93 protein-coding genes are annotated in these 81,527 nt (G+C 70.0%); 48 read left to right on the top strand and 45 right to left on the bottom strand.

Going from position 1 to position 81,527, the window contains the following annotated elements:
• Window positions 1-366: 366 nt before the first annotated feature.
• The 3 genes from IEY86_RS30505 to IEY86_RS30495 all read right to left on the bottom strand — a co-directional run bounded on the left by IEY86_RS30505 (window position 367) and on the right by IEY86_RS30495 (window position 2,417).
• Window positions 367-786: a helix-turn-helix domain-containing protein gene (locus IEY86_RS30505; RefSeq protein ID WP_189135145.1), complete on the bottom strand. Its 420-nt coding sequence runs from the start codon at window positions 784-786 to the stop codon at window positions 367-369.
• Between the two features lie 2 nt (window positions 787-788).
• Window positions 789-1,547, bottom strand: a complete 759-nt coding sequence (locus IEY86_RS30500) for a GntR family transcriptional regulator (protein WP_189135144.1) — start codon at window positions 1,545-1,547, stop codon at window positions 789-791.
• 165 nt (window positions 1,548-1,712) lie between these two features.
• Window positions 1,713-2,417 (bottom strand): GntR family transcriptional regulator, encoded by a 705-nt coding sequence (locus tag IEY86_RS30495; protein ID WP_189135143.1) that lies wholly within the window; start codon window positions 2,415-2,417, stop codon window positions 1,713-1,715.
• Window positions 2,418-3,362: 945 nt separating this feature from the next.
• Here IEY86_RS30495 and IEY86_RS30490 point away from each other — a divergent pair.
• From IEY86_RS30490 to IEY86_RS30480, 3 genes are read left to right on the top strand one after another with little or no spacing between them, the layout of a single operon-like run.
• Entirely contained in the window at window positions 3,363-3,686 is a 324-nt protein-coding gene (locus IEY86_RS30490) for a hypothetical protein (protein WP_189135142.1), read from the top strand.
• On the top strand, window positions 3,683-4,288 hold the full coding sequence (locus tag IEY86_RS30485; protein WP_189135141.1) for a hypothetical protein: 606 nt from the start codon (window positions 3,683-3,685) through the stop codon (window positions 4,286-4,288). Before IEY86_RS30490 ends, IEY86_RS30485 begins: the two co-directional genes overlap by 4 nt.
• Window positions 4,285-5,298 carry a hypothetical protein gene (locus tag IEY86_RS30480; protein ID WP_189135140.1) on the top strand — a complete coding sequence of 338 codons (1,014 nt, stop codon included), beginning with the start codon at window positions 4,285-4,287 and terminating at the stop codon, window positions 5,296-5,298. Before IEY86_RS30485 ends, IEY86_RS30480 begins: the two co-directional genes overlap by 4 nt.
• Window positions 5,299-5,346: 48 nt before the next feature.
• Here IEY86_RS30480 and IEY86_RS30475 read toward each other — a convergent pair whose 3' ends face one another.
• Window positions 5,347-6,135 (bottom strand): helix-turn-helix domain-containing protein, encoded by a 789-nt coding sequence (locus tag IEY86_RS30475; protein ID WP_229698887.1) that lies wholly within the window; start codon window positions 6,133-6,135, stop codon window positions 5,347-5,349.
• A 62-nt stretch (window positions 6,136-6,197) separates the two neighbouring features.
• Here IEY86_RS30475 and IEY86_RS30470 point away from each other — a divergent pair, with 62 nt between their 5' ends.
• The 4 genes from IEY86_RS30470 to IEY86_RS30455 all read left to right on the top strand — a co-directional run bounded on the left by IEY86_RS30470 (window position 6,198) and on the right by IEY86_RS30455 (window position 7,356).
• The gene (locus tag IEY86_RS30470) at window positions 6,198-6,431 is read left to right on the top strand and encodes a YlcI/YnfO family protein (protein WP_189135139.1); all 234 of its coding nucleotides are present in this window, start codon (window positions 6,198-6,200) and stop codon (window positions 6,429-6,431) included.
• Window positions 6,432-6,500: 69 nt separating this feature from the next.
• The gene (locus IEY86_RS30465) at window positions 6,501-6,713 is read left to right on the top strand and encodes a type II toxin-antitoxin system Phd/YefM family antitoxin (protein ID WP_189135138.1); all 213 of its coding nucleotides are present in this window, start codon (window positions 6,501-6,503) and stop codon (window positions 6,711-6,713) included.
• The gene (locus IEY86_RS30460; protein ID WP_189135137.1) at window positions 6,710-7,084 is read left to right on the top strand and encodes a hypothetical protein; all 375 of its coding nucleotides are present in this window, start codon (window positions 6,710-6,712) and stop codon (window positions 7,082-7,084) included. Before IEY86_RS30465 ends, IEY86_RS30460 begins: the two co-directional genes overlap by 4 nt.
• Window positions 7,081-7,356, top strand: coding sequence for a hypothetical protein (locus tag IEY86_RS30455; protein ID WP_189135136.1), 276 nt, complete (start codon window positions 7,081-7,083; stop codon window positions 7,354-7,356). Before IEY86_RS30460 ends, IEY86_RS30455 begins: the two co-directional genes overlap by 4 nt.
• A 389-nt stretch (window positions 7,357-7,745) precedes the next feature.
• Here IEY86_RS30455 and IEY86_RS30450 read toward each other — a convergent pair whose 3' ends face one another.
• The 15 genes from IEY86_RS30450 to IEY86_RS30385 form a co-directional block, all read right to left on the bottom strand.
• Window positions 7,746-7,922, bottom strand: coding sequence for a hypothetical protein (locus IEY86_RS30450; RefSeq protein WP_189135135.1), 177 nt, complete (start codon window positions 7,920-7,922; stop codon window positions 7,746-7,748).
• A gap of 203 nt (window positions 7,923-8,125) precedes the next feature.
• Window positions 8,126-8,464 carry a hypothetical protein gene (locus IEY86_RS30445; protein WP_189135134.1) on the bottom strand — a complete coding sequence of 113 codons (339 nt, stop codon included), beginning with the start codon at window positions 8,462-8,464 and terminating at the stop codon, window positions 8,126-8,128.
• A gap of 167 nt (window positions 8,465-8,631) precedes the next feature.
• Window positions 8,632-8,814, bottom strand: coding sequence for a hypothetical protein (locus IEY86_RS30440; RefSeq protein ID WP_189135133.1), 183 nt, complete (start codon window positions 8,812-8,814; stop codon window positions 8,632-8,634).
• Between the two features lie 298 nt (window positions 8,815-9,112).
• On the bottom strand, window positions 9,113-9,250 hold the full coding sequence (locus tag IEY86_RS30435) for a hypothetical protein (protein ID WP_189135132.1): 138 nt from the start codon (window positions 9,248-9,250) through the stop codon (window positions 9,113-9,115).
• 265 nt (window positions 9,251-9,515) lie between these two features.
• A complete protein-coding gene (locus IEY86_RS30430) occupies window positions 9,516-9,692 on the bottom strand; it encodes a hypothetical protein (RefSeq protein ID WP_189135131.1) in 177 nt (58 codons plus the stop codon).
• Window positions 9,693-9,983: 291 nt separating this feature from the next.
• Window positions 9,984-10,847, bottom strand: a complete 864-nt coding sequence (locus IEY86_RS37680; protein WP_189135130.1) for a GNAT family N-acetyltransferase — start codon at window positions 10,845-10,847, stop codon at window positions 9,984-9,986.
• 89 nt (window positions 10,848-10,936) lie between these two features.
• Complete coding sequence (locus IEY86_RS30420) at window positions 10,937-12,316, bottom strand: asparagine synthase-related protein (protein ID WP_229698886.1); 1,380 nt, start codon at window positions 12,314-12,316, stop codon at window positions 10,937-10,939.
• A 366-nt stretch (window positions 12,317-12,682) separates the two neighbouring features.
• A complete protein-coding gene (locus tag IEY86_RS37675) occupies window positions 12,683-12,817 on the bottom strand; it encodes a hypothetical protein (protein WP_265805872.1) in 135 nt (44 codons plus the stop codon).
• Window positions 12,818-13,104: 287 nt separating this feature from the next.
• Window positions 13,105-13,380 carry a hypothetical protein gene (locus tag IEY86_RS30415; RefSeq protein WP_189135129.1) on the bottom strand — a complete coding sequence of 92 codons (276 nt, stop codon included), beginning with the start codon at window positions 13,378-13,380 and terminating at the stop codon, window positions 13,105-13,107.
• Window positions 13,381-13,553: 173 nt separating this feature from the next.
• Window positions 13,554-13,727 carry a hypothetical protein gene (locus tag IEY86_RS30410; RefSeq protein WP_189135128.1) on the bottom strand — a complete coding sequence of 58 codons (174 nt, stop codon included), beginning with the start codon at window positions 13,725-13,727 and terminating at the stop codon, window positions 13,554-13,556.
• A 68-nt stretch (window positions 13,728-13,795) separates the two neighbouring features.
• Window positions 13,796-13,933 carry a hypothetical protein gene (locus IEY86_RS30405; protein WP_189135127.1) on the bottom strand — a complete coding sequence of 46 codons (138 nt, stop codon included), beginning with the start codon at window positions 13,931-13,933 and terminating at the stop codon, window positions 13,796-13,798.
• A 258-nt stretch (window positions 13,934-14,191) separates the two neighbouring features.
• Window positions 14,192-14,530, bottom strand: a complete 339-nt coding sequence (locus IEY86_RS30400) for a hypothetical protein (RefSeq protein ID WP_189135126.1) — start codon at window positions 14,528-14,530, stop codon at window positions 14,192-14,194.
• 238 nt (window positions 14,531-14,768) lie between these two features.
• Window positions 14,769-14,927 (bottom strand): hypothetical protein, encoded by a 159-nt coding sequence (locus IEY86_RS30395; RefSeq protein ID WP_189135110.1) that lies wholly within the window; start codon window positions 14,925-14,927, stop codon window positions 14,769-14,771.
• Window positions 14,928-15,186: 259 nt separating this feature from the next.
• Window positions 15,187-15,360, bottom strand: a complete 174-nt coding sequence (locus IEY86_RS30390) for a hypothetical protein (protein WP_189135125.1) — start codon at window positions 15,358-15,360, stop codon at window positions 15,187-15,189.
• Window positions 15,361-15,612: 252 nt separating this feature from the next.
• Window positions 15,613-15,801, bottom strand: a complete 189-nt coding sequence (locus IEY86_RS30385; protein WP_189135124.1) for a hypothetical protein — start codon at window positions 15,799-15,801, stop codon at window positions 15,613-15,615.
• Between the two features lie 253 nt (window positions 15,802-16,054).
• Here IEY86_RS30385 and IEY86_RS30380 point away from each other — a divergent pair, with 253 nt between their 5' ends.
• The 3 genes from IEY86_RS30380 (at window position 16,055) to IEY86_RS30370 (ending at window position 17,318) form a co-directional block, all read left to right on the top strand.
• Complete coding sequence (locus IEY86_RS30380; protein WP_189135123.1) at window positions 16,055-16,297, top strand: hypothetical protein; 243 nt, start codon at window positions 16,055-16,057, stop codon at window positions 16,295-16,297.
• A gap of 256 nt (window positions 16,298-16,553) precedes the next feature.
• On the top strand, window positions 16,554-16,790 hold the full coding sequence (locus IEY86_RS30375) for a hypothetical protein (RefSeq protein ID WP_189135122.1): 237 nt from the start codon (window positions 16,554-16,556) through the stop codon (window positions 16,788-16,790).
• Window positions 16,791-17,078: 288 nt separating this feature from the next.
• Window positions 17,079-17,318: a hypothetical protein gene (locus IEY86_RS30370; RefSeq protein ID WP_189135121.1), complete on the top strand. Its 240-nt coding sequence runs from the start codon at window positions 17,079-17,081 to the stop codon at window positions 17,316-17,318.
• 433 nt (window positions 17,319-17,751) lie between these two features.
• On the opposite strand, the gene IEY86_RS30365 is transcribed toward IEY86_RS30370, so the two are convergent.
• On the bottom strand, window positions 17,752-18,147 hold the full coding sequence (locus IEY86_RS30365) for a hypothetical protein (protein ID WP_189135120.1): 396 nt from the start codon (window positions 18,145-18,147) through the stop codon (window positions 17,752-17,754).
• 263 nt (window positions 18,148-18,410) lie between these two features.
• Here IEY86_RS30365 and IEY86_RS30360 point away from each other — a divergent pair, with 263 nt between their 5' ends.
• Window positions 18,411-18,761, top strand: a complete 351-nt coding sequence (locus tag IEY86_RS30360) for a hypothetical protein (RefSeq protein ID WP_189135119.1) — start codon at window positions 18,411-18,413, stop codon at window positions 18,759-18,761.
• 213 nt (window positions 18,762-18,974) lie between these two features.
• On the opposite strand, the gene IEY86_RS30355 is transcribed toward IEY86_RS30360, so the two are convergent.
• On the bottom strand, window positions 18,975-19,232 hold the full coding sequence (locus IEY86_RS30355; protein WP_189135118.1) for a hypothetical protein: 258 nt from the start codon (window positions 19,230-19,232) through the stop codon (window positions 18,975-18,977).
• A gap of 259 nt (window positions 19,233-19,491) precedes the next feature.
• Here IEY86_RS30355 and IEY86_RS30350 point away from each other — a divergent pair, with 259 nt between their 5' ends.
• The 5 genes from IEY86_RS30350 to IEY86_RS30330 all read left to right on the top strand — a co-directional run bounded on the left by IEY86_RS30350 (window position 19,492) and on the right by IEY86_RS30330 (window position 23,142).
• Window positions 19,492-19,806: a hypothetical protein gene (locus IEY86_RS30350; protein WP_189135117.1), complete on the top strand. Its 315-nt coding sequence runs from the start codon at window positions 19,492-19,494 to the stop codon at window positions 19,804-19,806.
• A gap of 15 nt (window positions 19,807-19,821) precedes the next feature.
• The gene (locus IEY86_RS30345; protein ID WP_189135116.1) at window positions 19,822-20,160 is read left to right on the top strand and encodes a hypothetical protein; all 339 of its coding nucleotides are present in this window, start codon (window positions 19,822-19,824) and stop codon (window positions 20,158-20,160) included.
• A 232-nt stretch (window positions 20,161-20,392) separates the two neighbouring features.
• Complete coding sequence (locus IEY86_RS30340; RefSeq protein WP_189135115.1) at window positions 20,393-20,671, top strand: hypothetical protein; 279 nt, start codon at window positions 20,393-20,395, stop codon at window positions 20,669-20,671.
• A 436-nt stretch (window positions 20,672-21,107) separates the two neighbouring features.
• Window positions 21,108-22,163: a helix-turn-helix domain-containing protein gene (locus tag IEY86_RS30335; RefSeq protein ID WP_189135114.1), complete on the top strand. Its 1,056-nt coding sequence runs from the start codon at window positions 21,108-21,110 to the stop codon at window positions 22,161-22,163.
• A 481-nt stretch (window positions 22,164-22,644) separates the two neighbouring features.
• A complete protein-coding gene (locus IEY86_RS30330) occupies window positions 22,645-23,142 on the top strand; it encodes a hypothetical protein (RefSeq protein WP_189135113.1) in 498 nt (165 codons plus the stop codon).
• Window positions 23,143-23,258: 116 nt separating this feature from the next.
• Here IEY86_RS30330 and IEY86_RS30325 read toward each other — a convergent pair whose 3' ends face one another.
• From IEY86_RS30325 to IEY86_RS30315, 3 genes are all read right to left on the bottom strand, one after another.
• Window positions 23,259-23,453 carry a hypothetical protein gene (locus IEY86_RS30325; RefSeq protein ID WP_189135112.1) on the bottom strand — a complete coding sequence of 65 codons (195 nt, stop codon included), beginning with the start codon at window positions 23,451-23,453 and terminating at the stop codon, window positions 23,259-23,261.
• A 233-nt stretch (window positions 23,454-23,686) separates the two neighbouring features.
• Complete coding sequence (locus IEY86_RS30320) at window positions 23,687-25,240, bottom strand: asparagine synthetase B family protein (RefSeq protein WP_189135111.1); 1,554 nt, start codon at window positions 25,238-25,240, stop codon at window positions 23,687-23,689.
• Window positions 25,241-25,509: 269 nt separating this feature from the next.
• Entirely contained in the window at window positions 25,510-25,668 is a 159-nt protein-coding gene (locus IEY86_RS30315) for a hypothetical protein (protein WP_189135110.1), read from the bottom strand.
• 291 nt (window positions 25,669-25,959) lie between these two features.
• On the opposite strand from IEY86_RS30315, the gene IEY86_RS30310 reads away from it, so the two are divergent.
• The 5 genes from IEY86_RS30310 (at window position 25,960) to IEY86_RS30290 (ending at window position 30,087) form a co-directional block, all read left to right on the top strand.
• On the top strand, window positions 25,960-26,214 hold the full coding sequence (locus tag IEY86_RS30310) for a hypothetical protein (protein WP_189135109.1): 255 nt from the start codon (window positions 25,960-25,962) through the stop codon (window positions 26,212-26,214).
• 210 nt (window positions 26,215-26,424) lie between these two features.
• Window positions 26,425-26,721, top strand: coding sequence for a hypothetical protein (locus IEY86_RS30305; RefSeq protein ID WP_189135108.1), 297 nt, complete (start codon window positions 26,425-26,427; stop codon window positions 26,719-26,721).
• A gap of 28 nt (window positions 26,722-26,749) precedes the next feature.
• On the top strand, window positions 26,750-27,205 hold the full coding sequence (locus tag IEY86_RS30300) for a hypothetical protein (RefSeq protein ID WP_189135107.1): 456 nt from the start codon (window positions 26,750-26,752) through the stop codon (window positions 27,203-27,205).
• A 183-nt stretch (window positions 27,206-27,388) separates the two neighbouring features.
• Entirely contained in the window at window positions 27,389-27,973 is a 585-nt protein-coding gene (locus IEY86_RS30295; RefSeq protein ID WP_189135106.1) for a hypothetical protein, read from the top strand.
• 1,391 nt (window positions 27,974-29,364) lie between these two features.
• Window positions 29,365-30,087 (top strand): hypothetical protein, encoded by a 723-nt coding sequence (locus IEY86_RS30290; protein ID WP_189135105.1) that lies wholly within the window; start codon window positions 29,365-29,367, stop codon window positions 30,085-30,087.
• 27 nt (window positions 30,088-30,114) lie between these two features.
• On the opposite strand, the gene IEY86_RS30285 is transcribed toward IEY86_RS30290, so the two are convergent.
• A complete protein-coding gene (locus tag IEY86_RS30285) occupies window positions 30,115-30,552 on the bottom strand; it encodes a hypothetical protein (RefSeq protein WP_189135104.1) in 438 nt (145 codons plus the stop codon).
• A 224-nt stretch (window positions 30,553-30,776) separates the two neighbouring features.
• Here IEY86_RS30285 and IEY86_RS30280 point away from each other — a divergent pair, with 224 nt between their 5' ends.
• The 5 genes from IEY86_RS30280 (at window position 30,777) to IEY86_RS30260 (ending at window position 39,393) form a co-directional block, all read left to right on the top strand.
• A complete protein-coding gene (locus IEY86_RS30280) occupies window positions 30,777-33,716 on the top strand; it encodes a TraM recognition domain-containing protein (RefSeq protein WP_189135103.1) in 2,940 nt (979 codons plus the stop codon).
• Window positions 33,717-33,960: 244 nt separating this feature from the next.
• A complete protein-coding gene (locus IEY86_RS30275) occupies window positions 33,961-35,514 on the top strand; it encodes a conjugal transfer protein (protein WP_189135102.1) in 1,554 nt (517 codons plus the stop codon).
• 128 nt (window positions 35,515-35,642) lie between these two features.
• On the top strand, window positions 35,643-35,933 hold the full coding sequence (locus tag IEY86_RS30270) for a hypothetical protein (RefSeq protein ID WP_189135101.1): 291 nt from the start codon (window positions 35,643-35,645) through the stop codon (window positions 35,931-35,933).
• A gap of 67 nt (window positions 35,934-36,000) precedes the next feature.
• Window positions 36,001-36,639 (top strand): hypothetical protein, encoded by a 639-nt coding sequence (locus IEY86_RS30265; protein WP_189135100.1) that lies wholly within the window; start codon window positions 36,001-36,003, stop codon window positions 36,637-36,639.
• 3 nt (window positions 36,640-36,642) lie between these two features.
• Window positions 36,643-39,393, top strand: coding sequence for an ATP-binding protein (locus IEY86_RS30260; protein WP_189135099.1), 2,751 nt, complete (start codon window positions 36,643-36,645; stop codon window positions 39,391-39,393).
• On the opposite strand, the gene IEY86_RS30255 is transcribed toward IEY86_RS30260, so the two are convergent.
• Window positions 39,377-40,039, bottom strand: a complete 663-nt coding sequence (locus tag IEY86_RS30255; protein ID WP_189135098.1) for a hypothetical protein — start codon at window positions 40,037-40,039, stop codon at window positions 39,377-39,379. The two genes, IEY86_RS30260 and IEY86_RS30255, sit on opposite strands and share 17 nt — an antisense overlap.
• A 208-nt stretch (window positions 40,040-40,247) precedes the next feature.
• Between IEY86_RS30255 and IEY86_RS30250 the strand changes: the two genes are divergently transcribed.
• Genes IEY86_RS30250 through IEY86_RS30240 form a run of 3 tightly spaced genes read left to right on the top strand, consistent with a single transcriptional unit; the run spans window position 40,248 to window position 45,586 of the window.
• Window positions 40,248-44,381, top strand: a complete 4,134-nt coding sequence (locus tag IEY86_RS30250; RefSeq protein ID WP_189135097.1) for a hypothetical protein — start codon at window positions 40,248-40,250, stop codon at window positions 44,379-44,381.
• Window positions 44,378-44,962: a hypothetical protein gene (locus IEY86_RS30245; protein WP_189135096.1), complete on the top strand. Its 585-nt coding sequence runs from the start codon at window positions 44,378-44,380 to the stop codon at window positions 44,960-44,962. Before IEY86_RS30250 ends, IEY86_RS30245 begins: the two co-directional genes overlap by 4 nt.
• Before the next feature lie 15 nt (window positions 44,963-44,977).
• On the top strand, window positions 44,978-45,586 hold the full coding sequence (locus tag IEY86_RS30240; RefSeq protein ID WP_189135095.1) for a hypothetical protein: 609 nt from the start codon (window positions 44,978-44,980) through the stop codon (window positions 45,584-45,586).
• 82 nt (window positions 45,587-45,668) lie between these two features.
• On the opposite strand, the gene IEY86_RS30235 is transcribed toward IEY86_RS30240, so the two are convergent.
• From IEY86_RS30235 to IEY86_RS30225, 3 genes are all read right to left on the bottom strand, one after another.
• Complete coding sequence (locus IEY86_RS30235) at window positions 45,669-46,685, bottom strand: hypothetical protein (protein ID WP_189135094.1); 1,017 nt, start codon at window positions 46,683-46,685, stop codon at window positions 45,669-45,671.
• A gap of 168 nt (window positions 46,686-46,853) precedes the next feature.
• Window positions 46,854-47,825, bottom strand: coding sequence for a hypothetical protein (locus IEY86_RS30230; protein ID WP_189135093.1), 972 nt, complete (start codon window positions 47,823-47,825; stop codon window positions 46,854-46,856).
• Entirely contained in the window at window positions 47,822-48,088 is a 267-nt protein-coding gene (locus IEY86_RS30225) for a hypothetical protein (protein ID WP_189135092.1), read from the bottom strand. Before IEY86_RS30225 ends, IEY86_RS30230 begins: the two co-directional genes overlap by 4 nt.
• Window positions 48,089-48,178: 90 nt before the next feature.
• Between IEY86_RS30225 and IEY86_RS30220 the strand changes: the two genes are divergently transcribed.
• Window positions 48,179-48,799: a hypothetical protein gene (locus IEY86_RS30220; RefSeq protein WP_189135091.1), complete on the top strand. Its 621-nt coding sequence runs from the start codon at window positions 48,179-48,181 to the stop codon at window positions 48,797-48,799.
• Window positions 48,800-48,824: 25 nt separating this feature from the next.
• Here the strand turns inward: IEY86_RS30220 and IEY86_RS30215 are convergent, their stop codons facing one another.
• The 4 genes from IEY86_RS30215 to IEY86_RS30200 all read right to left on the bottom strand — a co-directional run bounded on the left by IEY86_RS30215 (window position 48,825) and on the right by IEY86_RS30200 (window position 51,504).
• Window positions 48,825-49,166: a hypothetical protein gene (locus tag IEY86_RS30215; RefSeq protein ID WP_189135090.1), complete on the bottom strand. Its 342-nt coding sequence runs from the start codon at window positions 49,164-49,166 to the stop codon at window positions 48,825-48,827.
• A gap of 41 nt (window positions 49,167-49,207) precedes the next feature.
• Window positions 49,208-49,402, bottom strand: a complete 195-nt coding sequence (locus IEY86_RS30210) for a hypothetical protein (RefSeq protein WP_189135089.1) — start codon at window positions 49,400-49,402, stop codon at window positions 49,208-49,210.
• A 31-nt stretch (window positions 49,403-49,433) separates the two neighbouring features.
• Window positions 49,434-50,288, bottom strand: a complete 855-nt coding sequence (locus IEY86_RS30205) for a hypothetical protein (RefSeq protein ID WP_189135088.1) — start codon at window positions 50,286-50,288, stop codon at window positions 49,434-49,436.
• 190 nt (window positions 50,289-50,478) lie between these two features.
• The gene (locus IEY86_RS30200; RefSeq protein ID WP_189135087.1) at window positions 50,479-51,504 is read right to left on the bottom strand and encodes a hypothetical protein; all 1,026 of its coding nucleotides are present in this window, start codon (window positions 51,502-51,504) and stop codon (window positions 50,479-50,481) included.
• A 224-nt stretch (window positions 51,505-51,728) separates the two neighbouring features.
• Here IEY86_RS30200 and IEY86_RS30195 point away from each other — a divergent pair, with 224 nt between their 5' ends.
• The 7 genes from IEY86_RS30195 to IEY86_RS30165 all read left to right on the top strand — a co-directional run bounded on the left by IEY86_RS30195 (window position 51,729) and on the right by IEY86_RS30165 (window position 60,118).
• Window positions 51,729-52,613: a hypothetical protein gene (locus IEY86_RS30195; RefSeq protein ID WP_189135086.1), complete on the top strand. Its 885-nt coding sequence runs from the start codon at window positions 51,729-51,731 to the stop codon at window positions 52,611-52,613.
• A 480-nt stretch (window positions 52,614-53,093) separates the two neighbouring features.
• Entirely contained in the window at window positions 53,094-53,621 is a 528-nt protein-coding gene (locus IEY86_RS30190) for a hypothetical protein (RefSeq protein ID WP_189135085.1), read from the top strand.
• 94 nt (window positions 53,622-53,715) lie between these two features.
• Entirely contained in the window at window positions 53,716-56,397 is a 2,682-nt protein-coding gene (locus IEY86_RS30185) for an FtsK/SpoIIIE domain-containing protein (RefSeq protein ID WP_189135084.1), read from the top strand.
• Between the two features lie 92 nt (window positions 56,398-56,489).
• Window positions 56,490-57,239, top strand: coding sequence for a metal-dependent hydrolase (locus IEY86_RS30180; protein ID WP_189135083.1), 750 nt, complete (start codon window positions 56,490-56,492; stop codon window positions 57,237-57,239).
• 201 nt (window positions 57,240-57,440) lie between these two features.
• Entirely contained in the window at window positions 57,441-57,905 is a 465-nt protein-coding gene (locus IEY86_RS30175) for a hypothetical protein (protein ID WP_189135082.1), read from the top strand.
• A 41-nt stretch (window positions 57,906-57,946) separates the two neighbouring features.
• Window positions 57,947-58,237, top strand: coding sequence for a hypothetical protein (locus tag IEY86_RS30170; RefSeq protein WP_189135081.1), 291 nt, complete (start codon window positions 57,947-57,949; stop codon window positions 58,235-58,237).
• A 207-nt stretch (window positions 58,238-58,444) separates the two neighbouring features.
• The gene (locus IEY86_RS30165; protein ID WP_189135080.1) at window positions 58,445-60,118 is read left to right on the top strand and encodes a MinD/ParA family ATP-binding protein; all 1,674 of its coding nucleotides are present in this window, start codon (window positions 58,445-58,447) and stop codon (window positions 60,116-60,118) included.
• 10 nt (window positions 60,119-60,128) lie between these two features.
• Here the strand turns inward: IEY86_RS30165 and IEY86_RS30160 are convergent, their stop codons facing one another.
• Both IEY86_RS30160 and IEY86_RS30155 read right to left on the bottom strand, forming a co-directional pair.
• Window positions 60,129-60,731: a hypothetical protein gene (locus tag IEY86_RS30160; RefSeq protein WP_189135079.1), complete on the bottom strand. Its 603-nt coding sequence runs from the start codon at window positions 60,729-60,731 to the stop codon at window positions 60,129-60,131.
• On the bottom strand, window positions 60,728-61,972 hold the full coding sequence (locus IEY86_RS30155) for a C40 family peptidase (protein WP_189135078.1): 1,245 nt from the start codon (window positions 61,970-61,972) through the stop codon (window positions 60,728-60,730). The genes IEY86_RS30160 and IEY86_RS30155 overlap by 4 nt, the downstream gene beginning before the upstream one ends.
• Window positions 61,973-62,242: 270 nt before the next feature.
• Between IEY86_RS30155 and IEY86_RS30150 the strand changes: the two genes are divergently transcribed.
• Window positions 62,243-62,917 carry a helix-turn-helix domain-containing protein gene (locus IEY86_RS30150; RefSeq protein WP_189135077.1) on the top strand — a complete coding sequence of 225 codons (675 nt, stop codon included), beginning with the start codon at window positions 62,243-62,245 and terminating at the stop codon, window positions 62,915-62,917.
• Window positions 62,918-62,948: 31 nt separating this feature from the next.
• On the opposite strand, the gene IEY86_RS30145 is transcribed toward IEY86_RS30150, so the two are convergent.
• The 5 genes from IEY86_RS30145 to IEY86_RS30125 form a co-directional block, all read right to left on the bottom strand.
• Window positions 62,949-63,848 (bottom strand): phosphoadenosine phosphosulfate reductase family protein, encoded by a 900-nt coding sequence (locus tag IEY86_RS30145; protein WP_229698885.1) that lies wholly within the window; start codon window positions 63,846-63,848, stop codon window positions 62,949-62,951.
• Window positions 63,849-64,122: 274 nt separating this feature from the next.
• Window positions 64,123-64,887, bottom strand: coding sequence for a Csf3-related protein (locus IEY86_RS30140; RefSeq protein ID WP_189135076.1), 765 nt, complete (start codon window positions 64,885-64,887; stop codon window positions 64,123-64,125).
• Between the two features lie 40 nt (window positions 64,888-64,927).
• A complete protein-coding gene (locus tag IEY86_RS30135) occupies window positions 64,928-65,839 on the bottom strand; it encodes a hypothetical protein (protein WP_189135075.1) in 912 nt (303 codons plus the stop codon).
• Window positions 65,836-66,384: a hypothetical protein gene (locus IEY86_RS30130; RefSeq protein WP_229698884.1), complete on the bottom strand. Its 549-nt coding sequence runs from the start codon at window positions 66,382-66,384 to the stop codon at window positions 65,836-65,838. Before IEY86_RS30130 ends, IEY86_RS30135 begins: the two co-directional genes overlap by 4 nt.
• Before the next feature lie 3 nt (window positions 66,385-66,387).
• On the bottom strand, window positions 66,388-67,032 hold the full coding sequence (locus tag IEY86_RS30125; protein WP_189135074.1) for a hypothetical protein: 645 nt from the start codon (window positions 67,030-67,032) through the stop codon (window positions 66,388-66,390).
• 147 nt (window positions 67,033-67,179) lie between these two features.
• On the opposite strand from IEY86_RS30125, the gene IEY86_RS30120 reads away from it, so the two are divergent.
• The 3 genes from IEY86_RS30120 to IEY86_RS30110 all read left to right on the top strand — a co-directional run bounded on the left by IEY86_RS30120 (window position 67,180) and on the right by IEY86_RS30110 (window position 70,216).
• Window positions 67,180-67,866, top strand: a complete 687-nt coding sequence (locus IEY86_RS30120) for a hypothetical protein (RefSeq protein WP_189135073.1) — start codon at window positions 67,180-67,182, stop codon at window positions 67,864-67,866.
• 93 nt (window positions 67,867-67,959) lie between these two features.
• Complete coding sequence (locus IEY86_RS30115; protein ID WP_189135072.1) at window positions 67,960-69,252, top strand: ParB/RepB/Spo0J family partition protein; 1,293 nt, start codon at window positions 67,960-67,962, stop codon at window positions 69,250-69,252.
• 58 nt (window positions 69,253-69,310) lie between these two features.
• The gene (locus IEY86_RS30110) at window positions 69,311-70,216 is read left to right on the top strand and encodes a ParA family protein (RefSeq protein ID WP_189135071.1); all 906 of its coding nucleotides are present in this window, start codon (window positions 69,311-69,313) and stop codon (window positions 70,214-70,216) included.
• 131 nt (window positions 70,217-70,347) lie between these two features.
• Here IEY86_RS30110 and IEY86_RS30105 read toward each other — a convergent pair whose 3' ends face one another.
• On the bottom strand, window positions 70,348-71,334 hold the full coding sequence (locus IEY86_RS30105; protein WP_189135070.1) for a ParB/RepB/Spo0J family partition protein: 987 nt from the start codon (window positions 71,332-71,334) through the stop codon (window positions 70,348-70,350).
• Window positions 71,331-72,509 (bottom strand): ParA family protein, encoded by a 1,179-nt coding sequence (locus IEY86_RS30100; RefSeq protein ID WP_189135147.1) that lies wholly within the window; start codon window positions 72,507-72,509, stop codon window positions 71,331-71,333. Before IEY86_RS30100 ends, IEY86_RS30105 begins: the two co-directional genes overlap by 4 nt.
• A 657-nt stretch (window positions 72,510-73,166) precedes the next feature.
• Between IEY86_RS30100 and IEY86_RS30095 the strand changes: the two genes are divergently transcribed.
• Window positions 73,167-73,739, top strand: coding sequence for a replication/maintenance protein RepL (locus IEY86_RS30095; protein WP_189135069.1), 573 nt, complete (start codon window positions 73,167-73,169; stop codon window positions 73,737-73,739).
• Between the two features lie 15 nt (window positions 73,740-73,754).
• Window positions 73,755-74,138, top strand: a complete 384-nt coding sequence (locus IEY86_RS30090; protein ID WP_189135068.1) for a MarR family transcriptional regulator — start codon at window positions 73,755-73,757, stop codon at window positions 74,136-74,138.
• 156 nt (window positions 74,139-74,294) lie between these two features.
• Here the strand turns inward: IEY86_RS30090 and IEY86_RS30085 are convergent, their stop codons facing one another.
• From IEY86_RS30085 to IEY86_RS30075, 3 genes are all read right to left on the bottom strand, one after another.
• Window positions 74,295-75,896, bottom strand: coding sequence for an alpha/beta hydrolase (locus IEY86_RS30085; RefSeq protein WP_189135067.1), 1,602 nt, complete (start codon window positions 75,894-75,896; stop codon window positions 74,295-74,297).
• Between the two features lie 136 nt (window positions 75,897-76,032).
• The gene (locus IEY86_RS30080) at window positions 76,033-76,368 is read right to left on the bottom strand and encodes a transcriptional regulator (RefSeq protein WP_189135066.1); all 336 of its coding nucleotides are present in this window, start codon (window positions 76,366-76,368) and stop codon (window positions 76,033-76,035) included.
• 1 nt (window position 76,369) lies between these two features.
• The gene (locus IEY86_RS30075) at window positions 76,370-76,951 is read right to left on the bottom strand and encodes a hypothetical protein (protein ID WP_189135065.1); all 582 of its coding nucleotides are present in this window, start codon (window positions 76,949-76,951) and stop codon (window positions 76,370-76,372) included.
• A 425-nt stretch (window positions 76,952-77,376) separates the two neighbouring features.
• Between IEY86_RS30075 and IEY86_RS30070 the strand changes: the two genes are divergently transcribed.
• The 5 genes from IEY86_RS30070 to IEY86_RS30050 all read left to right on the top strand — a co-directional run bounded on the left by IEY86_RS30070 (window position 77,377) and on the right by IEY86_RS30050 (window position 80,556).
• Entirely contained in the window at window positions 77,377-77,550 is a 174-nt protein-coding gene (locus IEY86_RS30070) for a hypothetical protein (RefSeq protein ID WP_189135064.1), read from the top strand.
• Between the two features lie 212 nt (window positions 77,551-77,762).
• A complete protein-coding gene (locus IEY86_RS30065; protein WP_229698883.1) occupies window positions 77,763-78,836 on the top strand; it encodes a TnsB C-terminal domain-containing protein in 1,074 nt (357 codons plus the stop codon).
• Window positions 78,833-79,612: an AAA family ATPase gene (locus IEY86_RS30060; RefSeq protein ID WP_229698882.1), complete on the top strand. Its 780-nt coding sequence runs from the start codon at window positions 78,833-78,835 to the stop codon at window positions 79,610-79,612. The genes IEY86_RS30065 and IEY86_RS30060 overlap by 4 nt, the downstream gene beginning before the upstream one ends.
• A 1-nt stretch (window position 79,613) precedes the next feature.
• Entirely contained in the window at window positions 79,614-80,258 is a 645-nt protein-coding gene (locus tag IEY86_RS30055) for a hypothetical protein (protein WP_189135063.1), read from the top strand.
• Window positions 80,242-80,556: a hypothetical protein gene (locus tag IEY86_RS30050; RefSeq protein WP_189135062.1), complete on the top strand. Its 315-nt coding sequence runs from the start codon at window positions 80,242-80,244 to the stop codon at window positions 80,554-80,556. The genes IEY86_RS30055 and IEY86_RS30050 overlap by 17 nt, the downstream gene beginning before the upstream one ends.
• Window positions 80,557-81,527: the final 971 nt, after the last annotated feature.

Raw genomic sequence — 81,527 nt, 5'->3', positions numbered from 1 at the left:
CCCGCGGAGCGGGTTAAAGTGCGCTGCGCGCACTCCCAACGAAACCAATTCGCTTCGCGAATTGTGGCACGCTTCGCGTGCCTGGAATTCACGCTTCGCGTGAATTCTGAACAGCCGTGAATTTCGCTTCGCTCAATTCCCGCCCGGCTCCGCCGGGTTGGCTGACAGAACGGCGGCGGGGCCTGGGGTTGCTTCCGGGCTGTGAAGCCGAGGGGCACGAAGTCAGAAGCCTTGTCCGGATGGATCCTGAGTGCAACTTGGACCGAATATGCATCAAAGTCATTCCGGGTGAAGTCTGGGATAGCCGCGCTCCCATGTCTACCGGAGTCGATGCATCAAAATGCTACCTGGGTAGACCCCGTAAGTCTACTCTACTGGCCCTCCAACTCGGCGCATCCGACGCAGCATCCAAACGAAGACTTCCCGATCATCATCCGCAATGCCAAGGAATGTAGCCGCTTCCTCTGCTGACAGCATGCTGCCTGCCGGTCCAGGTTGCACAGCAGGGAGATCATTTTCGCTGAGCTTGCCGGAGCGGATGATCATCTCAAGTGGAGAAACATGGAGAGCACGGGCAAGCCGTACCAAAGTCTCGACGTCGGGCATGGTCTGACCGGCGATCAGCCTCCCGATAGCCGATTGAGACATGCCCATTTCTTGCGCCAAGCGATGGCGTCCACCACCGCGAGGGCTGACATCAAATCCGCGGCTGACAGCTATCTCTCGCAACCACAAAACGAACGACTCCCCTGATGGGTCGTCCCCGCCGTATGGCGCCATCGTCATGGCTACGGCTCCAGGTCGATGACGAAGTCAACGACCGTGGTATCACCGCGTCTCACGATCGGACGGGCAACCTCTACGATCCGGCTGTCCGCAATATGCCTACGCGTATACCGCAGCACTGGTACGCCAGCACCGATACGTAGAGTTGAGGCTTCCTCTTCAGTAGGCATGCCAGCAGTGAACGATTCAGTAATACGGGTGACTTGAATACCAAGGCTGGCGAACTGTGCACGCGTGCCGCCTGGCCATGGCTCATTAATAGGGTCCGCAACTGGAGTTCCTGCTACATCAGCCCAACGGACATAGCTGATGGACATCTGCATTGGTGAGTCATTGTCATAGAACACGAAGTGCCGAGCAAGTAGAGCCTCACCGGGCTCGCGCTCAAACAATGCGGCCAATTCAGCGTTGGCGCGGACCTTTTCAAAACGCTTATCAAGGCGGTATTCACTCCATCCGATTCCCTGGTCTTCGGTGAAGGCAGTGCTTTGTGTGCCGGACCCAATGCGGTACCGGTCGGCAGCGATCCGATGCACGGCCGGCCGGGTGCGTACGAGCGTGCCCGCGCGGGTCCGTGTCTCGATCAGCCCTTCGTTGCGCAGCACCGCCAGAGCGTTGCGGATCGTTGTCTCCGACACCCCGTAGCTCTGGCTGAGCACGGGCAAAGTCGGGAGCCGATCGCCAGGTTGGTATGTGCCATCCGCGATCCGCTCGCGGAGCTCGGCAGCAATTCGGAGGTACTCCGGCCGCTCTTCAGGCACGCTGCCCACCTCTACGGATGATCAACTGTTTCTGGCCCAGACGCGCATGGCCTCCCCGCAAGGACCACCCACGCCGCGGCGTTCAGCGGCATTTTGCCGCAACCATGCCGCGAACTGCTCCGTTGTGCTGTCGTGTCCTTCACTGTGCGGCACTAGTGCCATGGGTTACAGCTCCACAGGCAGCTTGTAAGAAAGCTCCCAGCGGCTCGCCGGGACGATGGTGTCCGAGGTCTCGACTGGAACACCGTCGGCAGTCTTGTGGGTCGTCTCGATCGCAAGAACTGTACTTCCTGCATTGACCCGTAGGCGCTGACCTTCATCCGGGGTAGCAGGGCGCGCCCGTACTACTTCCCCCGCCTCCCGAACAATAATGCCGATCAGGGCCATGCGGGCAGGAACACCTAGGCCGCGATGGGGCCCCGCTTCGGGGAGCACGATCGGGCTAGTGCCGGTCAGCGCCATCGGCTCCCAGCTAATCGCCATGTAGGCAGGACGCCTGTCCTCCATAAAGAGATAGTCAGTTCGCATCACCGGGTCGCCCACTGCGATACCGAGCCGCTCAGCGATCACTTCAGAGGCGTGGCCCGTAGCGGAATCTGCTTGATACGGCAGATCTGATCTATTCCCTGCAATCCGTGAGAACCGCTCCGGCTTCGCGCTGGCCCGAACGGTCGTCGCGGCTCCTTGACTGGCCTCCAACAGCCCCTCAGTGATGAGGAGCTGTACCGCTCTACGGGCGACTGCGTCGGTGGTGTCGTACTGCGCAGCGAGTTCAGCACGGCCAGGTAGGCGGTCCCCCGCAACAAGCTCTCCGGTCTCGATACGGCGGCGGATCTGCTCAGCAACCTCGAGGTATGGCGCCTGCGACATGGGTCTCCTTCAACTACCTGGCGGACCAGGTTGACAGCGTAGCCCCAGTAAGGCAGCTTGGATAACCAAGTACTACTTGGCTAACTAAGGGGTGGGTGTGCGCCCGGAAGACGCGGACATCAAGAGCGCCCTAGAGCGTGCCGCAGGCCAGATCGTCCGTCAGCGCACTGCGTCGGAGGGCCGTACGCGGTTGGAGGTCGACATCCCTGCTCAGGCCACTGCCGAGACCTGGACCCGGCTGCTGGCTGTTCTCAACGGCCGTTCTTGGGGTGCCAGCACTACCCCCGACGGCACCGCCACCGTGTGGACGCACATCTACGGAGACCGGCAATGAGTCCAGCCGTAGACAGCGTGTCTCGCCCCCGGTGTACGCGAGTAGCTGCCCACCTCGGAGCTTCACAGCCACCCGGAGGGCTGACATGACGCAAATGAGTATCAGGGTCTACAAGATCAACCCACGCACCGGGGAACGCCGAGTCATCTCCACGTGGTCCGGGGAAGGCGCCGAGCCGCTCCAGTCCCAAGCATGGCCGCTCTGCCGATGCCCGCGGTGCCTCCCCACACGACTCCTTGACGAGCAGCGCGCGCAACTCCTCCTAGCCCGTTGGAGGTTCGAGTGAGGTGCCGTTACTGCGGCGAGCCGCTCGGTACGCGCCGCGTCCTGGTGGCCATGGTGCACAGCGCTTCCGGCCCCGGCTGGTCCGCCTACGCCCACCACACATGCGCACAGGAACGGGGCGCGCGCGCCCTCGACGCACCGGCACCGCAGGCTCCGGCCGATCCGCCGCCCCCGGCAGAACCGCCCTCATAGGGGCGCAGCAGGACCCGCCAATGAAGCGGGCCGCCCGGTTGTCCCCGGGCGGCCCATGCACACGGCGAGGGGTTACCGCCCCGATCACCGCAAGTCCCACCCGCCCCAGCAAGGACCGAAAGGACGCATCCAGTATGCGCTACGTCCACCGAATCCGGCGCCACAACCGGGAAACCACACGCCGCATTGCCCGCACCCCCGGGGTGCTCACCGCCCGCAGGTTCCTCGAACTCCAAGGCACCACCGCCGACTTCGCGCAGCGCTACGCGGCCCAGATCACCCGCACCGCGAAGCAGCTCGGCACGGCCGCGGCCGCGCACACCTGGACCACCCACAACGGCCACGCACGCCGTACCGCCCTCTACAGCCTCGCCACCGACGCCATCGGCCTCATCACCGCGTGGGCCGCCTACAAGCGCACCGCCGCCCTCACCCGCACCCTCGGGGCCGCCGCGTGACCACCCACCCCGCACACACCGCACCCGCCCGGCCGGCTTTGCCCGTCACCACCGTCACCATCCCCACCACCGTCCTGCACCACCTCCGCACCCTCCCCGACGCCCCCGCCGCACTCACCACCGCAGAGCAGCGCGACACATGGGACAGCACCCTCACCGCAGACGTCCCCGCCCTGGACTGGATGAGCCTCCACCTCGACAACCTCACCCAAGCCCTCATCGAGGACCACATCACCCCCGATGACCTGGGCTTCACCCTCTACAGCATCGATGCCGCCCGCATGGAGGCCCACGCCGCCCGCGTCGAACTCATCACCGCCGACCCCACCGCCCACGACCCCGGCACAACCCCCATGCCCATCACCGACCTCCAACCCGGCATGCAGGTACGCGAATACCGCCGCAACGGCAGCCACGACACCTACACCGTCACCCACACCGCCCACGACGAACACGGCAGCACGACCGCCATAACCCCAACAGGCCGCCCCGGGCCCCTCCACACCTTCCACACCGCCCCGGGCCGCCCATGGGCCGTAGAGACCCCCCACAGCCCCGCAAACCCAGCACCCGCCACGACCCCGGGACCCCAACACCCATGACCACAGTCACCACGCCCGCGCAGCAGACCCCCACCACCGGGGGACTGCTGCGCGGACGCAGCACCCTCCCCTTCACCCGCGTGCCCAACCTCGCCGCCCGAGACCACCGCATCACCTGGCGCGCCCGCGGCCTGCTCCTCGAACTCCTCAGCTACCCACCCGGATGGCGCACCACCATCGACGAGATGGTCAAACGCGCGCAGCACACCGCCCGCGAAACCGGCGGCAGGGTCGAGGGACGCGACGCCATGCGCGCAGCAGCTCGCGAACTCAAACGCGCCGGATACCTCATCGTCCACCGCCACCAGGACCCCGGCACGGGCCAGTGGACCACCACCACCGTCATCACCGAAGCGCCGCTGCTCACGCTCGCCCTCGAGGAGCAGCAGCCCACCCCGGCCCCGGCCGAAAGCACCCCCGCCACCCGCGCCCCGACGCCGTCACCGCAGGTCAGCCCGAACGCCGGATTCCCAGGCGTCGGCTCCCCAGGCGCCGGAAAACCAGGCGCTATTACAAAGACGGAGAAGAAGAAAGAGACCCCTCCCCTCCGTCCGTCCCCACCCCCCGATCACGCACGCGCACGCACGCGAACCGCGGACGGACGCAAGGACGGCCACCCCCGCCAAGCCCCCGACCCCCAAGCCCTCAAAATCCTCGCCACCATCGCCGCAACCGCCCCCGTGTTCACCCTCGGAGCCCACGCACAACACCGACAGGCACCCCGCATCACCGCAGCACTCACACGCGGCTACACCCCCGCACAGCTCACCGCAGCACTCACCACACGCCTCGACGGCATCCGCCACCCCGAATCCGTCATGGCCAACCGCCTGGACGACCTCCTAGCCGCCCCCGGCAACCCCCAGCAGCACAGACGAGACCCAGCAGCCCCCGCACGCCCCCACTACGCCGAATGCCCCGGCAACGACGGCATGTGCGGCCGCCCCCTGCCCACCGGTGCGGCACTGTGCCCGACCTGCGCAGCACAACAAGCCACCCGAGCGGCATGAGCCCCCCATGCACGCTCGGACGGACGATCTCTCCCGCGTCCGGGCTCCCTACTCCGGCGGGAGACCGAAGCGCCCCAGGGCTGCCTTGGAAGTGCCCGTGTCCTTCAAGACCGGTTCCCAGGGACCCGTGTTGACGTCGAAGTCCTTGCCAAATCCCACCCACTTGCCCGCCATGCGCAGGCCCGTCGGCTCCACCAGCATCTGAATGGCGCCGTGGTAACTCGCACCCTGGTAATAGCCGTCAGCGGCAGTCTGTTCGGTCCACGTACCGGTGACCACGTTCCCATCAACGGTCAGATCCAGCGACAGCGGGGAGTCAGGATTGGAAGAGGCTCCGGGCAGGCTTCTACCCGTGAGTCGATTGCCGTGCTGCACGAGCACTACGTAATGCCGCCCCGTGAACGTGCCGTCACGGCCTGAGGAGTAGTACTCATAGCGGCTGAGCCACACCCCGGAGTAGTTCTGTGCCGCTGTCCGCGCGACCGGCGTCGCTTCGCTGACACCTTCGGGCCCCGGGTCCAGATCATGACCCCCCGCGCCGTCATCATGGACCCTGGCCATGGGGACGGCGGGAGCGAACCCCAGTGCCTCTACGGGAATCCCTGTGACCCTTTCCAGAGCACGGGCGTACACCGGGCGGGGCGTGCGGCTGATTCCGGCTTCCCAACGCTGAACAAGCCGCTTCGACGCGTCGTTGGGCTCCCCTGCCTCGTCGCCTGCGCGACGTAGCGCACGAGCAAGGTCGTCCTGACTCAGCCGCAGGCCGATACGCACGGCAGGCCGGCTGAAGCGCTCACTCGACTTGAGATCATCAAGGGTGGTCCGCTTGCCACTCACGAATCCTCCTCCGACCAGGGCCAGCACCCCCACGACGACGATGCGCCTATCACACTGCCTGTATGGCAACCATCACCGTAAGAACAGACGCAGAAGTAGACCGCGCACTCAAAGCACTCACCGAAGCAACCGGCCAAACCACCGCCGACGCCATACGCGCCACCATCCTCGACGCCTACCGCAACCAGTACTACGCGCGCATGCGCGCCGACGCCGAAGCAGCGGTCAACGACCCGGAAGACCGGGCCGGAACCCGCCGCGTCATCCAGGAAATGGACGGCATCAGCGCGCGGTGACGTCCGCCGCGGCAGCAGACACCCACGCGAGCAGGGGAAACCACACGCGGGAACTGTACAGTTCTGTACATGAGTGACACCCTGCCGATCACCGAGGCCCGTGCCCGCCTGGGATCACTGGTCCGCCGCACCTCACACGCCCGCGAACGCATCACCATCACCGACCACGGACAACCCGCCGCCGTCCTCATCAACCCCCAGGAACTCGCCGACCTCGAGGAGGCCCTGGCACTCGCCCAGCAGCACGCACAGAACACCCAGTCCCGGGCCGGTGCCGCATGACCGCCACCCCCGCAGAGCCCCAAGGCCCGCTCATCACCCGCCCACCACAGACCATCCACGCACTGCGGCGAGCCGTCGCCCACATCACGCCCGCCTCACTGCCTGCCTTCAATTCGGGACTCGTGGAAGCCGCCGAGGAAGCCGACGAGCGAGGCAGTATCGGCCCAATCAGACGATTCGTACAACAATGGGCCGTTCATGTCGAAATCGAGCGCCACCCACAACAAGCAGCCCGCCTGCACGAACTCGAAGCACTCACACTCAACACCGACGACCGAGAAACCGCACGAGCCGCCGCGGCCGAAGCCGGCCGCATCTACGCCACCGCATGCACCGCCCTCGGCCTCCGCACCGGTGGCGCCACGCGATGACCGACGCATGGGCATGGGAATACGACCCCGACGCCGAGAACGTCATCGGAGGCCTACCCCAACCCCTCATCACCGAAATCGAACGCCTCGCGGCATCCCTGGTAGTCCTCGCCGACATGGGCGAGGACCTAGCCGCATTGGGCAAAGGCCCACCCTCCGGCGGCCTACGCCTCCTGAACTTCGCCCTCAACGGCCGCGACGGCTGGCTCATGTTCCTGCCCGATACGCGCGGACGAATGATCGAAATCGTCAACGTCATCTGGCCCTGGTGACGGGCGGGATGCTACGCATAACCGGGACGTAACTTCCGTTTATGCGTAGCATCCCGCCCCATCCACGCCCACCTCGGTGAAGCCGGCTACCACCGCCCCGGACCACAACGCCGGAGCACTCACACACCGCGCGTCGCCGGCTGCCGAGCAGCGGAAGCGGAGGCGGAGGCGGAAGCCGCCGATCGGACCACGCCCGAAGCAGCCCGGGAGACTCGGTCCTGACACTGCGAGCGGTCCCGGCAGCATCGCGCACCCGATGAACAAGCAACCCGCGGACGCCTCGCAACCCCCTCCCCCGAGCACCCCGGCACGCGGGGAAGACCTCGGGCACCGGGGAGGCCGCCCGCCGTCCTGGCCCTCAAAGGGGGCCAGGAGCCCCCGGAGGGGACTCACACCACCTCGCGCCGTTGACCCGGCAGGGGCACCGCGCCCGTCGGCAGCTCGGTCATGACCACCGGCGCCGACACGGCCCCCAGCATCCCGACGAGCCAGAACATCAGCCGCGCAAAGCCGAGAGCGGCGGCGGCGAGCAGGGCCAGGAAGAAGACGGCGAGGATGAGGAACACGGTGGACCTCCAAGTCCGTTGGTGCGGCGGGGTGGTGGGCCCCTCCTGTCACTAGGTGACTCTCACCTAGTGACAACTAAAGACTATTCAATAGGCGGGGCGGAAGCAACCCACACCCCCGGGGCAAAACCCCCTCTGCCCGACACGCCGGTCGGGCCGGAACACCCACCGTGCCGCCACCACGCACCGTGGCGGCCGCCGCCTCACTTCCACACCGCCGCCAGCAGCGCCGCCACCACGCCGAGCAGCACGAACGGCAGCAGGACGAACAGCATCACCGCTTGCACCAGCCACCCCAGCGCATCGCCGAGCGCGTGCAGCGCGGCCGCGGCCGGAGCAAAGGCGCCGAGAGCCCCGCCGGGGAACAGGTGGTTCAGCCACGTCCCGACCGCATCGGCGTTCCCGGCGAGCATGACGACCACGACCAGGACCAGCAACCCCCGAAACGACATGAGCCGGGCCGCCCAGCGCAGGACGGACACGGAGCCCAGGAGCGCGCCCACGGCGAGCACGAGGGCGAGGAGAAGCAGAATCACGAACATGGTGGGACCTCCGGTCCGTTGGCTGCGGGGGTGGTGAGCCCCTGCCGATCCCCCCACCGGGCGACTCCCGCCCCGATGACAACTAAAGACTATCCAAGTTGGGTGCAGGGGAAAGCCCCGCACCCAACCCCGCCCCTCCCCCGGCACCCTGGGCGCCGGGGCCCCGCCTACCAAACCCCGTGCAGGCGCAGCGCGGTGAGCACCACCGACAGCGCAATCCCGTAGAACGAAGCGCCCAGCACCAGCACCAGCAGGACCCAGGTAGGCACCCGGTACCGGGTGCCGATGATGCCCACGCCCAGCACGGTGGCCAGACCCAGCAGAGCGATCAGGGCGAAGGCAATGGTCACGACGGAACTCCTCGACGTTGGTTCGGCGGGGTGGTGAGCCCCGCATCCTTCCGAGCGATCCCCACTCGGTGACATCTAAAGATTAGAAGGGCTGCGGCCGCAGAGCAACCCTCCAGCCGACCCGCACGCCCCCTCTGCAAGGCACCCCGGCGCGCCCCTGCAGAGGGGTGGTTGCCGGCCGCGGAGTGCCGGGGCTCGGTCGGCTTCTCGCCGCCGGGCCCCGGCACCGTCCGTTCGCCCCGTGCCCGGGCGGGCGGAGCGGCAGCGCCCCCGCCCGCCCGGGTTTCAGGCGGTGCCGTTACTTACCGGCGCGGACCCGCACGGTGCGGACCAGGGAGACCGCGAACGCGACCGGACCCTGAAGGGCGCTGCCGAACAGCACGCCCTTGACGCCCTTGCTGTGCGAACCGTCACCCGGGTGCGACTTCGAAGACATGAAACCCAACTCCTTCAACACATTGGCTGGACGGGGTGGTGAGCCCCGCCGTCCCGGGTGACCCTCACCCGGTGACAACTAAAGACTATCAGATGGGAGGGACGAGACAACCCCCAGGCACCGACCCGGCACCCTCCCCCGGGCACACCCGTGCGCAGAGAAGAGGGGTGGTTGTCTTCGGGATCCCGCCGGCCCGGGGCCCTTACGACGGGCGGCCTGGATGGCCTGCCGGTACCTGGTACCGGCAGGCCATCCAGGGGAACGGTCAGCAGTGGTGCGTGACCACCGTGACAGGGGCGACGCGCGCCCCGTTCCTGCCCGTGGTGACCGCCGTGCCGGTGCTGACGTGGGTGCACCCGTCGGTGCCGCCGAAGGCGACAGCGGCACCGACGAGACCGACCAGGGCGAGAACGACGGCGATGACGGGGAGGGCAGAGCGCATGACGGTGTCTCCTGACACGGGGAATTTGGTCCGGGTGGTGAACCCGATTACTGACGATCAAACAATATCAGTAGTAGACGTTCCGTCAAGTAAATGGAAGCCCCCCGCACCCCACCGACACCCTCCACCAAGCACCCCGGACGCGCGGTAGAGGGGCCCGCCGGCCGGAGGCTGGCGGGCGGCAGCGCGTCCGATCACCCCCGCCGCCGCCCGGCAGCTCCGCCCAGCACACCGCACCGGCGCCGGGGGCGGGACCCGGTCACATCACCGGACCCCGCCCCCGAACCCCCGTCAGACCCCCGCACCCTCCCGCGTGTACGAGTGCAGCCGGTCCACCTCGACGAACCCCACCGACTCATACAGCCGCTTGGCCGCCGTACGGTCCCGCTCATCCCCCGGCGGCGCGTCGTCGTCCACGTACAGGATCACCTCACCGGCTCCCCGCTCCGCCAGCAGCCCCAGCGCAGACCCCAGCACCCCACGGCCCAGACCACGCCCCCGCGCGGCAGGCTCCACACCCAGCCACCGCACAACCCCGATACCCCCCACCACATCCACGCTCGCCTCAGCCACCACCGCACGGCCCTCCCGAACCGTCAGCCGCCACGACCCCCGCCCCGCCCGCTTGACCCGCACACCCTCCGCACGCGCCAACCCCGCAACCGGCAGACCCGCACGCATGTACCGCCACAGGTCCTCACCCACGAACCCCGCACCCTCCAGCACGGCACGGGTGACCGGACGGTGCCCCACCGCCAGACCCTCCAGCCCCACACCCAACGGCGTGGCGAACTGGAAAGCCTCCAGCCTCCCGCACCCGCCCAGCGCCGCCACCGCGTGCGCCACCAGCGCCCCCGCAACCGCCGACCGCTCCCGGCAGTGCAGCCACAGAATCACCCCCGTGCCGTCCACCGGACGCACCGCGTACGAGACCACCCCCACCACGGCCCCCGCACCGTCCACGGCAACCGCCGTCACTGGCCGCCGCAACTGACGCCACAGCGCCGCATCCATCCGCGAACGCCCCCGCAGCGCATCCGACAGCCCCGCCGCGTCCGCCAACGGCTGACCGGGCAACCGGTCCGCGTTGACCAGCGCCAGCACCGCCGCAGCATCCGCACCCGTGAACGGGCGCAGCCTCACACCCTCCGACATGATCCAACCGCCTCTCTTCACACACCCAACGATTGCCAGGAAGGACCGGGGGCGGACCATCCGCCCGCCCCCGACCACCGCCGCGCGGGTCAGCCGATCACCGCGCCCCGCTCAGCAGCCCCGCGCAACCACTGCTCAACCGCGTAGACCACCAGCAGAACCGCCGCATCCGTCTCCCGCGCCAGCGCGGCACGCTCGATCAGCCCCACATCCGCCGAAAGCAGCGGCCCCCGCGCGTCCAGCGCCGCCGCAGCCTGCTCCCCCAGCGCGGTACTGAAGTACTGCTTGCGCTTGGGCAGCACCGGCAGCGCGTCCGGGGGCAGCAGCGGCAGAATCAGCGACTTCGCACGCAGGTAGCCGGTCGGCAGGTCCGCCCGGTACCGGTCCGCCAGCGGCACCGCCAGCGCCGCAGACAGGAACGTCTCCGTCAGGAACGGCGACGCCTCCAGCACGTCGCCGGACGGGGGAAGAACCTCGTACGGATCGAACGCGTCGCGCGCGTCCGCCTCCAGCCACGACCGCCCCGCCGCCGCGTGATCCCCGATGCGCTCCGCCACCCACGAACGGCCCCATGCCGTCGCGTCGCTGCGGTACGGCTCCGCCAGCACCGCCGACGCCACCGGATCGCACCACTCCGGCCAGTTCGCCGCCCAGTACCCGTGAGCCCGCACTCGCGCCGGGAGCAGCCGCGCGAACGCCGCCCCCGCCTCCCCCAGCAGATTCGGGCCCGACAGCCCCACATCCGCCGCGTAACGCATCGCAGCCCGCACCCCGTGCCGCGCCGCAATCGCACCCGTGGCGTACCGGGGCACCCCCAGCAGCTCATCCGACCCCAGACCGGACAGCAGCACATCCACCCCCCGCTCAGCCGCCCGACGCGCCACAGCCGCATTCAGCTCCGGCAGCGCGTCCAGCCGGGGACCGACCGGGGACCACCCCGGCACCGCCCCGTCCCGCCGGGGATCGATCACCACCAGCTCAACACCGGTCAGTCCCAGATCACGCAACAGCCCCTTGACCACGGGAACGCACCCGTTCCCCCGGTCGTCGGTGATGTCGATGGTGAACGCGACCACCCGGCGGCCGTCCGCCACCGCGCACACGTTCACCAGCGTGGCCAGCGAATCCAGACCGCCCGAGAGCGAGACACCGATCGTCTCGGCCCCCTCGGTCACCTCCCGCACCGACTGCGCGAACGCCGCCCCCAGACCACCGGGGTGGGCCACGGGCACCACCGGGCGCATCGGCACCCGCTCGACCCCGTGCCACAGGCTGCGCGGGTAGAACTCCCCGGTCAGCGCGGGCTGTGCGAGCAGCAGCCCCACCGCCTCCAGGTCCACCCGGGGGGAAGCGCCGGTCAGCTCCAGCGGGTTCGCGGCCGTCCTCCCCGCCGTGTCCCGGAAGTCCGGGGCGAACGGTGTCGTCACCCGGGGCGAATCCCCGTGCGGACGACGCGAGTGCTCGGACATGTAGACCACTCCTCGTGTCTTGGTTCGCGGCCCCGGGGTGGTGAGCCCCTGCCGCCCTCCCGAGCGACTCCCGCTCGGTGACAACTAAAAAGTAGCAGTGCGGCGGGGCGGGAAGCAACCCCCCGCCCCGCCGCCGGCCCCCTCCCCCAAGCAACCCGGCACGGGGGGAAGAGGGGGGCGCCGGCCCGCGGCCGGCCGGGCGGCACCGGGCCCGCCGGAACCCCGCCGGGTCCGGCCCCACCCGGGCGGGCGGGGCCGGTTCACCCCGCCCGCCCGGCACCGTCCCGCCCCCGGGCGGGGCCGGGAGGCTCCGGCGGAATCCGCCGCGCCCCCCCGCCCCCCAGCCCGACAGGCCGTCAGGGGCGGTTACCGCCCGGCGGTCCGCAGGGACCGCGCCAGCGAGGCCGCGAACGCGATCGGACCCTGGAGGGCGCTGCCGAACAGCACGCCCTTGACGCCCTTGCTGTGCGAACCGTCACCCGGCTTCGACTTCGAAGACATGAAACCCAACTCCTTCAACACATTGGCTGGACGAGGTGGTGAACCCCGCCGCCCCGAGTGACCCTCACCCGGTGACAACTAAAGACTATCAGATGCGGAAGGGGTGACCCCCCCAGACGCCAGCCCGGCACCCTCCCCCGGGCACACCCGACACGGAAGCGCCCTGGGGAGGGGGCGGGCCGGCCGGGTTGGTCGGGTGCCGCACGCCCCCGCCCCAGGGCCACGACGCACCGGGCGCAGCGCCCCGGAGCGGCCGGGCCGCTCCGGAGTCACCACCGCGGACCGCGTCAGACCAGCGCCGCAACCGCCCCCAGGAGGAGCGCCAGGGGCACCACCACGAGGCAGGCAACGACCTTGAGGAGGAACACCGCCCCCGTCACCAGCCCCCACAGCAGCCAGCCAGCGCCCACAACGAGCGTGCCCAGCGAGGCCACGGCCGCGCCACTGCTGCCCAGCAGCATGCCGACCGCCACCACGAACAGCAGCCCCCGCAGCGAGAGAGCGAACCTCTTGCGCGCCCAGCGAAGAACGAGCACGGCGGCGGCGAGGGCGAGGAACGACATGGTGGACCTCCACAGTCCTTTGGCTCCGGGGTGGTGAGCCCCGGGCGGTACTTCACCGAGCGACTCCCGCCCGGTGACAACTAAAGACGAGCACCTATGGGCGGGGACGCAACACCCGGTCCGCACCCGGCTCCCCCTCCACCAAGCGCACCGACGCACGCAGCCGGCGCCCCCTACTCGCCCTCTTCCAACGGCTCTCCGGCAAGGCAGTCATGGCCGGGCACACCGCACATCTCGCACGCCTCTTCCTCGAACAGCGGGTCACGGTCGGGGAGCACCGGCGCGAAGCAGTCGTGACCCGGTACACCGCACACCGGGCACGGCACGCCCTGACGTCCGTACGCCATCTCTCCCGCCCCCTGTCATCCGCCCCGTTTCCGGGGGGGTGCCCGGCGCGCGCCGGGCACCTGTCGGGTCACATCATCCTGTGCCCGCTGGGGCACACCCACCAGCCCTTCTCCCACTTCATGCCCTGCTTGCAGCGGGGGCACCGCCTGGCGGCCATGGCCACCACGTGGCCCAGGGAGCGAACAGCGTTGGTCGGAAAGGTCAAGGTGCGTCCTTGGTCGTGGGGTGGTGAGCCCGGTCCACTTCCGCAAGGTGATGCCCACCCAGTGACATTCAAAAGATATCAAACGAGAGGCTACGTCAACACGGCTTGCCATCCCCACCCCCCTCCCTCCCCCAGGCACACCGGTGTGCCTGGGGGAGGGAGGGGGGTGCCGGCTGCTGCCCGACCGGGCGCCCTTACCCGAGCCGGGGGCCGGTCGGGCGGCATCACACCGCCCGACCGGTCCCCCCTGAGCCGCCGTCAGTCGACGACGCTGCTCTTGGAGACGGTGACGCTGCCGTCACCCGCGTAGGCCACCCTGAACCCGTAGGTGTTCAGGCTCCGGGCAGCGGTCTTCACGGCCGCCTCCGCCGTGTCCCGAGCGTTGCGCAGCCCGGCCCCCTCGGGGCCCTTCGGCGCGCCCTTGGCGCGCCGGGCGGCATCGGCGTAGCGCTCCTGCGCGGCCTTGAGCTGGGCGAGCGCGGTCTGGGCCTGCCCGGCCGTCTGGGCGTGCGCGACGAACTTCACCTCCTTGACGCGCCCGCCGACACGCAGCTGCGCACTGATCTCCGTGGTGGCGACCTTCTGTTCCTTGGCCATCTCGTGCTCCTGTTCCTGGTGATCGGGGTGGTGAGCCCCTGTCTTGTCGAACAACAAAGATATTACGGGCCATCAGACGGCCCGCACAAGCGAACTCCACCCCGCCGGCTCCCCCTCCCCCAGGCGCGCCCGTGCGCTCGGGGGAGGGGGAGCCGGCGCCCGGCGGGTGCTTCGGCATCCGCCGGGCGGGGTGGTGCCCCGGGCCGGGTCGGCCCGGGGCACCGCAGGTGACGCGAGATCAGTCCTCGCACCAGCCCTGGTCCGAGGTGCCCGACGGCTTGCGCCCGTAGCGCTGCCCGACACCCGCGACCGACACAGCGGCCTCACCGGTGAACAGCGCGTCCACCTCCGCGACACCCGTACCCACAACAGCCGGAACAGCGACAACGACCTGCATGACAGAACCTCATTCCACCTTGGTGACCCTCCGGGTGGTACCCCATCGGGCTGACATCTAAAAGATAGCACATTGGGGGGGCAAGTCAACACACACCCGGGGCACCGCCACACCGAACAGCCCCTCCCCCAGGCACACCGCTGCGCCTGGGGGAGGGGTCGGGGAGCCGGCCCTGAAGCGCCGCCCCTGCCCGGGGTGGCGCTTCAGGGGGGTGGTGCCCCGGGCCGGGTCGGCCCGGGGCACCACAGGTGACGCGAGATCAGTCCTCGCGCCAACCCTGGTCGGACGTGCCCGACGGCTTGCGCCCGTAGCGCTGGCCCGGACCCGCGACCGCAGTGGCGGCCTCACCGGTGAACAGCGCGTCCACCTCCGCGACACCCGTGCCGGTACCGGCGTTGATCGCGGGGGCAGCAGCGACAGCGGTGACCTTCATGTCGGAACCTCGTTCCTCTTGGTAGTCCCGAGGGGTGGTAGCCCCTCGGCTTGACACTTAAAAGATAGCACACCTCATCAAGGCGTCAACACCCCCGAGCGGCCGCACACACCCCTCACGGCCCCTCCCCTGAGCACACCAGCCGCGGGGGTGCCTGGGGGAGGGTCCGGCCGGCTGCGGGAGAGCCCCGTGTGGGGCGCGGTCACCCGCGCCCCACACGGGACCGATCCGCTCCCGGCGGCCCGAGGGCCGTCAGAGGGACCAGGGGATCATGTGCGCCCACTCCTGCACCGCGTGCAGGACCGGCTCACCGATCTTGGTCGCGCTGAGCGCCACACCCCACACTCCCATGATCACCAGCGCGAACGGGCTCGCGTTCAGCCAGCCCTTGTGACGCGCGAAGATGATCAAGGCCAGTCCACCAAAAACAAACAGCTCCACGGCAAACCTCCTGGTTGCACTTGGCCCAACAGGGTGGTGAGCCCTGCTTTCTGATGAACAAACAGTAGCACACGGCCACCGGGCAGCGGCAACCCCAGCGACCTCCGGCAAAACCCTCCCCCAGGCGCGCAGGTGTGCCCGGGGGAGGGTTTCCCGGCGGTCGCTGACGCCACTTCACCTTTGATAGCTTTTAGTCGTCAGCAACCGCAGGGCTCACCACCTTGCGGCACCACCAAGGACCCAAGGAGTCCCCATGTCCGCATCCTCCGCCGCCCTGGCCCCGATCGGCGCGATCCTGCGCCGTGAGCACAGCCTCAAGGTCGGCACCGGCGGGACCGACCTGCGTTTCACCAAGGACGGGACGCAGTACGTCATCCGTGACGAGTCCAGCCAGTTCACGTTCTGGCGCGGCACGAACAAGATGGGCAGCACGCCCGTCAGCAAGAGCCCCAAGGACGTCGTGACGGCGTTCCTGCGGGCCGTCGGCCTGGCCTGAGATGAGCGGTGTGGTGTGCCCCTGCGCGCGCAGGGGCACACCACACCGCGCGCCGCCCGGCACCCCACCCGGCCCCGGCCGCCGACGAGACCCTCCCCCGGACACACCTGCGTCGGGGGTGCGCGGGGGAGGGTGCTCCGGGGTGCGATGCGGGCCCCAGGGCTTGACGGACACATGCACAACGGCTAATGTTTTAGTCATCAGCCCGACGGCCTCACCAGCCGAAGGGGAACCCCCTCACCAGGGAGAAATCACCATGGCTGCATCCTTCAACGACGTTCAGCGCGCTCTCGGCAACGGCGTGAAGGCCCTGCACGGGGACACCCTCGTGATCGAGCGCGGCAACGTCCGCCACTGCGCGCGCCGGTTCGGCAGCGAGTGGGTGTTCGTCCTGGAGTACAGCGACAACTCCCGCCAGTCCCAGACCGGCACCAGCCGCAGCAACAACGCGGCCGAGGTCGTCGCCGCGTTCAAGCGCGCCAACCGGTTCTGACCGGAGGGTGGTGCACCCCGTGCGGGGTGCACCACCCGCGCGGCCGTTCCGTTCCCCCGAGGGGGAACGGAACGGCCGCGGCCCGCCGGCGAAACCCTCCACCAGGCAACCCCGCGCCCGGAGGTGCCCGGTACAGGGTGCCTCGCGGTGGCAGCCAGGTCTGCAAGGGGGTTGGAAAGTCCCCAACGTGTGCTATCTTTTAGTTGTCAGCAAGCGGCGGACAACCGCGAGCGACCGGGGCCACCACCCCGCGAACACCAAATTGACAACACCACAGGGAGCGCGCACATGCGACAGACCGGACGCGTCATCATCGACTTCCTCCAGGTCGAGCACGGCAGGGCCGAGCTCATCGGCCTCGGCGGCGGTCTCATGGCACACGACGACCTGACGGACCGGGGCTACAACGTCACCCGCGACGAAGCGACCGGGGTTCTCACCGCGACGGACCCGCGCACTCACCACGTCGTCGCGACCGTCACCCCGGTCGTGGACCCCACCGTCACCATCACCGTCACGACCGACTGACCGCGCCACACAAGANGACGGACCCGCGCACTCACCACGTCGTCGCGACCGTCACCCCGGTCGTGGACCCCACCGTCACCATCACCGTCACGACCGACTGACCGCGCCACACACGCGGGGCCGCCCCCGGGTTTCCCCGGGGGCGGCCCCTCTTTCTGCACCCGCCCGGGCCGTGCCGCCGCAGCGGGACCCAGCTGGACAACCCCGACCACCCCATCCCCGGCCCACCCGCCACAGGGGCGCTTCGGGGAGGGTGCGATCGGGGTGGGGGCGATGCCGTCCCATGGGAGCCGGCCTCTCCTGCTCGGGGGCGGGAGAGCCAACCGGGATCGACCCTGAAACCTCAGATACGGGATCTTCGACTTGGTCGGGAAACGCTTTTCCGTCACCGGCGTGTAAGTGACCTTCACCTTTCCGGCGACTTTCACCGTGATCACATCACCTTTGCCGACCGACACCTCTCCCCCTTGCCCTTCCAGGACATGAGTTCATCCCTGATGCGCACGTAGGCAACCGTTCCCCCGGTGCTGCGATCGTGAGCGCCGAAGACAATGGCGATGCTCTGCGGACCGGCATTCTTCGGGCAGTGCACCGGCATGGTGTGCACCGCCGACGCGGTAACCACCTCCTGCCGGTACTCGGCCACCGTCCTGCCGTCGTACTTGACCCGGTAGGGCCCGGTTCCGCTGATACTGAAGACCAGCCCGCTTTTCTGCGTCCAGTCGTACACCTCGGCGTAGACCTTGTCCCACTCCATTTGCCTGCCGCCCCGCCTGTAGATGCCGCTTTGCAGCCTGATGGTGTCCACGGGGCCGATTTCACGTGCCATGAGATCTCCCGATCCGGTTGGTCCGGGGCTGGTGAAGCCCCGCCGTCTTTTGCCCCCATGAAAGCTACCCGCACAGCGGAGCGGGGCGGAAGGCTTTCCGGAGGCTGTACCGATCCAGAAGGCGTCTTGACCGGTACAGAGGCCCGGAATTCGGTGACGGGGACCACATTCGATAGCGCCGACGAATTGACGCCGAGTAATGTTCCAATTGTCCAACCGGACAGGGGATCACCACCCCGGGAAGAAACCAAGGAGGAAATGCCATGGGCAAGGGTGTAGAGATCAGCGTCAAGATGACCGTGGGAACGAGCAAGGCCATCGGCAAGGCGACGGTGAAGACGGTCAAGTTCATCGCGTCGGAGAAGAAGGCTCGCGACATCCGGAAGGCACTCGACAAGATGCACCGCGCGCAGTCGGTTTACATCACCCTGGTGGAGATGACCATTGACGGTTCTTTGAGCGGCCCCGGATCGAACCGGGTCAGGATCCAGCGGGAAGAGGCCAAGGGCGAGATGCTGAAGCAGATGAAGTTCCTGAACAAGAACGGGTTCGACCTGGTGCACCACGGCAACGGGGTCATCGAGGTCAGGGACGCCGACGGCAGTGACGAGTAGTCACCGGCGCTGAATCACCCGTGTGGGGGTCGCACAGGCTGCGTGTGCGACCCCCACACGCACGCCCCAGGGCGCAGCATCCGCCCGGCCGCTCACCGCCGCCCCACCCCTCCCCCGAGCGCCACGGCGGCGGGGCCTCCCGGGGGAGGGTTCCGGCCGGCTGCCGGGGGACTGGTCGCGGGAGGGGGCAGGGCCTGCCCCCTCCCGCACGCGCTAGCTCAGCTTGTCCAGCGCCTTGTTCGCCAGCTTGATCTCGGCCTCGAGCTTCTTGACCTCCTTGCCCCACTTGTGGAGCTGGCGGGCGCACTGCCCGACGCCCTTGCTGTCCCGCGCCAACGCGCGCTCCTTCTGCAGCTCGCCCCAGTTGTTGACGTTGGCGCGTGCCTCGCCGAGCTTCTTCTCGAGCCCATCGATGATCTTCCGCGCGGCGGCGCGGCCACCGGCCTTGGCGATCCGTTCTGCGATGCCCATGGCAAACCTCCGTTTGCATTGGTGAATGCCTCCGGGGTGGTGAGCCCCTTCGACCTGATGTGTTTACTTTAGCAAATTCGCCCGCACACGAACCACCCCCGCCACCCCCTCGGTCCACCCTCCCCCGACCGCCCCCGGGGCGCTTGGGGGAGGGTGCCGCGAGGCCGGTCGGGGCGGGGCCACCGGGCGGGGCCACCGGGTATGCTTTTACAAACAGTTGGCGGGCTCACCACCCGCGTCCTCACCAAAGGACGGACACATGCCGCCGGGCGCCATCCCACCGGGGACCATCTCCCTGCCCCTAGCCGTCATCCTCGCCGTCATCTACGCCGTCACCGGCGCACTGATGGCCTGGGACTTCCTCACCGACCCGGCAGGCCGCGCCGCCGAATGGAACGCCGACTACCTGCTGGCGCTGGACCTGGTCCACGCCGACGGCGACGCACACGCACACGCCGCCGGAACCGACCTACTGGACATGCTCGCCACCAACGCGACCAGCGCCACCCGCGACCAGCGCAGGCTGGCACGCCACAGCCTGCCCACCACCACCGACCGGACCACCGACCAGTAAGGCAGGAGACCCACCATGGACCGCATCACCACCGCACTGCTCGGCGGCACGCTCCCCATGCTGATCATGTTCCTCGGCCTCGTCGTCAACAAGCGACGCCGTGTCAGGCACACACTGCGCACCCTGATGAGGGACACCCTGCGCACCGCGATGACCTCACCGTCCCCCGACCTGAGCAGGGCGGCCGCCAACGCCTACGCCGCCCTGATACCGCGAGCCCCCCGCCGCACGCGCGCCGCGCACCTGGCGATCCTGGGGCACGCACGAGCCCGCATCACGGCACTGGAGACACCGCCGCCGTCCCCCCGCCGCCCCGGCCGCGTACAGCGCGTCATCAACGCACTGAAGGCATGACACCCGCACGGAGGGGGCCGCGCACCGGCCCCCTCCCCCCTCCTCCAGCCGCCGGCGAAACCCTCCCCCAACCGCCCCCGGTTCAGGGGCTCCTGGGGGAGGGGGCAAGGGTGGGCGGGAGAGTTGACGCCACACTCCGAGTCTGTTACTTTTAAGTCGTCAGCAAGCGGGAACGCCAACCGTGAGCAGCCGGGGCCCACCACCCCGGCACCAACACCGCAAGGAGCACCCGATGCGCGAGATCCGCACCGTCTTCCAGGAAGTCACCGGCTTCACCCGCACCGACGCCGACGGAACCACCCCCCTGGCCGCCGAAGCCGCCCTGACCGCCATCAAGGAGCACGAGCGCAACGGGTACACCGTCATCCGCACCGACACCGGCACCGTGCTGGTCGGCACCCCCGACATCCTCATCCTCGGCGACACCCCGATCGCCATCACCTTCCCGCTCACCGCGGTCTACACCCCCACCTACGGCCGCATCAGCACCGGCATCGAATACACCGACTGACCCCCACCAACTCGAAGGGCGCCGCGGAGCAACTGCGCGGCGCCCTTCGCGCACCCCCACCGACCGGCACACCAGGAAGAGGGGGGCGCCGCAGCGCAGCGAGCCGACCAGACCCCAACACAACAACCGCCGATCACACACGACATGAACACACACCACATGAACACCACCCACACGCCATGAGGCACGATGGCATCCACAAACAACAAGCAGGCCCCACCACGGGGGCGGGGCCTGAGACGCCGGGTTGCCCCCCGGCGCCAAGAGCTCTCCAACAGCAGAAGTCAGGAGGAAGCTCAGACATGAGCGTACGCAACCCCCTGCGCAACCACCAGCGCACCCCAGCACCAAAACCCACCACAGCACAGCCGGCCACGGGAGCCAACAACCCGTGACCGACGAGACGGACCGATGGGGGCGTGTCCGTCGCGGCAACATGGCCGCCGACCGCTTCACCCAGATCAGAAACGCGCTCTTCCGCGACCCACGCCTGTCCTTCAAGGCCAAAGGCGTCTTCGGACTCATCAGCACCCACCGCGACGGCTACGGCATCACACCCGACACCATCGCCGCCGCCTCCACCGACGGCGTCTCAGCCGTCAAGACAGCCCTGCGCGAACTCGAGCGCTACGGCTACCTCACCCGCGAACGCGAACGCCGCCCCGACGGAACACTTGGTACATCCACCTACTTCATCACCGACCAGCCCGAAACCGACCCCGAAACCCTCCCAGAACCACAAAACCCCAGGTCGGAACCAGAGGGCGATTATCCACCGGTGGATAAACCACCGGTGGATAATCGCCTGCATAAGAAGAACAACAACCCCAAGAACACCAACGAACAGAACACGAGCGCGCCTGCGGCGCGCAGCGCCCCCGACGGCCGCAGGCCACCTGCGGTACCCAGCGCGCGCGCCCGAAGCGGCTGCGCCGCGCCCGAACCCCCGCACCCTCCACCCCGCACCACCACCCGCCCGCGCTCCGTGCGCTGGGTCGTCACCGCCCTGCCCCCGCAGCTGCGCCGCACCCTCCCGGACCGGCTGCCCGCGAGCCTGACCGACGCCGTCACCGCCGCCCTCGAGCAGGGCCGCACCCCCGACCAGCTGGCAGCCCGCATCGAACGCCGCTGGAACCACCACGGCCACGCCGCGCGCTTCCACGCCGGACAGATCACCCGCCCGGTGGGCGTCGCCGTCGCCCTGGTCCGCCCCGGCGAATGCCCCGACCCCCGGTGCGAGGACGGGCACAACATCGACACCGGCGCAGCCTGCCCGCGCTGCGAGGAACGCCGCGCCGACCGAAGAAGAGCCACCGACGCGCCGTCAACTGCCGCCGCGGTACCACGACAACGCAACTCCGCACCCGCGGCGCTCACCGTCGCGAGGTACCCGGAATGTCCAGGAAACTACGGTTTGTGCGGCCGTCCCATGCCCGTCGATTCGACCTTGTGCCCAGAGTGCGCAACGCAACAGGCCCGAGAAGCCGTCTGAGCGCCCCTCTGGCGGCCTGAACGGGCCCTTGGCTACTTCCCCCTACCCTCGACTCTCTCAGGGGCTCAGAGAGCCTTCTGTGGCCCCCGCGGCACACTTTGCAATGCTCCTGACAGCCGGAGGCGGCCGGGCCGCAACGGGAGTTCGTCGCTCCCGTCCGCCGCACCGTGGCTCGGGCAGCCAACCCGCCCGGAGGCGTGCACCCGCATCGGCGGCGGGACCCGGCCGAGCGACGAGGTGCTCATCTGCCCCGGCTGCGGCCCGGACCGCACCTGATCCCCGTGGTCCCGCGCCGCGGCGCGGGACCACGCCACCCCACGCCGCCCTCCCCCAAGACGCACAGGCCTCGAAGCGCTCGGTACAGGGGCCCGGATGCCGGCCGCCGGGCCCCGATTGAGTTGACGCATGCGCATCAAATGGCTACTGTTTAGTCATCGCGAGGCTCACCACCTCGCCCCATCCACCAAGGGAGGCACCCCGCATGTCCGTCACCTTCTCCGCCCTCGTCGCCCCCATCGCCTTCGTCAACGTCTGCGCCGACGGCGAGGAGCGGATCCCGGTGCGGCACGAGACGTACCCGCAGGCGCGCGCCGCCCTGCCCGCTCACACGCAGACCTGCGGACAGGAGGACTGCGCGGTCTACGGGGTGTATCCGCACCCGGTCTACCCCGAGGGGACCCCGGAGGAGGTCAACGTCAGCAACGCCAACGCGCGGTACCTGCTGGGCCTGCTGGGCCTGGACACCGAGGACCTGTGCGGGACCCTGCCGGGGGCGGACCTGGCCAGGCTCGTCCTGCGCGCGCTCAACCGGGGGTTCGACGACACCGGTATGGGTGCCTCCGCGCCGCTGCGCGAGGCGGGCCGGGCGCAGTTCATCGACTGCGGCCGCCCGGCAGGCTACGGCCGTGCCCGGCTGGAGGAACTCCAGCAGCTGGCTCTCTGGGCCTCCACCAACGACAAGGAGATCACTTGGGGGTGACCCCCGGCGGGGGCCGCTCCCCTGGCCGCCGGCCACCCCTCCCCCAGGCCCGCCGGGCGCGGCTGTGGCTCCGGCTCCCCCGGCGGGGGAGCCGGAGCCACAGCACTGGCAGAGGGTCAGCCGACCGCGAAGGTGACGGTGTTGCCCTGGGCCTCCAGGTCGCGGACTGCCTTCTTGACGTCGCCCCAGGTCTTCACGCCCGCCTTGTACCGGGGCTTGATCCACACCGTCCCGTTGACGGCGACGTGAAGGATGACGTCATGGGGCAGCGCGGTGCGGTTGTAGTGGGCGAAGACGTCTTGGCGGTTCATTCGGTGTTCCTCCTGCTCGGTGTCCGCCAGGGTGGTGAACCCTGATGACTCTAAACATAGCAATCGTTGAGGTGCCAGGCAAGCCCCAGCCCGACGAGAAGACCCCTCCCCCAGCCGCCCCGGATGCTCGGAAGAGGGGGTCGCCGGCCCGCAACCACCGCCCGCACAGCATCCCGCCCGGGGCGTGCGAACCGGGGTGCCCGCCCCCACCCGGGACGGGCACCCCCCACCACTCACCCCAGCGACCGCAACGCCAACTCCAGCGCAACCACCGGGTAGACATCCGCCACCTCACGCGCCCCCGGCACACCTGCGGCCACCCGATCGGCCACCCGGCGCAGCGCGCTCCCGTCGACAAGCCCGGCACCGACCACGTACGACTCATCCGCGAACCGCCGCAGCAGACCCCCGCCATGCCGATGCAGACCCGTCGCCATCACGTCCGCGAAGTTCTCACGCAGCACCGGACGCGCCACCTCACCCGGCAGACCAAGACGCGCCAGCCGCTCCCGCATCACGCGCTTGTCCAACCGCCACTCCTCCGGAAGCCACTGCGCGAACCGCCCCAACGGCTCCCACGCCAGCGGAGCAACCGGCCACATACCCGCGCGCAGCATGGCCGGAGCCACCGCCGACAACGCCATCAGCGTCGATTCCGGCACCGCCGACGCGGGCGCAATCGCCTCATCCCGGAATACGGCCATCTCCCGCGCCACCGGCCCGAGCCAGAACCGATCCGCCGCCGGTCCACGGTGCCCCGGAGGAGCGATCATCAACTCATCGCCACCGAAACCGGTGACCACCGTGTGAACCCCAGCAGCCCCCAGACGGCCCAGAAGCGCCGTCAGCAGCTCCAAGTACGGCTCTTCGAACGGACTGGACCACCCCGGACCGGCCACGCGCCGCCCACCCGGAGACAGCGGCGGCAGGTCCAGCGCCGCAATCCGCACATCCGCCGCCATCCGCGACGCTTCCATCAGGGCACGCCGACGGCGCTCCTGCTGCACCCCGACCTCACCCGGAAGCATCATCGCGCAGGCCGTCACCCGACCCGGGAACAGCGCCCCCAGCGACAGCGCCACCGTCGCACTGTCCTGCCCGCCCGAAAGCTGCATCGCTGTGCGCTCACCCATGATCGGACGCAGAGCCAACGCGCGCTCCAACATCATCTCGAAAGCCGCGACCGGGTCCGCCCCCTCGACAAGCTGACGGGGCAGCGGCTGTGCCACCGGCTCCGGATAGGCCAGGGAAAGACCACGGACACCGAACGTCGCCGTAGAGCGCTCCGTGAGCGCGTGGACACCCGCGAACAGCGTTTCGTGCGCATAGCGCCCGTGCCCCGACAGCAACCTGGCCGCCGTGCGCGGATTCAACGCGTCAGGGCGCATGAACGCGCGCAGGTCCTCCATGTCCCAGGAACCGCAGACCCGGCCTGCGCCATCCGCCAGGTACACCGGCGCGACCGGGGAACGGCCCGCATGAATGCGCAGCTCACCCGCGCCGATCTCCAGCACGAGGGAGTCCAGCGGCCATGCGCGCTGTTCCCGCACGGCCTCACGGTAGGCATGCGTCGGCATTGCCTCCGGGGCGGACGGCTCCGCCGGAACAGGCGTACCGGCGCGGCGCTCACGCACCGTCAGGCACACCGAACGGCCGTCGGTGAACACCACGTGCTCAAGCATCGGATGCCGGTACGGCTCAACCCAACTGGTGCCGCATTCCCAACGGTTGCCGATGCGCTTCCACGCGCCCGACAGGTCCCCGTCGACGATTGACAGTTTCAGCATGTCGCTCCCTTGGTGTGGGCGAAGTGGTGGTGAGCCACTCCGTGATGACATCTTTAAGCTAGCTATCTATGCGAAGATCGTCAAGCCATGCGGCGGAACGGCGCGAACCGCCGAGACCCTCCCCCAGGCACGCGGGCGCCCCTGGCACAGGGGCTGCCGGCGGCCGGGGTTGCGCCGCTTCCGGCACTGCCCCGGCCTGGAGCCTGTGAACGGTTTCCCCCGGGCCGCACGGCCCGGGGGAAACCGTTCATCGTGGCGTCAGGACCTGATCAGTCCTCGCACCAGCCCTGGTCCGAGGTGCCCGACGGCTTGCGCCCGTAGCGCTGCCCGACACCCGCGACCGACACAGCGGCCTCACCGGTGAACAGCGCGTCCACCTCCGCGACACCCGTACCCACAACAGCCGGAACAGCGACAACGACCTGCATGACAGAACCTCATTCCACCTTGGTGACCCTCCGGGTGGTACCCCATCGGGCTGACATCTAAAAGATATTGCACGGTCGCCACCGAGTCAATGCCATTCGAGGCACCCGAGCCCTCAACCCGCCCCTCCCCCGAGAGCACCGACTCCGGGGGGCTTGGCGGAGGGTGCTGTGGCCGCAACGCCAGAGGCGGACGGGTGCTTCGTTTTGATATCCTTTTAGTCGTCACCAGGGATACCACCCTGGCGGCCGTCACCGCAGGGCTCACCACCCTGCCGACCGGAAGGCACCGACATGCCACAGAGCACCGACCTGACGGGGTTGCGCAAGTACATCCAGGACCACACCCCGTACGTGGCCGAGGCGGAAGAGGGCAACTCCCTCACCGTCGGCCGCCCCAGCAGCGTCCCGGAAGGCAGCTACCTCGTCCGGAAGGAGGGAAGCGCATTCGTCTTCTACCGGTACGGGCAGCGCATCGGCAGCGCGCCGACGACGCTTCCTGCTGCGGAGATCACCAAGAAGTTCCTGGAAGCCGTGGCGCGCACATGACCTGAACGCGCGTGGGTTGGGCCAGGAGACCGCTGGCCCAACCCACGCGCGGCGAACCCCTGTACCGGACACCCCGAGGTGGCTGACGTGCTCCGGGGAGGGGGTGCCAGCGGGCGGGCTGGATGGTTGACGGGTGATTGCTCGGGTACTATTTCGTCAATACATAAACGGGGCTCACCACCCTGTCCGAACACCAAAGGACAGCACCGCATGAACACCCTTGCGATCACCCCGGAATTCATCGTTCTCGTAACCGGCCTCGCCATGATCAACGGAGCATTCCGCGCGCTCCCCAATCCGCTGTTCGGCCGGATGGCCGACCGCAACGCCTGGAACAAGTGCTACGCGACAGCGAAGAAGTACGCCACCGCGAAGAAGCCGCACCTGCGTCAGATCGGCGCCATCATCCTGGTCTTCCTTCTCCAGTGGAAGCGCGGCAACAAGCACCAGAAGAGGCAGGCGGCCGCCGGACTCGCGATCACCGCGCAGAAGAACAACACCGACTGACGGACCACACACACAGGAAGGCAGAACCGTGGAAGCTCGAATCCTTCTGTCCGCCGCATCGGTGCTCGGCGTCGTCCTGGGCATCCTGGGGCTCCTGTACTGGCGCCTGCGAGGAGAAAAGATCCGGTCCGTGTTCGGACCCGCCACGGACGCACTCGACTGGGCCGCCACCGGAGAGACCGAAGAAGAGCGCGCGTTCGGTATGGCGACCCTGAAAGAGATGGTGGACGGCATACAGGATCGGCAGTTCGCCGACATGATCAAACAGGTCCTTGACCTGCTGAGTGCCCTCCCGGCCAGTGCGTTCGAGGAGCAAGAAGAACAGACGGAGCAGACTCCCCAAGCCACCCCGCCCCAGGCCACCCCGCCCCAGACCTCCCCCGCGCCCGTCGGAGCCAAGAAGCACCGCAAGCGCCGGAGACGGCGCAGGAGGGGCGCGGGTGCCGTACAAGCAGGAGGCAAGCCGGGGGCCGCCGCCCCCTAGCGTGTGGGGTGTGGCTCCCCCAGGGGGAGCCACACCCCACACGCGCCCCTTCGCCCCCGCGAACTCCGGCACATCCCGAGCACCTTGGGGAGGGTGGCCGGCGAAGGCGAAGCACTGGAACTCTCCGTCCAAAAATGCTATCTTTTAGTAGTCAGCAAGTCGCTACCACCTACGGAGGTCCGCATGTCCCGCCGCGCAACCATCCTCGCCGCCACCGTGACCGCCGCCGTCGTGGCCGTCATCGCCGTTGTCGTCACCGCGACCGTCACACGCGGCAGCGACGACAAGACCACGGGCAACCACCACAACAAGCCCTCGCACAGCGCGCCCAGCGACCCCTACGCGCAGACCCCGTGGCGACTGGCCGTCGTCAACTTCCTCAAGGCCGCCAACCACCCCCAGGACGACAAGTACCGCACCTGGCTCCCCCTCGACCCCGACATACACAAGGACTTCATCTACACCCCCCGCACACCGGCGGACCCCGGCTACAACGACCGCACCGAGGACGACCCGCACGGCGCCCTGGTCAACCTCTCCGACCTCACCCCCACCAAGCAGCGCGCCGTACTGAACAGCCTCACCCGAGACAGCACCGTCATCCCGGACAGCCTGACCGTCACCCAGCCCAACGGCCGGGACTCCGGGGGCTGGTCCTTCACCTTCACCATCCGAACCACCGGCGGGAAGCAACTCCACGGCATGGCCATCGGATCCGGCGACGCCAACGGCGGACAGCTGCGCCGTCTGTCCTACGACACCCCGTGAGCCGCGATCGTCAGGGTCGACCGGAGGGGTTCCCCCCGGGGGGAACCCCTCCGAGCCCCCGGCTCGTCCGGTGGAGGGTTGTCCCGGGAGAGGCGGCCGCGAGACGGGAAGCGGAGGGGAGAACAGGAGGAGGCACAGCAGCCGTCGCCCGAGACATCCAGAAGAAAAGGACCAACGCCCACCTGTCAGATCCATCATCCCCGGACGCACGAACCCTCAGTGGTTGTACGAGCCTCAGCCCACGCAGTCCGCTCTCCGTCAGCAGTCAGCGCACAGACCACCGCAGCGGCAGCCCACTCAGCCCATCGGCAGTCCTGCACAGCACCTCGGCTCCCCAGCCACCGCCCACCGCAGTTGGCCCGCACCCACACTCGCACCCGCAACCACCCCGGCCCGACACCCGCACCCAGGCAGTGACCTCGGCCCGACACCCCCGGCCCTCGCAGCCCGGTACCCCGCCCTGGACCAGTACCACTCCACCACGTGAGCGCCCCAGGCGCGACCCACTCCCACCACCCACCCACCCCAACCCATGCCCGACCTCAGCCCTCGACCCTCAGCCCCCACCAGCGGTCACTCACGCACATCGCGTACACCCGCGCTTTCCACGGCACTCAGCTCAGCCTGAGACCGGACGGCAGCAGCCTCCCCGGCCTCGGTGGAGAGAGGACCGACGCCCAACCGGACGCCGGAACGGGTCCCCCCGGTGGATGGATGCCTCAGGCGCCGGCCACATTCAGCCGACACCACGACGGCACCAGAACAACCTCTCCACATCCCCTCACACCGAAAAATCCCCCTTGACAGAAAGTCCCGTCAGCACCGTCCCCCGACCTCGGACTTCACTCTCCGCCTCAGACCCATCCGCATCCATACCGCATGTGTCGCAAACACTCCTTCCCCACCCCTCCTTCATTCCCTTCTCTGATCCTCCTTCCGCTTCTCCTTCCTTCCAGCACTTTCACACCCTCATCGCTCATTCCCCAACAGCCTCGCCTCCCCACCCCTCCTTCCTCTCCTCAACTTCTCTTCCCACCTCCCTCTTCGGTACACGTTAGCCTTCGTACCCGAGGCTTCATGAGAAGTGACTTGACCTGCTACTTTGCACCCCTCACCCCCTGCACTCTGATAAAATGAATCGCTGTAGGGCTGTTCCGAGAGTTCTCCAGCCCACTTCTCGTCAACAGGAAGGCTCCTGCATGGCACCGCGGCGTGACAGCGCACATGGGTTTGCCGCTACGCCCGACGACATGGTGATCCTTGACTGGCTGTCCCGATACTCGTACATGACTTCCCAGCAGGCAGCCCGCATGCTGGGGCGTTCCGTGCGCCCTATATACACCCGCATAGCGAAGTTGGAAGAGGCGGGATTCGTCCGACGGGTGGCTTGGATGGCTCATCGGCCGGACCTGATCGTGCCCACTGCCCGGGGGATCTTGGCGGCCGGATATGTGCGGCGTGTCGATGGGCGGCAGCGTCCGGATCTGGCCGTTCCCCAGGTCAAGCCCAGCATGGTTCCGCACACCGTTTGGGGGGCTGACCTCGCGGTGACCTACCACCTGCTCGGGCACCGCGTCCTGAGCGAGCGTGAGGTCACACGCTTCGAGGTCCGGGGGCGTCGGCCCGAGGACTACCTGCAACCGCTGCAGTTCGCGGGGTGGCACGACCCGGAGCGGGCCACGGCCTATGTTCCCGACCTGGTCGTCATCCCCGACGACCCGGCCAACCCGTTCGGCATCCATCAGGGAGAGGGACGCCGGGCGGGGTTCCTGGACGAGTCGGCCGCCTTCACCACACAGGCGGACGAGCCCATCGTCGATCCCGAAAGCGGGCTGCCGTTCAGGTGGGGCGACATCGTGCCGCTGCTGAAGAGCAGGGACGGGCGGCCTGTCGCCATCGAGGTGGAGCTGTCGCAGAAGCGGTACCCGGAGTACGTCTCCATCCTGCACAAGTACGCCATGGCCCAGCATCTGGCAGGCGTTGTCTGGTTCACGCCCAAGGCGTCCATCGCGAACTCGCTCGGCCGGGCTGCCGGCGACGCGGGCATCGCCGATGACCGGTTTCGTATCTGCGAACTCGTCCCGTGGCAGGACGGGATGGACGCATATGTGTAAGACAGCCGCAGGGCGTGCTCCGGCAGGTCAGTCCTTGGCACCCAGCCAGCGCTTGCAAGTGGCCTCGGCCGTCGCGTCGGCGTAGTTCCGCACCATGGTGCAGACCTCGCTCGGCAGCTTCACCAGGTCCGGATCCGTCGTCTTGAACCAGTGCTCGCACTGGCGGCCCGCGTCCTTGCCCGCGTACTGGCGCACCATCGTGCAGAGCTTGTCCCGGGCGGGAGGCCGGGTGGCGCCCGAGGCCCCGGTGCCGCCTGCGGAGTCCGTGCCGCCGGCCGCGGCCGAGTCACCAGGAGCCGGCGCCTTGGAGAGGTCGGGGTCGGGGGTCACCAGGTCCGAGCGCCCCGGGGATTCACGGATCGGTGTCGGCTTGGGACCTGATTCGGTCTTGTGCGGGTGAACGGTGATGCATCCGGACAGCGCGAGGACGGACGCGAGCATCACGCATATGCGTCCGACGCGCATGGCAGGGGCTTCTACCTCACGAACCACGTGCACTCCTGTTCGGTCCACTGCCCCGGCGCCCGACGTGCGCACAGCCCGGCCGCGGAGCGGAGCTCGGCTGCGGCAGGCGGCGCCGCCGCACGTTCACGGCACCCCTGCAGGGCCTTAGTGTATTGACACTCGAGCGGGATCCGGTGGGCCTCAGGAGCCTGCGGCCGGGCCGCACGCAGGGGAAGGGGATCTCCATGTCCGGTAACCCGCTGTCGTCTCGCGACAGCGAGAAGCCGCTCCGCAGAGCGAAGTACCTGCTGGGTGACCCGCAGGACACCCGGGGCGCCGTCACCGGCGCTCTGGTGCTCCTTGTGGTGGTGGGCGCGGTCACCGCGCCCGTGACGCTCGCCGTTGCCCTGCTGTGCGTCGCCCTGACCGAGCTGGTGCGGGTGCGGCGGTCGTTCGGCCTGTGGGTCTGCGCCGTGGGCGTCGCGGTGGTGGCGGGGGTCGGGGGACCTGGACGGGCTGCCGCGGACTATGCCGCAGGAGCACGGACCCTGTGGGACGCGGTCCGGGAGTTCGCCCAGCACCGGGACGAGGGCGTCGGACGGCTGCTGGACCAGGCAACAGCCGGGCTGTGGCCGGACTGGTTCACCGGGCAGTTCCCCCTGGCCCTGCTGGTCGGTGGGCTCGTGGGCTACTGGATCGCGTTCGTCCGCTGGCTGCACACGGACGAATGGATGGTCAAGCCGCCGCGCAAGGGCGTGTGGATGTCGCTGCGCCAGGTGCGGGTCGAGCGGAGGATCGCGGCCGGGAAGCTGGTCTCCACCGCGCGAGGCGCCGTGATCGGGGTGAACCGCGCGGACGGCTCATTGCTGGAACTGTTCGACGAAGAGCGGCGAGGGCACATCCTGTGCATCGGTGCGAACGGCTCGGGCAAGGCACTGGATGTCGACACCCCCGTTCCGACGCCCGGCGGACTGGTTCCCATGGGCCGGCTCGGCGACGGGGATGTGGTCTTCGACGAGACCGGGGCGCGGTGCAGCATCGTTCAGGCGCACCCGGTGATGCACGGGCGGGACTGCTACGCGGTGCGGTTCAGCGACGGTGCGGTGCTCGTGGCGGACGGTGGGCACCTGTGGGTCACCTGCCCCGGATCGGGCGGTGCGCCGGTGGCGGGCTGGGATCACGCCGTGCCGCACACGACGGTGGAGATCCGGGACGCGCTGTCGGGCGGGGAGGACCGGAACGGGGAGCGGGTCAGCAACCTGGCGGTGCGGGACCGGGTGACCGGCGGGGAGCGGGTGCGGCACATCCTGGCCGTGCTTCCGGTGCCGTCGCGGCCGGTGCGGTGTCTGACGGTGGACTCTCCGAGCCGCCTCTACCTGGCCGGCGAGACCGGCATTCCGACGCACAACACGACGACGGCGCGCAAGGTCTTCGAGGCCGACTGCGACCGGGGCCAGCCGGTCTTCTACACCGACTTGAAGGGTGAGCGGGCGGATCGCGAGGAGATCGTCGCGGCGGCTGGCCACTTCGACCGGCCCATTGTGACCTTCAGTCTCGACGGCGGATCGTGGTGGGATCCGTTCCGTGCGGGCACGCTGGACGAGCGGCGGGACATGCTGGTGTCCGGTCACTCGTGGATCGGGTCGCCGGACTACTACAAGGACGCGGCCACGCTGTACGTCCAGGTGGTCCTCGCCGTCCTGGACGCCACCGCACATCTGCCCTACGACTCGACGCTGGAACAGGTCATCGCCCTGTCCGATCTGGCGCGGCTGGCGCAGCGGGCGGCCCAGATCCCGGCGCAGCATCCGGAACGGGCGGAGGTCCACGGGCAGATCTACCGGCTGGGCACCTATGTCAGGCGTGACCCGGATGTGCTCAACGGGTTCGTCACCAAGCTCGAGATTCTGGCCAACACCGCGGCCGGGCGCTGGATGCGGCGGCCGGTGCAGCCGCAGTCGGTGGAGGAGCATGCGGGGCTGACGTACCTCGACGGGTATCCGGTGATGGATCTCGCGGCGGTGCGGCGTTCGGGTGCGGTGGCGCTGTTCTCCTTCTCCAAGGCACGGGACAAGGACAACACGGCGCGGCTCGGGCGGGTGGCGGTGCAGTCGCAGATCGCCACGTTCGGGCAGATGAGTGAGATCGGCGAGCGGGTGCGCACGCTGACGGTCGTGGACGAGTTCTCGGCGCTCGAGTCCGGTCTGACGACGGAGCTGATGGTGCGTGGGCGCAGCGCGGGGGCGGATGTCCTGCTGATCACGCAGACGATCGAGGATCTCGAGATCGCGGCGCAGGAGAAGGCGGCGATCGGGCAGATGCTGTCGAACGTCAATGTGCTGCTGGCTCACCGGGTCGGTGATCCGGACGCGGCTGCCCGGGTGGCCGGGGTGGCTGGTACGCGTCGGTGGGTGAAGAAGCGCATGGGGTCGAAGGTGTCGCAGGGGGTGGTGACGGTCCGCCGGGGCGGTACGACCGGTGACGACCTGGTGGACGAGGACAACGAGTATCCGATCGTGCTTCCGCGTACGCTGCAGGATCTTGTGCCGGGGCGGTTCGTGCTGATCTCGCGTTCGCAGGGGCATGGGAAGCGGGTGATCCAGCAGGCTTCGACGGTGATCAACGGGGTGCTGCACGAGGTTCAGGGTGGTGGAGGGTCCGCTGGGTCGGGTCCGGCTGCGCAGGGCAGCGGTGGTGCGTGGGACGAGTTGACGGCGGAGTGGGACGGCGGCGGCGCCGTGGCGGGGTCGGTTCCCGGGATTGCTGCGGTGCCTTCGGGGCCGGTTGTGGGGTCTGCCGGGCCGGTCGTGAATGCTCCTGCCGGGGCCAGGGCCGGGGCCGGGGCCGGGGCCGGGGCCGGGGCCGGCGGTGCGGTCGGCGGTGCGCTGCCTGCGGCTGGGCCGTCGGCGGGGTGGGAACTGCCGGCGGGCGGGGCGGCGCGGGTGCCGCAGGCGTCGGAGGAGGACGACGAGGACCTGCCCCCGGACATTCCGTGGCCGGTGCGGCGGGGCCCCCAGGATGGGGCAGGTCCCCGGGCGGGTACGGACTCCGGCCCGGGGACGGCTGCGGACTCCGGCTCCGGCGCGGCGGGTGCCGGGTCTGGTTCCGGGGGGCGGGGCGCGGTTCCGTTCGGGAAGGTTTCGGCGGCGCGCAAGGCGCAGCGGTCGGGGCCGAAGGACGCCTGATGGCTGGTCAGGGCGGTGGGGTTGCGGCCCGCGGTGGTGGCGCGTGAGGTGAAGCGCTGCGTGGTGGCTGGGGTTTGGTGTCTATACTCCGCAGTGTCTAGACACTGTGTCGCAGAGCTCCGCGGCCTTCTGTGCCTCGCATGGCCTCCGTTCCCGGTGGGGTCCGGTGGCAGCAGGAAGGGAACCCGTGACAACGCCACCCCATGGCAACAACCCGCCGTCGCCAGGTCCCGATGACCGGCGCATGGCCGAGCTGGACCCCGTTCCCGGCGTCGATGGACCGGGCCGCTCGGAGCCGCCGCTGTACGCTCCGCCGCAGACGGGGAAGCTGCCGCAGGTGGAGCGGGCGCGGCCGCCTCAGCTGCGGCCGCTCTCGGAGGACATGGCGGCTCGGAACCGCAAGAGCAAGGGCAAGAAGAAGAGCGGCTCCGACGGTGGCGGGTGGTTCCGCAATCCGTTCGCCAAGCAGGGGCCGGGCGCCGTCGGGCCTCCGCCGAACCCGTGGGTGGCGGCGTCGGTTTCCGCTGCCCCGCCGACGCCTGCTGATACACGCCGTTCTCTGGCGCCCACTCCTGCGGGCGCCCCGGCCGCGGAGCAGGCCGGCGGCGAGGGATCCAGGAAGCGCAAGCAGAAGAAGGCGCCCAAGGTCCAGGAGCCGGATGCCGGTTGGTTCCGGAATCCGTTCGCGAAGCCGCAGACCTCCGCCAAGGTGGGGCGTGATCAGGTCTCGCCCGCGCAGATGTGGTCGGGGCCGCGCCGGGGCATCCTGGTGCGCAGGGTCCTGGGTGTCATCGCTGTACTGCTGCTGTTCTTCCTTGCCGTCAACATCGGCAAGAAGGTCAACAAGTCCGACGTGGACGCGATGGTCGCCAAGAAGGTCAAGGCGGCCGGGGTCAGCTTCCCGCGCGGCGCGGCGGTGATGTGGGCCGCTCCGCTGGTGAAGACCTTCGCCACGTACGACGAGGATTTCGTGCAGCAGAGGAGTCAGGCGCTGGCTCCGTACGCGGTCAACGGCATCGACGAGCAGATGGGCTGGAACGGCTCGGGCAAGCAGACGGTGCTGGACATGGTGATGAGCAACGACGTGCAGGTGGCGGATTCCTCGCACGCGGTGGTCAGTGCCACGGTGCAGGTGCAGGACGGGTCGTGGCGCTGCCTGGCGGTTCCGCTGTACATGGTGAAGCGTGGCAGGAGCACGGCTTTCGGTCTCACTTCCGCTCCGGTGTACCAGCCGTGCCAGGGGCTGACGAGTCCGCCGCAGGGCAACAGAAACAGTGCGCCGAACGACACCGGACTGGCGAGCACGTTCAAGAGCGAGCTGCTGCCTCCCTTCATGGCGGCCTGGGCTCAGGGCGACAGCGAGAACCTGGCCCGGTATCTGCTTCCGGGGGTGAAGTCCTTCGGTCTGGGCGGGGCCTACACCGGTTCGGACGACGGTGGCCGTCCGCAGATCGGGGATGTCTATGTGCCGTCGGCGAAGGCCGGCGACCCGGACCACCGCACCGTGACCTTCACGGTGTCGCTCCTGGGCTTGGACGGCAAGGCGGTGCAGCAGTCCACGTACCAGGTGGAGGTGCAGCGCCGGAACGGGCAGTGGTACTTCGCCGGGGATCCGGCGGCTGCGGTGGACCAGCAGGGCGTCGGCGGGGACAGCGTTCCCCAGAGCAAGCCCACCAGCGGCACGGGGGAGATGTACTCGCACACGCCCGCCCCGCTGCCGCCGGATCCCTCGAAGAAGCCGGGCGGCAGTGCATCCGCGCAGCCGTCCCCGTCGTCCTCGAAGACGAAGGGCCGTTGAGAACCGGTGCTGCCGCCCTTTTCAGAGGTGTCGCGGCGGCATGAGTGTCTATACGATGTCGCCCAGTTGGACGGTAGGGACGACGGCCTCCGTATGGGCCGAAAGACCATCAGAGAGGAACGTTTCACATGATGAACACCGCGCTCCGCGCTGTCCCGACCGGGGCGCACCAGTACCTGGCAGACGCGACGGCCATCACGGACAAGGCCAGCACGATCGGCAAGGCGGTGCTCGCCGCCACGGTCGTCCTGGCGCTGGTGGCCGCCTTCTTCACCCAGGCGCAGCGGCGCTGGATGGTCGTCGGAACGATCCTGCTGATCGGCGGGTTCACCTTCATGATCGTGGGCGACCCGGCCGGAACTCTGGGCGACCTCGGCGACTTCATCAAGACCAATGTCTGGGACCCGATCCTGGCCTAGGCGGTGCAGCCCGCGGGCAGCGGGCCGCCGCACGGGGCACGGGCTCGGCAGCTGAGGAGGGACAGCGGTGGACAACGAGACGGTGACGCTGCGGGACTACACCGAGGCGTTCAAGGTCAAGAAGGCGCTGCGCAAGCTCGGCAAGGCCCACATTCCGCTGAAGGAAGGGCTGTTCGTCGACGACATCAAGGTCTTCGGCATCACCCTCGTCCTGTGGGTCCTCAGCTACAGCCTGGTGCTGTCTCCTCCGATCAAGCTGGTGCTCCGCCTGCTGGGCGGTGATGTGCCCAAGGGCATTCCGTACCTGTTCCTGATCTTTGTTCCGCCCGTCCTGGCGGTCGGGATGTCCCGCCGCCCGGTGCGGCACAACCTGGGCATGTTCGGTCTCATCCGGGCGGTGGCACGGGACCTCATGGACGATCCCGTGCACCGCAAGGGCGTTCCGGTGCGCAAGGGCGACGGGGACCGCTCCTACCGCATCGTGGTGTGGCGGCCGCGCGCCGACCTGCTGCCCGACCTCGTGCCCCGGCTGCCGGTGCCCAACGGGTTCACCACGGTGCAGCCGCACCGCCGGCCGCTGGGCACCGTACGGCAGGACGAGCCGCGGGAGCAGATCGAGCAGGAGCAGGACGAGGGCTTCGGGCTGGAGCAGCTGACCGACGAAGAGCTGGCGGCCGACTACGTGATCAGCACCAGGAGGGTCTGACCCGTGAAGAACATCGTCTCGCGCCTGGTGCCCGAGGGGTACCAGGCACCTTCGCGGATCGGGTACCGGTACATGGACGACCAGGTGCTGCTCGATGCCGAGGGCGCGTACACGCTGGTCAGTGTGCCGACCCGCACGTGGGAGATGATGGGTCCGCTGGACAAGCGGGCGGCCCTGGCGCAGGTGTACGCCTCGTTGACCGGGCTGCCGCGCGGGGCGAACCACCAGTCGCGGCTGCTGACCACCGAGTTCCCGTTCAATGCGGACCTGTGGGCCAAGCGCCTGGACGAGCGCACGCAGAGCCACGGCATCCCGGCCCGGGGCTGGCCGGTCCACCTTCAGGACACCCGGGACCGGATCAACCGGGCCGACTGGCCGCTCAAGCGGGTCTACCTGGCGGTCCGCCTCGGCGACCGGGCCTCGTACAACGGCGGCTGGGGGCGGGTGCAGCGCTTCTTCGACCAGGTGCGCAAGCCCCTGGACCTGGACGACGACATGCCGCCGCTGGACGAGGTCGGGGTCTGGCACGACGCGGCCACGGACGTGCGCGACACTCTGCGGCGCTCCATGCTGCGCTGCCAGCCGGTGGGCAGGCAGGAGGCCGAGATGCTCCTGCTCCATCTGACGCATCCCGGGCTTCCCGCGCCGGATCCGTCCGCCGTCGCCCCGCAGCGGTACGGCCCCGGCGAGCTGCAGGCGCTGTGCGGCGGCGAGGTCGTCAAGGAGCAGCTGGGGAAGATCGGCAAGTACCAGTACAAGTGCCTGCGCCACGAGACGGTGACCGGGACCTCGTACCAGATCTGGTTCGCGCTCTCCATGGGGCCGGAGGAGGTCAACTTCCCCAACACCCTCTGGCTGGACCTGACCAGCAGACTGCCGTTCCCGGTGGTGCAGTCGGTGGGGTTCGAGATCCAGGAGCTGTCCGACACCCGCAAGGACGCCGACAAGGCGCTGCGCAATGTGGAGGAGCAGTTCTACAACGATGCCGAGGCCGGAGTGTCCACCGACCTCACGTACCACCAGAAGCGCGAGCTGGCGACGCAGATGAAGTTCCTCGTCGACCATCACCGCATTCCGTTCGTGCGGATGCGGGCGCTGTTCGGCATCGCGGCGACGGACCGGGACGAACTGCGGGAGAACGCCCGGGACTTCGTGCGCACGATGCGCGAGGAGGGCGGCTACAGCGTGGACGCCCCGCCGACGCACCAGAAGTTCTTCTTCTACGAGGCGCTGCCGGGCGGCCGCCCCAAGGACACCGACTACATGCGCCGAGTGCCGCTGGACTACCTGGCTTCGGGCATGCCGCACATCTCCTCCTCGGCCGGTGACGGCGAGGGCCTGTACCAGGGGTACACCATCGGCGCGGGCGGACAGCCCGGTGAACCGGTCTTCGTCGACCACATGCTCTACGCCACCCAGTCGCAGATGGCGCCGACGGAAGGCGTGCCCGGCGACCCGGGCGGCGGCAAGACCGTCAGTCGCGGTCTCAAGCCGGTCTGGGAGGACGCACTGCGCGGTATCACCCAGGTGGTGTGGGACCCCAAGGGCGACTACCTGGTGCTGAAGAAGTACGCCGAGGACCTCGGGCTCAACCCCGACAAGGTCATCTGCGTGAACGTCTACGACGCCGAACCCGGCATGCTCGACCCGTCGGCGCAGGCGGAGACCGCTGAGGAAGCCGCGCAGCTGATGCGCGAGACTCTGCTGCGCCTGGTCCCGGACCTGCTGGCGGGCCAGAACGGCAGCGATTTCGGTGACGTGGTCCGCCAGGCGGTGGCCGCGGCCATGGCCGAGGGGCGCGGCAGCACCTACCTGATGCGTGTGGTGGAGATCCTCGAGGCCTGGGAGAAGCTGCCGCCGTCGCCGGAGAACATCAACCAGGAGCGGTGCCGCCAGTTCTCCGGCCCTCCGGCGCGCCGGTTCCGGGATGTGTCCACCACCAAGCTGGGGCAGCTGGTGTTCGGCCGCTCCCCCCGCCCCTTCCGCATCCCCGTCGGCTACACCGTCATCTTCTGCACCCTGGGGCTGCAGATGCCCGACCCGGGCAAGCCGCCGGAGGCCATGTCGGAGCGGGAGCTGCTCTCGGACGTGATCGCGGGTCTGATGGCGGACAACACCTGGAACATCATGGCGACCCTCGACCCGGCGATCCCCAAGGCCATCACCTGGGACGAGTGGCACACCAGCAAGGACAACCCGCGGGCGAAGACCCTGGTCGACCGGATCAAGCGCCTGGGCCGCTCCCGCAATACGTTCCTGCGCCTGATCTCGCAGTCCGCCGGCGACTTCGACTCCAGTTTCATCACCGGTGTGTGGGCCTTCGGCACCAGCTCCAAGGACGAGGCGGTCAAGACCTGCGAGTTCCTCGGGGTCGCCGCCAACGACCAGAACATCGGGCTGATCCTGGGGCTGGGCGGCGAGAGCGGCGAGAAGGGCGTGTGCGTCTTCAAGGACCGCGGGGGCAAGCTGGCCCGGGTCAAGGTGGAGTTCATCTACGACTTCGTCCTGGACATCTTCGACACCAACCCCGAGAAGGACCCGGACAAGATGACCCGCATCATCGCCGAGATCTTCGGCGACGACGCGGCCGGGGCGCGCCGGGCGATGGACGCCAAGGACAAGCGCGGTGACACGGAGCAGGAGCCGGACGAGCTCGAGGACGACGATCCCGTCCCCGCGCAGGTGTTCGCGGCCGGCCCCTCGGCAGGCGGCGAACAGCCCGGGGGCAGGACCGCCCTCAGCGCCGGTAGGTGAGCTGGGACAGCACCGTCTCGCCGGATGCGCGGTCGCTGCCGGCGGCTCGTCCCTCCAGCCAGTTCCCGCCGCTCGTCCTCACCACGAAGTCCAGCGTCCATCCCGAGGCCCGGCCCGAGGCGTGGGAGACGGCCACGCTGGAGGGGCGCACCGAACCGCGGCGGGTGACCGCCTCCAGCATCGAGGCCGTCTGCGCCGGGGTGAGCGCGGAGGGGCGCACCCGGGCCGTTGCGCCGGGGCCCGCCTCGCGGGCACCGGGGTCGGCGGGGCTCAGCGGTGTGTAGACGAAGGCGCTCGAGGTGTCGGCCTTGGCGGGCATCCAGGTGCGCCATGCGGGCTGTCCCGGGTGGGCGGCGGCGGTGAGGAAGCGGACCAGCTGCTCCCGCCGATGGTCCTGTCCGGTTGCCGCCGCGGCCGAGCCGGACGGCGGGGCGCTGCCGACGCCTTCGGCGGGGGGCGAGGCGATCGCCGGGCGGTCCGGGATGCTCTGTTTGGCGATGACCAGGGCCGCGACCAGGAACAGCCCCATCGCTCCGAAGACCAGGACGAGGAAGACGGCGGCGAACTTGCCGCCGCGGCGCAGGTCCATCAGCGCGCTCTGGTGGAAGGACGGCTCGTGCGTGCGGACGGACCGCGTGTTCCTCATCCTCGCCCCTGACTTGACGTCCCGCCAGGCCTTCCGGTCACCGGCGCACGGGTCCCGGCCCGCTGCCCGGCCGCGGGCGGAACTCCGTGCTACGGTACCAAGCGTATAGACACTTGAGGCTGTCCCAGCCCGCGCCAGGCACTGCCGCCCGAGCGCCCGGAGCAACGCCGGACCGCCTCAACGGGGGAATCCACATCGAAGGATCGGTATGGCCATCGCTTCGACGGCAGAGCACCGCACTCGGCTGACGTCCTTTCGCGACCTGCCACCGACACCGAGGCCCCGGTCCTCGTCCTCCGGCGGGCCCGGTCGGCTGCGCCGCACGGTGCGCAGGGCGGGCCTGCTCCTGATGACGCTGGTCGCCGCGTTCGCGCTGTGGTTCTGCACGGCCGCCCCCGCCAACGCCGGCTGGATGGAAGACCTCTCCGGCATGTGCGGGCCCATCAACCCGCCCTTCCCGGAGTACCGCGGCGCCGGCCTCGAGGCGTTCTTCGACTTCAAGCCCAACGACCCGATGATCCCCGCCAAGGACCGCGGAACGTTCATCCCCGAGGGCGCCACCGGCTACACCGGACCCGCCCCGTCCTTCCACCGCTACGGCATGGCGGGACTGACCTGGAACGTCTTCGGTGACACTCCCGGTTGCTTCTCCATCAACCGCTACATCAACTTCGCCCCCAACCTGATCTTCAACGTCTCCAAGACCTGGGCCACCTTCACCATGGCGCTGGTCGGGTGGGCCTTCGGCAAGGACCCGTTCAGCTTCCTCAACGAACCGATCGGGGCGGTCGCCAAGGCCATGTCCGCGGTGGCCGCCAGCTTCCTCGGCCTGGTCGGCGTCCTGGGCGCCCTGTATCTGGCGTTCAAGAACTGGGGGCCGAACGGGCGCATCACAGCCGTGCTCAAGGGCGTCGGCTGGATGGGGATGATCACGGGCCTGTTCCTGTGGTTCGCCGCCAACCCCACCGCCATGGGCACAAAGATCAACAACTTGGTCGGCGAGCTCACCTCCACCGGCTTCACCGCGCTGGCGAATCTGGACGCCAACGCCGACGGCACCAAGCTGTGCACCGGTGGCGGTGGCGCGGACATGGCCTCCCTGTGCGTGCAGGACGCCTTGTGGACGCCATTGGTGTATCAGCCATGGGTCTACGGAGAAGTCGGCAACTCCCCCGGAGCAGCGAAGAAGTGGGGACCCCAGATCCTCAACGCCCAGTTCGTCGGTACGGACGAGAACGGCCACATCGACAAACCGGGCGTCGATATGATCCAGAAGATCCAGGAATGGAACAGCGACACCGACGAGTTCGGCGACCTGTTGGGGGCGACCAAGCACTCCTCGAAGGCGTGGGACGACAAGTTCGTCGACAAGATCCCGTACCTGCGGATGTGGGCCAACGACATCTGCCACGAGAACGGGCCCGACAACCACAACTTCCACGACTGCTGGGACGAGGACCGCAAGGTTCACGCAGAGGACGAAGCCGCCGCCAAGATCATGAGCGGCGACGACTTCATGGCCCGGCTGTCCGCCGCCGCCATGAGCGTCATGGGCGGCATCATCATCAACTGCACCGTCTACTTCGTGTGCGCGATGCTGCTGGCGGCCAAACTCGGCGTCTTCGTCCTGATGGTCTTCGCCCCGCTCTACCTGATGATGGGCGCCTTCCCCGGCCCGTCCAGAGTGGCGGCCATCAAACTCGGTGAGCTCGTCCTGGCCAACATCTTCCGCCAAGTCGGCTGGAGTCTGGGCCTGGTCATCGTCACCTACATGGACACCGTCATCCTCGCGGGCGACAAGAACTGGGTGCTGAAGATCCTCACCTGTGCGCTGATGACCGTGATGTTCGGCGTCTACGCCCGGCCGACGCTGCGCGCCCTGTCCGGCATGGCCATGGGCAACAAGGAGGCGGGCGGCGCCATCGAAGGCGTCGGCGCCGACCTGGCCAAGAAGACCGTCAAGGGCGCAGCCATGGTCGGCCTGGCCGCGACCGGCGCCGGCCTGGCTGTGGGCGGTGCGGCCTCCGCGGCCGCGGCCGCGGGCCAGACACTCACCAAGACCGAGGCGCTCAAGGCAGCCGGCATGGGCATATCCCGCGCTGTCCCCGGTGTGACGAAGTACGGCTCCACCCTGCGCGGCCTCACCACCGCCCGCCAGTCCGGACGGCTGTCGCAGCAGCGCTCCGCAGCCTCCGAGAACGAGAAGATGCGCGCGGAGGAGATCGAGAAGACCCCCGGCGCCAAGGAAGGGCTCGAGGCGATCCGCCGCGACCGGGCCAAGGGCGTGGCCCAGGGCGCGGCCAAGCAGGCCATCGCGGCCAGGCGGGCGGCCGGCGACCACAGGGGCGCGGCGGAGCTGGAGGAGAAGTACTTCGACTCACTGCGCGACCCCCGCACCGGAGAGCGGCACGCCGAGGACCCCAAGCACCCCGACAACCAGAAACAGGCGGCGCTCGCCCACCGGCGCCAGGGCCTCGCCGGAGTGGACGCCAACCGCGGCGTACGGCCCGTCGCCCTCGGCGAGGACCTGTTGGCCCGCAACGGGCTGCCCAGCAACAACGTGGCCGCAGGCAACCTCGACAAGGTCGTGGCCATGTACGGCAACGCGGCGAACATGGACCCCAACCACGCCGCCACCCCGGCGCTGCGTTCCTTGGCGATCCAGCAGGCCGCCGGTGTCGACAGCACCGAAGCCCGCGCGGCGGCCGGATCCGCTGTGATCCGGCACGGTGTGCCCGACCGCATCGACGGTGTGGGCAAGCTCTCGAACACGGCCCAGACCATCGAGCCGCACCAGGTCACCTCCGAGCTGCGCCGTGCCCCGCTGCCCGAGAACGCTTCTCCGCAGCAGCGCCTGGACTATGTCAACCGGGTCGAGCAGCTCGCGCAGCACGTCCCGGTCGGCACGCCGATGTCCACGGCCTTGAACGACCTGCGAGGGGTCGCCGCCAACCCGGCGGCGCCGCCCGCGCAGGTCGAACAGGCCCTGAACTCCGTCTACGCCGCAGCGGGCCCCGCCCAGCTGCCCGCCATGACGACTCCCGCGCAGCCGGTCACCCCGCCCGCGGCCCCGGCGCCCGCGGTCGCGGGCGTGCCGGGGGCTGCGCCGACGGCGGCCCCTGCGACCGTGGCCCCGGCGTCGGCGACCGGTCCCGCCCCCGCGGCTCCCACCCCGACGGTGGTCCCTGCCGCAGCACCGAGCACGCCGGCCCCCTCCACGCCCCTGGCGGCACCGGTCGCACCCGCAGCGGCCGCTCCAGCTCCTGCTCCTGCGGGGCCCGCGGCATCGACTCCGGCGCCGGCGCCGCCAGCCACGTCAGTCCCGGCCGCGCCTGCCGCGCCCGTGGCTCCGGCCCCGGCAGCGCCCGCTGCGCCTGCGGCTCCCGCCCCGTCGGCGCCGGCCCCGGCCGCACCGACCTCGGTCCCGGCATCCGCCGCCCCTGCCGCACCGGCAGTCTCTGTCCCCTCGACACCGGCGCCGGCGCCGACCGCACCGACCCCCGTCCCGGCCCCGGCAGCACCCGCGACACCCGCACCCGCAGCGCCGACCCCGGTGACGGCCCCGCAGCCCGCTCCCGCGGCGCCGGCTCCCGTCCCGGCGCAGCCCGCTCCCGCAGCGCCACCGACACCCGCGCCGCAGCCTGCGGCGCAGCCCGCTCCCGCGGCGCCGCCAACCCCCGCGCCGCAGGCGCCGCCTGCCCCGGCAGCCCCTGCTGTGCCGCCGCCGGCACCCGTACCCGTACCCGTGGCACCCGCTCCCGCGCCCGCCCACTCCCCCGCACCGGACCTGTCGAGTGCTGTGGCGATGGCGGTGCGCGACGCGTTGAGCTCCCCCGGCCTCGGCGGCTCCAACGGATCCGGGAACGGCGGACAGGACCTCGGGCAGGCGGCGAACGCGCTGAACAACGCCGCCCGCCAGCTGGACGGTTCCCTCAGCTCCACGGCCCAGCGCATGGCGTCGGACCTTCGCGACCTGGCCGGCCGGGTGAACTCGGGCGGGGGCAACGGTGCCCAGGAGATCGCCCAGCGCATCAGCGACACCCTGGCCAGCAGTCTGCGCTCCGTTCCCCCGCTGTCCGGTGGTGTCTCCGACCAGAACAGCGCGATCGTCAGCAGCCTCCTCCCGGCGCTGGAGAGCGCCGCGCGCGCGGGCAACGACAGCGAGATCGTCCGGCGCCTCGACGACCTGGCGAACCGCCTCTCCGGCAGCGACCGGGCGTCCGTGGCCGGCGCCCGCGACCAGTACCAGTCGGGCATCGGCGACCTCGGCCCCCTGGCGGGCGATGAACGGGTGGCCGCCTTGCGCCGCGCCCTCGGCTCCTCCGGAAGGGACGCGCTGTGACACATCGAGCGCGCCTGCTGGGCGGGCTGCTGCTGTCCTTCGTGCTGCTGGGCTTCGTGTTCAACATCATCGCCGCGAAGAACAAGCCGACCGCGAAACAGCAGCCCCAGGTGGCGCAGACCCACGCGGCCGAGCGCCCTATGGAGCCCCTGTACGTACCGCGCCCGATCTCGCTGATCTACGGACGCTCGCTGTCGGCGCAGTCGTCCGCCGAGCAGGTCGCCCAGGCGTTCGTCATCTCCTACTACAGCTTCGACACCAGCGAGCAGGACGCCAAGGAATTCTTCGGTGGCCTCCCCCGGGTGGCCCCCGAAGGCAGCAAGGATCTGAAGGAGCAGCTGGAGCAGGAGTGGCAGGCCTACGGGGGCCAGAAGGTGCAGTCGACCGTTCCGGACGCCGAGAGCGTGGAGGGCGAGACCCTCTCCGACACGCAGGCGCAGACCGTCGTCTCCATCTCCCTCACCCAGCGGCTGACCTACAAGGGCAAGGACAAGACGGACGACGTGGGCCGACAGCTCGAAGTCACCCTGGTCGGCACCCCCAAGGGCGGCTGGCTGGTCCGCGCCCTCAAGGTGCGATGAGCGCGAAGGAGCCGCATGTCCCGGACCAGTGCCGAGCGCCGCGCCAAGGCGCGTTCCGCGCAGGCCGGCAGGAAACCGGCTGCGACATCGGCCGCGTCGGCGAGCCCCGCCGGTGCCAAGGGGGCGAAGGCCGCCACGGCGGCCAAGTCAGCCGCCGGCAAGAGCGCCAGGACCGCCGCGTCGGCGACGCCAGCCGCGACCAGGGGCGCGAAGGCCGCCACGGCGGCCGAGTCGTCGTTGTGGAGCCTGGTGATGCCGCACGTGAAGGTCGCGCTCGTTCTCGGACTGTGGCTGGCCATGCTGCGCCAGCAGGCGCTCCCCCTCGCGGACTTCCCCCGCTTCTACGCCCAGGCCCTGGTCGCCTCCGCAAGCCTCGCGCTGTGCGCGGCGGTCGCGGTGTACCTGTATCCGCCGCTGACGCCGCGCTGGCGCACCATCATGTGGACCCTCGTGGTCTCCACGGTGGTCGGCACCGCCATGCACGCGGCCGTCGGTGGGCGATTCGGACTGCTGGCGGCGCTGCTGTCCGGCGGCGCGGTCCTGGCCGCGCGCTGCAACGGGACGGCCCGCACGGCGGTGCGCCACCTGCGTGAGCGGCGCCGGTCGGCGGCCGAACGGGCCTGATCCGGGGATCCGGCACCGTCGGCGCCGACCGGCGCCGCTCTCCCACCGGACCGCGGCAACCGGCCGCGACCCGTCAGGGAGTTCAGCGGTGGCTGGTGATGCCGTGCCTTTGTTCGTACTCCCGCTGACGCAGCGTCTTGCACCTGCGGCACGTGCGGATCACCTTGCCGTCCTTGCGGTGGTACTCGTAGGTGTTCTCCGGCGTCATCTCGTGGCCCCGCTTGCAGACCTCCTGGCGCTGCTGGGCCGCGGACTCCGCACCGCGCTGCTCGACGCAGACGCGGCACAGCCGGACCACCGTCCCGTCGCGGCGGGTGTACTCGCTCGTGTTCTCGTCCGTGAGGGGGTGCCCGTTGCGGCAGGTCGTGCTCGTGGCCGTCCTCGCCGCGACCGACTCGCGCTGGCGGCGCACATGGCAGGCGCGGCACGAGCGCACCACGCGGCCGTCCGGCCGGGTGTACTCGTAGGTGTTCTCCGGCGTGAACTCGTGCCCGTACTTGCAGGTGTCCCGCTTCCTGGCGAACTCCGCCTGCCTGCCCTTGTAGGGCCGCTCGGACGCACCCCGGTTGATGTAACCGTGGCGGGCGAGGCGGGCCCTCATCGCCGCCGGACTCTGGCCGGTGACCTTCTGCAGTTCCGTCCGCGGCACACCGCGGATCCATGCCTCGGCCAGGAGCTTGCTGAACTTCTCCGAAGCCTCGCGCTTGGGGTCGTCCTCGGCGGTGACCCCGCGCACCTTCGACGCCAGGGGAGCGAGCTCTCGCAGGCGCTTGGCCTCCGCGGGGGTGAGGGTCTGGGGCGCCCGCAGCTCCTTCGCGGAGGGCTCGGGCGCGGGTTCGGGCAGGGCAGGCACCTTCGGGAGCCGGGCGGGCCGTGGAAGGGTACTGGACTGCTTGTTGATCCGGTGGATCTCCTGACGGGTCACTCCCAGGGGGGCTGCGACGGCCGACATCGGCCACCCGGCCCCCACCAGGGCGTTGACGTAGTGGGCGAGCTCCGCCTTCGCCTCAGGGGCGTCCGCGGACCTGCTGCGAGCGGTCTCGCGCAGACGCGTGAGGGCGGCGACGGCCTGGCTCGGAAGAGTGTGCGGCGTGGGCATAGTCCTTCGTCCGTTCGTTGGTCTCCGTGGTGAGCGGCTACGGCTAAATAATAGCTCCGGGCCGGAGAAGGTGTCAATTATTTCGCCGCGAGCCCTCCACACCTGGGCCGCACCCTCGGCCGCGTGGGGCCGCAGACGTTCGGCCTGCGGCCCCACGCGGCCGAGGCCTCAGATGGTGTAGCTGGCGGCAATGGCCTTGCCGTTCGCGGAATCCGGGTCCGGGGAGAGGCGGGCCATGTCGATGAGCTCCTGAAGGTTCAGGACGCCGCCGCTGTCGTCCACGACGGCCCGGTCACGGATGGCCAGCAGGCAGGAGGTCCGGTACGACTTGTCCCACGCGCGGTTGATGTTCTTCCACACGATCACCGACGCCTCCTTCCACGCCACGGTCTCTTCGGCAGCGGGGACGGGGGGCGGCGGCGGGGGCGGCGGGAACGCGGCATGGGCGCCTTGGGCGCCCACCTGCTCGGCGAGGGGCTGCGACGGCTCCAAGGGCGCGGCGACCGGCGCGGGAGCCGGGACGGCAGCCTGCACAGGGACCGGCGCGGGAGCCGGGACGGGAGCCGGGACGGGAGCGGGAGCCGGGGCGGGCGGTTCGTGCCGCGGCCGGACAGGCGCCTCGGCCGGGGTCTGCGAGGGCGCTTCCTGCGCAGCCGCCGCAGCCGCGCGGGCTGCCCCGACGGTGTCGCCGATGCCCTCGTCCACGATGTGCCGCACCACCTGGCCGACCTGGTCGCCGCCGTCCTGCTTCGAGGTGAAGACGCGGACCAGGTGCCCGCTGAGCGGGACGGCTTGCTGGTGGACCCGGCGACCCTCGCGCAACTGCAGGGACGCGGTGACGAGCCTGATCTCCCGCCAGGTCCGGGCCTCGGCGTTCCAGGTGTGCAGCAGGAGCGTCGCACGGCCGGTGGCCTCGTCCAGGCGGATCTCGCCGAGGGTTCCACGGAACTGCTCGCACGCGGAGAGCTCGGCGATGTCCTTGGCGAGGGCGGAGCCGGCGGTCATCTTCAGATGCAGGTCGAGGGCCACGCGGTCGACCTCGGCGTGCCACGAGGCGTAGTCGCGCTCCCCGACCGGGCCGACAACCTGGACCGCGAGCGCGACCAGGGCCGGCAGGTCGACTTTGGCTTGTGCACTCACCGCGAGCTCCTTGGTGGGGTGGTTGGTGGTGTGCGGTCGTTGCGGGAGGGCGCCGGGCCGCCGTCCTCGTCCGGCTCCTCGCCGGTGTCCTCCCCGGGCTCGGGGTCGGGCTGGGCGAGGTAGAAGACCATGGCCTTTCGCCAGAAGGCGGACTGGTTCTCGATCCCCTCCTTCTTCATGCGCCCCCGGACCTGGGCGTCGAAGGCAAGGGGGACGCGCATCATGAAGCTGCGACTGCGCCGGTTGCCCCCTGATGCCGCCACTCCACCGACCCCTTCCTGTGCCCGGACCGAGTGTCAATACACAGTGTAGAGATCCGGCGGGGTGCGCGCCGCGCGCCTACGATGGCCGGCATGCGCCGTTCATCCGCCTCCGCCGCCGCCCTCGGCGCCGTCCTGAGCGCCGTCCTGAGCGCCTGTGCCGTGCCTGCGGGTGACGCCGGCGACCGGCTGCCCGACCGGCCCGGCGCCAAGTCCTCGCTCCCGCCCGGCGCCAAGTCCTCGTCACCCTCCGGGGGTTCGCACCCGGCCGCACCGGGCCGTGCGGCCGGCTCGAGGTCGTTCGACCTGTGTGCCGTGGTGCCGGCGGCCGACATCCAGGCGGCCTCCGGGGAGCTGGACCACCACTACGGCTGCCGCCGGACCGGCGACCGGACCTGGCGGTGGAACTCACGAGCGGAAGGGGAGCGGGGCGCGGTCAGCGTGACCGTGGGGGTGGAGGACGACACCCGGGAATCGGTGGCGCGGGTGCTCGACCGCGGCGGCTCGCCCTTCCACGGCATCGGCCGGGGCGGCCGGTTCACCACCCGCCCGCATCCGACCCTGGGGGTGTACGGGCCCGGGTGGGTGATCACGGTCAGCGTACGGCGCTGGCCGGGTGAGACCGGCGCCGACGTGCCGTCGGCGGCCCGCCTGGGCATCGTGGCCGACACCGTCCGGCAGAACCTGCCGGACGGGCGGGGCCGCTCCGCCTAGGCAGGCCGCGAGGAGCAGCCGGGCGTCAACCGCACTGCGCGCGCAGGGCGGCGACCGCGGCGTTCTTGGTGGAGTCGCCGGCGTCCATCAGCGACTCTGCGGCCCTGGCGAGTTCGCGCACGCTCTCGTTGGCGTCGTGGCGGTACTTGCCGATCAGCGCGTCGAACGCCGGCTGCATGATCTTCTGCGCGTCCTTGTCGCCGTCCGCCCACTGGGTGCCGGATCGGCACAGCAGGGTTTGCGCTGCGGCCGCGGCGGCCTTGGAACGGGCCTTGTCCGTGCTTTCCTGCGGATCGGTGCAGCCGGTGAGCACGGCCGCGGCGCACACCGCGGTCACGCAGGCCAGCGTCCGCCAGGTCGTGGTCATCCCGCTCCCCCTCGATGCCGTCCGTGCCCGGCCCCGTTCGGCTACTGGTCGTCGTCCTCGAGGCCGCTGCCCAGGTCACCGTGCTCGTCGGTCTCCTCGACCCGGCCGTCGGGGTGGACCCGCTTGGTCACCCGGGGCAGCGGGGTGCCGCCCAGGCCGGCCGCGATCACCTCGTCCGACAAGGTGAACTTGGCGAAGAAGTTCGGGTCGTCCGGGTCGAGTTCCTGGCGTGCCATGGCGTTCTCCTGGGTCGTTCCTCGAGTGTGCTCAGTAGTCCTCGAGCTGGAGGACGGTGCGCTGCTGCGTGCTGCCGTCCTGGGCGCGGTACGGGACGGTCCTGCTGCCCGCCACCCGCAGCCGCATACCGCGCGGAAGGACATGGGTGGCGTTGCTGTGCGTGGAGTTCCCCTTCGGCGCGTTGCCCACATATATGCCCCGACGGGTCTTGATCTCCAGCGCCGGCGCGCCCGCCTGCCCGGGAGGCAGCTGGCCCATGTCGTGCGTGGAGACGGTGTAGCGGTCGAAGTTCACTTCCGTGCCGTCGCCGAAGCGCCGGTTCACCCACTGCTGGACGTTGCCGGAGTTGACCCCGGGGGGCAGCTGGACGTTGGTGTAGACGACGTTCTCCGCCGTGTTGAGCCGCTCGCCCTCGAGGATGACCCGGTCCACACGCTGGACGTCGCGCTGCTGGTCCGGGGGCAGGCTCTGCACGTCGCCCGTCGAGTCCGAGAGCGCGTCGTTGAGCTGGGTCAGACGCCCGCCGTCGCCGCCGAACACCTTCTGGAAGCCCTGCTTGGCCGTGCGGGGGATCTTCGCCCTGTCCATGCCGGTCTTCTGCTTGTTCAGGTCGCGCTGGCGGCGGACGCTGAGCTTTCGCTCGGCGTTGTCCGCCGGGAAGCGGCGCTCCCGCACCGAGTCGCTGGTGGCGTCGCGCGGCATGGCGCGTTCCGCGTCGCGCTGCAGGCGCGTCAGCCCGGGGCTCTGCTCGACCATGTCGTCGAGCTCGCGCAGTCCCGCGCGCTGCTCGTCGCGGTCGGTCTTGTCCTGCGACTCCATCATGACCGCGCGCTTGGCATTGGCCACGGGCGGGGAGCCGCGGTCGAGATCAGCGTCGCGCGCCATGGAGGTGCTTCCCTTCCCCGTCCGTCCATCAGTTCTAGGTGTCTATACACTATCCCGAAGTGGACGCCGGTGGACTCCGTACGGCCGCGAAAGCCGGGCGCGCGCACACCGCCCGGCTGCCGGTGGACTCCGCGGCGGGCTGGGGCGCAGGCGCAGGTGCTGGTCCGGCGCCTGCGCCCCAGCCCCGGTGTCAGACCTGCGGAGAGAAGGCGGACGCCTGCCGCGGGATGCGGCCGGTGCCGGAGCAGTGCGGGCACGGGTCGGTGTCGTCGGCCGCCTCGCCGCCCTGTTCCGGGATGGAGATCTCGGGCGGAAGGTCCCCGTCTCCGTACCCGTGGTCGCCGTACTCGCCGTCGCCGCCGAACCCGCCCTCCTGGACCGGGCCGGTGCGGTCGGCATCGGCGTCGTCGTCCGATACGCCCGCCGAGGGGCCGAAGGCGTTCGGGCCGACCGCCCCGACATACGGGTTCGCGGCCGGGCCGGTCTCGTGCGGCTGCCCGCTCCCGGCCTCGCCCTGCGGCTGCGCCTGGCCGCCGTTCTTCTTGCGCTGGACGAACTCCTTGACCACGCGCGGCAGGATCTCCTCGACCACCACGTCGCTGGAGGCGGCCTCCCGGTTGGCCTGACGCTGGACCTCCTCCGTCAGCTGCGCCAGCTGCGGACGCAGCAGCTCGGCGTTCTTCGCCGTCAGGCCGGGCAGGTCCAGGATGCGCCGCACGTCCTCTGAGCCGTTGAACAGGCCGGAGGCCAGGGCGAGCTGCTCGGCGACCTCGGCCAGATAGACGTCGCGGTACGCCTGGCTCTTGGCGACCTCCTTGATGGCCATGACGCCCTCGGCCGCGGACTTGAAGCCCAGCAGCGCCGGGCCCCCGCGGTGCACCCACAGGGCGATGTCACGGCTGAGCTTGCCGGTGTTGCGCACCAGCCGGTCGAACTCGCGCTTGGCCGCACGCTTGCTGACGTACTTGCCCTGCGGGTCGTCGGCGGTCGTGGCGACCTCGCTGTCGTCGGCGAGGTCCTCGTCATGGTCCCTCTGCGGCGCCACGGCGCCGTGCTCGGCCTGTTCGGCCGAGGTGAAGACGTGGCCCTCCAGCACAGCTCCGGGCGGCAGGTCCGCGTCGGCGGCCGAGCCTCCGTACCCTTGCCCGCTCGCGTCCTCGGCATCGTCGAGCAGTCCCGCCAGGGCTGCCGCGATGTCCTTCCTGCCTTCACTCATGACCCGGTCTCCTGGTGGTGCGCAGTGGGGCGCCCGTTCTCGCCGAAGGGCGGGGGCTGATGGTCCGCCAGATGCTAGGCGTCCGAAGTGTCTATACCCTAGCATTCTGACGGGGGGAAGGCATGGCCTTCTGACCTGCGGAATATCCCAACCACCCGGCGTTCCCCCCAGGTTGCAACCGTTCTGGGCGTACCGTCGTCCATACGGCACGAGAAGGGTTTCCGATGCCCGTCACCCACCCCTCCCCACGGGTTCCGGACCAGCCGCCGCTCACGATCGTCGTGGACGAGCAGGGCGCGGCGAGTGTGGACGGCGTGCCCGTCCCCGTTCCGGAAGGCAGCGGCCTGGACGCGGCGCGGGCAGCGGCCATGGGGGCGGCCATAGAGCTGGCCGGCGCCCGTGGCGCCGCCGTCCGTGCCGTCGCCCACGAGCCGAACGGCGATGTGTGGCGGCTGGTCGTACACCCCGACGGCCGGGTCGAGGAGGACACCGCACCGCCCGGCCCCGACCAGCCGGCCGACCCGGGCGACGCGGCGGGGGCGGCAGTGCCGGAGGCAGGGGGCGGGCCGGAACAGCCCGAACAGCCCGCACCGGCACCCGTACCCGAGCACGAACAGCCCGGGTCCGAAGGCAGCGCCTCGCGCACACCGCCGCCGATCGCGGTGCTGGCCCCCGAAGCGCCCGGGCGCTACCGCGAGCAGCTGGCCCGCATAGCCGTTGCCGGGCAGACCGGGCGACTGGACGCGGCTGTGGAGATGTCGCGCCACCTGGAGCGCTCCATCGCCGAGAGCTACGGCGAGCACCACCCGTACGTCCTCCACGCACGGGCCGTGCGAGGCCACATCGCCTACCTCGCCGACGACTGGGCGCAGGCCGCCGACGTGTACGCGGGCATCGCGGCAGCCTGGCTGCTCACCGCGGGGCCCCAGCACTCCCAGACCCAGCGGAACGCCGTCAACGCCTACACGGCCTGGACGAGGATCACCAAGCCGGGCGAGGCCGAGCGCATAGGGCAGTCCCTGATGCGCCTGTGGCTGGACACCGCCGACACCGAGCGGCTGGCGGCGACCAGACAGCGTCTGGACGAACTCGCCCGAGCGGCTTCCTGACCTCGGGGCGCAGCACCGGGAAAGGCGAGAGCCCCCTCCGCCGGCAGGGAGGGGCACCACCCCCAGGCCCTGGCCCCGGCATCGGGGGCTCTCTGGCTGGTCCGCCGCCCGGCACCACCCGTAAGCGGCCTCTGACCAGCACGGTCATTTTACAGGGTCGCGGCACGGCACGGGGCGGGCACGGCGGCTGGGACCATGGCGGTCCGCGGGCGGAAACGACACGGAGGCGGTCCCGTGTGAGGGGCTCGCCTCCGGTACGCCCAGCAGACTCTTAGTACCGCCACTATATCCCGTGCTCTCAGTGACAGGTTCGTGACATCACGGTGACTGGATCAAGGGCGCCCGTCGCAAGACTTGCGCTGAGCGATAACTTCTGGTTCTGGTCGGTGTGTTGAGGCACTGTGAGCCCGTGACGCCCGATCGGGACAACGGCTCGGCGGGCGCCGCGGAGCAGTCCGGCAGCAACGGGGGAGATTACGCGTGGGGCAGCGATACCGCGGCCAGGAAGCCGTCAGCGAGGCTCTGGTTCTGGAGGTTTCCGACGAGCGGTGGTCCTCTCGCATCTGCTCGCTCCCGGACGGCGAGGCCGCCGCCGTCCTGGTGTCGCTGCCCAGCGGCCTGTTCGTCGCACACGACGCCGCCATGCGCCGCACCGCCGGCTTCCCCGCTCCCGCGGTCTCCGGCGACGTGGAGTACCTGACGGGTGTGTGGGGCTTCACCGACTGCTCGGGTTCCGGGTGGAGCGAGGTAGCGGACGTTCCCCTCATCCGGCTGCAGGCGAGCCGGTTCGGGCTGACGGTGGAGCTGTCGGGCTGGCCCTGGCTGGTGCGCCAGGGCTACGAGCCGGTGCCGGCCTCGTGGATACGTGAGGCGTCCGAGGGCTCCTGCCTGCTGGGCATCTGCTTCGGCACCGATCTGTACGCGGCCGACGCCGAGGAGCAGTTCATGAACTCCCTGCTGGCCGGCGAGGCCGTCCTGGGACAGGTGGGGACCGTCTGGCACCGGTAGGCGCCGACGCCGGTTCCGCCCTAAGCTGTCTATACACACGTCGGGCAGCAGGGACGGGGCGGGGCATGGGGCGCGGACGAGGCGGAGGACGCGGATGCTGCTCCTGGTCGTGACAGTGATCGCCCTGGCCGTGGCCCTGTCGTGGTGGAGCAACGTGCGGCGCATGCAGTACCGGCGCGGGCATCCCGATCCGCTCCCCGCCATCAAGCCGACCGTGCTGGAGAGCCTGCGTCTGGCCTTCGACCCGGCCGCTCCCCGCCTGCTCGCGGCCGGTGTCGCACTGGTACTGGCGGCAGCGGCCGGTGCCGTGACACTTCGCTGGGCCGGGGCGGCGGCCGGACTGTGGCTGCTGGTCGGCTGGGTTGTCTGGCAGGCGCGAGCGGTGTGGCAGGTGCGCAACGGGTGGCGCGAGGCCGTTCTGAGCGTGGCGGCCGAGGCACTCGGCTTCCCCGAGAACGCCTCGGTGGGCCGCTGGGTGTTCGTGCAGAAGTGGGTCGGGCGCACCGATCCCGCACTGACCGTGGTGCGCTGCCCGGAGGGCTTCACCCCGTCCCCCGCCGGACCCGGGGCCCGGCTGGCGGCGCAGTGGAACGCGCACCCGGTGCTGGGCGCCAAATACACCTGGAACCTGCAGTTCGGGCCGCAGAGGCAGCGCCCCGACCAGTTCCAGGTGGTCGCCTTCCCCACCCTCAAGCCCGGTGGTGAGCAGCTGAACTCCGCGGACCTGATGTCCGCGCGGGAGCGCCCGGAAGCGGAGGGGATGCAGCAGGAAGAGCGGTCCGGCCGCGCCGGGGCGCTGCTGCGCAGGCTGCTGAGGACGACAGTACGGGTCCTGCGCGTGGCGCTGCCCGTGGCTGCCGCCGCGGCCGGTGCGTGGGTCGTGGGACGCAACCCCGAGCAGGCCGGGCAGTGGCTGCGCGGGCACCTTCCGGCGTCCGCTGCCCTGGCGGCTCCGGTGGTCGCCGGGCTCGCATGGTCCTGGCTGCGGCTGGGCTGGTACGAACCGCAGCGCGGCGCGGCGGTGAAGCCGTCGCTGATGCTGATGCGCGAGTTCTACGGGCTGACCTTCTGGGAGGACCGCTGGTTCATCCGCCTCCCCTCGCTGGCACTGTTCGGCTTCGGCGTCCGGACCGCGGCCACCCACACGGCGTGGGTGCCCGGCGTGGTCGTGATCGGAGCGTGGACGGTGCTGGCCTGGCTGCGGGCGGCCGCGGTGGCCCGGCAGCGCAGCGCGGTTCTGCACACCATGTACGCCATCGCGCGCGTGAACCTGGACTACGACCGGCACTGGAAGCAGCGCAAGGGCGACCGCCCCGTCGGGGAGTGGAAGCGCGTGCGGATCTCGTGGCAGTCGACGTACGTGCCCGGAGCGGTCCAGGTGGCCTTCCCGACCGAGCTGCGCACGACGTCGTCGGCGAAGATGCGCCAGTTCCGCGAGGAGTGGAACCAGAAGGCGTTCCCGCCCTCGGCCAGGCACCCGGGGTTGGAGTGGGACGTCGAGGCGGACATGCGCGCCCGAGCCCTGACCTGCCACCCGTACGTCCCCGTCAACCCGACCGATGTGCGCCTGGGCGAGATCGTGCCCGCGGACCCCTTGCAGTTCCTGCCCGGCCAGTCGGTGCGCACGGGGAGCTGGATCGCGGTCGACCTGCGGGACTCACCGCACGTGCTGGTCTGCGGTGAGACCGGCTCCGGCAAGTCGGCGACGATGGAGTCGCTGGCGTTCCAGAAGGCGCGCACCGGCTGGGAGGTGCAGATCGCCGACGCGGGCGGGTCCGGCGGATGGGCCCGCTGGGAGGGCAGGCCCGGCGTCGTCCCGGCCGCTTCGGGCGGCCCCGACGCGTGTGCCGTCGCTCTGACCTACCCCCAGATCGGGGCGATGTTCGCCGAGCTGCGCCAGGAGGTCGACCGCCGCAAGGAGCTCCTGGTGCGCCACCGGGTCAGCAAGCTCGGCGCCGTTCCGCCCGAGCAGCGGCCCGCGTACCGGCTGGTGATGTGCGACGAATGGCTGAGCATGCTCACGTCCGTGTCGTCCAAGGCCAAGGACCCCGACAGCGCCGAGCGGCGCACCATCGCCACCCAGGTCTGGAGCGACTGGTCGTACGTGATCCTCGAGGGCCGCAAGGTGGGAGTGCACAGCGTCACCGGAGCCCAGCGCCCGGACGCGTCCATGTTCGGCGGGGCCTTCCGCGACAACATCGGCATCCGCATCGCCTGCGGGGCGATGACCGACGCCGGCCTGCGGATGATGTTCGGCGACGGCTACAAGGCGCCCCCCGGCTTCGTGGTGCAGGAGGGCGAGGAGGGCGACTCCGGCCTGCCGCGCGGACGCATGCTGGTGCGCCCGGGGTCGGGCAGGAGCGTCGTGGTGGTGCAGGGTGCCTGGTTCGGCGGCGAGAACAACGACGAGGATCTGGAGCTGCACCTGCCGGCGCGGGGTTCCGGCCCGCGGCGGGACGCGTACGGCGGTGCTGCCGCTCCGGCCGCCGGGGCGTTCATGCCGGACGACGTCCTGACCGCGCCGGACCCGGTGCCGCACGCCGCCCCGGTGACTCCACCTGTTCCCTCCCCGGCGCCCCAGGGCTTCCCGGTGCCTGCGGCAGGGCCGGTCCCGGCGGACTTCGGCCGGGACCGGCCCCTCGCGCAGCCGGCCCCCTCCCGCGGCCCGGCCCCGGCAGTGGTCCTGCCGGACGCGGACGACGACGACCTGCCGCCGGAGCTCGAGCCGCCGCGGCCGCGCCGGACGGCTGCCCGGCACCCGCAGCCGCCCAGGTAACGGCCCGTCGGCTCCCGCGCGGATCCGCTCTCCGCCAAGCGTCTATACACTGTGCGCAGTTCGCGCCGTGCAGGTCGAGGAGCACACCCGCCATGATGGGCCGCAGCCACATCACGTTGACCGCCCTGGCCTGGCTGGCGGCGGCCCCGCCCCTGGCCGCGCATTTCGGGCGCCCCATGGAGACCGCCACAGCGGCGGCCTCCACCGTGGTGGCGGCCTCGGCATCGCTCTGGCCGGACTGGGACCATCCCAGGGCCACCATGGCGCACACCCTGGGGCCGGTGTCCCGGGGCATCGCCAGGACCGTCGCCAAGGCGGCGCGCGGCCACCGCCACGGCACCCACACACTGCTGTTCTGCGTCGGCACCGGGGCCGCCGCCACACTCCTGGCACATCTGCCCTCGAACGTGGCCGGAGTTGCGCTGCCCCCCAACTGGGGTGCGTTGCTCCTCCTGCTGTTCCTCGCCTACACCCTGATGATGACGATGGGCATCGCGGTGTCGAAGAACACCGGTCTCGGGGACGGCATCTACGCCCTCCAGGCCGTCGCCTTCACCGTCGCCTGCGCCCTCTTCGTCCCGGGGCACTGGTGGTGGGTGCCGTGGGCCGTGGGGGCCGGATGCCTGCTCCACTGCGTCCAGGACATGCTCACGACGGGTGGTCTGCCCTGGTTCTGGCGGCCGTTCAGCCGGGCCAGGGCCCATATGCCGGTGTGCGGGGAGACCGGTGGCATGGGGGAGATGACCGTCTCCGCGGTGGGGCTCGGCGTGCTGCTGTGGGTGGGTCTGGCCGTGGCGACCCGGCACACCTGGTGGTCGGTCTCCTGGCTGAGCCGCTGGTGAGAGGAGGCCTGCCTTCCGGTCGGCGAACCCGGAGCGGTGCCCCGGAGGACGGCGGGACTCCCCGCCGGTCACTCTCGGCAAGGCGGCGATTCCGCTGCGCCAGTGGAGTACCGTCTTTACACAGCGGGAATTGCATAGACGCACCGGGGGAAGCTTCCGCGCCTCAAGGCTTTGCTGCGACTGACTCTTGGAGATGCCGCGATGAGCACCCTCAATTCCCCCCGGCCCCGCGCCCGTCGCGGCCGCATGGTGACCACGAAGCCCGCGATGACCCGCCGCCCGGAAGGTGTGGACGAGGAGGAGGCCCTGCCGGGTGAGTTGGAGCCCCTGGAGTGGACGGCAGGGCGCGGCCCCATCACCGAGGAAGAGGCCCTCGGGGTGCTGCGCCGGCGCCGCCGCAACGAGTTGGCGCAGGCGCCCAAGCGCGAAGGCGCCAAGCGCGCCGAGGTTCCCTCGGAACTCCCTGCGGAGCAGGCCCGCAAGACGCCCGTGGTCAACCGCTTCCCGCCGCGCTACCTGGCCCTCGCCCACGCGCGCGCCGAGGTCGAAGGGACCAACCTGACGGCGATTCTCGAGGAAATGCTCGTCAAGTACGCGACCGGCGCACCAACCCGCCCCGAGACCGTCCGCAGACGCTTGCTGTCCTTGTACTCGCGCAAGCGGTAGCCTTTGGCCCAGGGCTACAGTGTCTATACACGAGGTCGAGGATGTCACGCCTGAGCGGCCAGGACGAGGAGTCCGGCGACCCGGACCACCCCGGCGACCGCCCGGCGCAGCGCGCCCTGGTGCGCGCCGCGGCCCAGGTGGTCCTCGCCGCCCGGGCGATGAGCGACCTTCCGCCGGACCTGCGGCAGCCGATCATCGGCCTCGAGCACGCGCTGTTCGCCCGGCACTGGACATCGCAGCCCAAGCAGCCCAAGCCGTCCCAGAAGGAGAAGTCCCCTTCCGGCAGCGGTGAACGAGCGGTGCCCCCGCGCCGCCTGCGCGTCATGGAGTGACGGGGCTGGCCCCGGGACCGAACGGGTTCCCGGGCGCTCCGGCACCGCCGCATGCCCCGATTTCCCCCGAATGCGGCCCCTCCTGCCCTGGTACTGTATATACAGTAAGACCGCGGGGGGTCTTGGATTCCCGGGAGCAGCAGCCGGCCTCCCCTGCCCGGCGGACCAGAGCTTCTTGACGTCACCAGTCGCCAGGGGAGGCTGCGCATGTCCGAGCCCGACCTCGACGACCTGCCTCCGAACACGGCGGCGTGGACCCCCGCTCCTCCCACCCGACCGGGTGACCCGGGACAGCCCGGCCCGGTCCTGCCTCCCCCGCCTCCCGGCGCGGTCCCCTACCCCGTCGCCTCCGAGCCCGCGCCCGCCTCGCCCTCCGCAGGCCCGGCGCAGCCCGGTGGCGAGAACATCATGGACATCCTCCAGTCGATCCTCGGGAGCGCGCCCGCTCACGGGGCGACCGACGAGAGCCGCCCCGTCGGCGAGCACGCCTCCCCCGGCGAGCCCGCTGTCCCCGGCGCCGCAGGCAGCGAGGGCGAGGACGACGAACTGCCGCCGGAGGCCGCGCTGCTCCCTCCGCCGGTGCGTTCCTTCGCGCCGCCTGCCGCCGAGCCGCCCCCGCCGGTCCGGCAGGAGAGCGCTCCGGCTCCGGCTCCCGTGCCCGGCCGGCCTGCGCACGGTGCGCCGCACCCGGTGCCCGCAACCGCACCGGCCACGCAACCCGCGGCACCTTCGCCCATTCCCGCGGCACCTCCTGCGCCGCCCGTGGCACCCGCTCCCCCGCCCGCGCCGATGCCGCCCGTCTCCGAGGCACAGGGCTTCCCGTCGGCCCAGCACCTGCCTCCGCAGCCCGCATCGGCCAATCCGTACGCCGGGCACTACCAGGTCCATCACCTGACCGCCCCGGCCGCCGGACCCGCCGCGGTCCAGGGCTTCCCGCATGCGGCCCAGCCTGCCTCCGCAGCCCCCGACGCCCCTGCCCCCGCCCCCCGCCAGGGGTGGAGGCGTGCCGTGTACCGGGCCTCCGGCGGGCGGGTCAAGCCGTCCCTGAGCGCCGCCGAGCGCACGCAGCTCGACCGGCTTGCGCGCCTGCGCACGCCGGTCTCAGGCCGCCCCTACCGGGTCGCGGTGACCAGTATCAAGGGCGGCGTGGGCAAGACGACGACGTCGGCGATGCTGGCGCTGACGCTGGCCGAGTACCGCGAGGACTCCACCGTGGTGCTCGACGCCAACCCGCACGCGGGCACACTCGCCGACCGCCTGCTGGGCGAGCGGGTCATGCCGACCGTCAGGGACCTGGTCAACGCCGAGATTCGCGAGCGCACCCGCAACCCCGCGGGGCTCACCGTGCCCGACCGCATCCACCAGTACCTGGGCCAGGCCCGACGGCTGCGGGTGGCCGCCAGCGAGCAGGACACCGAGATCAGCGATGCCTTCGACGAGAGCCAGTACCGCATCGCCCAGGAGGTGCTGACACGCGTCTTCGACATCGTCGTCACCGACAGCGGAACCGGCATGAAGCACTCGGCCATGAGCGGAACGCTGTCCTGCACCGACCGGCTCGTCGTCATCGCGGCTCCGCGCTACGACGCGGCCCGCCGGGCCGCCAAGACCCTGGACGAGGTCTACTCACGTGGCTTCCCGCACCTGGTGAGCGAGGCCGTCGTGGTGATCACCAAGGACGCCCCCAAGGCGGCGGGCATCGACACCGACGTGCTGATCGACTACTTCCAGCAGTTCTGCACGACCGTTGTCACGATCCCCTACGACGAGCACCTGTACACCGGGGGGACCATCGACTACGACGAAGTCTCCCCCGCCACGCGGGGGGCCTACATGGACCTGGCCGCACTGGTCGCCGACGGCTTCGCCTACCGCCGCTAGCGACACCCGCTCACACCTGGCCCTGGCGTTCGCTGACCAGCCATCCGCCGCCCTGCTTGCGCAGGTGCAGGACCATGCCGTAAGGGATGTGGTTGCCCTTTTCGACCTGGGACTTGGTGAACTTGGTGTAGGAGACCTGCACCCAGACCGAGGACTTGGTCCGCGGCGCCTCCGGCGGGATCACCGTGCCGCTGACGCTCGCAGTGGTGACGGACTTGGCGCGAATGTACGCCTTGCAGGCGGTGCCGCAGCCGTCTCCGGTCTCCTGTCGCAGCCGCGCCAGGTAGTCGGCGGTCGTGAACGGCTTGACCTTCTTCAGGAACGCCCGCGGGGGGTCGTCGTACCGGCGCCCGACGAACGCCTTCACGAATGCGCCGGCCACCGACTGCGGGTCGGAAGGGTCCACCGTGGCTCCGCTGGGCGACCGGCTCGTGCCCGGGTCGTCCGGGTACGCAGGCGCAGAAGGGTGCGGCAGGCCGGAAATCGTGGGCTCGGGGCTGGTCCTGGCGGTATCGGAGGGTACCTGCTGGGAGCAGCCGGCGACGGCCAGCACAGCGCCCAGCACCAGGGTGGCGGCCGGCACCCGCCGCCGGTGTGCGGTGCCCGGTTTCACTGCGGCCCTCCATTCAGCCCGGTGACGTCCTCCTCGCGCGCGGCCCGCAGCGCGGCGGCCAGTGTGGCAGGTGCCGAGTGCGTGCCCGGGGGCAGGGCCTTGGGGTCGGGCTTGCCCGAAGGCGAGCCGCTGCCCTCCGGCTGGTCCTTCAGGATGCGTACCCCGCCGATGAACTGCTGCATCCAGTAGGAGTTCTTGCTCATGCCCGGGACGATCCTGACCACGTCACCTGTGTGCGGGGCGTGGATCATCTCGTCGTTGCCCAGGTACATGCCCACATGGTGGATGCCCGCCTCGGTGTGGTCGGTGGAGAAGAAGATCAGGTCACCGGGACGCAGATCGGAGAACTTGCCCACCCGCCGACCGGCGTTCCACTGGTCGCCCGTGTAGTGGCCGAGCGTGATGCCGACCTGGGCATAGGCGTACAAGGTCAGACCGGAGCAGTCGAAGCCGTCCTTGACCCCCGAGGGGCAGTCGGGAGTGTGAGTCGGTCCGTTCGCGTCCCCGCCGCCCCAGCAGTAGTCCTTGCCGAGGTACTTCTTGGCCGCCGCGATGACCTTGCCCGCGTCGCCGCTCGCCCCCACGTCGTCGCACTTGATGTCCTTGGCGCGGCCGACGATCATGCCGGCGACGCCCTCCCACTTGTCGTACGCGTCGGGGAATCCGGAGACCTGGACCTTCTGCGCCGCATCACCCGGGCGCATCTGTTCCCAGCCCTTGATGTCCAGCAGTCCCGGCGGGCTCGGCGGCTCGGGGCCGCCGAAGAACGCCTTGGCGGCATAGGTGGGGTCCGTTATCTGCTCGCGAGTGCCCCACCCCGCCGAGGGGCGCTGCTGGAACAGGCCGAGGCTGTCGCGGTCGCCGTAGTCCAGGTTGCGCAGGGTGCTCTCCTGCAGCGCCGTCATGATGGCGATGACCAGGCCCTTGTCGGGTATCTTCTTGCTCTCCCCCACGTGCACGATGACCGCGGCGTTCTTCATCTGCTCGCTCGTGGCCGAGAAGTGGCCCCAGTCGGGGACGTCCGCCTCGATCGTGGCACCGCCGGGGTCGCACACCGTTCCGCCGGGTACCCCGCCTCCGCCGCCTCCGCCAGAGCCCTCGCTGGCGCCTCCGCCTGCCGCTGCTCCCGTTATCGCTCCGAAGAGCGAGACGACGATGCCGGTGCTGACAAGGATCAGGCCGCCCCCGCTGACAAGGAAGCTGAGGACGAGCAGGCACGCGACGATGAACTTCTTGTCCACCCGAGCCGATCCCCCCTGCGCCCACGGGCCGCGGAGTGTCTATATATCCGCGAGAAGTGTCTAGACTAGCAACGCCGCTGCACATGGACAGGGGATGGCGCTCAGAGCCGGACGCCCGCTCGTGCCGGGTCCCGGCGCCGACCCCCGGCTGCCCGTGCCGTCGGCTTTAGACTGGCCGGGAGCGGCCTTGCCGCTGATCCTCCCAGGAGGCCGCGCACCCGGCGGCCTCACACGGTCCACCAGGCCGCCCACCAAGAGAACGAGACAGCGATGACCGAACCGAGCATCGAAGAGATTCGCCGCCTGCACCAGGAAGAAGGCCTGTCCGTCAACATCGTCGCCCGCAGGCTCGGGGTGTCGAAGGCGACCGTGCGCCGTGCGCTGCACGATGAACTCCCCCGCACCCTGCCGCAGGAGATCAGTCGCGAGAGTCTCCTGGCCATGGACGACAAGGACTTCTCCCAACTGGTCCGGGACAACCTCCTTCCCCGGGAGGAGGAGGGCCCCCAGCGCCGCGCCTGGGACGTCCTCTGGCACACCCTGAACGTCCACAACGACCTCAGCGAGCGGACCTTCGACCTCCTCGAGGAGCACCTGGAGGAGGTCGAGGACGCGCTGGAGCAGGAATCGCTCGAAGAGCGCGAACTCAAGCGGCTGAAGAAGCTGAAGCTCAACCTCGACATGGCGTGGGACCGGCTCGAGCGCACCGAGCGCGAGCGCCGGGAGGTCTATCAGGGACACGACCGCGAGGCCGTCCGGGAGCGGATGCGCGAGTTCAACGCCCCCGCCCGCCGGGTCGTTGCAGCCCTGGTGCGGGCCATCGGCGACCACGAGCGGGCCACCGCCGAGCAGGCTGCCGCCGTGCGCCCGCAGGACAGCAATCTGTGGGACGTGGTGGACGAGCTCAACCTCGGAATGCTCCTGCCCGGGCGGCCGCGGGACTGAGCGCCGTGCCCACCCCGACCCGCAGCGGCGGTCAGGTCAGCTCGGTCAGGCGCGGCAGGACCTGGGCCAGCTCCTGGTAGATCCGGGGCCAGCCTCTTCGCAGCCACACCGCCCGCCCGTACTGGATGTTGGTGGCCTCCAGCATCAGTGAGACCCGCTGGAGCCGTGCCGGTACGCCAAGCCTGCGCAGCTTGGCGTACACCGGATTGGCGGGGACACCGTGGTGGTGGAGGTAGCCCCACACGTCCGCGTCGGTCCAGTCCCAGACCGGGCTGTAGGCCACCGTTGCGTCCTTGCGGCGGATGACCCCGCCGTGGCGGCTGCGCTGTTGCATGCTCTCGCGGCTGCCCGGCTCCGCAGGAGGGCAGCACCCCTGGCACTCCCGGGCGATCTCGTCCCCGAGGGCCCGGATGAACGCGATGCGCCTGCCCTGGGACTCCTTGGACCGCACTCCCCACAACTCGCCCTCGCCGTGCTCGGCGTGGGCCTTGCGAGCCGGCTCGGTGATGAGCGCGGTGTGCAGGTCGGGCATGTCGTCGTCGGCCGCCGGAGCGCGCCCGTGCTGCCAGGAGCCGTGCGCGTGCAGGATCTCCAGCGCGCTGGGCCTGGCCTTGATCCAGGTCAGGTTCAGGTTCCAGGTGTCGGCGATCCGCTCGATGTAGTCCAGCGTCTCCGGGTACTCCAGCCCGCTGTCGAAGAAGCACACGGGAACCGCGGGGTCGGCCTGCACCGCCAGGTGCAGCACCGCCATCGAGTCCTTGCCGCCGCTGAGCGCCACATACCCGTCGTGCTGTTCCAGGTGCTCGCGCACCCGGCCCGGCAGGTGCCCGGTCTCCAGCCGCCGCGCTGCGAGCATGCCGCGCAGCGCGGCAACGTCCAGCCCCGGGCCGGAGGGGCTGCCGTCGGTCGGGTCGGGGACCGGCATCGTCATTTGTTCCCTTCGAGACGGACTGCGGTGGGCCGCGGTGGCGGCCATCGGCCTGGGCAGGCAGGGCGGTGGGGCAGGCGTGCAGGCGGGGTGGCTATTACGCCGTAATAATCCGGGACGGCCGTCACACCCGCGGGGCCTGGCCCGCGCTGGGCCATTACGCCGTAATGATCCAAGGCATCGCCTGTCGGGGCGGCCGCCGTCGGTCCTTCCCCACGCCGCGGCTGCGCTCCTGCGCCGGGCTATTACGCCGTAATAGCCCGGTCCTCTCACCTCGTCACCCCTCGTCGGTCAGACCGCTCAGCGGCGGGGGCAGCATGAGCTCTCGCTGACGGGATGGGTGCTGGTACGGAGGCCTGATACCGGCCCTGCCCAGGCCGCCGTGAGGCGGCCGCCCCGCCGGAGCCGACAGGCAGCCGGGCGGGGTCGGGCGTCCGAGGGTTCCGTCGGCGTGCAGGTGCGCAGCCTCCCACACGGAGACGTCCGAGAGCGCCTGCACCTCCCAGCGCAGCACTTGGCCTTCCCCCTGAGAACGCTTCTTGCCGATCGCCGCCACCGTCTCCAGCAGCTCCCGCACCACATCGGCGTCGCCGACGGCCCTCCAGGTCACGGAGCGGCAGGTGGTGATGATCAGCGGCATGATGCGGTTACGCCAGCGGCCCTGGTGCGTGTACAGATGCATCGGCACGTCGGACGCCACCTGCTCCGCGTGCCGGAGGTCGAGGCGGCCGGTCCAGTACCGCACCTCCGTACCGTCCCCCACGACGCCCTCCGGCAATGCGCAGGTCGCCGCCCAGTGCCAGTCGCCCTCCGGCGTGCGGCAGCGCGCCAAGGGCAGAGGCATGTCCTGCGGGTCGGGGGTGTCCGCCAGCGGCGAGGTCGCGATGCCGCGGTCGTGCAGCTGCCCCTTGCGGGCCGCCCACACCACCGACGCGAGCAGTCCGTCCAGGGCCGTACCCCACTGGGCGTCCAGGGCGACCCCGCCGGCGAGATGGGCCCGCACCAGCATCGGCCGCATGCCCTCGGCTGTCTCGATGCTCATCGCGCCGCTGCTCATGGGCACTGCCGTCGCCGCCGCGCGTTCAACTGAGCATCTCCAGCGCATCGACGGCCTGCCGCCGGTTGCGGACGAGATGCCCCCGCCAGTCGAAGGGTTCGACGGCCCCGGAGATCACCTGCTCCTTCAGGTCCAGCGCCACCATCCCGTGCCCTGCCCCGAGCCGTCCGCCGACCCGGGGGTCGGCGGCGAAGGCCGCGAGCACATCGGCGAAGAACGCCGCCTCGAGGGCGCTGGCCCGGGTCAGCGACATCCAGGTGGAGAACATGGTGCCGGCCGGGAACGTCTCCACGCCGAACGTCAGCATCCGGCTCGGCTCGTCACTGGCGGGCAGCTCGTCGAGCTCGGGATAGCCGTCGTCGGCCACCGGCACGGTCAGAGCCTGCGCGGGAACGAGCTCGGCCAGGCCCCGGGTGTCCGCATCATCCTGGCTGGTGTAGATCTCCACCTGGGTCGAGTCGAACATCCTCAGGTTCTGCGTGGGGGCGCCCAGCGCCTCCACGATGTGCTGCACCTCCCGGTAGTGGGGCATCCACTTGCCGACCTGCAGGCAGCCGTCGATGACCCGGCCGCCGGCCGCGCAGCCGAACACCCCGACCTGGGGGATGAGCGACCTCACATGCATCAGCCGCAGTCCGGAGAGGTTCTGCCCGATCTGCTTGGCCAGCGAACCGCCGCCGCGCAGGGCGTGAGCGGCAGCAAGCGATATCTCCCCCTCGTACTCCAGGACATCCCGCAGCAGGTCCTCGCCGATGCGCCGCAGCCTCCCACGCACCGAATTCCCGGAGATCACCGGCACATACACCGTACGTCCGCCGGGCTGGATCACCTTCTCCCGGCGCAGAAGGGTGGTGGTCCCCCGCGGCTTGTCGCCGCCGGCGTGCGCAATCGACGACAGCGCCGTCACCGTGCCCAGGTACTTGATCGACACCGTCATATCGCGCTGTCCTTGTGGGTTGCCTCGAAGGGGGACGTCCCGAGGTCCTTTGCCTCGAGGTCCGCTGCCCCCAAGTGGTCGTCGGCCGCGGAGGCCGCCTGGCGGCGGAAGCGCACCGCGTCCGCGGTGAGCCGGGTGCGCAGCAGGAGGGCCTCGGCCTCCCAGCGCAGCACCTCCAGGACCGCCTCGTCGTCGGCCCGCAGCAGCTGCTCGACCTCGGCGCGCTCGGCGGCGTTGCGCGGCCGGGACTCCAGCGCCTGCGTCACCTCCCGCCAGAAGCGCCGCAGAGATCCGGAGGGTATGGCGGCCAGCAGCACCCGGTCGGGCAGCAGCTTGTCCCAGTAAGTGCTGCGCCGCTCGCCCACCCAGCTGTTCTTCCAGTCGATGCCGTAGTGCAGGAGCAGCAGCAGGCGTTCGGCGGTTCCGGCCGGGCCCTCCAGCGGGGGCATCCCCTCCACCGCTTCGAGCCAGCGGTCCGTCGGGGTCTGCTCGTCGTCCGCACCCGCCTTCGCGTCCGCGCCCCAGGGCGACAGGCCTCGTTCCATGCGCTACCCCTCCTTGGTCGGCATAGACGCCCGTAGCCCGACCTCGAGCCAGGGGCGGCGCTCTCTCCACGGCGCAAGCTGCGGCCACAGCCCCATGGCTTCCGCCCTCTGCGGCGCCGGCAGGCGACTGACGGGCCCGTAGGCCGGCACCGGCCTGGCCAGCATGTCGCTGCCGAAGCCCATCTCCCGCAGCCGCACCATGGCCTCGAGCCGCTGCGCGTCCTGAGCCGTCCACGCCAACGCCGTGTCGTCCACGCACACGAAGCCCCAGCGGGCCTGCGGGGCAATGTGCTTGCGGTTCAGACGCAAGGGAACGACCACGCAGGTGGCGCGGTCCAGGGGCCGGGACAGCAGGGCCCGCAGCTCGCCATGGGTGAGCACGCGGAATCCGGCGGGCTCGGCCATTACGGCGTAATAACTGCTGCGCAGCACCTCTGCCCGGTAGCCCCAAGCACAGCGGCGGCACAGCCGGGCACGGGTGGTGGTGTGCCACTGGTCCCAGTTGGTCCAGTTCCCGGAGACGACATGCCGCGCATCACAGGTGCGCTGGTCCTCACCGCACCTGGCGCACCCGGCGACCACGTCGAAGACCAGCCCCTCGGGCACCGGTTCGTCCAAGGCCCGCCAGGCCGCTTCGAGCACATCCATGGCAATCCCCTCAGGCGCCCCCGGAAGCACATGGGAGCGAGCATGGCCGGGATGGTGAACCCGCAGCCGTATGTATATACACTAACAGCGGCTGACCACAACGTTCCGTTCTGCCCGGCCCCGGGGGCGGAGAAGGGGTCCGATGCAGTGAGCGAGCAACCCGCCGCCAGCCCTGCCTTCCACGCACTGGCTGTCGTGATGCGCGACTACCTCTCCTACGGCGAGGACGGCATCGAAGACCTCAAGACCCAGGTCCAGGCACGCCGCCGCAAGCCGGTCATCAACGCCTTCTGCGAGGAACTGCACCGGATCCTCAGCTACGAGGCCCCCATACCGACCGACCTCATCAATGGCGAGTTCGTGCGCCGCGTCGAGGAGGAGTACTCGGCCAAGGGCGAGGACCCGGCCGAAGTCGATGTCGTCCAGTACACCGACCAGCAGGCATACGAAGCGCTCGCCGACCTGTGGGAGTACCTGGAGCTGACTGCCGAGGGCGGATCCACAAGCAAGGTCACGGCACTGCGCAGCGCCGTGAAGGACAAGCGCTCGCAACTGCTCTGGGTCGAAGGGGACCCCGTGCAGGCACTGAGGTCCTGGGTCTCCTGGCGTCCACTGGCGCTCTGCGTCGCCGGAGTCGCCCTGTGCATCGGCAGCTGGACCGCCCACACCCACGTCGGCAACGGCACCCTCCGCGGCCTGCTGCTCCTGCTGACCCTCATCGGGTTCGTCGCCGCCAGCATCGGCGGTGGAACGCTCTGGCTGCGCCGCGTCCGCTACATCAACCCCGATGCGTTCCTGCCCGTGGAGAAGGAGCCCAAGGGCAACAGGCGCTGACCGGCGTGCGCCGACGCAGGAACCTCCGGAGTATTACGCCGTAATACTCCGGCAGTGCGCTGATGAGCCTGACATCCCTGATGGAGGACGACCATGCCCCGTGCCCGCGCAGGAGGCTCGAGCACCGCCAGTACCGCCGGGACGGTCAAGTCCCGCCCCGAGCGGTCCTTGTACCCGCTCGTCAACGGTGAGCGCTTCGATCTTCCTCTCGACCGACTGGCACCCAACCCGCGCAACCTGCGCGACGACTTCACGGACAGCCTCGACAGCGACGAGCGGTTTGCCGAACTCGCCCGCTCGGTAGCCCGCTCCGGTGTGCTGCAGGCTTGCCTGGTGGTCAGCGCTGCCTCGTTCACGGCGGCCCACCCCGAACATGCAGAAGAACTCGTCGGCATGGACTACGTGCTGGCCGCGGGTGAGCGACGCCGAGCGGCCGCCCTGCGCGCGGGCCACTCCACCATCCCCGCCGAGCTCCGAGACGACCTCCTCCCGCACCTGGACGAGGTGATGCTGACCGAGAACCTGCACCGAGCGGGCCTCAACCCCGTCCAGGAGGCGATCGGATACCGGCGCATGCTCGACTCCGGCCTGACCACCGGCGAGGTCTCCGAACGCATCGGGAAGGGAAGGGGCCACGTCTCCAAGCGAGTGGCGCTGCTCAAGCTCGGCCACCGGCTCCAGCAGGCAGTCCGCGACGGCCGCCTCGGTCCCGAGGCCGGATACCTGCTGGCGTCCAAGACCGATGAACCGGGCCGGGCGGATGCAGCGTGGGCACTGATGGAAAGCCAGGGCCGGACCGTCCGCGACGCCCTCAGCGCCGTTACCGGTGACGGTGCCGACCCTTCCCCACGAAGCACGGACGACATGCACCGGTCCCCTGCACCTCCCGCGTCGGCCCGAAGCGGAGGAAAGGATTCTGCTTCGCCGCGAAACGAGCGCGCCGACGAAACCTCGGCCGACGTGGGCACCGACGCGGCAGGCCCCGAACGGGCCGCACCGTCCCGTCGGGCGTGCCAGAAGATCATCGCGCGCCTCGACGTGCAGATACCCGACGAGGCCGCTCTCCATGTGGCTCGTTGCGCCCTCCTCCATGCATCCGCGTCGACCCTGCGGCTCGCCCACACCTGGCTGCGCGCCGCCTCCATAGGCCCGGCTTACACCGAACCGCTGCCCTACCGCGACGCCGTCCTCGTCGGCGCCGATACCCGCACCACGGTCCACGTTGCATACGCCTGTGCACTGGCCGCCGACGAACTGCGGACCGCCGCTGACGGCCGCGAGCGGGACGAGCGCGACGCCGAGCATGTGGCACACCTCGTCAAGGCGGCGGGATACATCCCCACTGCGGACGAGCGGGAACTCCTCGCCCGTACCGGGCGGCGCTGACCGCACTCCCCTGCCCCGGGCCGAACGGCTCGTCCGCCTCACGTCGAAAGAGAAACCCATGCCACGCCAGACCATGCCTGCCGCGCCCGCGGGCCCGTTGGTCGTCGCCTTCATGAACCAGGCGGGCGGCGCCCGCAAGACCACCAGCGCGGTCACCCTGGGAACGCTCCTCGCCCAGCAAGGCCGCCGCATCCTGCTGGTCGACGCCGACTCGCAGGCCGATGCCTCCCTCCTCCTCGGCTACGGCGTGCCCGACCAGCAGGACCGCGATCGGGTCGAGGCCGCACAGGCACGCCTGGACAAGATGACCGACATCCACGATGTGCTGCTGGGTGAGGCATCCCTGACGGAGGCGGTCGTGCCGGGCCGCACCCGGGTCGGACCAGGTGACGGCGATGACGCATTCGCCGTCGTGCCCGGCCTCGACCTCGTCCTCGGGTCGCGCAAGATGACCCAGGCGGACGCCGAGCTCGTACAGGACGAGACCGGCTTCTTCTGGCTGCGGGACGCCCTGGAGGAGGATCTGCCCGCCGACTCGTACGACGCCGTCTTCATCGACTGCCGCGCCTCACTGGGACGCCTCGAAGTGTCCATCCTGGTGGGCTCGGACAAGGTCATCGCCTGCACCAAGCCCGAGAGCAAGGACTTGAGAGGCGTCGCCGAACTGGAGAAGACCATCGAGCGCACCCGGCACAAGTTCCGCCGCCTCGGAGGCGCGGCCGAACTGTGGCATGTGCTCATCTCCGGCGCCCGCTCCCACCGCGCTCAGGGAGCCGTCTACCAGGACATGGTCAAGCGGGCCCAGAAGCGCTACGGCGACCAGTTGCTGCCTCTGGTCCACAACTCCGTGCTGGCCATCGAGTCCTACGACGCACAGGAGCCGCTGCCCTTCTGGGCGCCGGGCTCGGGCATCGTCCAGGACTACGAGAAGATCGTGCCGCTCCTGGACCTCAACGCCCGCTAGGAGCCCCCGGCCGCAGGGGCAGGGTGGGTTCCATTACGCCGTAATAATCCGGGCGAGCCCGAGCCGGGCCACCCGTGGGCAGAGGCGCATGGCCGGGCGCCGGGCCACTATTACGGCGTAATGACCGGCCTTCAGTCGTCGGCGGCCGTGAGCAGTCGGATCAGCTCCGCGAGCTCCTCCGGCGTGTAGGCCGCCCGAAGGCACGTCGCAAGCGCCGCCAAGTCGTTGTCCAGCACGGCGGTGCGAGGGGGCCGGGCCGCTGTGTGCCCGGGTGCGCCTGCCAGGGGGGCACGCTCGACATCCCGCTGTTCGGGCAGGGTGGAGGAGTGGGCCGTCCCCACGACGGTCACGCCCTTGTCGATCCCTCTCTCCTTGGCCGCATCCTCACCGGCTCCGTCTGCCTGGCCGTCCCTGGACGCCCGGGCGTCCGCCTCCTTGCGCTGGCTGCCCGAATCCTTCCGGCCGAGCCCTCGCAGGTGCTCCACCGTGCGGCGCCCCGCCTTGAGGTCTTCCTGCAACTCCGGCGCCAGAGACAGCAGAGAGAGCCGCTGCGAGACCCATCCCTGACTCTTGCCGAGGCGTTGGGCCACCTTGGTCTGCGTCCCATGCACATCCAGGAGCGACTGGAGAGCCTGCGCCTCCTCCAGGGGAGTCAGGTCCTGCCGGTGGATGTTGGCGACGAGGGCCGACTCGAGAACCTCACCGGATGTGGCGGCCAGGTCATCGCTCACATAGATCTTCACCGTCGGCAGCCCGGCCTCCCTGGCCGCCGCCAGACGCCGGTTGCCGTCGATGGCGATGTACTGCGCAGCCGGATCGATCTCGCCGTGCCGCCCCGGATTGGCACGCAGATAAGCGGCACAGGTCATAACGGTGATCGGCTGGATCTGGCCGCGCTCGCTGAGACTGGCAGCCGTCTCCCGGACATCCCCCAGCGAAGTGCGCGGATTGTCGGGGTTGTGGGCTACCTCGTCGATGGCCGCGGAGACTGCGTGCTGAAGGTCAACGGGGGTGGCACTGGGCACGCCCGTGGCCGCGTCGATCATCCGACGTCTGGCGCTGCGCCGGCTGGCATTGTCGAACGACGACGACGCCCCCAGGAGGTCTGCCTTGCTCATGACACCTCCCTGGCGAGCGAGCGGAAGATATTTGCCTGTTCGCAGTCAGGGGCGTAGTCCAGCAGGGGACGGTGCATGCGCACGGCTTCTCGCTGCTCCTTGAGATCGGGAATGATGGCTGCCACGGGCGGGTCGCCCAAAGACTCCCACTTCTCCAACGACGACCTGGCGATGTAGCCGCGTCGGGAGTCGTACTTGTTCACCACGAGACCGAGGTAGTGCACCTGGGTGCTGAGGTCGTCGGCGAGGTCGTCGATCTGACCGGTGAGCATTCCGTAGGCAGTGGCGGAAGAGTCTTCCGCCTCGACCGGGATGAGGACACCGGAGACGCCTGCGGTCTCGTCCTTGCGGGTCCGTGCGTAGTAGATCGCTGAGTCCATGTCGAGGCCGAGAGAGGGAGGGCAGTCGACCACGACGACGTCGTAGTCGCCCTCGACCGTTCCCAGCGCCCGCTCAAGTGCGGCTTCCCGGGCGCGTACGTGGGAGAGCTTCACCGACAGCAGGAACCCATCAGCGCAGGACGGCAGAAGGTGCAGCCGGCCACCGAAGCGCTCACCGGGAATGGGAACGACGACATCGCTCAAGTCCCCCTTCGCTTCACCGGTCATGTGTTTGACCAGGCTTTCCCCGTCGGGGGCGATCTGCGGAACGCCGAGCTGGTCGCTCAGGTGACCTTGCGGGTCGAAGTCAACCAGCAGCACACGCAGCGCGGGGCCGTGCTCAACAGCCGTACCGGAAGCGTCCACCGGGCCTTCGGCCAGCGCTTGGGCAAGCCCCGCAGAGACCGCAGTCTTGCCCACACCGCCCTTCTGGTTGGCGACAATCTTGCGCTGGGGGTGGCTGCCCCGGCTGTGCCGCGGAGACGGATGCATGTCCAGCCACAGGCGCACCGCCTGAGCCAGTCCCTGGATATTGGACACGCCTCGGCTTGAGCAGTCGTCCTTGAACTGCTCGTACAGACCAGTCGGGAGCCAGGTACTGAAGCTGTCGGCTCCGGCCGTGTCCACAACAGCCGCAGAGGTGGACAACGAACGCCATGTCACCACCGCCTCGGTGACAGCGTCCTGGATGTCGGTACCGAGCTCAGCAGCACGAATTTTCAGTTCCTGGCGCAGGGCCGCAGGGAGCTTGGAAGCCACCTTGTCCCGTTCGCCGTTCGGGTGTGGAGATGCCATGGACGACACCTTACTGACTTCCCACCGTGAATCAACGACAGATTGCTGACGCTCACCCTTCTGGACGCCTTCATGGCACAGCATCAACAACCTGGCCTCCACCTTTGGACGTGCGAGTCAGAGGCACGGGGTGCGCCGCACCGCAGCCCTCAGGGCGCGAAGCGAACTGAGGGCGAGGAGCGCCGTGCCCCGTGCGCGGGGAGGGGTCCGGGGACCTCATGGTCCCCGGCGCCTGGGGAGTTTGAGGGCGCGGCGTCAGCGCCCTCATTCCGGCCGGAGGCCGGACCCGCTCCGAGCGCGTCGCACCTTTACTAAGAGGGCCGCGCTCAAATGTGCGCTCTGACCTGCAGTTTCACAAAACACAATGTCGGCCGTCGCCGACATATCTCCACGGGTTATGTACCGTCACCGCCGACATAACAGCCAGAATCTTCGCACTGGTGCGAAGATCGTCTCAAAAGTTCGCACCAATGCGAAGTCACTGCGAACGACGCGTACGCCACGCGCATCGAGCAGGGCATCCGGGCCGCAGTTCGACGTCGTCCGAAATGTCGTGCCGGTCCGACAAAAAGTTCGCGACACGACGAACTTTCCATCGCAGCAGAGTCAACTTTCCGCTACTGTGCCGATCACTCTGAATGCGGAAAGGATCTGTTCATGGCTGAGCCAGCCAGGCGCCTCCCCGCAGGTCCCCGCGCAACACCATCGCCGGTACGACCAGCGGGCACCGAACACCACACCGACCTCGCCGAACAGATCGCGCGTGCCTACTCCGGACAGCTTCCAGGCCCGGTCTACGAGGCCCGCACGACCTTCTTCCGTAGAGCGCCTCACGACATGCTCGGCGAGGACGGCTACTCGCTCATCAGCAACTACTTCGCCCGGCACGTCCTACCGCAGGCCCTCGTCGCCCGCCAGGTCACCGGACTCCAGGCCGCAGTGCTCTCCAACCTCATCGGCCGGCAGCAACGGGGGCTGATCCAGGCCACCCAGCAGGAGATCGCCGATGAGATCGGCGCGGGACGCACAAGCGTCGGTCCGGCACTCAATGCCCTGTGTGATCTCAATCTGGTACGTAGGCTGAAGCGTGGGGTCTACCAACTCAACCCACGGATCGCTTACAACGGAAATGGCGACACCCAACGAGACCTGCTCGACGAGCTGCGTGGCATGCAGCTGGCCAGCGGCTTTCCCGACGAAGTCGGCCTGATCCCAGCCGACGAGGGCTGACGAGAGGACCTTGCCATGCTGATGGTCACCGATCTGTTCGCCATGCTGCCCCGCCTGGAGCTCACGCCAACCGCGATCAACGTGCTGTCCGTCATGATCAGCAAGCAGCAGCCGGGAGGGGCGGTGCCCATCACCCAGGCTGAAGTTGCTGAAGAACTGGACATTCTGCCGTCCGTGGTCAGCCGGGCGATGGCCCTGCTCGCCGAGCGGGGCCTCGTGCTGCGCCGCGGTCATCGTTACTCCCTCAATCCTGCGATTGCCGGGTACACCTCGGAGTCCGAGATGCAGACCACCTTGGCCAAGGCTGTCAGGGACGGACTGCCGTCGATCAACGTCCCCAAGTACGAGCGCCGGCCACCCAAGTCCGGAAAAGGGCGAAGGCTTGCGGTAGCGAGCTGACCGGCAATTCGCCGCAATAGACGGCGGTAGGTGCGCAAGGGCTTTCCGGCGTGAGCGAGGGCCGTCGGTTCGACCCCGACAGGCGGCTCGTAGATCAGGATGTGGAGGCTCGCCCCGGACCGTGATCGGTCCGGGGCGTTCGTACGCGGGGGCTGGTCACTGGCACATTGTGCCCTCGAGCGGGGGGTTTCCTTGCAGAAGGTAGGTGTTGACTGCTTTCTGGATGCAAGGGTTGCCGGTCGTGTAGGAGCCGTGGCCTTCGCCGTTCAGGGTCAGCAGGACGCCGGAGCCCAGTTGTTCGGCCAGGGCGGGGGCCCAGGTGTAGGGGGTGGCGGGATCGCCCGTGTTGCCGATCACCACGATGGGCGGGGCGCCGGGGGCGTCGATGTGGTGGGTGGGAGTGCCCTTGACCGGCCAGCCGGTGCAGCCCATCTGGCGCCAGGCCACGGTCGGGCCGAAGACGGGGGAGGCCTTGGTGAACGCGGGCAGTGCTTTCGCCACGTCACGTTCGGTGTAGCGCTGGGGAGTGCTGGCGCAGTAGATGCTGCCCGAGGCGTCGTGGTAGTTGGTGTAGTGCCCGTCGGGACTGCGCTGGAAGAGGGTGTCGGACAGGGCCAGCAGGATGGTGCCGTCACCGGACTCCGCCTGCTGGATTGCCTGCCAGAGCGCCGGCCACATGGCCTTGGAGTAGAGCCCTGTGAGGACTCCCGCTTCGCCGAGGCTCTGGGTGAGTTCGCGCCCGGTGTCGGTGGGGATGGGTTTGGTGTCCAGGCCGTGCAGCAAGGTGGCGACCCGGGTGACCACCGCGTCCTTGGTGGGGCCCTTGGCCTTGGCCTTCGCGGTCTTCGCTTGCGGCTGCTGGGCTGCCCATCTGCCGAAGTGGCCGAGCGCCCGTTGGAAGCCCGCCGCCTGCTCGCGGAAGAACCGTATGGGGTTCAGTTCGGTGTTCACGGCGCCGTCAAGGACCGTGCGGCCGACCTTCTTGGGGAACCGGTGGGCGTATTCGGCGCCCAGCCAGGTGCCGTACGAGAAGCCGAAGTAGTTCAGCTTCCGGTCGCCCAGCGCAATCCGCATCACGTCCAGGTCCCGGGCGGCGGCGACCGTGCCGACGTGCGGCAGGGCCTCACCGGACCGGTTTGCGCACCCCTTGGCGAAGGCCCTTCCTCTGGAGAGGAGGGCGGCCTTCTCACGGGCGTTGTCGGGGCTGGTGTCCATCGCCAGCCACTCGTCCTTGCGCTTATCGCCCACGCAGTGCACCGGGCGGCTCCGGCCAACCCCGCGGGGGTCGAAGCTGACCAGGTCGTAGCGGGTGCCCAGCTTCTTGAACTGGGCCGCGGCGCCCCCGGCCAAGTGGTCGATCCCGGATCCGCCGGGGCCGCCGAAGTTGAACACCAGTGAGCCGATGCGGTGGGCCCGGTCGGTCGCCCTGAGGCGGATCAGGGCGACCTCCATGGTCTTCCCGCGAGGCTTGGAGTAGTCGAACGGCACCGTCAGCTCGGCGCACTCGAGGCTTCGCGGCGCCGGTCCGCCGGGCGGGGCGGGCGGGAGGTCATGGCACGCGCCCCATGCGAGCGGCGCCGGGGGATAGGGCCCGCCCGCCCGGGCGCCCGTCGCGGCCGCGGCTTCGTCGGCCGGTCCGTGCTGCCCGATCACCCCGACCGCGAGGAGGGCCACTCCGGCCAAGAGAAGGGGCTTGCCGCCCCTCCCGCCGAGTGCGGATCGTCCGCGAGCGCTGATCGATTTGCCGGTGAACAGCATGAGCTGTTCTCCTTTCCCATGGAGGCACGTACGCGTAAGGACACGCCCGCGGGCGTGGTTGTGCGTCTTCCGTCCGTGGGCTGCCGAGTGACCGCTCGGCAGCCCACTTCATGACGTCGGTGAAGTGTGCGAGGCCCTATTCCTGGGCGGGTTCCTGGATGGATTCCTCGGAGAAGTTCCTCAAGCGCTCCAACTGGTCCCAGTGATGGGCGATGCGCTCTCTCCCGACCGCCGTCAGGGTGACGCCCGTCTTGGGCTTCTTGTGCACGAAGGTCTTCTCGATCTCGACCAGGCCGGCTTCCTCCAGCTTCGACAGGTGGCTGGAGAGATTCCCCTTGGTGAGCCTTGTCGCGCGTTGGAGGAAGACGAAGTCGCAGGCTTTCACGGAGGACAGCACCGTCAGGATCGCCAACCGGCCCGGTTCGTGGATCAGGCGATCGAGGATCAGCTCCTCGTTCCCCGACCCTGACATTTCAGACCCGGGCATTGCTGTTCCCGGCGGTCGGCTCCTCGGAGGGCCCGAAGGCGCGATTGAGGGCGCGATGGTCGAAGATCCCCGTCGCGATGGTGGCCGCCCCCGCCAGGATCAGGCCCAGATTGACCTTGCTGTCCGCTCCCGCACCACCCCAGACGGGTACGAAGCCGGCTGCCAGGAGAGCGCCGCAGATGATCGTGTTGTGCGCCCTCAGCCCTACGCCGACGACGTAGTAGACCACCATGATCAGGGCGAACGAGGCCGCGGTGAGGCTGACCGGCAGATCGAGGGACCAGTCCGTCTGCACCCCTCCGGCGACCACCACCGCGCTGACGGCGGTGGCGACGACGCCCTTGGTCTGGGCCCTTGTGGACAGGGTGACCCGCCCATAGTTCTCGTTGTAGTAGCGGGTGATGAGCAGATACGCCGCCGCCGCCACCAGCAGGCAGCCCATGAAGACCCAGGCATGGCGCAGCGGGCCCCATTTCAGGTTGCCGAGCCCCGCGAGGATGATCACGGCGCCTGCCGGGATCGAGAGAAGGCCTCTCAGGTAGTAGTAGATCGCCGCAGCTGACTCCATACTCCTGCGTTCCATTGCCGCCCCCCCAAACTAGTCTGTGCCGCAAACCATACGTTCGAGGCGGCGCCCTGTCAACTAGTTTGCGCGGCAAACCTCAGTAGCGGGCCGTCCTCTACGACCCTGGCCTCCACGGCGGACCGCGGTGTGGCCGAGATGCCGACCGCTCTGCGCGCGCACACCCAGACCCTCGGCGTTCACCACGCCCGGCACCATCACTTGCGCCATCGCTTGCACCACTGGTGGTACGGGTTGGGCGGCAGCGCGTGGAAGCCGGGGTGCGCTGCGCCGGGCCGTGGCCGTCTCTCCCACGGCCCCCTGGCGGGGCGGTGGGGGTCGGGATGCCCGCCGGGGGCGGGGGGCAGGGGATCGGCCGGATAGGCGGGCAGACAGGACCCGGAGCGCGGACCATGGGCGAGCCGCGATCCGTGGAGCTGATCGCAGGATCGCTCGACGGTGAAAGGCTCGACGTATCCAAGCTCACCCGGGAAGAAATCGCCAAAGGATTCGCGCTGATCTCCCCCGCTGCATCCGGCCGGGCGGACGATCCCTGTCGACCGGATAGACCCGGCGCGCTGCGATGGACCGAAGACACACCCTGAACCCAACTGACCACAGACAGACCACCCCGGGCAGCCGGTTCCCGAACTTCCCCCGGGCCTGGCCCCGGGTACCCGGGCCCAGGCCGGGCGTCTTCACCCCGCACCCGCGCTGAGAATGGACAGGGGGACCGAGGCGTTGCTGCCGCTTCCACTCACCCCCGACATACGGACGGGTCCCGGTACGCACGTGCTGCGTACCGGGACCCGTCCGTATGCCACGGCGGCACGCCCCGTCCCGGGACGCGGTCCTGGCGGCGCTGCGTACCGGGATCAGCCGCCAGGCCCCCTACGGCCCGTTCGGCGGGCTGCCCTCGCTGGTACGGGTGGACCGCGGCAAGGAGTTCTTGTCCACCACGGTCACCGCGGCGCTGGGCGCTTTCGCCGTCCCCGTGCAGGACCTGCCCGCCTACACCCCCCACCTGAAGGGCACCGTGGAGTCCCTCAACGACGCGGTGGAGCAGATGCTGCTGGTCTCCTTGCCCGGCTACACCCGCCGTGCCCGCCCCTCAGGTGCGCGCGGCCGGAACCGGGACCGCGACCGTGCCCTGCTGCCGTTCGCGGCGTTCGTGGACATCCTGCTGTCCTGGGTGCGCTGGTGGAACACCGAGCACCACCCCGCGGGCCTGGACAAGACCCTGACCCCCCTTCAGGCATGGCAGGCCGACCCCACACCGGTCGACGACGTGCCGACCGAGCACCTGGCGTTCTTCGCCCTGGAGGACGACGGCCGTGCCCGCACGATCACCACCAACGGGATCAGCTGGCGGCGCAGGGCCTACATCGCGCCGTGGATGGTGGGCCGCACCGGCACCAAGGTGCGCCTGCGCCACCTGCCCCACCACGACGGGCAGATCGAGGTCTTCGACGCCGCGGACCCCCGCTGCTACCTGGGCAGCGCCTACCTGGCCGACGAGGCCACCCCCGCCCAGCGCAACGCGCTGCGAGCCGCCCGCGACGCCCGCGCCCGGGCGCTCAAAGCCGACCTGAAGGCGGCCGAGAAGCTGCGGCGCGCCCGCTACTCGGCCGCGACCACTGCCGCCCCGCCACGCCGACGCGAAGCGATCACCGCGCAGCAGGCCCAGGCGGAGCTGGCCCGCTCCCGCCACACCGACCTGGCAGCACGGGCGCTGCCGGACCTGATCCCGCCCCGCGACCCCCCGCCCTCCTGGGCCCGCCCCCGCCCCCGCCGTCCGGCCGAGACCGCACCGGGGCCGCCGCACGCCGAGCCCGCCGCAGCCTCCGGCCGGCCGACCGGCCACGACGATCCAGGAGGACAGCACCCGTGAGTACCGCCACCCGCAAAGGCCGCCTGCCGCAAGAACGCGAGGACCACTACATGCGCCTGCCCGGCGCCCAGGTGGTCAGCACCCGGGCACTGCTCTCCGTCCGGGAGAACATCCGCGCAGCCATCCAGGCCAGGGCGATGATCTGTATCTACGGCCAGGCAGGCCGGGGCAAGTCCTTGGCGGTGAACACCTCGCTGCGTGAACTCGCGCCGAAGCTGACGCGCCGGATCCAGTTCCGGGCACGGCCCACCACCCGCGATCTGCGCCACGAGCTGTTCCACGCCCTCGGCCTGCAGGGCCGCCCGCCCGCCCACGCGATCGAGTTCGACCGCGTGCTGCGGGGCGCTCTGGAACAGACACACGTCCTGGTCTGTGACGAGGCCCAGTGGCTGTCGAAGATGTGTTTCGAATACCTGCGCTACTTGTGGGACGACATCGGATCGGACCTCACGATCGTGTTCACCGGCGGCGACGGCTGTTTCGAGATGCTGCAGAGCGAGCCGATGCTGGAGTCCCGGGTGTACGCATGGCAGGAGATCGCCCCCATGCCGCTGGACGAAATCCTCACCGTCATCCCGGTCTTCCACCCCGTCTGGGCGGACGCGGACCCGGATCTGATCGCCTTGTGCGATCAGGAAGCGGCTCACGGGAACTTCCGGGCCTGGGCCAAGATCACTCATCATCTCACCGTCGGCATGAAGGAGTCCGGGCGGATTCTGGATGAGGATCTGCTGCGGTGGTCCTACAGCAAGCTGAGCCACCGCCTGGTGGTCTGACGTGCTGGACTGCCCGAACCCTCCGCCGGTCACGGTGGTCATGGACCCGTACGACGATGTGGTCCACACCCGGGCCGCCCTGGCATCCCACCTCCCGCACCACGCACGCCTCACCGTGCACCCGACCCCGGGAACCGACGCCGCCATCGCGCTCGCCTACGACGTCCTGGCCGCCCTGGGCAAGCCCGTCCCCCCGACCGGCCACCGCCCGCTCGACGACCCGGATCCGGCCTGGTCGATCGCGGCCGCCTGGATCCTTGCCACCCCCATCACCCACCTCACCCTGCTGCGCGCCCACCTGCTCACCCCGCACCGCTTCAAAGACCTCCTGGCCCTGCGCAGGCGGACCGGGGTGCGCCTGATCCTTGTCTGCCACCGCCGGACCATGCCGGCGTTCCTGGAGCGCGAACTGCGGGCAGGTGGAGCACAGCATCGCCGAAGCCTGCGCCCGGCTGCCCGAGGCCGAACCGACCACCCTGCAGCGCCGCAGACCTCAGGCAGGGCGGCCGTTGGCGAACCGCTGGATCAGCCTGCCCGCGCTGACCACCCTCAAGGCCCTCGACGACGCAACCGGTGCTTGCCGGTGTTCCGCACCGATGGCGGCGGACCGGGACTTCTTCCCACCGGTGATGCCGCCGGTCACTGAGGCCGAGGTCGCGTGGCGGCTCCACCATGCCACGGCACACCCGTATCTGGCGGCTCAGCTCGCCACGGCCGCGTTCACCGCCGCTTCCACCACCCAGCTCGATACCGCGCAAGTCCGCCAGCTGGGCCCGGACGCCTCGACGATCACGCTCCACGACCACGGGCTGCGCACAGGCTGCATGACCCACTCCGTTCCCGCCTGGGCCCGCCCCCTGCTGAGGGCAGCAGCCCTCCTCCGACGCCTCAAAGCCGGCACCAGTGGACCGCTCTTCTGGGAAGCGAGGGACTACCGTCCCTGACGGCCTTCGCCGAGGACTGCAAGCTCCGCCCGCCCCAGCCGCCGCGCCCCAAGCCACGTCGTGGCCGACGCGGGACGACCCCGAGCGTGAAGGAGTCGCAGAAGACCATCTGGCCTGTGCACCGCTCACTTTGCTCTCTCGTGGGCCAGGGATGAACCCGATCTGATGCACGGCTGCCCGTACCCGCCTCCCCATACTCAAAAGACCATCGAAAGGCGGAAGAAGGGATGGCTGCCACCGGACTACGGACTGCGCGAGCTTCGCCACCTGCGCTGAGAGCCTGCGAGTCTGCAGCCGGCTCACGGGGGCCCCCTGCTGTCACTGGCCGTGGAATGCCGTTCGTACTGGCGACAAGCTCGACGTGGCGGAGCTGGTGACAGACTGCTGCGGTTCGATGGTGACAAGCAATGACATTCTTGCCGGACAGGGTGCCGCGGATTCTCAATTCTCAGGTCTCCGTTAAGGTAGTCCTCGGCCGCACTTCAGTGCCCGACGGTTTCCACCCGCGCTCAGATTGCCGCGACTGCACGTCCATCGACTCGCGTTCAGGCTTCAGAGGAGGGCGCACAAAATCCCAGTCGCTTCCCGGATCACACCATGATGCAACAGTAGGGGTGGGCGAGCCCCGGACGGATGGCACAGAATCCCAGTCCATACCCGACAGTGGCTTTGATGCAGCGCCAGGCCCTGACGTGCACCCACATCCCTCAAGTGCAGGGCTCCTGACCACCCGTCATCGCTTCCACAGCAGACCCCCTCCTGCCTTCAGCAACTGAGCCGCGTGTGGGGACCGGCCCATCGCTGCCAGCCAACCCGGCGAAGCCGGGCGGGAATTGAGCGAAGCGAAATTCACGGGTATTCAGAATTCGCGCGAAGCGCGAATTCTAGGCCCGCGAAGCGGGCCGTCCGATTCGCGGAGCGAATCGTGTTCGCTGGAAGCGCGCGCAGCGCGCTTTGACCCGCTCCGCGGG

Source organism: Wenjunlia tyrosinilytica (assembly GCF_014646055.1).
Taxonomy (GTDB): domain Bacteria; phylum Actinomycetota; class Actinomycetes; order Streptomycetales; family Streptomycetaceae; genus Wenjunlia; species Wenjunlia tyrosinilytica.
This window is presented reverse-complemented; position numbering and strand designations above follow the sequence as displayed.

Excerpts from the sequence above, each read along its gene's own strand:
- IEY86_RS30340 (WP_189135115.1), top strand. The coding sequence starts at position 20,393 with ATGCGCGAGATCCGCACCGTCTTCCAGGAAGTCACCGGCTTCACCCGC.
- IEY86_RS30250 (WP_189135097.1), top strand. The coding sequence starts at position 40,248 with ATGGCCATCGCTTCGACGGCAGAGCACCGCACTCGGCTGACGTCCTTT.
- IEY86_RS30125 (WP_189135074.1), bottom strand. The coding sequence starts at position 67,032 with ATGGATGTGCTCGAAGCGGCCTGGCGGGCCTTGGACGAACCGGTGCCC.
- IEY86_RS30350 (WP_189135117.1), top strand. The coding sequence starts at position 19,492 with ATGCCGCCGGGCGCCATCCCACCGGGGACCATCTCCCTGCCCCTAGCC.
- IEY86_RS30490 (WP_189135142.1), top strand. The coding sequence starts at position 3,363 with ATGCGCTACGTCCACCGAATCCGGCGCCACAACCGGGAAACCACACGC.
- IEY86_RS30145 (WP_229698885.1), bottom strand. The coding sequence starts at position 63,848 with ATGACGATGCCGGTCCCCGACCCGACCGACGGCAGCCCCTCCGGCCCG.
- IEY86_RS30050 (WP_189135062.1), top strand. The coding sequence starts at position 80,242 with ATGCCGCCGGTCACTGAGGCCGAGGTCGCGTGGCGGCTCCACCATGCC.
- IEY86_RS30200 (WP_189135087.1), bottom strand. The coding sequence starts at position 51,504 with ATGAGTGAAGGCAGGAAGGACATCGCGGCAGCCCTGGCGGGACTGCTC.
- IEY86_RS30205 (WP_189135088.1), bottom strand. The coding sequence starts at position 50,288 with ATGGCGCGCGACGCTGATCTCGACCGCGGCTCCCCGCCCGTGGCCAAT.
- IEY86_RS30270 (WP_189135101.1), top strand. The coding sequence starts at position 35,643 with ATGATGAACACCGCGCTCCGCGCTGTCCCGACCGGGGCGCACCAGTAC.
- IEY86_RS30455 (WP_189135136.1), top strand. The coding sequence starts at position 7,081 with ATGACCGACGCATGGGCATGGGAATACGACCCCGACGCCGAGAACGTC.
- IEY86_RS30255 (WP_189135098.1), bottom strand. The coding sequence starts at position 40,039 with ATGAGGAACACGCGGTCCGTCCGCACGCACGAGCCGTCCTTCCACCAG.
- IEY86_RS30505 (WP_189135145.1), bottom strand. The coding sequence starts at position 786 with ATGACGATGGCGCCATACGGCGGGGACGACCCATCAGGGGAGTCGTTC.
- IEY86_RS30170 (WP_189135081.1), top strand. The coding sequence starts at position 57,947 with ATGTCACGCCTGAGCGGCCAGGACGAGGAGTCCGGCGACCCGGACCAC.
- IEY86_RS30320 (WP_189135111.1), bottom strand. The coding sequence starts at position 25,240 with ATGCTGAAACTGTCAATCGTCGACGGGGACCTGTCGGGCGCGTGGAAG.
- IEY86_RS30085 (WP_189135067.1), bottom strand. The coding sequence starts at position 75,896 with ATGCTGTTCACCGGCAAATCGATCAGCGCTCGCGGACGATCCGCACTC.
- IEY86_RS30115 (WP_189135072.1), top strand. The coding sequence starts at position 67,960 with ATGCCCCGTGCCCGCGCAGGAGGCTCGAGCACCGCCAGTACCGCCGGG.
- IEY86_RS30345 (WP_189135116.1), top strand. The coding sequence starts at position 19,822 with ATGGACCGCATCACCACCGCACTGCTCGGCGGCACGCTCCCCATGCTG.
- IEY86_RS30460 (WP_189135137.1), top strand. The coding sequence starts at position 6,710 with ATGACCGCCACCCCCGCAGAGCCCCAAGGCCCGCTCATCACCCGCCCA.
- IEY86_RS30135 (WP_189135075.1), bottom strand. The coding sequence starts at position 65,839 with ATGACGGTGTCGATCAAGTACCTGGGCACGGTGACGGCGCTGTCGTCG.
- IEY86_RS30210 (WP_189135089.1), bottom strand. The coding sequence starts at position 49,402 with ATGGCACGCCAGGAACTCGACCCGGACGACCCGAACTTCTTCGCCAAG.
- IEY86_RS30150 (WP_189135077.1), top strand. The coding sequence starts at position 62,243 with ATGACCGAACCGAGCATCGAAGAGATTCGCCGCCTGCACCAGGAAGAA.
- IEY86_RS37675 (WP_265805872.1), bottom strand. The coding sequence starts at position 12,817 with ATGTCTTCGAAGTCGAAGCCGGGTGACGGTTCGCACAGCAAGGGCGTC.
- IEY86_RS30390 (WP_189135125.1), bottom strand. The coding sequence starts at position 15,360 with ATGAAGGTCACCGCTGTCGCTGCTGCCCCCGCGATCAACGCCGGTACC.
- IEY86_RS37680 (WP_189135130.1), bottom strand. The coding sequence starts at position 10,847 with ATGTCGGAGGGTGTGAGGCTGCGCCCGTTCACGGGTGCGGATGCTGCG.
- IEY86_RS30095 (WP_189135069.1), top strand. The coding sequence starts at position 73,167 with ATGGCTGAGCCAGCCAGGCGCCTCCCCGCAGGTCCCCGCGCAACACCA.
- IEY86_RS30295 (WP_189135106.1), top strand. The coding sequence starts at position 27,389 with ATGTCCCGCCGCGCAACCATCCTCGCCGCCACCGTGACCGCCGCCGTC.
- IEY86_RS30185 (WP_189135084.1), top strand. The coding sequence starts at position 53,716 with ATGCTGCTCCTGGTCGTGACAGTGATCGCCCTGGCCGTGGCCCTGTCG.
- IEY86_RS30315 (WP_189135110.1), bottom strand. The coding sequence starts at position 25,668 with ATGCAGGTCGTTGTCGCTGTTCCGGCTGTTGTGGGTACGGGTGTCGCG.
- IEY86_RS30080 (WP_189135066.1), bottom strand. The coding sequence starts at position 76,368 with ATGTCAGGGTCGGGGAACGAGGAGCTGATCCTCGATCGCCTGATCCAC.
- IEY86_RS30410 (WP_189135128.1), bottom strand. The coding sequence starts at position 13,727 with ATGGCGTACGGACGTCAGGGCGTGCCGTGCCCGGTGTGCGGTGTACCG.
- IEY86_RS30075 (WP_189135065.1), bottom strand. The coding sequence starts at position 76,951 with ATGGAGTCAGCTGCGGCGATCTACTACTACCTGAGAGGCCTTCTCTCG.
- IEY86_RS30280 (WP_189135103.1), top strand. The coding sequence starts at position 30,777 with ATGTCCGGTAACCCGCTGTCGTCTCGCGACAGCGAGAAGCCGCTCCGC.
- IEY86_RS30325 (WP_189135112.1), bottom strand. The coding sequence starts at position 23,453 with ATGAACCGCCAAGACGTCTTCGCCCACTACAACCGCACCGCGCTGCCC.
- IEY86_RS30130 (WP_229698884.1), bottom strand. The coding sequence starts at position 66,384 with ATGGAACGAGGCCTGTCGCCCTGGGGCGCGGACGCGAAGGCGGGTGCG.
- IEY86_RS30180 (WP_189135083.1), top strand. The coding sequence starts at position 56,490 with ATGATGGGCCGCAGCCACATCACGTTGACCGCCCTGGCCTGGCTGGCG.
- IEY86_RS30400 (WP_189135126.1), bottom strand. The coding sequence starts at position 14,530 with ATGGCCAAGGAACAGAAGGTCGCCACCACGGAGATCAGTGCGCAGCTG.
- IEY86_RS30140 (WP_189135076.1), bottom strand. The coding sequence starts at position 64,887 with ATGAGCATCGAGACAGCCGAGGGCATGCGGCCGATGCTGGTGCGGGCC.
- IEY86_RS30380 (WP_189135123.1), top strand. The coding sequence starts at position 16,055 with ATGTCCGCATCCTCCGCCGCCCTGGCCCCGATCGGCGCGATCCTGCGC.
- IEY86_RS30220 (WP_189135091.1), top strand. The coding sequence starts at position 48,179 with ATGCGCCGTTCATCCGCCTCCGCCGCCGCCCTCGGCGCCGTCCTGAGC.
- IEY86_RS30110 (WP_189135071.1), top strand. The coding sequence starts at position 69,311 with ATGCCACGCCAGACCATGCCTGCCGCGCCCGCGGGCCCGTTGGTCGTC.
- IEY86_RS30090 (WP_189135068.1), top strand. The coding sequence starts at position 73,755 with ATGCTGATGGTCACCGATCTGTTCGCCATGCTGCCCCGCCTGGAGCTC.
- IEY86_RS30065 (WP_229698883.1), top strand. The coding sequence starts at position 77,763 with ATGCCACGGCGGCACGCCCCGTCCCGGGACGCGGTCCTGGCGGCGCTG.
- IEY86_RS30365 (WP_189135120.1), bottom strand. The coding sequence starts at position 18,147 with ATGGCACGTGAAATCGGCCCCGTGGACACCATCAGGCTGCAAAGCGGC.
- IEY86_RS30305 (WP_189135108.1), top strand. The coding sequence starts at position 26,425 with ATGAACACCCTTGCGATCACCCCGGAATTCATCGTTCTCGTAACCGGC.
- IEY86_RS30285 (WP_189135104.1), bottom strand. The coding sequence starts at position 30,552 with ATGCGCGTCGGACGCATATGCGTGATGCTCGCGTCCGTCCTCGCGCTG.
- IEY86_RS30430 (WP_189135131.1), bottom strand. The coding sequence starts at position 9,692 with ATGCGCTCTGCCCTCCCCGTCATCGCCGTCGTTCTCGCCCTGGTCGGT.
- IEY86_RS30495 (WP_189135143.1), bottom strand. The coding sequence starts at position 2,417 with ATGTCGCAGGCGCCATACCTCGAGGTTGCTGAGCAGATCCGCCGCCGT.
- IEY86_RS30370 (WP_189135121.1), top strand. The coding sequence starts at position 17,079 with ATGCGACAGACCGGACGCGTCATCATCGACTTCCTCCAGGTCGAGCAC.
- IEY86_RS30330 (WP_189135113.1), top strand. The coding sequence starts at position 22,645 with ATGTCCGTCACCTTCTCCGCCCTCGTCGCCCCCATCGCCTTCGTCAAC.
- IEY86_RS30275 (WP_189135102.1), top strand. The coding sequence starts at position 33,961 with ATGGCCGAGCTGGACCCCGTTCCCGGCGTCGATGGACCGGGCCGCTCG.
- IEY86_RS30480 (WP_189135140.1), top strand. The coding sequence starts at position 4,285 with ATGACCACAGTCACCACGCCCGCGCAGCAGACCCCCACCACCGGGGGA.
- IEY86_RS30100 (WP_189135147.1), bottom strand. The coding sequence starts at position 72,509 with ATGGCATCTCCACACCCGAACGGCGAACGGGACAAGGTGGCTTCCAAG.
- IEY86_RS30415 (WP_189135129.1), bottom strand. The coding sequence starts at position 13,380 with ATGTCGTTCCTCGCCCTCGCCGCCGCCGTGCTCGTTCTTCGCTGGGCG.
- IEY86_RS30465 (WP_189135138.1), top strand. The coding sequence starts at position 6,501 with ATGAGTGACACCCTGCCGATCACCGAGGCCCGTGCCCGCCTGGGATCA.
- IEY86_RS30395 (WP_189135110.1), bottom strand. The coding sequence starts at position 14,927 with ATGCAGGTCGTTGTCGCTGTTCCGGCTGTTGTGGGTACGGGTGTCGCG.
- IEY86_RS30375 (WP_189135122.1), top strand. The coding sequence starts at position 16,554 with ATGGCTGCATCCTTCAACGACGTTCAGCGCGCTCTCGGCAACGGCGTG.
- IEY86_RS30290 (WP_189135105.1), top strand. The coding sequence starts at position 29,365 with ATGGCTCATCGGCCGGACCTGATCGTGCCCACTGCCCGGGGGATCTTG.
- IEY86_RS30355 (WP_189135118.1), bottom strand. The coding sequence starts at position 19,232 with ATGGGCATCGCAGAACGGATCGCCAAGGCCGGTGGCCGCGCCGCCGCG.
- IEY86_RS30235 (WP_189135094.1), bottom strand. The coding sequence starts at position 46,685 with ATGCCCACGCCGCACACTCTTCCGAGCCAGGCCGTCGCCGCCCTCACG.
- IEY86_RS30175 (WP_189135082.1), top strand. The coding sequence starts at position 57,441 with ATGAGCACCCTCAATTCCCCCCGGCCCCGCGCCCGTCGCGGCCGCATG.
- IEY86_RS30105 (WP_189135070.1), bottom strand. The coding sequence starts at position 71,334 with ATGAGCAAGGCAGACCTCCTGGGGGCGTCGTCGTCGTTCGACAATGCC.
- IEY86_RS30215 (WP_189135090.1), bottom strand. The coding sequence starts at position 49,166 with ATGACCACGACCTGGCGGACGCTGGCCTGCGTGACCGCGGTGTGCGCC.
- IEY86_RS30240 (WP_189135095.1), top strand. The coding sequence starts at position 44,978 with ATGTCCCGGACCAGTGCCGAGCGCCGCGCCAAGGCGCGTTCCGCGCAG.
- IEY86_RS30420 (WP_229698886.1), bottom strand. The coding sequence starts at position 12,316 with ATGTCCGAGCACTCGCGTCGTCCGCACGGGGATTCGCCCCGGGTGACG.
- IEY86_RS30445 (WP_189135134.1), bottom strand. The coding sequence starts at position 8,464 with ATGTTCGTGATTCTGCTTCTCCTCGCCCTCGTGCTCGCCGTGGGCGCG.
- IEY86_RS30470 (WP_189135139.1), top strand. The coding sequence starts at position 6,198 with ATGGCAACCATCACCGTAAGAACAGACGCAGAAGTAGACCGCGCACTC.
- IEY86_RS30335 (WP_189135114.1), top strand. The coding sequence starts at position 21,108 with ATGGCCGCCGACCGCTTCACCCAGATCAGAAACGCGCTCTTCCGCGAC.
- IEY86_RS30360 (WP_189135119.1), top strand. The coding sequence starts at position 18,411 with ATGGGCAAGGGTGTAGAGATCAGCGTCAAGATGACCGTGGGAACGAGC.
- IEY86_RS30310 (WP_189135109.1), top strand. The coding sequence starts at position 25,960 with ATGCCACAGAGCACCGACCTGACGGGGTTGCGCAAGTACATCCAGGAC.
- IEY86_RS30435 (WP_189135132.1), bottom strand. The coding sequence starts at position 9,250 with ATGTCTTCGAAGTCGCACCCGGGTGACGGTTCGCACAGCAAGGGCGTC.
- IEY86_RS30195 (WP_189135086.1), top strand. The coding sequence starts at position 51,729 with ATGCCCGTCACCCACCCCTCCCCACGGGTTCCGGACCAGCCGCCGCTC.
- IEY86_RS30165 (WP_189135080.1), top strand. The coding sequence starts at position 58,445 with ATGTCCGAGCCCGACCTCGACGACCTGCCTCCGAACACGGCGGCGTGG.